The organism is Herbiconiux sp. J20-20 (assembly GCF_057365085.1).
Genome location: NZ_CP195122.1, coordinates 1,525,471 through 1,635,429, shown reverse-complemented (window position 1 = coordinate 1,635,429; position 109,959 = coordinate 1,525,471). Strand labels below are relative to the sequence as shown.

Genomic DNA, 109,959 nt, shown 5'->3' with positions numbered 1-109,959 from the left:
CTCGCGCGGTGCGCGCGCCCTCGTCGTCGCCATCCAGCGGCTCGGCGTGCTGCTGCCGACCGCCGACACCGTCGAGCTGGAGCGCGCCATGACGGCCCTGTTCGACCGCTTCGGCGGCATGGGGGTCGCCGAGCTGCAGCGCATCGACCCGCGCGAGCTGCAGGAGTTCGCGGCCCAGTTCGGCGAGACGATCCGCACACTGCCGTTCCAGCTGCCCGAGAGCTTCCTGCTGCTGCTGCGCACCGTCTCGCTCACCTCCGGCGTCACCAGTGCGCTCAACCGCGACTTCAACATGTGGGATGCGGTCGACCCGTTCGCGCGCAGCCTGCTGCGCGGCACCGGCGCGGGCGTGCTGCGCGGTGTCGGGCGCGAGGCGCTCGCCATCATCTCTGCGCTGGCGAGGCTGCCGCAGCGCACCGACGCGCTCATCTCGCGGCTGGATCGCGGCGAGCTGGCGGTGCGGTCGCCCGAGGTGGAGCAACGTCTGCGCATCGTCGATCGGTCGCTGCGTCGCACCACCTCGGCGATCGTGTTCGCCGGTCTGCTGATCGCGGGGGTGCTGCTGCGCCCCACCGATGAGGTGCTCGGCTGGGTGCTTATGGGCGCCTCCGCCCTGCCGCTGCTGCACGCGCTTCTGCCGTCGCGGCTGCGCTGAGCTGGCCGCGCCTCCCTCCCGTTACGCAACGTCGGAAATTCGGCGGGTCGGTCCACGACTCGTGGACAAGGTGCCCGGTTCTCCGACTTTGCGCGGAGCCGGCCGGGAGGAACGCGGCCGAGCCGAGTGGGCTCAGTCGGCGTAGGGGTCGACCGTCACGAGGGTGAGGCGGTCGCCGCGGGAGATGTGGATCTCGAACTCCATCGGGAACCGCACGTTGCGTTCGAGTGTCTCGACGCTGCCGTCGAAGATCGACTGCACCTCGACCGTCACCTGCGCGATGCCCTGGTCGGGCCCGGAACGCCAGCGCGGCTCGCCGCTGGTGCCGCTGACCGTGATCTCCGGGTACGCGTCGATCGACCAGACCGGCTCGCCGAGCACCCGGTTGTTGACGGTCTCGCCGAACGGGCATCCGGGCGGAAACAGCACCCGCTGCTCGGCGCAGTCGTCGAGGAAATCGCGCGCGGTGCGGTCGACCTCGGCGAGCAGGTCGTCGTTCGCGCGAACCTCCACCGCGGCCTCGATTGTCGATCCGACCCGGTCGGCGGCAACCGTCACGGCGTCGCTCGTGAGCCACCGGCTGTCGTGCTGCAGCGTGTAGCGGCCCGGCACGAACACGGCGAAGCGGTGCGGCGCGGCGGTGATGCTCGCGGTGACGAGGTCGAGGTCGTTCACCTGTACGCGGTCCTCGTGCTCAAGGGTCAGCTCGAGCGCGGCGAGGGGGCTGTCGGCGAACGCCCAACTCGCGAAGAGGCCCGCAGTGGTGCCGACGCGCTCCACGGTGAAGCTCGTCGAGTAGGTGACCTCGCCGATCAACCAGGAGGCGGTCACCTCATGGATGCCCTCCCGGTTCGCCGTCTCCCGCACCTCCCCGACCTCGAACTCGGTGATCGCCGCGCTCGACAGCAGCGTCGCATCGAGCCCTCCGGGATCGACACCGGGCAGCGCGAGCGCCTCCGCGGCGTCGCCGCGGGCCAGCGCCTCCAGGTACACCCGCACGAACGACGCGGCGCCGAAGACGGTCGCGTTGGCGGCGATCACGGCACCGGTGCCCGCGAGGGTCAGGACGAGCGCCGCCGCCAGCCAGATGAGCGCGCGGCGACGCGCCCCGGTCGGGGCCGCGACGTCGGGAGCGGTGAGCACAGTCGCATCCTACGGTCGTTCGAATCGGTAGCCTTGAGGGATGCCGCTGCCCGAGCTCTCCCCCGAGCAGCAGGCCGTGTTCGACGCCATCGAGTCGACGCGGCAGCACATCTTCGTCACCGGTCGCGCCGGCACCGGCAAGTCGACGCTGCTCGAGCACCTGTCGTGGCGCACCTCGAAGCAGGTGGTGATCTGCGCTCCGACCGGGGTGGCGGCGCTGAACGTTGGCGGCCAGACCATCCACTCGCTGTTCCGGCTGCCGATCGGCGTCATCGCCGACCACGACATCGAGCAGTCGGGCGAGCTGCGCAAGCTGCTCGGCGCGATCGACACCCTCGTCATCGACGAGGTGTCGATGCTGAACGCCGACCTGCTGGATGCGATCGACCGCTCGCTGCGGCAGGCGAGGGCGAAGCCGAACGACGCCTTCGGCGGCGTGCAGCTGGTGATGTTCGGCGACCCCTACCAGCTGGCTCCCGTGCCGGGCGACCCGGAGGAGCGCGCCTACTTCGCCGACCGCTACCGCTCGATGTGGTTCTTCGACGCCCGGGTGTGGGACGAGGCCGACCTGACGATCTTCGAGCTGGCGACCATCCACCGCCAGCACGAGCTCGAGTTCAAGACGCTGCTGACCGCCGTGCGGCACGGCGTCGTCACCGCCGAGATGGCCGGCCGCCTCAACGAGGTGGGGGCCCGGCCCGCGCCCGACGACGGCACCATCACCCTCGCCACCACCAACGCGACCGTCACCCGCATCAACGGCAGTGCGCTGGCCCGCCTTCCCGGTGCGGCGAAGACGGCGGTGGCGGAGGTGAACGGCGAGTTCGGCGGCCGCGCCTATCCGGCCGACGAGCGCCTGGAGCTGAAGCTGGGTGCGCAGGTGATGTTTCTGCGCAACGACACCGGCGGCGACGGGCGCTGGGTGAACGGCACCATCGGCGAAGTGGTGAAGATCGCCGACACCGTCACCGTCGAGGTCGACGGCGAGGACTTCGAGGTGCAGCCGAGCACCTGGGAGCGGTACCGCTACACCTACTCCTCGGCGACCAAGACGCTGTCGAAGGATGTGGTGGCCGAGTTCACCCAGTTTCCGCTGCGGCTGGCGTGGGCGGTCACCATCCACAAGTCGCAGGGCAAGAGCTACGACCGCGCGATCGTCGATCTCGGGCCGCGCTCATTCGCGCCCGGCCAGACCTACGTGGCGCTGAGCCGGATCACCGCGCTCGAAGGCCTCTACCTGACGCGCCCGCTGCGCCCGAGCGACATCATCGTCGACGAGCGGGTGAAGGACTTCATGTCGCGCGCCGAGGCGATCCCGGGCATCGCCGCCATCTGAGCGCGGGTCACGCGCCGAGCGGGTCGAGCAGCCGCGAAGCGGCGTGTCGAGACCGCTACGCGGCGGCCTTCGCGCGCGAGAGGTCTTCGAACAGCTTCGTGTTGAACTCGTACGCGCGCAGCACCTCGTCGATGACGCGCTCCTGCTCGGCCTCGTCCCAGGGGGCCGCGTCGAGCTGCTCGCGGTAGGCCTCCTTGAACTCCTTCGGGTTGGCGATCTGGTCGAAGATGTAGAACCCGATGCCGTTGGTCTCGAAGCCGAAGTGGCGCTGCATCAGCCGGCCGATCGCCTGGCCGCCCGAGAGGTCGCCGAGGTAGCGCGTGTAGTGGTGGGCGACGAAGCCGCCCGCCCAGCCTTCGGCGGCGATCTCGCGGATGCGGGCGACGTAGCGCTCGGTGGTCGGCAGCGGAGCGATCCGCTCCTTCCAATCCGGTCCGATCAGGAAGGCGAGGTCGGCCTCGAGCGCGGGCATGCGGCTGAGCTGCTCGCTCAGGAACGGGGTCGCGATCGGGTCGTCGGCGAACGTCGGCGCGACGCCCTCGAGCGCGTCGTAGATGAAGTAGTGCTGGGCGACGAGGGCGATGTAGTCCTCGCGAGTGCCCTCGCCCTTCATCAGATCCGACATGAACCCGGCGCCCTCGCTCTCGCCGTGGCGCGACCAGCTGCGGGCGCGAAGCGCTTCGGAGAACGAGATGACAGACACGAGGGACTCCTAAAAGTGAGGACACCCTTACCTTAGCGCGGCCGCTCGGTGACGACGAGGACCGCTCAGCACCTACTCGTGGGGCCGAGGGGCGACGCCAAGCTTGGCGCAGGCCGCGTCGTAGAGCGCCACCACCTCGCGGCGGATCTCGGGACGCTCGCCGATCGGGCCGTTCGGCCACGACACCCGCACCGTGTGCTCGACGCCGTCGACCGTGGTGCTCCACTCGCCGCCGGACTCGTCGAGGGTCGTCATCGTCGCGGCGGTGGCGCCGGCGACCTCGGCCGGGCCGAAGGCGCGCGCGATGAGCAGGTTGTCATCCGGGTGGTCGCCGTTCATGTGGTGCAGGACGGCGGCGACGATCTCGGGCGCAAAGGTCATGCGCTCAACGCTAGTTGCTCAGTCGCCGAGGTACTCGAGCAGGAACGCGGCGGTGCGCGCGAAGGCGAGACCGGCGGACCGCGGCTCGATCGAGTCGGCGAGCGTCGCGTTGGCGAACGAATGCGTGGTGCCCGGGTAGTCGTGGCGGGTCACCGGCGTCTCGTCGTCCTGCAGTCGGGCGATGAACGTCTCCGGCTCGGCGCCGGGCGCCCACTCGTCGGTGTCCGCGAAGTGCAGCAGCACCGGGCACGGGACGATGCCGTCCTCGCTCTCGGCGAGGGTGGCGGTGTAGGCGACCACCGCATCCACGTCGCCGGCCTGCGCGGTCAGCAGCGCGAGCCCGCCACCGAGCGCGAAGCCGATCAGGCCCACCCGGTCGCTGCCCTCGTCGCGGCCGCGCTCGATCGCATCCTCGACCATCATCAGGGCGGCGGATCGCTCCAGGCCGCTCGCCAGGCGCTCCGCTTGGCCCTCGTCGATGGTGGCGACGCCGTCGTAGAGGTCGAGCACGACGACGCGCAGCCCGCGGCTGGCGAGCGCCTCGGCGTAGGGGATCATCCACGGCAGGCGCCCGAACCAGTCGGGGATCATCACGACGAGCGGATCGCCGGGTTCGCCGAACTCGAGGTTGCTGCCCGGCGAGGGGATGCGGACCAATGCGCTCATGGTGCCAATCGGAGAGGGGATGACGGGAATCGAACCCGCGCTATCAGCTTGGGAAGCTGAAGTTCTGCCATTGAACTACATCCCCGCGGTGCGTTGTCGAGTGTAGCCCAACGCCCTTCGGGCGTGCGCGGTGCCGCTAGTCTCGACCCATGCTGCTGAGCGATCGCGACATCCGCGCCGAGCTGTCGACCGGCCGAATCGGACTCGACCCTCTCGATCTGGACATGGTGCAGCCGTCGAGCGTCGACGTGCGCCTCGACCGCTACTTCCGGTTGTTCGACAACCACAAATACCCGTTCATCGACCCGGCCGAAGAGCAGCCCGAGCTGACCCGCCTGGTGGAGGCGAAGCCGGGCGAGCCGTTCATCCTGCACCCGGGCGAGTTCGTGCTCGGCTCCACGTTCGAGCTGGTGTCCCTGCCCGACGACGTGGCGGCGCGACTCGAGGGCAAGTCGAGCCTCGGCCGCCTGGGCCTCTTGACGCACTCGACCGCCGGATTCGTCGACCCCGGCTTCTCAGGGCACGTCACCCTCGAGCTCAGCAACGTCGCGACTCTGCCGATCAAGCTGTGGCCGGGAATGAAGATCGGGCAGCTGTGCTTCATCCGCACCAGCTCGCCGGTCGAGAACCCCTACGGCTCGGGGCCGTACGCGAACCGTTACCAGGGGCAGCGCGGGCCGACGGCCTCGCGCAGCTTCCAGAACTTCCACCGCACCGACGTGAGCGCGACGGATGCGGGTGCGGCTGGGAACTAAGGGTTTCGATACGCCCTGCGGGCTACTCAACCCGCTCAGCCTTGCCGGTTGAGTAGGCGCGAAGCGCCGTATCGAAACCCGGTGTGAATCCGGCTGGTTTCGATACGCCCTGCGGGCTACTCAACCCGCGGTTTCGATACGCCGACTGCGTCGGCTACTCAACCCGCTCAGCCGGCCAGGCGGCGAGCTGCCAGCCGAGCCACGGGCTGAACGCAAAGGGCGTGGCCGCGACGGCGGCGCGCAGCTCGGCCGGGTCGACCCAGGCCCACTCGGCGACCTCGTCGGCGGCCGGCACCGGGTCGGCATCCGCGACGGCCGTGTACACCGGGCAGATCTCGTTCTCGACGATGCCGGAGGCATCCACCGCGCGGTAGCGGAAGTCGGGAAGCGCCACCGTGATGTCGCCGAGCTCAAGCCCGAGCTCCTGGCGGGCGCGCCGGCGGATCGCTTCGATCATGTCTTCGTCGGGGCCGGGGTGACCGCAGAACGAGTTCGTCCAGACCCCGGGCCAGGTCTTCTTTCCGAGCGCGCGACGCGTCACCAGCACGCGGCCGGAGCGGTCCGAGACGTGGCATGAGAACGCCAGATGGAGCGGCGTCTGCTCGTCGTGAACGCGCGCCTTGTCGGCCGTGCCGATCGCCGTGCCCTGCTCATCGAGCAGGACCACGAGCTCGTTCTCGACAGGGCCGAAGGTCTCTGGGTGTGGGCTCATCCTGAAGGTAGTCTGCCGGAATGAAGCATTCTTCGTCGGAGGTGGTCGCCGAAGACCGGCAGACCGTCGTCGACAACGTGCTCGCGCAGTTCTTCCGCGCGCAGCTGTCCCGTGCCCGCACCCTCGACGCGAGCTACGTCGAACTATGGCGCGCGCTCGAGGCGAACACGGTCGGCGGCAAGCGGTTCCGGCCGCGCATGGTGTCGCTCGCCTACGATGCGCTCGGGGGCATCGAGGTCGAGCCGCCCGCCTACGTCGGCGCCGCGTTCGAACTGCTTCACACGGCGCTGATCATTCACGACGACGTCATCGACCGCGACTTCGTGCGCCGCGGCGCCCCCAACATCGCCGGCACCTACCGCGACCGAGCCCTCGGGCGCGGCCTCGACACGGTGACCGCCGAGCACCGCGGTGCCAGCGCGGCGGTGATCGCCGGCGACCTGGCGCTCTTCAACGCCTACCGGTTGATCGATCGCAGCGGCGCCAATGACGTCGTGCGCGACCGGCTGCTCGAGGTGCTCGACGAGGCGCTGTTCGCGAGCGCCGCGGGCGAGCTCATCGACATCGACTATGCCGGCGGCGACGAGCCTCCGCCCGTGCACGACATCCTGCGGATGGTGCGGCTGAAGACCGCCGTCTACACCTTCGAGTGCCCGCTGCAGGCGGGCGCGATTCTCGCCGGCGCTTCGGATGCCGTGGTCGCCACGCTCGGCGACTTCGGGCGCGAGATCGGCATTGCCTTCCAGCTCGTCGACGACCTGCTCGGCGTGTTCGGCTCGGAGTCCCTCACCGGCAAGACGACGCTCGGCGACCTGCGCGAGGGCAAGCGCACGGTCCTCATCGCGTACGCCACGATGCGCGAGGGCTGGAGTGAGCTCGCGTGCGACTTCGGCAACCCGGAGCTCGATGAGGCAGGTGCCGACCGCATCCGCGCGTTCCTCACCGACTGCGGCGCTCGTCGCTACCTGGAGTCGCTCGCGCGCGACTACTCTCGACGCGCGCTGGAGCGCCTGTCGGCACCGCATGTGCCGTCGGCGCTGCGTGATGTACTGATCCCGGTGGCGGACGAGGTCTTGGAGCGCGTGAAGTGAGTCGACGGGAACGGCGTGCCGAGAAGCGCGCCGACGATGGTGGTCCACGCCTGGAGCTGTACTCGGCGCTCGCCGAGGAGACGGCGAGTCTGGTCATCGCGCGCTATTCGACCTCGTTCGGGCTGGCGTCGCGGCTGCTCGGCGGCGGCGTGCGGCAGCCGATCGAGAACCTGTACGCCCTCGTGCGCGTCGCCGATGAGATCGTCGACGGCGGCGCCGAGCAGGCGGGCCTCGACACCGTGGTGGCGGCCCGGCTGCTGAACGACCTGGAGCGCGACACCGAAAGAGCGATCGACGAGGGCTACAGCGCCAACCTCGTCGTGCACGCCTTCGCGCGCACGGCCCGCTGGGCGGGATTCGGCGCCGAGTTGACGGCGCCGTTCTTCGAGTCGATGCGCATGGATCTGTCGCTCACCCGTCACGACCAGGACAGCTTCGAGCGCTACGTCTACGGCTCGGCCGAGGTGGTCGGGCTGATGTGCCTGGCGGTGTTCCTCGCCGATGACGGCGCCGAGCGCACCGCCGAGGACCGCGACACCCTGGTGGCGGGCGCGCGGGCCCTCGGCTCGGCATTTCAGAAGGTCAACTTCCTGCGGGATCTGTCCGCCGATGTCGAGGCGCTGGGCCGCAGCTACTTCCCCGGGCTCGACCCGCAGAAGTTCGACGAGGAGGACAAGATGCGACTGCTCGACGACATCGACACCGAACTGGCGACCGCGGCGCGGTCGGTGCCGCTTCTGCCCTCGAACGCGCGTCGCGGCGTGAGCCTCGCCCACGCGCTCTTCGGCGAGCTGTCGACGCGACTGCGGGCGACGCCCGCCGCGGAGCTGCTCACCACGCGGGTGCGGGTGCCGGACCCGGTGAAGCTGCGCCTGGCGCTGGCGGCGAGCGTTCGGACCGCCCGATGACGCGCACGATCATCATCGGCGGCGGCATCGCGGGACTCGCGACCGCGGCGCTGTTGGCGCGCGAGGGCCACGAGGTCACCGTGCTGGAGCAGCGCGACGCGGTCGGCGGTCGCGCCGGCTCCTGGGAGCGGGACGGCTTCCGCTTCGACACCGGACCCTCCTGGTATCTGATGCCGGAGGTGTTCGACCACTTCTTCCGACTGCTCGGCACCACCGCCGCCGAGCAGCTCAGCCTCACCCAGCTCGACCCCGGCTACCGGGTCTTCGGCGAAGGCCACCCCGAGCCCCTCGACATCGCGGCCACGCGCGACGCCAACATCGCCCTGTTCGAGAGCGTCGAACCGGGCGCCGGCGCCAAGCTCGCGCGCTACCTCGACAAGGCGAAGGAGATCACGCACCTCGCGATCGACCACTTCCTCTACTCGACCTTCGACAAGTTCGGCCCGGTCTTCTCCCGTCGCGTCGTCGCGCGCGGCGGTCGCCTCACCCGGCTGCTCACCGAGTCGCTGCACTCGCTCGCCGCCCGCACGGTGACCGAGCGACGGCTCCGGCAGATCCTCGGCTACCCGGCCGTGTTCCTCGGCTCGGCGCCGCGGCTCGCGCCGAGCATGTACTCGCTGATGAGCCACCTCGACCTCGAGGAGGGCGTGTTCTACCCGCAGGGCGGCTTCACCGTCGTCATCGAGCGCGTCGCGGCGCTCGCCGCGGCGGAGGGCGCCGAGGTGCGCACCGGCGCGAGCGTGCAGCGCATCGTGGTCGAGAACGGCCGCGCCGTCGGGGTGGAGGTTGTCGGGGCGGACGGCGCATCCGAGCGACTGGATGCCGACCTGGTGGTCTCGGCCGCCGACCTGCACCACACCGAGACCCGGCTGCTCGAGAACCCCGCCGACCGCACCTTCCCCGAGTCGTACTGGGCCAAGCGCACGGCCGGGCCGAGCGCCCTGCTGCTGCTGCTCGGCGTGCGCGGGGAACTGCCGAACCTTGAGCACCACACGCTCCTGTTCTCGGAGGACTGGGACGAGAACTTCGGGGCGATCTTCGACAGCCCGTCGCGCATCCCCGCGACCCCGTCGCTGTATGTCTGCAAGCCCAGCGGGGTGGATGCCTCGGTCGCCCCCGAAGGCCACGAGAACCTCTTCGTGCTGGTTCCGCTGCCCGCCGATCCGACGATCGGCGCCGGCGGCGTGGATGGCGCCGGCGACGCCGAGGTGGAGGCGCTCGCCGACCGGGTGATCGCGCAGATCGCCGCGTGGACGGGTACCCCGGACCTCGCCGAGCGCATCGTCGTGCGCCGCACGATCGCACCGCGCGACTTCCAGACCGACCTGAACGCCTGGAAGGGCACCGCGCTCGGCCCCGCGCACACGCTCAGCCAGAGCGCGTTCTTCCGCGCCGGCAACAAGAGCAAGAAGGTCGACAATCTGCTCTACGTCGGCGGCTCGACGATCCCCGGCATCGGCCTGCCGATGTGCCTGATCAGCGCCGAGCTGATCGTGAAGCGGCTGCGCGGCGACACCAGCGCCGGACCGATGCCGGAACCGCTGGAGCGCGCGTGAACGCCCTCTACCTGGTCGGGCTGCTGATCTCGCTGACCGGCATGGTGGTGCTGGATGTGCGCTTCCGGCTGTTCTTCGCCCACTCCTGGTGGCGCGCCGCGATCGTGATGGCGGTCGGGATCACCTACTTCCTGATCTGGGATGTCGCGGGCATCGACGCCGGCATCTTCTTCCGCGGCAACCCCGAGCTGCTGACCGGGGTGCTGCTCGGCCCGGAGCTGCCGCTCGAGGAGCTCTTCTTCCTCGCCCTGCTCTGCTACACGGTGATGAACAGCTACGGTGCGGTGGCCCGCGTGCTGGCTCGACGCCGGGAGGCGCGAGACTGACCATGCTGACCTACTGGCTTCTCAACCTGCAGTTCCTGACGGCCGCCGTGCTCGTGCTGCTGGTGTCGCTGCTGGCCCGACGCGCTCCGAGCGGCCGCGCCGTCGGCGCCGCGGCAGTGGTCACCCTGGTGCTGACGGCGATCTTCGACAACGTCCTGGTCGGCACCGGGATTGTCGCCTACGACGTCGCCCTGACCAGCGGGCGCACGATCGGCGTGGCACCGGTCGAGGACTTCGCCTACACGTTCGGCGCGATCGTGCTGCTGCCCGCGCTCTGGGCGATGCTCGGCGGTCCCCGCGCCTCCGTGCACACTTCTCCGGAGGATCCGCGCGGCACGCCCGTGGTTCCGGGCCCCGCCAGCGCATCCGGCCAAAATCTCCGGAGAAACGACACACTGGGGCGGGAGGGGGAGGCGTGATCCGCGCGCTGTTCCTGACCAGCCGACCGCTCAGCTGGGTCAACACCGCCTACCCGTTCGCCGCCGCCTACGTGCTCGCCACCGGGCGCGTCGACGCGACGCTCGTCGTCGGCACCCTGTTCTTCCTCGTGCCATACAACCTGGCGATGTACGGCATCAACGACGTCTTCGACTACGAGTCCGACCTGCGCAACCCGCGCAAGGGCGGTGTCGAGGGCGCGCTGCTGCAGCCGCAGTATCACCGGCTGACGCTGTGGCTCTCCGGCCTGGTGGCGCTGCCGTTCGTGGTCTATCTGGTCGTCGTGGGCGATCCGCTCGGCTGGCTGGTGCTCGCCGTGAGCCTGTTCGCCGTGGTCGCCTACTCGGCGAAGGGTCTGCGCTTCAAGGAACGGCCGTTCCTCGACTCGGTCACCTCCAGCACGCACTTCGTCTCGCCCGCCGTCTACGCGCTCGTGCTGGTCGGAGCCGAGTGGACGCCGGCGACCGTCGCCGTGATCGTCGCCTTCTTCCTCTGGGGCGCCGCCTCGCAGGCCTTCGGTGCGGTGCAGGATGTGCTGCCCGACCGCGAGGCGGGGATCGGATCGATCGCGACCGTGATCGGCCCGCGCGCGACCACCCGGCTCGCGATCGCGGCCTACCTCGTCGCGGGGGCGCTGCTGCTGCTGCTGCCCTGGCCGGGAATCCTCGCCGCGGTGCTCGCGGTGCCCTACGCGCTCAATGCGGCGCCGTGGTGGAACGTCACGGAGGAGGAGTCGGAGACGGCCAACCGCGGCTGGCGCCGCTTCCTCTGGCTGAACTTCGCCACCGGGTTCCTGGTCACGATGCTGCTGATCGCCGGGGCGCTGCTCGGCTGAGCGCTCCCGCTACGCGCCGTCCGCGCCGTCGGTCCAGCCGAGGTTGCGGGCCATGCGCTCCAGCGCCTCGAGCGTCTGCGCGTACTGCTCTTCGCTGAGCCCGGCGCCGACCGCGTGCAGATGCTCGGTGACGACGGCGCTGAGCCGCTCGAACACGTTCGCGCCCGACTCGGTGACCTCGTAGTGGCTCCCGCGCACCACCAGCCACGCGCTGTCGACCAGTTCGGCGAGATGCTCGGCGCTCGAGTCCGGGTCGTCGGGACTGTCGGCCAGGTACGGCGAGATGGTCGCATCGAGGGTGGCCAGATCGGCCGGGCCGCGCGACAGCACGGTGAGCAGCTGCCACTGCCGATGTGTGACGCCATGCTCGATGAGCACCTCGTCGAACTTCTCGTCGATCAGGCGATCGACGAGCTTGAGCCAGAAACCGATCGGGCGCGCGGCGCCTTCGGGCGTGCCGTTCATGGTTCCACGCTACGCGGGCGAGGCGCGTCGGGCCAGGCTCCCCAGCGGGTGTCCAGGTGCGCGCGCCGCGCCCGTCACTCGATCTGCGACTGCTTGGGCTTGACCGGCAGCATCAGCAGCAGGCCCGCGAGCAGCACCAGCACGATGCCGATGATGCCGAACCGGGTGTCGCCGGTGAACCCGACGAACAGGGTGAACAGCCCCGGCGCGAGGAAGCTGACGGCGCGCCCGGTCGTCGCGTAGAGGCCGAAGATCTCGCCTTCACGACCGGGGGGCGTGATCCGCGCCAGGAAGCTGCGGCTGGCGGCCTGCACCGGGCCGACGAACAGGGTCAGGAACAGTCCGGCGATCCAGAACCCGATCTTGGCGTCGCCGATGAACAGCACCGCGCCGCCCGCCAGCACGAGCCCGATGAGCGAGCCGATGATCACATTCTTGGCGCCGAGCCGGTCGTCGACCCAGCCGCCGACGAAGGTGCCGATGCCGGCGACCAGGTTGGCGGCGACGGCGAAGTAGATGACCTCGGTGGAGCTGAAGCCGAAGACCTGGGCGGCGATGATCGCGCCGAAGGTGAAGACCCCGGCGAGCCCGTCGCGGAACACCGCGCTCGCGAGCAGGAACAGCAGCACCTGCGGGCTCTTGCGGGCGAGCGCGGCAATGGTGCGGAACAGCTGGCGGTAGCTGCCGAGGATGCCGACCCGGTTCTCGCGCGCCTTCTTCGGGATCTCGGGAACCTTGAGCAGCACCGGCAGGGCGAAGACGGCGAACCAGAGGGCGGAGACGAGGATCGCCAGGCGGATGTCGAGAGCACCGCCGTCGGTTCCGAACGGCACGTTCAGGAGCCCGTTGCCGGTGTCGCTGCCGAAGTTCTGGATGAACAGCACGAGCAGCATGATGAGCAGCACGATGCCGCCGACGTAGCCCATGCCCCAGCCGAATCCGGAGACGCGTCCGACGGTCTTGGGCGTCGAGACCTGCACGAGCATGGCGTTGTAGTTGACGCTCGCGAACTCGAAGAACAGGTTGCCGGCGGCGAGGAGCGCGGCGCCGAGGTAGATGTAGCTCGGCACGGGGGCGACGAAGAACATCGCGGCCATCGCCAGCACCACCAGGCCGGTGTTGATGCCGAGCCAGAGCTTGCGTCGACCGGAGCCGTCGGAGCGCTGCCCGAGGATCGGCGCGAGCAGGGCGACGAGGACGCCCGCGATGGTGAGCGCCCCCGAGATCACGGTGGCGTTGGCCGCTTCGGCGGCGACGAGCGCCGGGTTGCTGTCGTCGCCCGCGGCGGCGGCCACGATGTCGGGGTCGACGAAGAGGCTGCTGGCGAGGTAGGTCGAGAACACGAACGTGGTGACGACCGCGTTGAACGAGGCGGAGCCCCAGTCCCAGAGCGCCCAGGCGCGCACCCGCGATTTCGGGATCGGCTGGTCTTCGATGAGACCTTGCCCCACCGTCCCGATCGCACGGGTGTTGCCGATGATCGGCGGGGGCGGGGTGGTGGTGCCGTCAGCGTCGTCGGCACCGGGCGTGGTCTCGGTCATGCACGCACGCTACTGCGGTCCGGTGAACCGGCGGTAAAGAACACCCCGGCGCGGCGTGACTTGAGTCGAGAAGGCTCAAGATTTGCTGTGTCGACTTGACGCACAGGAAGCCCGCCGTAAACTTGATACCGCACGACTCAAGGTGATCCACACCCCGTCGTGATCCACAGACTCACAAGGAGATACCCCACATGGCTCGAGCAGTCGGAATCGACCTCGGAACGACCAACTCGGTCGTCTCCGTCCTCGAAGGTGGCGAACCCACCGTCATCGCCAACGCGGAGGGATTCCGCACTACGCCGTCGATCGTCGCATTCACCAAGGACGGCGAGGTCCTCGTCGGAGAGACCGCGAAGCGCCAGGCGGTCACCAACGTCGACCGCACCATCGCGAGCGTCAAGCGCCACATGGGCACCGACTGGAACACCGAGATCGACGGCAAGAAGTACACGCCGCAGGAGCTCTCGGCCCGCATCCTCGGCAAGCTGAAGCGCGACGCCGAGCAGTACCTGGGTGAGAACGTCACCGACGCCGTCATCACGGTTCCCGCCTACTTCAACGACGCCGAGCGTCAGGCCACCAAGGAGGCCGGCGAGATCGCGGGCCTCAACGTGCTCCGCATCATCAACGAGCCGACCGCGGCTGCCCTGGCCTACGGCCTCGACAAGGGCAAGGAAGACGAGCTCATCCTCGTCTTCGACCTCGGTGGCGGAACCTTCGACGTCTCCCTCCTCGAGGTGGGCAAGGACGACGACTTCTCGACCATCCAGGTGCGCGCCACCGCCGGTGACAACCGCCTCGGCGGTGACGACTGGGACCAGCGCGTCGTCGAGCACCTCATCAAGAAGTTCAAGGAGACCACCGGCGTCGACGTCTCCAAGGACAAGATCGCCCTCCAGCGACTCAAGGAGGCGGCGGAGCAGGCCAAGAAGGAGCTGTCGAGCTCGACGAGCACCAACATCCAGCTGCCCTACCTCTCGCTCACCGAGAACGGCCCGGCCAACCTCGACGAGACGCTCACCCGCGCCCAGTTCGAGCAGATGACCTCGGACCTGCTCGACCGCACCAAGAAGCCGTTCCAGGACGTCATCAAGGAGGCGGGCATCAAGGTCGCCGACATCGCGCACGTCGTGCTCGTCGGTGGCTCCACCCGCATGCCGGCCGTCGCGGAGCTCGTGAAGAAGGAGCTCGGCGGCAAGGACCCGAACAAGGGCGTCAACCCGGACGAGGTCGTCGCCGTCGGCGCCGCGCTGCAGGCCGGTGTGCTGAAGGGTGAGCGCAAGGACGTGCTGCTCATCGACGTCACCCCGCTGAGTCTCGGAATCGAGACCAAGGGCGGCATCATGACCAAGCTCATCGAGCGCAACACGGCCATTCCGACCAAGCGCAGCGAGACCTTCACGACCGCCGACGACAACCAGCCGTCGGTCGCGATCCAGGTGTACCAGGGCGAGCGCGAGTTCACGCGCGACAACAAGCCGCTCGGCACCTTCGAGCTGACCGGCATCGCCCCCGCACCGCGCGGCGTCCCGCAGGTCGAGGTCACCTTCGACATCGACGCGAACGGCATCGTGCACGTGTCCGCCAAGGACAAGGGCACCGGCAAGGAGCAGTCGATGACCATCACCGGCGGCTCGTCGCTGCCGAAGGAGGACATCGAGCGCATGGTGCGCGAGGCCGAGGAGCACGCCGCGGAGGACAAGGCCCGCCGCGAGTCGGCGGAGACCCGCAACGCCGCCGAGCAGCTCGCCTACTCGGTCGAGAAGCTCATCACCGACAACGCCGAGAAGCTGCCCGAGGACGTCAAGACCGAGGTGCAGGGCGACGTGGATGCGCTGAAGACCGCGCTCCAGGGCGAGGACGACGCGGCCGTGAAGACCGCGTTCGACAAGCTCAGCGAGAGCCAGACCAAGCTCGGCGAGGCGATCTATGCGGCCGGTGCCGCCGACGCCGCGGCCGGAGACGGAGCCGACTCCGAGTCGCCGTCGACCGAGCAGCCCGGTGAGGACGACATCGTCGACGCGGAGATCGTCGACGACGAGGAGCCCAAGAAGTAGTCATGTCGGACGAGCGAAGCAACAACGACGAGCCCACGACGCCCGATGAGGCGCCCGAGGAGTCGACCGAGGAGGTGGCGTCGGAGGACGGCGCCACCGCCGAGGTCGACGGAGTCGAGGACCTGATCGCGGCGGAGGACGCCGATGTCGAGCTGAGCGACGCCGACCTTGAGCTGTTGGCCGAGGCCGAGCGGGACCTGGTCGCTGAGTACCGCGAGCGGGCCGCTCGTGCCGAGGCCGAGCTCAAGAACTTCCGCACCCGGGTGGAGCGCGACCGTCAGGCGAACCGCGAGGCGGTCATCGCCGAGGTGATCCGCTCGCTGCTTCCCGCGATCGACGACCTCGATCGCGCGGACGCGCACGGCGACCTGGTCGAGGGCAGCCCGCTCACGATCGTGTCGCAGAAGATCCGCGCGGGCTTCGAGAAGTACGGGCTGCGGCGCGTCGGCGAGAAGGGCGAGCCCTTCGACCCGAAGCTCCACGAGGCTCTGGTTCAGCTCCCGAGCGCGGAGGTGACGGTCAACACCGTGGCCGATGTGATCGAGCCCGGCTACGCCCTCGGCGAGCGGCTCATTCGCGCGGCCAAGGTCGCCGTCAGCGTCCCCGAATAGAACGAGCGGAGATCCGATGGCCAGTCAGGACTGGTTCGAGAAGGACTTCTACGCCGTGCTGGGCACGTCGAAGGATGCCTCCGACGCCGAGCTGAAGAAAGTCTATCGCAAGCTGGCTCGGCAGTATCACCCGGACTCCAATCCGGGCGACGCGAAGGCCGAGGCGCGGTTCAAGGAGATCAGCGAGGCGTACACGGTGCTCTCCGACCCGGAGCAGCGCGCCGAGTACGACCAGGTGCGCGCCATGGGCGCCGGCGGTGCACGCTTCACCGCCGGCGGCCCGCAGGGCGGCTTCGACGACGTGTTCAGCGGCCTGTTCGGGCAGCCCGGCGGCCCGCGCGGCAGCCGTCGTGCGAACGCGCGCCAGTCGGAGTTCGAGGACCTGCTGGGCGGCATGTTCGGCGGAGCCAGCGCCGGGGGCTTCGGCACCTCGAGCGGCGGCTACCGCGGGTTCGGCGGCCCCACCAAGGGCAGCGACGCGGTCGGTGCGACGACGATTGACTTCCTCGACGCGATCCACGGCACCACCGTGAGCATCCAGATGCAGAGCGGACGCACCACGAAGGCGAAGATCCCCTCCGGGGTCGCCGATGGTCAGAAGATCCGCGTGCGCGGGGCCGGGTCGCCGAGCCCCGACGGCGGCCAGCCGGGCGACCTGGTGATCTCCGTCTCGGTGCGCCCGCATCCGGTGTTCACGCGCGACGGCCTGAACCTGCGGGTGGATGTCCCGGTCACCTTCGTCGAGGCGGTCAACGGAGCCACGATCGAGGTTCCGACCCTCGACGGCGATCCGGTGCGCCTGCGGGTGGCCCCGGGAACGCCGAGCGGTCGCGTGCTGCGCGTCAAGGGCCGCGGCGTCGCCACCGCGAAGGGCACCGGCGACCTGCTCGCCACCGTCGTGGTGGCCGTGCCGAGCCACTTGCCCGACAAGGCGCGCCAGGCGCTGGAGGACTTCGCGGCGGCCATGCCGGCCGAGAATCCGCGGGATGATCTGATGAGTCGAGCTCGGAACGCCTGAGGCACGGGGGGACGCGATGAACGTTGACGAGAACAGCCCGCTGTTCGCGATTGCCGTCGCGGCCGAACTGAGCGGGATGCACCCCCAGACGCTGAGGCAGTACGACCGCATGGGCCTCGTCAGCCCGCGGCGCACCGCGGGTCAGTCGCGTCGCTATTCGATGCGCGATGTGGTGCAGCTGCGCGAGATCGCGCGGTTGAGCTCCGAGGGGCTCAACCTGGAGGGCATCCGGCGCATCCTCGAACTGGAGAACGAGGTCGAGGCGCTCACCGAGCGCGTGCGGGAGCTCGAGGGCGCGCTCGCCGATGAGCTGCTCAATCGCCCGGGTCGTCGCGTCTTCGCGGCGGGCGCGCGCGGCGACGTGGTGAGTCTGCGGGCGGGCACGCGCGTGAAGCGCAACCAGGTCGTCGTCTGGCGGCCGATCATGCCGCCGACCGACTGAGGCTCAGTCTTCGACGCTCCGGCGACCAGGGCTGGCGGTGCCGATCTCGCGGGCGAGCGCCAACAGCACGGTCGCGCCGTCCGGGCCGGGCCGCCAGCGGTGCGGGCGCTCGGCCGGATGCGTGATCGCATCCCCCGCGGTGAGCGTCCATTCGCCGACCTGCTCGACCTCGACCTCGAGCGAGCCGCCGACGACGTAGACGGTCATCTCTCCCGTCGACTCGAACCACCCGCCGAGATCCTCGCCGGGTCGGATGCGGTACTCGACGACTTCGAGGCGATGGTCCGGACCGGCGGCGAGCAGTCGCCCGACGGCGGCGTCGGCACGGTCGTTCACGGGGAGCCGCGCTCCTTCGTCGGCGCGCACGACGAGCGTCTCGCTCTCGCCGCCGATGGCGGGCATCAGCGAGCTCGGCGAGATCTCGAGGGCGCCGGCGATGCGGTACAGCGTGAGCAGCGAGGGGACGGTGCGGCCGCGTTCGACCTGGCTCAGGAACGGCTGGCTGACCTTCGCTCGTCGCGCGAGCTCGCGCATCGAGAGCCCCGCGGCGGCCCGAGCTTCGGCGATCGCGGCGCCGATGACGCCGAGGACGCGGTCGTTCTCATCGATTTGTAACGCGTCGGAAACCTGTTCGCGCGGAGAATCGGACAAGATAGCGATAACCAATACCTATCAGCCGCAATCCCTCGGATCGCGATCGTGAGGAGAGCCTACATGTCCGAATTCACCGTCCCTGCGATCGACATCAGCGCGTACATCGGCGAGGGCACCGACGACGAGCGCCGCGAGGTCGCGCGCCAGATCGATGAGGCCGCGCGCACGGTCGGCTTCATGCAGATCACCGGCCACGGCATCCCACTCGAGACCTGGCAGCGTCTCGGCCGCGCCATCGACCGATTCTTCGCGCTCCCCCTCGAGGAGAAGAAGCAGTACTGCGCGCCGAAGGGCATCAACCGCGGCTACTCGCCGCCCAAGTCGGAGCGCCTCAGCTACAGCCTCGGGGTCGAGAAGGCCGAGCGCATGAACGACTTCTTCGAGGCGTTCAACACCGGCGCGACCCAGGCCGACTACCCGCACGTCGAACTCGACCCGATTGACTACGCGGCGAACATCTGGCCGGAGGTCGATGAGTTCCAGTCGGACGTCGAGAACTGGATGCAGCACGCCGGCTCGGTCGCGCACGTCATGATCCGCATCTTCGAGGATGCGCTTCACCTGCCGACCGGCACCCTCTCCGGCATGGCAGACCACTCGCTCGACGTGCTGCGCATGAACAACTACGCGCTGCCGGACGGCGCGAAGGTCGAGCTCGACGGCGACCTGATCGGCATGGGTGAGCACACCGACTTCGGCATCGTGACGCTGCTGTGGGCCGACGACGTCAAGGGCCTGCAGGTGCTCGACGACCAGGGCGGCTGGAACGACGTCTCGCCGCTGCCCGGCGCGCTGCTCGTGAACCTCGGCGACGTGACCGCCCGGCTCACCAACGACCAGTGGCGCTCGACGCTGCACCGCGTCAAGCCGCCGGTGATCAACGGCACGATCCGTCGTCGCCGCTCGGCCGCCTACTTCTTCGACGGCGACGTCGACGCGGTGATCACGACGCTGCCCGGCATCCTCGCCGAGGGGGAGGAGCCGCTCTACAAGCCGATCACCGTCGGCGAGCACATCGCGGCGAAGCTGCGCGGTTCGCGAGACCTCGTCAACAACACCGACGACACCGAGCGCGAGGCCACGCGCGTGCTGTCGGCGGCGGCAGGGTAGCCCGCGGCGGTGCCTCCCGCGCGAGCGCCTCTAGACTGAGCGCCTCATGTTCTCGTTCGACGACCTGCGTCGACGGCCCGACTTCGAGGCGCCCGAGCTGCGCGCCTGGGACGCCGCCGATGCCTACCTGCTCGACCACGCCGAAGCGACACTGGCGAGCTCGAGTCTGGCGATCATCGGCGACACCCACGGTGCGCTCACGCTCGGCGCGCTCGACCGCGGCGCCAGCCGAGTGCGTGTGCATCAGGATGCGCTGCTCGGCGAGCTGGCGCTGCGCGCGAACGGGAGAGGCGACTATCAGCAGCTGCCGCTGGATGCCGAACTCGTCGCGGGCGCGACGCTTGTGCTGCTGCGGCTGCCTCGGTCGTTGGAAGCGCTCGACGAGATTGCGGCGCTGATCGCGCGGGAGGCCGACCCCGAGGTGGTCGTCATCGCGGGCGGGCGGCTCAAGCACATGACACCGCGGATGAACGAGGTGCTGCGGCGGCACTTCGACCGGCTCGACGTCTCGCTCGCGCGGCAGAAGTCCCGTCTCCTGATCGCGCGCGGGCCGCGACCGGGCGGACTCGCCGAACCGCGCCGCGAGTTCCACGCCGAGCTCGGCCTGTGGGTGGTGGCGACCGGCGGCGTGTTCGCCGGCACCGCGCTCGACATCGGCACGCGCGCGCTGCTCGACGTGTTCGATCAGCTGCCCCCGTTCGAGCGGGCGATCGATCTGGGCTGCGGCACCGGCATCCTCGCCGCCTCGCTCGCGAGGCTTCGCCCCGAAGCGCGGGTGCTCGCGAGCGACCAGTCGAGCGCCGCCGTCGAGTCGGCCCGGCTCACGATGGCGGCGAACGGGCTTGCGGTGGAGGTCGAGCGCGATGCCGCGCTCGCGGCTCAGCCGCCGGAGAGTGCCGATCTGATCGTGCTGAACCCGCCGTTCCACAGCGGCGCCGCCGTGCACGAGGGGGTCTCACGTGCGATCTTCGAGGGGGCCGCGCGCGTGCTGCGCCCCGACGGCGAGCTGTGGACCGTCTTCAACTCGCACCTCGGGCACCGCGCAGTGCTCGACCGCGTTGTCGGTCCGACGCGGCAGGTGGCGCGTACCAGCAAGTTCACAGTCACGGCGACGCGACGTCGGGTATAAACTTGAGTCACACGCACTCAAGTTTGGAGCACCATGGCGAACATGCAAGGCGCGCCCTCCAGCCAGGAGGAGCAGAAGAGCGCCCTCGAGCAGTACGGCGTCAACCTCACCGAGATCGCCAAGAGCGGCAAGCTCGACCCGGTCATCGGGCGCGACTCGGAGATCCGCCGCATCAGCCAGGTGCTCACCCGCCGGACCAAGAACAACCCGGTGCTCATCGGTGAGCCCGGCGTCGGCAAGACCGCCGTCGTCGAGGGTCTTGCCCAGCGCATCGTCGCCGGTGACGTCGCCGACTCGCTGAAAGACAAGCAGCTCGTCTCGCTCGACCTTGCGGCGCTCGTCGCCGGCGCCAAGTACCGCGGCGAGTTCGAGGAGCGGCTCAAGGCCGTCCTCAAGGAGATCAACGACTCCGACGGCCAGGTCATCACCTTCATCGACGAGCTGCACACCCTGATGGGTGCTGGCGGCGGCGAGGGCAGCGTTGCGGCGGCCAACATGCTGAAGCCGATGCTCGCCCGCGGCGAGCTGCGTCTGATCGGCGCCACCACCCTCAACGAGTACCGCGAGTTCATCGAGAAGGATGCCGCGCTCGAGCGCCGCTTCCAGCAGGTCTACGTCGGCGAGCCGAGCGTCGAAGACACCGTTGCGATCCTGCGAGGCCTCAAGGAGCGCTACGAGGCGCACCACAAGGTGACGATCGCCGACAGCGCGCTCGTGGCTGCCGCATCCCTCTCCAACCGCTACATCACCGCCCGTCAGCTGCCGGACAAGGCGATCGACCTGATCGACGAGGCCGCGAGTCGCCTCAAGATGGAGATCGACTCCAGTCCGGTCGAGATCGACGAGCTCAAGCGCGCCGTCGACCGGCTGCGCATCGAAGAGCTGGCGCTGAAGAAGGAGAAGGACGCCGCCTCCAAGGAACGGCTCGAGAAGCTGCGCGCCGACCTGAGCGTCAAGGAGAAGGAGCTCGACGCGCTGCAGATGCGCTGGAACGCCGAGAAGAGCACCCTGCATTCGGTCGGCGACCTGAAGAGCATGCTCAACGACACCCGCATCGAGCTCGACAAGGCGATGCGCGAAGGCGACTACCAGAAGGCCTCCAAGCTCAACTACGAGACGATCCCGGGAATCGAGAAGCGCCTCGCCGCGGCCGAGCAGGCCGAGCAGAGCGGACCCCGCATGGTCAACGACCAGGTGACCGACGAGGACATCGCCGCCGTGGTCGCGGCGTGGACCGGCATCCCGGTCGCCAAGCTGCAGCAAGGCGAGACCGAGAAGCTGCTGCACCTCGAGGGCGAGCTCGGCAAGCGCCTGATCGGCCAGAAGGATGCGGTGCGTGCGGTCAGCGAGGCGGTGCGCCGCACCCGTGCCGGAATCTCCGACCCCGACCGCCCCACCGGCTCGTTCCTGTTCCTTGGGCCCACCGGCGTCGGCAAGACCGAGTTGGCGAAGGCGCTCGCCGAGTACCTGTTCGACGACGAGAAGGCCCTCGTGCGGATCGACATGAGCGAGTACGGCGAGAAGTTCTCCGTCTCGCGCCTCGTCGGCGCCCCTCCCGGCTACATCGGCTACGAGCAGGGCGGACAGCTCACCGAGGCCGTGCGCCGGCGCCCCTATTCGGTGATCCTGCTCGACGAGGTCGAGAAGGCCCACCCCGAGGTCTTCGACGTGCTGCTCCAGGTGCTCGACGACGGGCGCCTCACCGACGGTCAGGGCCGCACGGTCGACTTCCGCAACACGATCCTGATCCTCACCTCGAACCTGGGCAGCCACTTCCTGACCGACCAGACGCTCGAGTGGTCGACCAAGGTCGAGGCGGTCAACGACCTGGTGCGCACCTCGTTCAAGCCGGAGTTCGTGAACCGGCTCGACGACATCGTCGTGTTCGCGCCGCTTAGCAAGGACGACCTGGGGCAGATCGTGTCGCTCTACATCGACCGTCTCGAGCGCCGGCTCAGTGAGCGCCGGCTGCAGCTGGCGGTCACGCCGGATGCCCGGGCCTGGCTGGCCGAGCGCGGCTACGACCCGGTGTACGGCGCTCGGCCGCTTCGCCGCCTCATGCAGCACGAGATCGACGACAACCTCGCGCGCGCACTGCTGTCGGGCGAGGTGCGCGACGGCGACACCGTGCGCGTCGACCTCTCCGGCGACGAGCTCTCCGTCACTCACGCCCCCCGCGACACCGACTGACCCCGCCCCCCCTCTCCCCGAGCGCTACCCAAACTCACCAGCGCCACCGAAGATCCGGTAGCTGTCGTGGGTTTCGGTAGCGCTCGGCGGCCCCGGCCCCGGCGGGGGCGGGGCGGGGGTGGGGGCTAGGAGAGGGCGGGGATGACGGTGCGCTCGAAGAGCTCGACGCCGGAGCGGTCGTAGGCCGACTCCGGGAAGTAGTGGATGGCGTAGCCGAGCCCGAGCGCCTCGCGCTCGCGCAGCACCTCGATGATCTGCTCGGGCGTTCCGGCGAGACCCTCCTTCGATTCGCCGCGGTACTGCCCGACGACCTCGGCGGCCTTCTCGGCGGAGACGAAGCGGCGAAGACGCGCCTCGTAGTCGTTGAGGATGCGCTGCACCTCCGCATCCGTCTCGGCGATGACGGTGTTGAAGTTGCTGGAGCGCGTGATGGCCGAGAAGTCGGTGCCGAGGCGCTCGCAGTGCCCCCGCAGCAGCTCGCTCTTGTGAGCGAAGACCTCGGGGCCTCCGTTGAAGTTCGTGTAGCTCGCGTACTGCGCCGCGATGCGCAGGGTGACCTTCTCGCCGCCGCCGGCGACCCAGAGCGGAATGCCGCCGGATTGCACGGGCAGCGGTCGCACGATCGCGCCGTCCACCTGGTAGAACTCGCCGTCGAGGGTCGCGACGCCTTCCGTCCAGGCCTGCTTCATGATCTGCACGCCCTCGTTGAGCATCCGCAGGCGCTCGGGCGCCGTCGGGAAGCCGTAGCCATACGCTCGCCACTCGTGCTCGTACCAGCCGGCGCCGATGCCCATCTCGGCACGACCGCCGGAGACGTGGTCAACGGTTGCCGCGACCTTCGCCAGGTAGGCGGGGTTGCGGTAGCTCATGCAGGTGCACATCTGGCCGAGCCGGATGCGCTCGGTGACCGCGCCGAACGCCGACATCAGCGTCCACGCCTCGTGGGTCGCCTCCTCGGTCGGCTCGGGCACGGTGTGGAAGTGGTCGTACACCCACAGCGACTCCCACGGCCCCGCGTCGGCGGCGAGGGCGAGCGACTTCATCGTCGCCCAGTGGTCTTTCGGGTCGATCTCGACGAGGTCGTGACGCCAGCCTTGCGGGATGAAGATTCCGAATCGCATCGTCCCAGGCTAGGGGTGTTCGAGGAGCTGGTCGCGCACCTTCTTCCGCAGCACTTTGCCGATGAGCGACTTGGGGAGCTCGTCGACCAGCACGACGCGGCGCGGCACCTTGTAGGCGGCGAGGCGCTCGCGCGCGAAGTCGCGCAGGCCCTGCTCGTCGATGGTCGCACCGGGCGCCGCGACGACCGCGGCGACGACGTGCTCGCCGTCGCGCTCGTCCGGGATGCCCACGATCGCCACGTCGGCTACGCCGGGGAACGACCGCAGCGCCTCCTCGACCTCGCTCGGCGCGACGTTGAATCCGCCCGTGATGACGAGCTCCTTGATGCGGTCGACGATCGTGACGAAGCCGTCGGCGTCGACCCGCACGATGTCGCCCGTGCGGAACCAGTCGTCGACGAACACGGCGGCCGTCTCCTCCGAGCGCTTCCAGTATCCGGAGAACACCTGCGGACCGCGGACGAGCAGCTCGCCCGGCTCACCGGCCGGCATCTCGACGCTCGGGTTCTCGGGATCGACGACGCGGATCTCGGTGTTCGGCAGCGGCAGGCCGACGGTTCCCGCCTTGCGGGTGGGGGCGACCGGGTTCGCCATCAGCACCGGGCTGGTCTCGCTCAGCCCGTAGCCTTCGACCAGGTAGCCGCCGGTGGCGGCCTCCCACGGCTCGACCACCGAGGGCGAGAGCGGCATCGCGCCCGAGATCGCGATGCTGATGCCGCGCAGCGAGACGCCGCGCTCAGCGGCGGCGTGGGTGAGTCGTTCGTAGATCGGCGGCACCGCGGGCAGGAAGGTCGGCGGACGCTTGCGGATGACCGACAGCACCAGGTCGGGATCGAAGCGCGGGAACAGCACGAGGCGGGCTCCCATGCTCATCGCGAAGGTGAGGCAGAGGGTGAGTCCGTAGGCGTGGAAGAGCGGCAGCACGGCGTGGACGCTCGCGCTGCCCCGCGGCACCTCCGGCACCCAGGCGCGCGCCTGCGCCGCGTTGATCAGAAGGTTGCCGTGGCTGAGCGTGGCGCCCTTTGGGTGCCCGGTGGTGCCGCTCGTGTACTGGATGAGCGCCACGTCGCCGACCGCGGGCTGCGGCACGCTCGCGGCGATCGGCTCGTTCTCGAGCAGCGTCTCCCATGTCGTCGTCCCGGAGACCGAGGTGGTGAGTGCCGCGCGTGCGTCGCGCGCCTTGCGGATCGGCAGCCGGAGCGCCGCGCGGGTGACGAACGGCATCGCGCGCGTGATGTCGACCGAGACGATGTGGTCGACGCGCACGTCGGCGGGGAAGGCCTGCACCGTCTCGACGAGCTTGTCCCAGGCGATGATGACCCGGGCCCCGTGGTCTTCGAACTGGTGGCGCAGCTCGCGCGGGGTGTAGAGCGGGTTGTGCTCGATCACGATGGCGCCGAGGCGCAGCACCGCGTAGAACGCGACGACGTGCTGGGGGCAGTTCGGCAGCGAGATCGCGACCGGGTCGCCGGCCTTCACCCCGAGCTCTCGCAGCCCTTCGGCGGCCCGGGCGATCTGGTCGCCGAGCTCGGCGTAGGTCGTCTCGCGGCGGAAGAACTCCAGCGCCACGTGGTCGGGGTAGGTCGCCACCGATTCCGACATCAGGTCGAACAGCGACCCGGTGGGGTCGGGAAGAGTGTGGGGTACGCCGGGGGCGTAGGAGTCGAGCCAGGGCTTGGTGGGATCCGTCGTCACCCGGCCAGCCTAGAAGCTGCGGCGGATGAGATCGACGAAGGCGTCGACGTCGGCCTCGGTGGTGTCCCACGAGGTCATCCAGCGCACCTGGCCGGCGGCACGATCCCAGTCGTAGAAGCGGGTGTGCTCGCGGATCGCGTCGGCGACCTCGTTCGGCAGCACCGCGAACACCGCGTTCGCCTGCGTCGGCTGCGAGAACGACAGGCCCGGGATGCGCGCCTCCTCGAGCGCCGACCGCAGTCGCGTCGCCATCGCGTTCGCGTGACCCGCCGAGGCGAGTCCGAGCCCGCCGTCGAACAGGGCGAGCAGCTGTGCCGACAGGAAGCGCATCTTGCTGCCGAGCTGCATGCTGAGCTTGCGCAGGTAGATCAGCCCGGCGGCGCGCTCGGGGTTCAGCACGACGATCGCCTCGGCGCCGAGCAGTCCGTTCTTGGTGCCGCCCAGGCTCAGGATGTCGACGCCGGCCTCGGTGGTGAACTCGGCGAACGGCACGCCGATCGCGGCGGCCGCGTTCCAGAGGCGGGCGCCATCCATGTGCAGCGCCATGCCGTGCTCGTGCGCGAAGTCGGCGATCGCACGCACCTCGGCGGGCGTGTAGAGGGTGCCGAGCTCGGTGGTCTGGGTGATGCTGACCGCGAGCGGCTGCGGGCGGTGCTCGTCGCCCCAGCCCCAGGCCTCGGTGGCGATCAGCTCGGGGGTGAGCTTGCCGTCGGGCGTGGAGACGGTGAGCAGCTTGAGGCCGGAGACTCGTTCCGGGGCGCCCGCCTCGTCGGTGTGGATGTGGGCGGTGTCGGTCGCGATGACCGCCCCCCAGCGCGGCAGCACGCTTGTCAGCGCGACCACGTTGGCGCCCGTGCCGTTGAACACCGGGAAGGTCTCGGCGCGCGCGCCGAAGTGCTCGCGCACGACCTCGCCGAGCCGTGCCGTGTAGTCGTCCTCGCCGTAGGCGATCTGGTGGCCGCCGTTGGCATCCGCCAGGGCGTGCAGCACCTCGGGGTGCACGCCCGCATAGTTGTCGCTGGCGAAGGCACGGAAGCTGTCGTCGTGGAGTCTCACGGGCTCAGTCTCGCATTCGGGTCAGTGCTCGGGCGCCGGATCGACGCCGGCATCGCCGCGACCGGAGCGCTTGCGGAGAATTCGCCAGATCGCGACACCGGCCGCGACGAGCACGACGGCGTCATCGCCGAAGCCGAGCGGGCCCGCCAGCAGCTCGGGCACCAGGTCGAGTGGGGAGGCGCCGTAGACGAGGGCGCCCAAGCCGATCAGAACCGAGGTGAGAACGGGTCTTTTCATGGCTCCAGGCTAGGGGCTGCGTCGGCGTCGGCGGCCGTGATCCCGCTCGTCGAGTCGATCACCGCGCGCAGCTTCTTGCCGAGCGCCTCGTAGAACATCGAGAGCGGGAACTCGTCGTCCAGCACCGCGTCCGTGTAGCCCTTCGGCGCACCCGCGAGCACCTCGTCGCTCAGGCCGCGCGCCCACTGCGAGGCGGGGTGCGGCGCGAGCGTGCCGCGCACCAGCTCGTAGGCGGCGAGCCAGTGCGAGGGCTTCGGCCGGTCGATGCTCTTCCAGTACAGCTCGTTGATCTGGTCCGAGAGCTCGATCACGACGGCGGGCAGCTCGGCCCAGTCGATCGCGAGCTGGGTGTCGGTCCAGTGCAGCACGTGGTGCTGGTGCAGCCAGGCGAACAGCAGCTGGCCGCCGAGTCCGTCGTAGTTGCGCACGCGCGAGCCGGTCAGCGGGAAGCGGAAGATCCGGTCGAACAGGATCGCGTACTGCACGTGGCGGGCGTGCGCGCGGGTCTCGTCGTCGGTGGCGGCGTCGTGCTCGATCCGCACCGACTCGCGGAACGCGGTCAGGTCGCAGCGCAGCTCCTCGAGCGAGTAGAGGAAGTACGGCATCCGCTGCTTGATCATGAACGGATCGAACGGCAGGTCGCCGCGCATGTGACTGCGGTCGTGGATCAGATCCCACATCACGAAGGTGTGCTCGGTCATCGCCTGGTCGTCGAGCAGCTCGGCCGCATCGGCGGGCAGGTCGAGCTTGGTGGTCTCGACCGCGGCACGGACGACGCGACGGAACCGCGCTGCCTCGCGGTCGGCGAAGATCGCCCCCCAGGTGAACGGCGGCACCGGGCGGTCGGCGATCGACACGGTCTCGGGGAAGAGCACCGCCGAGTTGGTGTCGTAGCCGGCCGTGAAGTCGAGGAACCGCACCGGGATGAACATTGCGTTCGAGTAGGCGTCGCCCTCGAGAGCCGCGACGAAGTCGGGCCAGATGACCTCGATCAGCACCGCCTCGAGCAGGCGTTCGCTCTGCCCGTTCTGCGTGTACATCGGGAACAGCACGACGTGCCGGACCCCGTCGGCGCGCGTCTGCTCGGGGTGGAAGGCGACGAGGCTGTCGTAGAAGTCGGGGACCGGGAATCCGGTCTCGACCCAGCGCGCAAGGTCGGCGTCGACCGCCGCCAGATACGCGGCGTCGTGCGGGACCGCGGGGGCGAGAGCCCGCAACGACGCCGCGGCCCGGGCGACGAGCGCGGCAGCGGCCGCGTGCGACGCGACCTCGGGGATGCTGCCGTCGGCGGCCTGCAGCGTGTGCAGCTCGCTCACGGCGGCCTTCAACTCGTGCCAGGTCGAGGACTCGGCAAGGAGCGCGCCGTCCTCAACGACCTCCGGTTCTCCGACGATCGAGCGGTGAGCAGTGAGCGATGACATGGCGCCTCCTTTCTCTTTCGAGCGTAGGCATCCGAGTCGCCGGATTTCTTGCGACCGACGCAGAAAACCGGCGCCGAAGCGCCGGTTCTCGCGAGAATTCGTCGGGGCAGGCGGGATCTACTCGGATTCCTGCTCGACGATGCCGTACTGGAGGGTGTTCGAGGCGTCGCCGTCGCCGGCCAGGTAGGAGATCGTGACGAGGTACTCCTCGTTCTCGTAGCTCCAGCTGAGGAGCCCGCCGAAGTTGGCGTCGGAGATCAGTTCGAAGCCCGCCGCTTCGAGCTCGTCGGCGAGGTTGTTCGCAACGCTCTCGTCGCTCACCTCGTAGCTCGCCGAGTAGGTGGTCCCCGCCGAGATCGAGAACACGAGCGTGCCCTGGGGCAGCGGCAGGTCGGTCGGCCAGCTGTCCGGCAGCGAGACGCCCGAGCCGTCCACGTCGATGTCGACGCCGGTCTGGCCTTCGATCAGTTCTTCGACGCCGTTCTCGACGAGGCCCTCGGTGATGCTCTCGAGCGGATTGACGAAGCAGCCGCTGAGGGCGAGGGACAGGCCAGCGCCGAGAGCGAGTACGGGGACGATGCGTCGCATGGGGATCTCCTTGATGCAGGCGCGGGCGCGCCAGGTCTGTGGGTTCCCTATGGTTCTCCGGTCCCGTGCGCCGCGCCATGAGCAGTCCCTACCTACGCCAGGATGGGGGGATGATCGGTGTTCTCGTGGGGTTCGCGATCATCGCCGCCATCATCGGGGTCGGGTATCTGATCGGGCGCATCGGGCTCCTGGGCGAGCACGCCGACTACGCGCTGAGCCGTCTTGCGTTCTTCGTGCTGTCGCCAGCGCTGCTGTTCACCGTGCTCGCCGAGGCCGACGTGGCGCGGTTGTTCTCCGACGTGCTGCCGATCTCGATCATCTCGGCCGCGGTGCCGATGCTGCTGTTCCTGCTGGTGGCGCGCCTCGCCTGGCGGCGGTCGGTCGCCGACGTGACGATCGGGGCACTGGGCTCCGGCTATGTCAACGCCAACAACATCGGGATCCCGGTCGCGGTCTACGTGCTCGGCGACGCCTCCGCGTCGGCGCCCGTCATCCTGCTGCAGCTGCTGGTGATCGCGCCGCTCGCGCTCACCGTGCTGGACGTCAGCTCGCACGGCCGCCGCTCCTGGGGTCGCATCTTCCTGCAGCCGGTCACGAATCCTCTGATCCTCGGCTCCGCCGCCGGCCTCCTCGTCGCCGTTCTCGGGCTCGAGCTTCCCGACTTCGTGATGGAGCCGTTCGTCCTCGTCGGCTCCGCGGCGGTCCCGGTGATTCTGCTCACCTTCGGCATGTCGCTGCACGGCCAGCGCGTGCTGGCCCCCGGCAGCGCTCGCCGCGACGTCATCCTTGCGACGTCGCTCAAGCTCGTCGTGATGCCGCTCGTCGCCTGGTTCGTCGGGCACGTGCTCTGGGGACTGACCGGGCATGAGCTGTTCGTCGTCGTCGTGCTGGCCGCGCTGCCCTCGGCGCAGAACGTGTTCAACTACGCGCAGCGCTACGGACGCGGGGTCGTGCTCGCGCGCGACACCGTGCTGATCACGACGGTGCTGTCGCTGCCCGTGCTCGTCGTCGTCGCCGCGATCCTGGCCGCTTGACTCCGGCCGGGCTGGGCCTCGCCGGCTAGAAGATCATCGGGCGATCGTCGTCGTCGCCCTCGTTCGTCAATTCGACGAGCACCGGCACGTGATCGCTCGGGGCGTCGCCCTTGCGCTCGTCGCGATGGATCTCGGCGCCGGCGACCCGGTCGGCGAACGCGGCCGAGCCGAGCACGAAGTCGATTCGCATGCCCTCGTTCCGCGGGAAGCGCAGCTGCTGGTAGTCCCAGAAGGTGTAGCCCTCGGGCACGAGCGGACGCACCACATCGGTGAGGCCCGCATCCTCGAAGGCGTGGAAGGCGGCGCGTTCCGGTTCGGAGACGTGCGTCGAGCGCCCGGGCGCGAAGCTCGGGTCGCCCATGTCGGCGTCGAAGGGTGCGATGTTGAAGTCGCCGGTGAGTGCCAGCGGCAGATCGGGGTCGGTGCGCAGCCAGCCCTCCGTCGCGGTGCGGAGCGCCGCCAGCCAGTCGAGCTTGTAGGCGTAGTGGGGGTCGTCGAGCGCTCGGCCGTTGGGCACGTAGAGGCTCCAGACCCGGACGTCGTCGATGGTCGCGCCGAGGGCGCGCGCCTCGCGCGGGAGGTCGGGGCCCTCCGCGCCCTTCAGGAAGCCGGGCATCCCCGGGAACTCGGTCTCGACCTCGGTGATCGGCAGCCGGCTGGCGAGCGCGACCCCGTTCCACTGGTTGAGTCCGTGCACGGCGACGTCGTAGCCCGCGGCCTCGAAGGCGGCGTGCGGGAACTGCTCCGGCTTGCACTTGATCTCCTGCATCGCGAGCACGTCGACGTCGGCGCGCTCGAGCCAGTCGACGACACGACCGACGCGGGTGCGGATCGAGTTGACGTTCCAGGTGGCGATGCGCATGGCTCCAAAGTACCGGGCGGCGATGCGACCTCGCGTTGCCCCCCAAAGGGGTGGCTACTGGTGCGCGCCCGGCTCTCATACGGTGATCGCAGTGACCTCCGATCCCGACGCTCATCTCCGTGCCCCGCGGTTGTCTCCGCGCGCCACGGCGCTTCTGATCGCCGCGATGATCGTCGCCTCCATTGCGGTCGCCTGGCTGGGGGTCGCCTCTGCGTCGGCCGGTTCCGCCGACGGTGACGAGCCCGCCTCCGAGGTCGCCTCGTTGGGATTCGACGACCTGCCCTAATCTGGACGGGTGAGCGCCCGCCAGAAGCTGATCGAAGCCATCTCGAAGGATGCCGTGTTCCACGGCGACTTCACCCTCACCAGCGGGAAGAAGGCGAGCTACTACATCGACCTCCGCAAGGTGAGCCTCGACGGGCGCGTCGCTCCTCTGATCGGACAGGTGATGGTCGATCTGATCGCCGACATCCCGAACGTGGATGCGGTGGGCGGCCTGACCATGGGCGCCGACCCGATCGCCGCCGCGGTGCTGCACCAGGGCGCCGCGCAGGGGCGACCGTATGACGCCTTCGTCGTGCGCAAGGAGCCGAAGGACCACGGGCGCGGTCGCCAGGTCGAGGGCCCGGAGCTGGCCGGCAAGCGCGTCGTCGTCCTGGAGGACACCTCGACCACGGGCGGCTCCCCGCTGAAGGCGATCGAGGCGCTGCTCAAGGTGGGCGCCGAGATCGCGGCGGTGGCGGTCGTCGTCGACCGTGACACCGGGGCGAAGGAAGTCATCGAGGCCGCCGGCTACCCGTACTACGCCGCGATCGGATTGGCCGATCTCGGACTGGCACCGTGACCGGACGGGACGACGAGTCGATCGACTCGGGGGCCGACTGGTTCGCCGCGCAGTTCGGCGCGGGCGACGAGGAGGACGCGGCCCCGGTGACGCCGGCAACGCCCGTGCCGCCGAAGGCGCCGCAGCAGAGCCCGCCGCCGGCCGTGCCGCCGCAGTCCACCCCTCCCGCCGTCCCGCCCACGCTGATCAACCCGTTCGGCTCGGCGCCGGGCTCACCGCCCGTCTCGCCGTCGCCACCGCCGGTCACGCCGCCGCCGGCGGCGCGGCCGCACGTCACGCCGCCGCCCGTCACGCCGCCGCACGTCACGCCGCCGCCCGTCACGCCGCCGCCCGCACCGCTGCCGCCCGCAGGCTTCCCGCCCACGCAGGGCTTCCCGCCCGCCCCGCCGGCCGCACCGCCCGCGCCGGCCGCACCGCCCGCCGCGGCAGGCGGGTTCAACTGGGGGCTTCGCCCCAGCGGGGACGAGTCATCGCCGGCGCAGCCGAGCCAGCCGAGCCAGCCGGCGCAGCCGAGCCAGCCCTTCCCGCCGGCGCAGCCGGCGCCGTCGAGCGCGCCCGCGCCGCCCGCGCCGCCCGCGCCGCCGAGCCAGCCCGCGCCGCCCCCGCAGGCATTCCCGCCCGCACAGCCCCCTCTCCCGCCGGCCGCGGTGCCGCATTCGGCGGCGCCACAGCCCTTCGCCGGGCCGCCGCCGAGCGAGCCGTTCGCGCCTGACCTCCGCCCGCCAACACCGTTCATCGAGTCCGAGCCGACGCAGCCGTTCACGCCAGACTTCGATGACGTGCCGACGCAGGCATATGTTCCGCCCACCGAGGCGATCTCGGCGGCCTCGGCCGGCGACCAGCCCACCGAGCTCGTTCCCGCGGCAGGAGAGCCCTCCGGCGATGCGCTGCAGTCGCTTTTCGGCGAAGACCAGTTCCGCGAGGTCCCGGTCGGGCCCGACCCGAACGAGGCGCCCTTTGCCAAACGCCTGTCGAAGGCCTCCCGGGGCGCGGCCGCGGACGGCGGCGACGGCGGAGGGCCGGGCGACGGCGACGGGCCTCCCGTTGCGGGGTTCGGCAAGACGCAGAAGATCCTGATGGCCGTCGCCGGGGGTCTGATCGGCATCCTTGCGCTGATCGTCCTGTACTTCGTCGGCACGAGGCTCCCCGACCTGCTCGGGCCGGCGCCGGTGATCACGGCGAGCCCGAGCCCGACCCCGAGCGCGACCGTCGAGGCGATCGGCCCCGTGGAGCCGGGGTTGTACCTGTGGGACGAACTGCTCGGCGGCGAGTGCCTCGACCCCTACACGGACGCCTGGCAGACCCAGTACACGGTCGTCGACTGCGATGCGCCGCACGCCGCCCAGCTCGTCTACCGCGGCAGCTACCAGCCCGAACCGGAGGAGAGCGACGACGACACCCCGGCCACCCCCGAGCCTCTCGTGCCGTTCCCCGGCGTTGAGGAGCTTCAGGCCGGCATTGACAAACTGTGCGCCGCGCAGAGGGTCGTCAACCTGGAGGCGCTCAACAACCTGCTCGACGTCACCATGCAGGGCAGCTACCCGGCCACGGCAGAGCAGTGGGAGAAGGACCCGTCATACCGGTGCTTCGTCACGCGCACCTCGGGCGAGCCGCTCGAGGGCAGCGCCGCCTACCCGGTCGAGACGAGCGACGCGAGCTAGGCGGAACCGCTCAGAGCTCCGTTTCGGCGGGCATCGGCGCGACCAGCTCATGCACGCCCTCGAGGATCTCGTCGGGACGGAACGGGTAGCGGTCGATCTCGGCCTGATCGGTGATGCCGGTCATCACGAGCACGGTGTGCAGTCCCGCTTCGATGCCCGCGACGATGTCGGTGTCCATGCGGTCGCCGATCATGGCCGTGACCTCCGAGTGCGCGCCGATCTTGTTCATCGCCGAGCGGAACATCATCGGGTTCGGCTTGCCCACGACGTAGGGCTCCTTGCCGGTCGCCTTCGTGATGAGGGCCGAGATCGCCCCGGTTGCCGGCAGGGCGCCCTCGGCGGAGGGGCCGGTGGCATCCGGGTTGGTGGCGATGAAGCGGGCGCCGTTGTTGATGAACCGGATCGCCTTGGTGATCGCTTCGAACGAGTAGTTGCGGGTCTCGCCGACGACCACGTAGTCGGGATTGGTCTCGGTGAGGATGAAGCCGACCTCGTGGAGTGCGTTCGTCATGCCGGATTCGCCGATCACGAACGCGGTGCCGCCGGGCATCTGCTGGGCGCAGAAGTCGGCCGTCGCGAGCGCGCTCGTCCAGATCGCCTCCTCGGGAACCGAGAGCCCCGAGGCGCGCAGGCGGGCGGCGAGGTCGCGCGGGGTGAAGATCGAGTTGTTGGTCAGCACCAGGAACGGGGTTCCGGTGTTTGTCCACTGCTCGATGAGCTCCTGGGCGCCGGGAAGCGCGGTGTTCTCGTGGACGAGAACCCCATCCATGTCGGTGAGCCAGCATTCGACGTCAGCGCGATTACCCATGCGACCAGCCTACTGAGCGCCCGAGTGCAACGTTTCTCCGGAGATTCCACCTCGCGCGCGGGATGCGGCCCCGTGAGACCGGGGGTCGCGCGTGAAACCTCCGGAGAAACGTGACACTGGCGGGGCGGGGAGACGGGATGCTCGCCAGCGGGCGGCGGGGTGGCGGGGTGCTCAGGGGGCGGGCGGGGTGAGGATGCGTGCGTGCGGCAGGCGCGCGCGCATCACCTCGACGGCATCCGGGCTCTCATCCACCAGCAGGAAACGCCGCCCGAGCGCGTGCGCCACTGCCCCGGTTGTGCCGGAACCGGCGAAGAAGTCGAGCACCAGGTCGCCCGGTGCGCTCGAGGCCTGCACGATGCGGCGCAGGATTCCCTCCGGCTTCTGCGTCGGATACCCGGTGCGTTCGCGGGCGTTGGTGCCGACGATGGTGTGCCACCAGACGTCGGTCGGCAGCTTGCCCCGCGCCACCTTCTCGGGTGTGACCAGCCCCGGAGCCATGTACGGCTCGCGGTCGACGCTCGCGTTGTCGAAGTAGTACCGCGCCGGATCCTTCACGTAGACGAGGATCGTGTCGTGCTTGGCCGGCCAGCGCCGGTTCGACTTGGCCCCGTAGTCGTAGGCCCAGATCAGCTCGTTGAGAAAGCAGTCGCGGCCGAACAACTCATCGAGGGCGACCTTCGCGTAGTGCGCCTCGCGGAAGTCGAGGTGCAGGTAGAGGGTGCCCTGGTCATCCAGCAGCCGGTGCGCCTCCCGCAGCCGGGGTTCGAGGAACGCCCAGTAGTCATCGAAGCTGTCGCCGAAGCTGCGGCGCTCGCCCCGAACGCTCGCATAGCTCTGCCCGCCGAAGCCCACCCGGTCGCTGCCGTCGGCGGCGCGCTCCGTGCGAATCGGCGTGTGGTGCTGCGTGCGCCCCGTGTTGAACGGCGGGTCGAGGTAGATGAGACGAACGGAGGCGTCGGGCAGCCGGGCCGTGACGGCCAGGTTGTCGCCGAGCACGATCGTGTCGGGCGCGTCGGCACCCGCGAGCGGCGGGACCTCCGGCGTGGGCATGCGCCGACCTTAACAGCCTCGGCGCTCACCTCCCAGCGCCGATACTCTCGCAGGGTGGACGAGCAGCGACCGAGTGAAGACCAGATGCCGGTCGGCGTCGGTCCCTGGCCGGGCGGGCGCGCCTCCTGGCCCGACGATCCGCGCCTCGACCCGGAGCTGCTCGAGCACGGCGACCGCCGCAACGTCGTCGACGAGTTCCGCTACTGGCGCATGGACGCGATCGTCGCCGAGCTCGACACCCGCCGCCACGAATTCCATGTCGCCATCGAGAACTGGCAGCACGACCTCAACATCGGCTCCATCGTGCGCACCGCCAACGCCTTCGCGGCGGCGGCCGTGCACATCGTCGGGAAGCGCCGCTGGAACAAGCGCGGCGCGATGGTGACCGATCGGTACCAGACGGTGATCCACCACGAGACGGTGGAGGCCCTCGTCGCCTGGGCGGCCGAGCGCGACCTGCCGGTCATCGCCGTCGACAACGTGCCCGGCTCGGTCGACGTCATCGAAGCTGATCTACCCGCCAGCTGCGTGCTGCTGTTCGGGCAGGAAGGCCCGGGGCTGAGTTCCGAGGCGCTCGCCGCTGCGACGACCACCGTGCACATCCGCCAGTACGGTTCGACGAGGTCGATCAATGCGGCCGCGGCGGCCGCGATCGTCATGCACGAATGGATTCGTCGGCACGCCGGTTAGCCCTCTTGGCACGCTCGGGGCCCCGGGCGAGAACGTAGGCGAGCAGGACGGCCATCACGGCGGCGCCCGTCCACATGGCGAGCTGCCAGGCATCGACGAACGACTCCTGTGCGGCACGGACCAGAGCGTCTGCGCGCGGGCTGGCCCCGTCGGCGGCGGCGACCGCGTTCGCAAGTCCTTCACGGACGGTGGTCGCGACGTCGCTCGGAATCCCGTCGAGTCGGCCGTCGATGGCGCTCGCGTAGCCGGCCGAGAGGATGGCCCCGAGCAGGGCGACTCCCAGGGCCGTGCCGAATTCTCGGGTGACGTCGTTGAGCGCCGATGCGACGCCTTGGCGCTCGCGGGGCAGGGAGCTCGTGATCGCCTCGGTGGAGGGCGTCATCGCGAGACCCATGCCGAGGCCCATGGCGAGCATGCCCGGGAGGACCGCGAGGTAGCCGTCGTCGACGGATACGAGGCTCGCCATGAGGGCAAGGCCGACGCCGCCGAGAGCGATGCCGGTGGCCATCGTGCCTCGCGCTCCGATCCGCGAGGCGACCTGCGCCGCGAGCACGGAGGCGAGCATCATCAGCACGGCCATGGGCATCATGCCGAGGGTCGCCTGGAGCGCCGACCAGCCGAGGACGATCTGCAGGAACGGGAACAGCACCACGAAGATCCCGGCCTGCACCCCGAAGACAGCCAGCAGCGTCAGCGATCCGCTGGCCATGCCCCGCCCGCGGAAGAGGCGCACGTCGAGCAGTGGCGCCGTCTGGCGCATCTCCCACGCGGCGAAGACGATCACGGCGCCCACCCCGCCGATCAGAGCGGCCAGGGTTGCGGGCTGGGTCCAGCCGTGGACGGGTCCCTCGTGCAGGGCGAAAACGAGCCCCGCGACGGCAATGCCGGAGGTCGCCGATCCGACGAGGTCGAACCGGTGCGCCGTGCGCTCGCGGGAGTTCGGCACCGACCGCACGATCATCACGAGCGCGACCAGAACGAGCACGACCGGAAGGGCGAAGAGCCAGCGCCAGGTGGCGACGTCGACGAGCAGCGCCGACAGGTACATGCCCACGATGCCGCCACCGCCGGCGACTCCCGTCCACACGCCGATTCCCTTGGCGCGCTCGCCCTCCGGGAAGGTCGAGGTGATCACCGCCAGCGTGACCGGCATGATCATGGCGGCGCCCACACCGGAGGCGAACCGGGAGGCGAGCATCAGCTCCGTGGAGGTGGCCAGTCCGGCCGCCGCGTTCGCGACCCCGAACACGATCAAGCCCACCAGCAGCACGGGCTTGCGGCCGATCCGATCTCCGAGCGCTCCCAGCGGCAGGAGCAGCGCGGCGAGGCTGAGAGTGTAGAGGTTGATGAACCACAGCACCGTGCTCTGCGAGGCATCGAACTCGACGGCGAGCTCGGGCTGGGCGACGTTGAGGCCGGACACTGAGGCGATGACGGCCATCAGTGCGATGCAGACCGCGATCAGGATCGCGCGACGCTGCCGGGCGTCATGGATGATCGGGTCGCCGCGGTCGACCGGCTCGTCGATGCCGTCGGCGGCGGGCATGGGTGTCGTGCTCACGTCAGTTCCTTTCGTGACCTGCACAGCGGCAGGATGATGTGGCGCCGGACCCCGAGGGCTCCGGCGTGCTCGAGGGGTGACTCAGATCAGACGGGTCGCTCGGACGACGACGTCGTGGAGCGAGGCCGGTCCGCCTCCGCGGGCAGAGAGGGTTCGCTGCGACTCCTCGGTGGTCACGACCTGCCACACCGCCGGATCGAGTCGTCTCGTGATGTCGGCGCCGGTCACCGAGGCCGAGGCGGGCGGCTCGTCTGTGCCGTTCCCGTGGTGGAGGTGGCCGACGATCAGGAGGGTGCCGCCCGGCGAGACCCACGATGCGATCCGGTCATAGAACTCCAGCTGCGGCATCGGGGGGTGGGCGTAGTGGGTGGTCACCAGGTCGTAGGTCGCTGCGGGCTCCCACCTCGTCAGGTCGGCCTGCACCCAGCGCACCCGATCCGCGACGCCGCTGGCGTCGGCACGCTCGGCCGCGAGTGCCAGGGCCTCGGTCACGACGTCGGCGCCGGTGACCTGCCAACCGCGCGAGGCGAGCCAGATCGCCTCTGCTCCGGCGCCGCACCCCGCGTCGAGCGCCGTCCCGGGCACGAGGCCGGCCACCTCGCGGATCAGGTGCGGATTCGGCGGCGTGCTCGCCATCGCAGCCGTCGCGCCGTCGCGGCCGCCGAGCCAGTGTCGGGCCCAGTAGTCCTGATCGAATGTGTGCGTCATCGGTCTGCTCCTCCGGGCGGCGTGCGCTCGTCGCCGCCCGGAGCAATCGTGCAGACAGCACGGCGGATAAGCAAAGCATGTTGCAGAATGGCAAACTGGAGGGCATGGACGACTCCACGGATCGCACTCTCGACGCGGTGGGGCCCCGGCTCAAGCGGCTGCGGCACCGACGACGCGTCACGCTCCACGACCTCGCCGAAGAGACGGGGATCTCGACCAGCACCTTGTCGCGCCTCGAGGCCGGGCTGCGCCGCCCCACCCTGGAGCAGCTGCTTCCGCTGGCGCGCGCCTACGGCGTCACCCTCGACCAGCTCGTCGATGCGCCGCCGACCGGCAACCCGCGCATCAGCCTGCGGCCCGTCGCCTGCGCGGACGGCTCCACGATCCTGCCCCTGACCCGCCGGCCGGGCGGCATCCAGGCCTACAAGTTCGTCCTGCCCACCGGTCGCGACGATGCCGCGCCCGACCTTCGAACCCACGAAGGCTTCGACTGGGTGTACGTCCTCAACGGACGACTGCGGCTCGTGCTCGGCGAACACGATCTCATCCTCGAACCGGGGGAGGCAGCGGAGTTCGATACGCGCACGCCGCACTGGTTCGCCGCCACCAGTTCGGGCCCGGTCGAGTACCTCAGCCTGATCGGCAAGCAGGGCGAACGGGCACACGTTCGGGTCGCCCCCCAAACCTCCCGTGCGAGATAGCGCCCGCGGTCGGCGTCGACGACCCGCCGGTCCGCAACAGATAGACTGGGGTGTAATCCCGCCCGACCGTGAGGGAGAAAAGCATGCCCGCGATCGTTCTCGTTGGCGCCCAATGGGGCGATGAAGGCAAGGGCAAGGCGACCGACCTGCTCGGCAGCCGCGTCGACTACGTCGTCAAGTTCAACGGCGGCAACAACGCCGGCCACACCGTCGTCATCGGCGACAAGAAGTACGCGCTGCACCTGCTGCCGTCCGGCATTCTGACGCCCGGCGTCACCCCCGTCATCTCGAACGGCGTCGTCGTCGACGTCGAGGTGCTCTTCGACGAGCTCGGCGCCCTGTCGGCCCGCGGCGTCGACGTGTCGAAGCTGCTGGTCAGCGCCAATGCGCACGTCATCACCGGCTACCACCGCACGCTCGACCGCGTCACCGAGCGCTTCCTCGGCAAGCGTCAGATCGGCACCACCGGCCGGGGCATCGGCCCGGCGTACGCCGACAAGATCAACCGCGTCGGCATCCGGATCCAGGACCTCTTCGACGAGAACATCCTGCGCCAGAAGGTCGAGGGCGCCCTCGACCAGAAGAACCACCTGCTGGTCAAGATCTACAACCGCCGGGCGATCGGCGTCGACGAGATCGTCGACGAGCTGCTGAGCTACGCCGACCGTCTGCGCCCGATGGTCGCCGACACCAGCCTCGTTCTGAACCAGGCCCTGGATGCCGGCAAGACCGTGCTGTTCGAGGGCGGCCAGGCGACGATGCTCGACGTCGATCACGGAACCTACCCCTTCGTCACCAGCTCCAACGCGACCAGCGGCGGCGCGGCCACCGGCTCGGGTGTCGCCCCCAACCGCATCGACCGCGTCATTGCCGTCGTCAAGGCGTACACGACGCGTGTCGGCGCGGGCCCGTTCCCGACCGAGTTGTTCGACGAGTCGGGCGAGTTCCTTCGCGCCGCCGGCTTCGAGTTCGGCACCACCACCGGTCGCCCGCGGCGCACCGGCTGGTACGACGCCCCCATCGCGCGCTACTCGGCGCGCATCAACGGCGTCACCGACTTCGTGCTCACCAAGCTCGATGTGCTCACCGGGCTCGAGACGATCCCGGTGTGCGTCGCCTACGACGTCGACGGGACCCGCTTCGACGAGGTTCCCGTCAATCAGAGCGACTTCCACCACGCGACCCCGATCTACGAGGAGTTCCCGGGCTGGAGTGAAGACATCACCGGCGCCCGCGAATTCTCGGACCTGCCGAAGAACGCGCAGGACTACGTGCTCGCCGTCGAGGAGATGAGCGGGTCGCGCATGTCGGCGATCGGCGTCGGCCCCGGCCGCGAGGCCATCGTCGTGCGCCACGATCTGCTCTGAATCTTTTGGCGCGCCGGCGCTCCTCCGGCGCGCGCCGCTTCGCGGGACGAGCGTGGTCGCCCCGCTTCGCTGGGGCTCCTGCCGTGCAGATGCGCGGGCGGCGGCGACGCGGGCGGTGGTCAGCTGCTGGCGAGCGAGAAGCCGTGGAACAGCACGTCGCTGTAGCTCTTCTGCGAGAACCCGGGGTGCTCGGCTGCCATGGCCGCCACCAGCGCCGGACCCGACTCGCCATCGATGACATTGCGGCGGCCGAATTCCTCGGCTGAGCGCACCAGGGCGAGCGCGGCGCGCATCCAAGCGACCAGGTTGCTCGGATCGGTGTCCGGCACCACGTCGGCGATCGACACGCGGGGCTGGTTCGAGGGTGTCGGGTGACGCTCTTCGATCAGCACGATCGCGAGGACCGCGTCAGGGAGATCCAGGCCGATGATGGCGTCTTCGACGGCGACGCGGCGACTGCGCGGATCGAACCAGTCCGTGAAATCCGGGCGCGGCTCACCGAGCGCGGCTCCCCGAGCCGTCGCCGATCGTTCCCCGCTGAGATCCCAGACACTCATCGCGTACCGATGTTAATCGCTCTCCCTGTGGAGACGTGACGGCTGGCCGGGGATGGGAGGATCGCATCGTGACCGCGTGCCGCCCCGAACCCGCCGCCCTGAAGGGCCGATTCGTGACACTGGAGCCGATGACCGCCGCGCATGCGCCCGAACTGTGGCGGGCGCTCGGCCATCCCGCCGTCTTCGCCGGCGGCTACGGGGGCGGTCCCGCAGGGCTCCCCGCTGACGAGGCCGGGTATGCCGCGTGGAGCTCCGCCTACTACGCGGGCGACGCGCGGCGGAACTTCGTCGTTCGCATCGCGAACGGACCGCATGGCGGCGACCTCGTCGGCGCCACCACGCTCGGCGACTTCGATGAGGCGTCCGGCTCGACCCACGTCGGCTGGACCGCCTACGACCCGCGCGTCTGGGGAACCCAGGTGAATCCCGAGACGAAGCTGCTGGTGCTCGGTCACGCGTTCGAGCATGGCTTCGAGCGGGTGCGCATCCAGGCGGACGCGGTCAACGCCCGATCACGGGCGGCGATCGAGCGGCTCGGCGCCGTGTTCGAGGGCGTCGCCCGTCACGACCGGCCGCGTGCCGACGGCAGCTGGCGCGACACGGCGATCTACTCGATCCTGTCGAGCGAGTGGCCGGCGGTTCGCGCCGGACTCGAGGAGCGGCTGGCCGCGTGGGGCGAACGGCCGGTGCTGTTCCGCTCTGCTCCGACCGCGCCGACGCCGCTGCCGGGCGAGCAGCGTGCGGGCGCTTAGGCTCGGGGCATGACGCAGAACGGTGACATCGCCCCGGAGGTCGTGGCCGAGCTCGCCGCGTTGCGGCAGAGCATCGACAACATCGACGCCGCGCTCGTGCACCTCCTCGCCGAGCGCTTCAAGGCGACCCAGCAGGTCGGTCAGCTGAAGGCTGAGAAGGGTCTGCCGCCCTCGGACCCGGAGCGCGAGCGCCGCCAGGTGGCGCGCCTGCGCGCCCTCGCGGTCGACGCGCAGCTCGACCCGGAGTTCGCCGAGAAGTGGTTCACCTTCGTCGTCGCGGAGGTCATCCACCACCACGAGCGCATCGCCTCGGCGAACGGATCCGACGCCTCGTGACGTGGGACCCTCGCGTCCTGCCCTGGCAGGACGGGCGCACCGTCGTGGTCACTGGCGGGAACGCCGGCATCGGCTATTTCACGAGCGAGCAGCTTGCGGCGGCCGGCGCGCGGGTCATCATCGCGTCGCGCTCGCGCGACAAGACCGAACGGGCGATGGCAGCCCTCCGCGACCGCGTTCCGGGGGCCGACGTCTCGTTCGTCGAGCTCGACATCGCCTCGTTCGCCTCGATCCGCCGCGCGGCGGATGAGCTGGGCGCGGCGGGTCCGATCGCGGCGCTCATCAACAACGCGGGACAGGTGATCCCGCCGGGGTCGCGGCGCGAGACCGCCGACGGACTCGAACTGCTCGTCGGCGGCAATGCCATCGGGCACTTCCTGCTGACGGCGCTTCTGCTTCCGGCCCTCGAACCGGCCGCTCGCGTCGTGGGGCTCGGCAGTCTCTCCACCCGGCTCGTCACGCTTGAGTCGGACGATCTGCTGTCGACGCGGAAGTACCGCGGATTCCGCGCCTACGCGTTCTCGAAGCACGCCGTGCACGGCTTCGCGTTCGAACTGGACCGCCGCCTGCGCGCCGCGGGGAATGCGCGCGCGTCGCTGCTGGCGCATCCGGGCTACGCCGTCACCGAGCTCGCCGAGCAGGTGCCGGGCGTGAACGACAAGCGGAGCACGCCGCACCGGCTGATCGGGCGCCTGTCGGCGCCGTTCGCCCAGGGCAAAGATCGCGGCGCGTGGCCGAGCGTTCGCGCCGCACTGGACCCGGCCGCGCAGTCGGGCGAGTTCTACGGGCCCGGAGGCTTCTCGGAGCTGAAGGGCTCGCCGAGAGTCGTCGCCCCGGTCGCCTCCAGCGCCTCGCCCGAGTTCGGCGCGCGGTTCTGGGCGCTCGCCGCAGAATCGACGGGCCAGTCATTCGAGCTGTGACGGCGGCCCGCTGATCCCTTCGCGGTCGAGCACCGCAAGAAACGCGTCCGGCTCGGGGCGGATGCGGTGGTTGTCGGTGCGGTCGAGCCAGCGCACGACGCCGGACGCATCCGTGATCACGACGGTCGGGATCACCGTGTCGCCGTTCGTGCCGGCTCCGTAGAGCAGCGGGACCCCGCCGGACTGCGTGAGGCCGAGCGCTGCGGCGGCGGCACCGCCGGGGTCGGCGAAGAAGCGCATCGGAACGTCGAAGCGGGTGGCGAGCTCGGCGGTGTCGGTGGCGGGCTGCGGGCTGATCAGGCTGACGCCGACGCCGCGGTGCTCCAGCTCGCGGTAGCGCTCGGTGAGCTCGCGCAGCTGCGTGGTGCAGAACGGGCACCACGAGCCGCGGAAGAACACGATCACCTGCGGGCGATCGGTGAGCACCGAGCTGCGCACCCGGTCGCCGTCGACGGTGCTGAGCGGGAAGTCCGGCAGGGGCGAGCCGACGACCAGCGCGCTCGAGTGCCGAGACTGCCGCGAGTACCAGAACAGGTACCCGGCCAGGAGGGCGAGCCCGAGCGCCGCGAGGACGAAGGCGAGCGCACCGGCGACTGCGGCGACGACGACACCGGCGCCGCTCGCGACGAGCAGAGGCCACAGCGTGCGCGTTCGGGTCGACGGACGCCCGAGGAGGATGAAACCGAGGTAGGCGGTCAGCGGCAGCCAGGCGAGGACGACTCCCCACCAGCCCCCGGCATCACCCGCGAGAAGGCGGAACGCTGCGAACGCCAGCGCGACCGCCCCGAGAGCGGCCGAGACCTCCGCGTAGCCGCGTCGGATCCACCGGACCATGCGCGCACCTCCTGACCCGAGTCAAGCAGGAGCAACGGCCGCGCGCTGGCGCGGGCGGCGCGCTAGAACCGCGCGAGCGCGCTCGTGTGCGCGCCGCGCAGCTCGTCGACCGACAGGCTGAACTGACCCTGGACCTCCAGGGTCGGTTCGCTGTCGGTGACGCCGATGCGCAGCACCGGGTAGCCGCGGCCCTCGCACAGGCGGGTGAACTTGACGTCCTCCTCGCGCGGCACGGCCACCAGCACGCGGCCGGTCGACTCGCTGAACAGCGCGGTCGCCGCGTCCACGCCGTCGCGCGCGATCAGGTCGTCGAGCCAGACGCGCGCGCCGACGCCGAAGCGCAGCACGCCCTCCGCGAGCGCGGTCGCGAGACCGCCGTCGCTCAGGTCGTGGGCGGCGTTGAACAGGCCCTCGTGCGCGCCCGCGGCGAGCAGCTCGCCGAGCTCCTTCTCGCGCGCGAGGTCGACCGCCGGCGGTCGACCGCCGAGGTGGTCGTGGATCACGCCAGCCCAGGCCGAGCCGTCGAGCTCGAGCGCCGTCGTGCCGAGCAGGTACAGGTTGTCGCCCGGGTCCTGCCAGCCCGAGGGCACGCGGCGCGCGACGTCGTCGATGGTGCCGAGCACCGCGACGACCGGCGTCGGGTGGATCGGCACATCGCCGGTCTGGTTGTAGAAGCTGACGTTGCCGCCGGTGACCGGGATGCCGAGCTCCAGGCAGCCGTCGGCGAGACCTTCGACGGCCTTCGAGAACTGCCACATCACCTCGGGGTTCTCCGGCGAGCCGAAGTTCAGGCAGTCGGAGACGGCGGCCGGCTTGGCGCCGGTCGTGGCGACGTTGCGGTACGCCTCCGCGAGGGCGAGCTGCGCCCCCTGGTACGGGTCGAGGTAGCAGTAGCGGCCGTTGGCATCCGTCGCGACGGCGAAGCCGAGCCCGGAGGTCTCGTCGACGCGCACCATGCCCGCGTCATCCGGGTAGCTGAGGGCCGTGTTTCCCATGACGTACTTGTCGTACTGGCTGGTGATGGCGCTCGCGTCGCCCAGGTTGGCGCTGCCGAGCAGGGCCAGCACCTGCGCGCGGATGCCGTCGCCGTCGCTCGGGCGCGCCAGGTTCGCGGCCGAGTCGGCCTGCACCGCGTCGATCCAGCTCGGGTAGGCGATCGGCCGGTTGTAGACAGGTCCGTCTACTGCGACCGTGCGCGGGTCCACGTCGACGATGGTCTCGCCGCGCCAGGTGATGACGAGGCGGCCGGTGTCGGTGACCTCGCCGAGCACGCTGGTCTCGACATCCCACTTGCTGGTGACGGCCAGGAAGCCCTCCAGCTTCTCCGGGCGCACGATCGCCATCATGCGCTCCTGGCTCTCCGACATGAGGATCTCCTCCGCCGTGAGCGAGGGGTCGCGCAGCAGCACGTCATCGAGCGAGACCTGCATGCCGCCGTCGCCGTTGCTGGCGAGCTCGCTGGTCGCGCACGAGATGCCGGCCGCACCCAGATCCTGGATGCCCTCCACCAGGTCGCCCTGGAACAGCTCCAGACAGCACTCAATGAGCACCTTCTCGGCGAACGGGTCGCCGACCTGCACGGCGGGTCGCTTCGTCGGGCCGCCCTCGCTGAAGGTGTCGGAGGCGAGGATCGATGCGCCGCCGATGCCGTCGCCGCCGGTGCGCGCACCGAACAGCACGACCTTGTTGCCCGCGCCGCGCGCGTTCGCCAGGTGCAGGTCCTCGTGCCGCAGCACGCCCACGGCGAGGGCGTTCACGAGCGGGTTCGCCTGGTACACCGGGTCGAACCAGGTCTCGCCGCCGATGTTCGGCAGGCCCAGGCAGTTGGCGTAGAAGCTGATGCCGCTGACGACACCGGGCAGCACGCGCGCGGTGTCGGGGTGGTCGACGGCGCCGAAGCGCAGCGCGTCCATGACCGCCACCGGGCGCGCGCCCATCGAGATGATGTCGCGCACGATGCCGCCGACGCCGGTCGCGGCGCCCTGGAACGGCTCGATGTAGCTGGGGTGATTGTGGCTCTCGATCTTGAACGTGACCGCCCAGCCCTCGCCGATGTCGATCACGCCGGCGTTCTCGCCCATGCCGACCATGAGGTCCTTGGTCATCTCGGGGCTGACCTTCTGCCCGAACTGGCGCAGCCAGACCTTGCTCGACTTGTAGGAGCAGTGCTCGCTCCACATCACCGAGTACATGGCGAGCTCGCCGCTCGTGGGGCGGCGGCCGAGGATCTGCTTGATCTGCTCGTACTCGTCGGGCTTGAGCCCGAGCGCGGCGTAGGGCTGCTCCTTCTCCGGCGTCGCCCGTGCGTTGTCGACCGAGTCGACGACGGGGGACGCGGGGGCGGTCGCAGCGGTGGTGTCAGTCACGCGGCCTGGGCTCCGTTCGCGGGGGGAAGTTCACCGCCCATCCTACCGAGCGCGCGCGAACGCGCCGCGGCTCCGGCTACCGTGGAAGAACTGCCCGAAGTCTGGAGGACTATGCCCGCCGATTGGGACCCCTGGTTGACCTTTGCGATCGTCGTTGTCGGCGTCGCCGTGCTCGTGGTGGTGATCGTCGCGCTCGTCACCTTGCCACTGCGCTTCATCTCCAAGCGGGCGGGATGGGATCCCAGGAACCTCGGGCGAATCCGCCGGCCGTTCCGTGCGCTGCTGCTCGCCATCGCGCTGCTCATCATGACGGCGTTCATGCCGCTTGGTGAGGACTGGGAGACGCTCCGCACCTGGATCGAACACGGCCTGCAGATCGCGATCATCGCCTGTGCTGGGTGGCTCACTGCCGGGGTGATCGGGTTCCTGTTCGCGCGCACCCTCGCGCGCTACCCGGTCGACGTGGCCGACAACCGTCGCGCTCGCCGCGTGCACACGCAGGTCGCGATCCTGCGCCGCCTGGCGTTTGTGCTCGTCGGCATCATCACCGTCGGGGCGATCCTGCTCACCTTCGACGGGGTGGAGGCCTACGGGGCGAGCCTGCTGGCGTCGGCCGGCCTTGTCAGTGTCGTTGCCGGCATCGCGGCGCAGTCCGCGCTGTCGAACGTGTTCGCCGGGCTGCAGCTGGCCTTCACCGACGGGATCCGCGTCGACGACGTGGTCGTGGTGGAAGGCGAGTGGGGCCGCATCGAGGAGATCACCCTCACCTACATCGTCGTGCACATCTGGGACGACCGTCGCCTGGTGCTGCCCTCCACCTATTTCACGACGACACCGTTCGAGAACTGGACCCGCTCGGGCACGCAGATCCTCGGCTCGGTCGAGTTCGACCTCGACTGGCGGGTCTCGCCCTCGGCGATGCGCGCCGAGCTTCAGCGCATCGTCGAAGCGGATCCGCTCTGGGACAAGCGCAGCGCGGTGCTGCAGATCACGGATGCGACCGCCGGCTTCGTGCGTGTGCGCATCACCGTCACCGCGGCCAACTCGGGGGCGCTCTGGGATCTGCGCTGCAACGTGCGCGAGGCGATGGTGGAGTGGCTGCAGGCGAAGTCGCCAGCCGGCGTGCCGCGCACGCGCGTCGAGATGGTCGAAGCGCCGAAGCGGGCCGTGCGCTCGAAGCCGGGCGAGGAGCACTCCGGCATGTTCAGCGGCAGTGCCGAGGGCGAGCAGCGTCAGCAGACTTACACCCAGTCGATGCCCGTCGTACGATCGGAGGGAACGGCGTCACCCGCGAAGGAGTGAGGAGACCGCATGGCTTCCCGCAACGACAACACGACCCTGCCGACCGACGTGCCCGTCGAGGAGTTCCTGGCATCCGTGGAGGATGAGCGCCGACGGGCCGAGGGCCAGCGGCTGCTCGAGATCTTCCGTCGGGCGACCGGCGTCGAGCCGGTGATGTGGGGTCCGACGATCGTCGGCTTCGGCTCGAAGCACTACGCAACCTCGAGCGGGCGCGAAGGCGACTGGCCGATCGTCGGCTTCTCTCCGCGCAAGGCGCAGCTCTCGCTGTACGGGCTGCAGAACTCCTACGCCCCCGAGCCGGAGCCGCTGCTGGCCGAGCTCGGCCCGCACAAGACCGGGGTCGGCTGCCTGTACGTTCGCCGCCTCGACAAGGTCGATGAGCAGGTGCTCGAACGTCTCGTGCGCGAGGCGTGGGCCGAGGGCGGCCGCTAGCGGCGCTTCCCCGCCGCCGCGTGCCGTTCTAGTGGGAGCCGCCCGGAGGGCCGATCACGAGCAGGATCGTGAAGATCGCGATCAGCACGACGACGAAGATCAGCACGAGCACGACCGGGCGGCGCACGAACCAGCGCACCAGGCCGTCCAGGAAGGTGCGGTCGCCGGCGGCGTCCGGCTCGGTGCGCCAGGCGCCGTCGAGCTTGCCGCGGCGGTCGAGCCAGACATCCACCGGGATGGTGGCGTACGGCACGATCGCGCTGACGACCGCGAGCACGACGAGGCCCGGCTTCCAGCGGCGGTCGATGCCGACCAGCAGCGAGATGCCCGCGTAAGTCAGGAACACGAAACCGTGGATGCCTCCGCCGATCGTGACCGCGATCGCCAGATCGGCGGTGGCCCGAAGGATCAGGCCGGTGATGAGCAGCGTCCAGGTGATGGCTTCCGCGATCGCAACGATGCGGAACAGCTTCTTCGGGGTCATGCGCGCGACAGGCTCGCTTCGAGCACCGAGCGGAAGAAGCCGAGACCGTCGATGCCGGAGCGCATCGCGATGTCGGTGTCGGGGCCGAAGCCCGGTTCGACGGCGTGCTCGGGGTGCGGCATCAGGCCGACGACGTTGCCGCGGGCGTTGGTGAGACCGGCAATGTCGCGCAGCGAGCCGTTCGGGTTGCCCTCGAGGTAGCGGAATGCCACCAGGCCCTCGCCCTCCAGCCGGTCGAGCGTCTCGTCGTTGGCGATGTACCCGCCCTCGCCGTTCTTCAGCGGGATGGTGATCTCCTGGCCCTCGGTGAACGCGTTCGTCCACGCGGTGGAGGCGTTCTCGACGCGGAGCTTCTGGTCGCGGCAGATGAAGTTGCCGTGATCGTTGTGGATGAGCCCGCCCGGCAGCAGGTGCGACTCGACGAGGATCTGGAAGCCGTTGCAGATGCCGAGCACCGGCATCCCGGCGTTGGCGGCGTCGATGACCTCGGCCATGATCGGGCTGCGGGCCGCGATCGCACCGCAGCGCAGGTAGTCGCCGTAGCTGAAGCCGCCGGGCAGCACGATCGCGTCGACCCCGTGCAGGTCGTGCTCGCCGTGCCACAGGGCCATCGGCTCGGCGCCGGCGAGGCGGATCGCGCGCTGCGCGTCCCGGTCGTCGAGCGAGCCGGGGAACGTGATGACGCCGACGCGCATCAGGCGGTGACCTCGTCGGCGACGGTGATCGAGACGACGTCCTCGATGACCGAGTTGGAGAGCAGCTCGTCGGCGAGCTCGCGCACGTCGGCGAGCACCGCATCCGTGATCTCGCCGTCGACACTCAGCTCGATGCGCTTGCCGATGCGCACGCCGCTGAACTCGCTCTTGCCGAGACGGTTGAGGGTGCCCGCGACGGCCTTGCCGGCGGGGTCGAGCAGTTCAGGCTTGGGCATGACCTCGACGACGATGGTGGGCACGGCGAACTCCGGTCTGTCGGCGGTGGGAACCACCCCAGTCTACGAGTCGGCGGAGATCCCCGGCACCGGCCAGCGCGCGTCGAGCGCCTCGAGCACGGCACCGCGCGCCGCGGACAGCCGGGCGAGCTCGGCGCGGGTGCGGTCGGCGGTCTCGGCCGCGGCGAGCACCTCGCTTGCACGGCGGCGGATTCCCTCCGCCAGCTCGGGGTGGATGCTGCGCCAGGCGACCTCGCGCAGCAGGCGCAGCAGGCGCAGCGCGACCTCGAGGTCGCTCGCTCCGTACTGGCGCGGCCCCGAGATCGCGATGTCGAGCATCGCCTCCAGATCGAGCTGCCGCCCCACCACCCGGATCAGCCCGTCCTGGTCGCGCTCCACGGTCGAGGGGATCGGCCGCGACACCAGATCGCCCACGACGCTCGACACGTGTCCGAGCGCGTGCACGGCGGTGGTCGGGTCGTTGACGCCCGGCGAGAGCGCCTTCACGGCCACATCGACGAGCTGTCGGATGCCGAAGCCGACATCCTGCACCGAGGTGCGCTCGTACTCGATCAGGTGGGCGCGAGCGATCGCCGCGTCGATGCGCGCCGTCGCCTCCGCGTCGTCCGGACGCGGCCCCTGCATCGCATCGCGCGGCCACCAGGACGCGATCGGAACGCCCTCGATCAGGTCGTCGCCGACGGCCGTGTCGACCGAGATCACCAGGTTGTCGCGCACGGCGATCTCCCGCAGGGCGGTGCGATCGACGCCGACCAGGAACCCGGAGCGGGTGGCGAGGGTGAGCCGACGCTCGGCGGGCTCGGCCGGCAGGTCGTGCGCGTCGTCGCCGGGCAGCTCCTCGGAGTACAGGGCGCGGAGGGTGCGCGTCGTCTCGCCGTGCACGTCGCGCAGCATGGTCTCGACCCGCAGCCGCGTCGCCAGGTGCGCCAGAAACAGCGTCAGGGCGATCACGGCGGCGAGCATCAGCGCGAAGGTCAGGCTCACGGCCAGGCGCGGAACGAACCCGGCGTCGCCGACGATGCTCTCGTCGGCGGAGCGCACCGAGCGCAGCACCGTCATCGCGTAGGCGAAGGTGCCAAGGAACATCGCCAGGGTGGCGTGCACGCGCCGGTCGCTGGCGAACATCCTCAGCAGCCGCGGCGAGGCCTGACTGCTCGCGAGTTGCAGGGCGACGACGGTGAGCGAGAACGTCAGCGAGGTGACCGTGATGAGCGAACCGGCGATCGAGGAGAGCATCGCGCGGGCCGAGTCCGGGGCGCCCGCGAACAGGAGGGCGCCGAGCCACTCGGGGACGATCGGGTCGAGCACCCGGTCGAGCTCGGGCAGGGCGACACCGAGGATGACCCCGGCCACGATCGCCGCGGTCGGCAGCGGCCACACCCGGCTCTGGACGGCCTCCCGGAGCCGATCCCAGCGCTGGCGGAGTCGTCGGTCGCCCATGCGCCGGAGTCTAGTCGGCGCGGCTACCCGCGCCCAGGAGCGGTCACCCGGATGAGGTTCGCCCACGGGTCATCGAATTCGAGGGTCTGCCCGTCGTCGCGGCCGCGCATGCCCGCGTCTCGCATCCGCTCTTCGAGGGCGCCCAGTTCGTCGTCGCTCGGCACCAGGATCTCGATGCGACCGAGCCCGAGTGTCGGCTGCCGCCGTCCGGCGCCGCTGCTGTTCCAGACGTTCATTGCCATGTGGTGGTGGTAGCCGCCCGCGCTGACGAACAGAGCCGAGCCCGGCAGGTCGAAGGTCTGCTCGAAACCGAGTCGGCGAACGTAGAACTCGCGGGCGGTCTCGACGTCGCCCACCGACAGGTGCACGTGGCCCACCACGGCGGGGGTGTCGGTCGGTCCCGCGAGCCCCTCCTCGGTCAGATGCTCCTGCAGGAACGCGTTCGGGTCGAGGAAGAGGGTGCCCATCTCGAGCTGGCCGTGGACCCAGTTCCAGCCTTCCCGATCCCGATCCCAGTACAGCTCGACGCCGTTGCCCTCCGGGTCGTTGAAGTAGAACGCCTGGCTCACGAGGTGGTCACTGGATCCCGTGAACGAGCCGGGCAGCGCCCGCGCGACGGAGTAGACCGAGGCGGCGAGATCGGCTCGGGTCTCGAACACGATCGCCGTGTGGAAGAGTCCTGCCTCGCGCGGACCGGCATGGCGCAGCGCGGGCGTGTGCTCCAGGTGCACGATGGGCGTGGTTCCGCGCCCGAGGGTCGTGCGCGAGCCGCTCTGGCTCAACGTCGTCAGGCCGACGGCGTCGCGGTAGTACGTCGTCATCAGGTCGAGGTCGGCGACGTTGAGGGTGACAGCGCCCATGCTGGTGTCGGCGGCGAGAAGATCGGTCATGGTGGTGTCAACCTAGTTGAGAGCTCAACTATTCCGCTAGCATCAGCTCGTGAACGACGGCGACCCGCGGACCGCAGCCTGGCGCGAGCTGGTTGAGACGAGCCTGCTGCTTGGCGATGCACTGGAGCGTCAGACCCAGAGCGACGCGGGCATGCCGCACAGCTACTACGTCGTCCTCGTCGTCCTCTCAGAGGCAGCCGACGGCACGCTGCGACTCGGCGCGCTCGCCGAGAAGGCGCGCATGAGCCGCTCGCGGCTGAGTCATGCCATTCGGAGCATGGTGAGCTCCGGCTGGGTCGAGCGCATCGACGCACCGGACGACGGCCGCGGTGCCCGCGCCCGTCTCACCGACGCCGGAGCGAGCGCGCTTCGGCGGATCGGCACCCGCCAGCGCGACGAGGTTCGTCACCCCGCGCTGTCCGCGTTGAGCGAGGCGGAGACCGCGGAGCTGGCTCGGCTGCTCTCTCGGGTGAGAGAGCGCATATCCGGAATATGATTCCTTGTCGTCATTGCTCGAGGAGTCCGCATGGCTGAGACCGCGTCGCGTCCGTCACTATCCCGTTTTCAGCGCGGGTGGCTCGCGATCTATTGGATCGGGTTCGGTGCGAGCAGCACATTCATGCTGTGGGCAACCGTCGGGCTTCTCGTCGGCGTCGTCGGGCTGACGCAATGGATTCCGGTGCTGTTCGGCTGGGTTGCCGCCCTGTTGGCCAGCCTGTCCGGTGCTCGTCTCGCCGCGATCCGGGCCAGCGATCTGGCGTTCGTGATGGGAACCGGCACGGCGCGGGCCATCGCGCTCGGCTGGAGCTTCGTCGTCGCCGGGATCTTCTTCGGCTCGATCGTCGGTGTCGTCGCGAACATCGACAGCGACGAACTGGTCGCCCCCATCACCGGCGTCATCGGCACCATCGGGGCCGTCGCGCTGCTCGCGATGTTCGGGCCTGGCTACAGCGAGTACTGCGAAGCCCGGCACGTCACGCTCGGCTCGGAGTGGTCGCGTGAGGCGCGCGGGCTCGCTCGGCGGGCTCGGCGGGCGGCGGCTCAGCGAGCCGCGAGCGACTTCTCGAAGCAGACCGAGAGCTCGGCGTCGACGTAGTAGCCGAAACGAGGGATCTCGTGGAACCCGGCGCGCTCGTAGAAGCGCACCGCGGCGCGCTGCTCGAGCCCCGTCTCCAGCACCAGGCGCGACCAGCCGCGCTCCCGGGCCGCCGACTCGAGCGCACCCAGGATCGCTTCGGCGACGCCCGCGCCGCGCCGCTCCGGAATCACGAACATGCGCTTGATCTCGCCGTGCGATGCGTCGATCGGGCGGAGCCCGCCGCATCCGACGGGCGTCTCGCCGTCGAAGGCGACGAGGAACAGCGCGATGTCGTCGCCGGTCGGCTTCGGCCCCGGCTCGGTGTCCTCACCACGGTACAGCGCCCGCACCTCCGCCTGCTGGCTCTCGCGCAGCGCATCGCCCGCGGGATCCTCCCAGGGCACCGCGCGGATCTCCAGAGCGGACGCCGTCACCCCGTGATCCGGTCGGCCAGCTCGCGGTAGCGGGCTGCCGTCTTCTCCACGATGTCCTCGGGCAGCGCCGGCGGCGTTCCGGTCTTGTCCCAGTTCGCCGCGAGCCAGTCGCGCACGATCTGCTTGTCGAAGCTCTCCAGCCGGCGCTCGCCGCCGGCGGCATACACCTCGGCGTCCCAGTAGCGGCTCGAGTCGCTCGTCAGCACCTCGTCGGCGAGGGTCAGGTCGCCGCCGTCCTCCGGATCGAGGCCGAACTCGAACTTCGTATCGGCCAGGATCAGCCCGTGCTGCGAGACGATCTCCGACGCGGTCGTGTAGATCTCCAGGCTGCGCGCGCGCAGCTCCTCGGCGCGGTCGGCGCCGACCAGCTCGACGGTGCGCTCGAAGGTGATGTTCTCGTCGTGCTCGCCGAGCGGCGCCTTGAACGCGGGAGTGTAGATCGGCTCGGGCAGCTGGTCGCCCTCGGTGAGCCCGGCGGGCAGCGGCAGACCGCACACGGTCTGCGTCTCGCGGTACTCGGCCCAGCCGCTTCCGACCAGGTAGCCGCGCACGACCGCCTCGATCGGCAGCATGTCGAGCTCGTGCACGTGCATCGCGCGCTCGGCGATGCCCTCCGGCAGGTGCTCGCCGAGTGCCGGATGCGCCGCCACCAGGTGGTGCGGAACGCCGAGCCGGCGGAACCACCACATGCTGAGCTGGGTGAGCATGGCGCCCTTGCCGGGGATCGCCGGCTCCAGCACGTGATCGAAGGCGCTGACGCGGTCCGAGGCGACGACGAGCACGCGGCCGGGCTCGTCATCCTTGACGTAGAGCTCGCGGACCTTGCCCGAGTAGACGTGCCTCCAGCCGAGCTCGAGCAGGCGCGGATCGCCGTCCGCGTGGGCGCCGGGGCGGGGGTCGTCGGAGGTGGGGAGTCCAGTCATGATGCGGTGTCCGATCCCGCGGGACGCGTGACGCGCTCCGCGATGTCGCGGCGGTAGTGGCCGCCGTCGAGTCCGATGCGTCCGATGGCGTCGTAGGCGCGGGTGCGGGCCTCGACGAAGTCGTGGCCGTGGGCCACCACGCCGAGCACGCGTCCGCCGGTGGCGACGTGCCGATCGCCGACGATCGCCGTGGCGGCATGCGCGAGGGTGACGCCCGGAACGGCGGCGGCCTCGTCGAGCCCGGTCAGCTCGCGTCCGGTGATCGGATCCTCGGGGTAGCCCTCACTCGCCAGCACCACGACGACCGCGGCATCGTTCGAGAACTCGGGGTAGCTCATGCCGCCGAGCCCACCGGTGGCGGCGGCCAGCAGCAGCTCGGAGAGGGGGGTCTCGAGTCGCGGCAGCACGACCTGGGTCTCCGGGTCGCCGAAGCGCGCGTTGAACTCGATCACCTTGACGCCCGCCTCGGTGATGATGAGGCCGCAGTAGAGCAGACCGACGAACGGGGTGCCCTCCGCTTCGAGCGCTCGGACCGTCGGCAGGGCGATCGTGCCGAGCACCTCGTCGACGAACGCCGCCTCGCTGCCCCAGCGGTCGTTCAGCCACGGCAGCGGCGAGTACGCGCCCATGCCGCCGGTGTTCGGGCCCTCGTCACCGTCGAGCGCGCGCTTGTAGTCCTGCGCGGGGCTGAGCGGCACGACGTCGTGGCCGTCGGAGAGGAAGAACAACGAGACCTCGGGGCCGCTCAGGAACTCCTCGATCAGCACCGGGCCCTGCTGCAGGTAGTGCAGACCGTGGGCGAGCGCCGCCGAGTGGTCGTTCGACACCAGCACGCCCTTGCCGGCGGCGAGGCCGTCGGCCTTCACGACGTACGGGGCGCCGAGATCGTCCAGCGCGGTGGCGAGCTCATCGGGGTCGGTGGTGCGGATCGCGCGGCCGGTCGGCACGTTCGCCGCATCCATGATCCGCTTCGCGAAGGCCTTGGAGCCCTCGAGGGCGGCGGCCCGCTTGCCGGGGCCGAACACCGGGACGTCGACCGCACGCAGCGCATCCGCCACACCCGCGACGAGCGGGGCCTCCGGGCCGATGACGACGAGGTCGACGTCGCTCTCCCGCGCGTAGGAGGCGACCAGTTCGCCGTTCTCCGCGTCGAGCGCGACCGTCTCGACCTCCGCGGCGATTCCGGCGTTGCCGGGCGCCGCAATGATTTCGTGATTCGCATCTTCGCGAATCAGAGCAGTGACGATCGCGTGCTCGCGGGCGCCCGAACCGAGGACCAGGATTCTCACCTGGCCAGGCTACCTGCCGCGCGCGAGGCACCCGAACCTGTCCAGCGAACCGGGAGTTCTCCGGGGTCGGTTGTTAGCGTGGAGGCATGGCGAAGGCGAAGATCGCGGCGATCGTGGGCGAGGCATCCATCCGCAAGGAGCTGCGGGGCGAGGGCGATCGCGACTCGACCGCGCTCGCGACCCGGTACCTGCTGCAGCTGCTGGCTGAGAAGGCGCCGGGCCACTCGGTCGAGGTGCGGGTGCCGCCGTTCGGCGCCGTGCAGGTGGTCGGCGGTCCCGGACACACCCGCGGAACGCCGCCCAACGTCATCGAGATGGATGCGGCCACCTGGATCGCGCTCGCCACCGGCAGCCTCGACTGGGCGGCCGCGATCGCCGAGGCGCGGGTCGTCGCCTCCGGCACCCGCGCCGACCTCAGCGAGTTCCTGCCGATCTCCTGGGAGAACCCGGCGCTGCCCGCGTGACCGACAATGGAGGGGTGAGCAGCCCCGAATCCGCCAACGCCGGCGACGAGCGCCAGGAGGTGCGCATCCGCCGCGCCCCGCGCATCGGCGTCTTCCTGACCCTCGGCATCGTGCTGGGCGTGATCGGCACGCTCGTGGCGACGAGCCTGTTCGAGCCCGACCCGAGCATCGGGTTCACGGCGACCTTCGGCTACTTCCTCATCTACGGCGTGCCCGCGGGGGCCCTCGTCGGTGCGACCGTCGCGCTCATCCTCGACGCGATCTCGCGCCGCCGCGCCCGCACCGCCACCGCCACCCGCACCCCCCGCTGACCCCCGCCGCGAGCGCCCGCGCCCCGCGTCAAGCGCGAGCGCTACCGAAACACGCGAGCGCCACCGAAACTCCGGTCGCCTTCGTGAGTTTGGGTAGCGCTCGGCGGAAGGTGGGGGAGGTGGGGGGTCAGCTGAGCTGGTTGGACTCGAGCCAGGCGAGGTACTCGTCGGAGACGTTGCCGGTGATGTAGTCGCCGGTGAAGCAGCTCATCTCGAGGCCCTGGATGTCGGAGCCTTCGAGGATGGCCGACTGCATGTCCTCGACCTCCTGGTAGATCAGGTAGTCGGCGCCGAGCTCCGTCGCGATCTCGGGGATCTTGCGACCGTGCGCGATCAGCTCGGCCCGCGTCGGCATGTTGATGCCGTAGACGTGCGGGTAGCGCACCGGCGGCGCGGCGCTCGTGAAGGTCACCGAGTTGGCGCCCGCGATGCGCGCCATGTCGACGATCTCCTTCGAGGTCGTGCCGCGCACGATCGAGTCGTCGACGATCAGCACGTTCTTGCCCTTGAACTCGGAGCTCATCGCGTTGAGCTTCTGCTTGACGCTCTTCGAGCGCTGCTCCTGCCCGGGCATGATGAAGGTGCGGCCGACGTAGCGGTTCTTGTAGAAGCCCTCGCGGTACTCGATGCCGAGCTTCTGCGCCACCTGCATCGCGGCGGGGCGCGAGGAATCCGGGATCGGCATGACGACGTCGATGTCGCCGGACGGCGTGTACTTCGCGATGGTGTCGGCGAGCCGGTCGCCGAGGCGCAGACGCGCGTCGTAGACGGAGATGCCGTTCATGATCGAGTCGGGACGCGCCAGGTAGACGTACTCGAACGAGCACGGGATCAGGCGCGGGTTCTTGGCGCACTGCCGCGCGAACAGCTCGCCCGAGCGCGAGATGAAGATCGCCTCGCCGGGCTCGACGTCGCGCACGACCTCGTAGCCGCCGTTCTCGAGCACGAGCGACTCACTCGCCACCACCCACTCGGTGCCGACGAGTCCGCTGGTGCGGCGACCCAGAATCAGCGGACGGATGCCGTAGGGGTCGCGGAACGCCAGCAGTCCGTGCCCGCCGATCAGCGCGATCGCGGCGTAGGAGCCCTCGACCCGCTCGTGCAGCGTCTCGATGGCGTCGAAGATCTGGTCGGGGTCGAGGTCGGTGCCGCGCACCTGCGACTGCAGCTCGTGCGCGAGCACGTTGACCAGCAGCTCAGTGTCGGAGCTGGTGTTGAGGTGCCGGCGGTCGACCCGGAACAGCTGGTCGCTCAGCTCACGCGTGTTGGTGAGGTTGCCGTTGTGCACCAGCACGATGCCGTAGGGCGCGTTCACGTAGAACGGCTGCGCCTCCTGCTCCTTCTCGGCGTCGCCGCGCGTCGCATAGCGCACGTGGCCGAGGCCCATGGTGCCGAGCAGGGTGCGCATGTCGCGCGTGCGGTACGCCTCACGCACCTGGCCTTTGGCCTTGTGCATGTGGATGATGCTGCCGTCGGCGGTCGCGATGCCGGTGGAGTCCTGGCCGCGATGCTGCAAGAGCGCAAGGCTGTCGTAGACCTGCTGGTTGACTGGGCTCGAAGAGACGATGCCGACAATGCCGCACATTCCGCGGAGTGCTCCCACCGGTGAAGGATGCGTACCCGCATCGCGGGTACGTCTCAGTCTCGCATAGGGCGGCGCCGCATCGCGCGGGGGGCGGCTACCCTGGCTGTGTGACCGCCGCATCCAGTTCCCATGGCGACGCCAGCTACGCCGCCGCCGGAGTCGACACCGCCGCGGGCGACCGCGCGGTCGAGCTGATGAAGGCCGCGGTCGGCGCAACCCACGGACCGGAGGTCCTGGGCGGCGTGGGCGGCTTCGCCGGCCTGTTCGACGTGAGCGCGCTGCGCGACTTCCGCCGCCCGCTGCTGGCGACGAGCACCGACGGCGTCGGCACGAAGATCGACATCGCGATCGCGCTCGACAAGCACGACACGATCGGGCAGGACCTGGTCGGCATGGTCGTGGACGACATCGTCGTGGTCGGCGCGAAGCCGCTGTTCATGACCGACTACATCGCCTGCGGCAAGGTCGACCCGCAGCGGATCGCCACCCTCGTCGAGGGCGTGGCGCGCGCCTGCGCCGAGACCGGCACCGCACTGGTCGGCGGCGAGACCGCCGAGCACCCGGGTCTGATGAAGCCGCACGAATACGACATCGCGGGCGCCGCGGTGGGAGCCGTCGAGGCGGATGCGGTGCTCGGCCCGGAGCGCATCGAGCACGGCGACCTGGTGGTCGCGATCGCGTCGAGCGGTCTGCACAGCAACGGCTTCTCGCTGGTGCGCCACATCCTCGCGAACGCGGGCGTCGGCTACACCGACCACTCGGCCGAGCTCGGCGGAACGGTCGGCGAGGTGCTGCTCGAGCCGACCCGCCTCTACACGAGTCCGCTGCTCGGCATCCTGAGCGATGTGCCGGGCGCGGTGCATGCCCTCAGCCACGTCACGGGCGGCGGGATCGCGGCCAACCTGGCCCGCGTGCTGCCGCGCGGCGCCTGGGTGGAGGTCGACCGCTCGACCTGGAGCCCGGACCCGGTGTTCCGCGTGCTGGCCGACCTCGGCGGGATCGCGCTCGCCGAGACGGAGGGCACCTGGAACCTGGGCGTCGGCATGTTCGCGGTGGTCGCGCCCGACTCCGCCAGTTCGGTGACGCGTGCGCTCGAGGCGGCGGGGATGCCCGCCTGGGTGGCGGGCCGCGTCACGGTCGGCGATCGCGACCTCGACGGCTTCGAGCAGGGCGCCAAGGGCGTGGACGGCGGCGCGGTGCGCCTCGTCGGCTCGTTCGCGAGCTAGGTCAAGCCCACCTGCGAAGACCCCGGCGCAAAGTCGGAGCGCAGCCGAACTCGTCCACGACTCGTGGACGAGGGGCCCGAATCTCCGACTTTGGGCGAGCGTGCGCGGGACCTCTGGCCCTACGGATCCGCTCGGCGCATCCGTAGCGTCACGGTATGAGTACCCGACTCGGAGATCTTGCGAGTGCGATGCTCGTCGCAGAGCACGCGCATGATCGTCGCGCCGCACACGCGGCGCACACGGAGCACGGCTTCGCCACACGGTGGGTGATGGTCGTCTCAGGGGCAGAAATCATCGGGTTCGCGATTCCCGCAACAGCGGGAATCCTCGTCGCCACCCTCGCGGTTCCACCCCCGATCGCGCTTACCACGCTGATCGCCGCGGGGGTGGCTGAGGGGGCGCTGCTCGGCACCGGGCAGGTGCTGGGTTTCGGTCGCCGGGCCCGCATCCGCGCCGCACGCTGGATCGGTGCGACGGCGGCGGGCGCCGCTCTCGCCTGGGCGATCGGCATGTCGCTGAGCATCGCCGGCGTCTTCGATCAGGCCCCGGAGCCGGTGACCGTGGTGCTGCTCGTGGTCGGCGGACTCGCCCTGGTCGCCACGATCCCCACCCTGCAGTGGTTCTTCGCTCTGCGCGACCGACCGCGCAGCGCGCGGTGGATTCCCATCAGCATGGCCGCGTGGACCGCCGGCCTGAGTTGGACTCTCGCCCCGTCGATCGTCGTCGACGAGAGCACGCCGATGGGGCTGCTGATCGCGATCTATGTCGGCGCGGGCGCGATGATGGCGGTCACGAGCGCTCTGATTACGGCGCCGTGCGCACGCAACCTCGCCGAGCATCCGCCCGGAACGGCCGAACCTACGCGGTCTTGAAGTGGCCTTCGTCGTACTCGTCGTCGTCAGACGCCGAGTATTCGGGCCACTTCTCGAGGTCTTCTTCAAGCCGCGAGTTGCCGCCGAGCTCCTTTTCGAGCGCACCGTAGTTGGTGTCGGGGCTGAAGTACTTCAGCTCGCGCGCCACCTTGGTGTGCTTCGCCTTTTGACGGCCGCGCCCCATGCGTGACCCCCTCTGATTCGAGTTATGGCAATGGTTGAAAACTGCCCAAAAGTCTAACACGTACCCCATTTGGGGAACGACTGGTCTCCACCTGCGCCGACTAGTCTTGACCGCGTGACCGAGCCCAAGTACGACACCTCAGTGGTCGTGATCGGTGGCGGTCAGGCGGGACTGTCCACGGCATTCTACCTGCGCCGTCTCGGCCTCGACCCCGGCAACGACTTCGTGGTGCTGGATCGCGGACCCGGCGCCGGCGGCGCCTGGCAGTTCCGCTGGGAGGCGCTGCGTCTCGGCTACGCGCACCGCGTCAACGATCTGCCCGGAATGGATGAGCTCGGGTTGAGCTTCGACACCGCCGATCGGCACGCCCCCGCCAAGGACATCGTCGCCGACTACTACGCCCGCTACGAGGAGCATTTCGGGCTGGAGGTCGTGCGCCCGGCGGAGGTCACCTCGGTCACGCCCGAGCTCGACGGTCTCGCCGTGTCGTTCACCCTTCCGGGCACCGACGAGGACGACGAGGTCGAGGAGAAGACGGTGCGGGCGCCCGTGGTCGTCAACGCGACCGGCACCTGGGGCGCGCCGTTCGTGCCGTACTACCCGGGAATGAACACCTTCGCCGGCCGACACCTGCACACCGCCGAGTACCGCGATGCGGAGGAATTCCGCGACCAGGCGGTCGTGGTCGTCGGCGGCGGCACGAGCGCGATCGGATTCCTGATGGAGCTCGAGGGCATCGCCAAGTCGCTGGTCTGGGTCTCGCGTCGCCCGATCCAGTTTCTCGACTCGCAGGGGCTCGACCTTGAGGCGGGTGCCTCGGCCGTGGCGCTGCAGGACGCCGCCGCGCGCGAAGGGCGCGCGCTGCCGAGCATCGTCAGCACCACGGGAGTGCCGCGCAGCCGCCGCATTCAGGCGGGCATCGACCGTGGTCTGCTGGTGGCGCATCCGATGTTCGACAAGATCGAGCCGACCGGCGTGCGGTGGAGCAACGGCAGCTTCCGGCCCGCCGACGCGATCATCTGGTCGACCGGCTTCCGTCCCGAACTGCGCCACCTCGCCCCGCTCAAGCTGCGCGAGAAGGAGGGCGGCGTGGTCGTCGGCGGCGGTGTCTCGTGGCGGAACCCGCGCGTGTTCTTTGCCGGCTATGGTCCGACCGCGAGCACGATCGGCGCGAATCGCGCCGGACGCACGATCGCGCGTCAGGTCGTGGCGACGCTGAGCAAGCTCGGCGCCTGAGACCGCACCAGCGCGGCGCTACGCCAGCGCCGCGAAGGTGATCGCGAAGCCGGCCCCGGCGCTGGCGATGCCGAGCACGAGGTTGCCGGCGAGGCTGACGACCGCCGCGCGCAGTCGGCGACGCGAGGCCAGCTGCAGCGTCTCGACGCTCAGTGTGCTGAAGGTGGTGAGTCCGCCCGCGAAGCCGCCGAAGATCACGTACCGCAGCTCCGGGTCGATCGAGCCGGTCGCCGCGAGCGCCAGCAGAACCCCGCCGAGCGCCGAGCCGATCACGTTGACGGTCAGCACGGCCCACGGGATCCGGGCGCGCGGATGACTGAGCAGCACCGTCGTGCCGTAGCGGGCCAGCGCGCCGAGCGCCCCGGCGCCGAGGGCGGCGACGATCACCCAGCCGCTCATTCGGTCACCTGCAGCGGAGGCATCCGGCGTCGCGTTCCGATGCCGAGCCCGAGCGCGGCCGCGGCCAGCCCGAGCACGAGGGTGACGCCCAGGTAGGCGACGGCGAGCGCCCATTGTTCGGCATCGACGAGGGCGATGAACGAGACCGCGAGCGCCGAGAAGGTGGTGAACGAGCCGAGCACGCCGGTCCGCAGACCCGCCCGCGCCCAGACCGGGGTCGACAGTTCGAAGCGTCCGACGAGCAGACCGAGCACGAACGATCCGGCGACGTTGGCGAGCAGCGTCGACCAGGGGAACCCGGCGTCGGCGTGGGGGAGCGCGGCGTCGAGCGCGAGGCGCAGCCCGGTGCCGAGCGCGCCCCCCAGAAGCACCGCGAGGATTGTCACGCGCGCCAGCGTAGTCGCGTCGTTCCCCGCGACCCGGACGCGCGCCCCGTGCGCTCGTATGATCGGGCCGTGCCTTCCAACGCCCGACGCCGACGCTGGCCGTGGATTCTCGCGGCCGCGCTCGTGGTCGTCCTCGTCCCCGCCGCGCTCATCGCGGTGCCGATCCTCACCCACTCGAACCAGGGCCTGGCCAATCAGGATCCGACCGACGAGGCGTGGCCGACGCGCGTGACGGCCTCGGGTGACGACGGTCGCGACCGCGCGCTTGAGGTCGCCGCCTTCGAATCCGACGAGCCGGTCGACACCTCGTCGCTGGCGGCCGGCGATCGGCTCGTGGTGACGGGATCCGGCTACGACCCGGCACGCGGCATCTACGTGGCGATCTGCCGCATCCCGGACAGCGCTGGCGAGAAGCCGGGGCCGTGCCTCGGCGGGATCCCCACGCAGGAGCAGCAGGAGGTCGCCGAGGGCACGATCCAGTTCGCCGCGAGCAACTGGGTGAACGACGACTGGGCGTGGCGGCTGTTCGGCGCGCGCTCCTTCGATGACCGGGAGGCGGGCACTTTCACCGCCTACCTCGAGGTGCCGGATCCCGTGGGCGAGAGCCTCGACTGCCGCGTCGAGGCGTGCGCGATCTACACCCGCAACGACCACACGGCCGCGGCAGACCGGGTGCAGGATCTCGCGATCCCGGTCGGCTTCGCCGGCTGACGCACCGGGGCGACCGGATCGCTTCTTGACCTTGACGCCGCGTCAACTTGTAGCGTCGGAGGCATGACCGCGGAAGCCAAGCACTGGAGCATCCAGGAGGTGGCGCGCCTCGCCGGAACGACGAGTCGCACGCTTCGCCACTACGACGACGTCGGCCTCGTGCCGCCGAGTCGGATCGGCGCCAACGGCTACCGCTATTACGACGAGACCGCGCTCCTGCGCCTGCAGCGCGTGCTGCTGCTGCGCGAGCTCGGCCTCGGGATTCCCGCGATCGCCGACGTGATCGACGGGCAGCGCGACGATCGCGAGGCGCTGCGCCGACAGCTCGCCCTGCTCCGGCAGGAGCAGGAGCGGTTGGCGCGGCAGATCGCGAGCGTCGAGCACACCATCGAGACCCTGGAAGGAGGTGAACAGCTGATGGCAGAGAACATGTTCGACGGATTCGACCACACCCAGTACAAGGAGGAGGTCGAGCAGCAGTGGGGCGCCGAGGCGTACGCGACGAGCGACGCGTGGTGGCGGGGCCTGGGCCCCGACGGCCAGGCCGCGTTCCGCGCGCAGGTGGCGGCGCTGAACCGCGACTGGATCGCGGCCGCCGAGAGCGGCATCGACCCGGACTCGGACGAGGCACGCGCGCTCGCCGAACGGCACGTGGCGTGGCTGGGGAGCACCCCGGGCATCCCGCGCACGGGCGATACCCCGGCGAAGGAGTACGTGCTCGGGCTCGCCGAGATGTACGTGGCCGACCCGCGCTTCGCCGCCAACTACGGCGGCGCGACCGGCGCGGCCTTCGTGCGCGAGGCGCTCGCCGCCTACGCGGCGAACCGGCTGTCGTAGTCGGGGTCGAAGGGGATCGCGCGGTAGCCGTCGTTCGCGACGACGACGACCGTGGCGATCATGGCCCATAGCGCGAGCGCGCCGAGGGAGAGGGCGATCATCATGCCGGCACCTCCTCTCGGGGCGACTCGAGCGGGCCCCGACGGACCGGCACCCGCAGCAGCGGCAGCGTGACGCCGACCATCGGCCCGATCAGCAGCGCGAAGGCGAGCGTGCCGACGCCCACCTGGCCGCCGAGCATCCAGCCCGCCGTCAGCACCGTCACCTCGATGCCGGTGCGCACGACCCAGATCGGCCAGCCGCTGCGCGCATGCACCCCGGTCATGAGGCCGTCGCGCGGGCCGGGGCCGAGCCGCGCCCCGATGTAGAGGCCGGTCGCGACGGCGAGCAGGGCGAGTCCTCCGGCGAACACGATGCCCTGCTGCCAGGGCACCGTCTGCTGGGGAACGAGCCAGAGGCCGAGTTCGGCGCTCGTGCCGATGAGGAGCACATTGAGGATCGTGCCGACGCCCGGCCTCTGTCTGAGGGGGATCCAGAGCAGCAGCACCAGCGCGCCGACGATGTTCGTGACGAGTCCGAACGGCAGTCCGGTCTGCTGCGCGATCCCTTGCCCGAGCACATCCCACGGGGCGACACCGATCCCGGCGCGCACCATCACGCCGAGCGCCACTCCGTAGAGGACGAGCCCAGCGAGAAGCTGAACCCAGCGCCGGGTCCAATTCGCGGCGTCGGCGGGGATGCGTGCGGTCATGTCGCCAGTCAAAGCCCGAATTGGACTGCAATCAAGATGCCAATTCTTGGCGGCTGGCGTAGGGTGGCCGGGTGACGTCGCTTTCGGCCCGTGCGCTGGCCTCTCTGCTTCGAGGGTGGCGGGATGCCGCCCGCGGTCCCGTCTATCAGGAGCTCGCCGACCGCGTCCGGCTGCTGATCCTCGACGGGCGCATCCCCCTCGGCACGCGCCTGCCCGCCGAACGTGAGCTCGCGCACCAGCTCGTCCTCAGCCGCACCACCGTGTCGTCGGCGTACGCGAGCCTGCGCGATGCCGGCTTCGTCGAGAGCACGCGCGGCTCGGGCAGCGTCGCGCGGCTGCCGCGGCACGATGAGCTCGACCCGGATCCCGACACCCCCGCTGGCTTCGTCGACTTCGGCAAGGCCATGCTGCCGGCGGTGCACGGCGTCGCCGGGGCCGCCGAGCGCGCCGTCGCGCACCTGCCCCGGTTCCTCGGCGAGTCCGGCTTCGACCCGCTGGGGCTGCTGGTCGCCCGGCAGGCGCTCGCCGATCACTACACGGCGCGCGGCGTTCCGACCTCGGCCGACCAGCTCATGATCACGGTGGGCGCGCAGCACGCGATCCACCTCATCGCGCGCACCGTGCTCTCGCGCGGCGACCGCGCCGTGGTCGAGGCGCCGACGTTCCCGCACGCGCTCGAGGCGATCCGCGCGGCAGGCGGGCGGCCCGTTCCCGTCCCCGTCTCCACCACGGAAGGCTGGGACGTCACCACGCTCGAGCAGATCTTCCCGCGCACCAGCCCCGTGCTCGCCTACCTGCAGCCCGAGAACCACAATCCGACCGGGCGCACGATGGACCCGGAGATGCGCGAGCGCATCGCCCGCCTTGCGGCGCGGCAGGGCACCGTCGTCGTCGCCGACGAGACGATCGCCGGCCTCGGGCTGGTTGGACGCCCCACTCCGCTGCCGTACGCGGCGACCGGGCCCGCCGTGTCAATCGGATCGCTCGGCAAGTCGGTCTGGGGCGGACTGCGGCTGGGGTGGATCCGCGCCGACCGCGAGTTCATTCAGCGCGCCGCGCGCGAGCGCTTCACCGGCGACCTCGGCACGCCGATCCTCGACCAGCTCATCCTGCTCGAGCTCCTTCCGCGCTACGACGAGATCCTCGCCGAGCGCCGCGCCGCGCTCACCCGCGGCCGCGACCAGCTCGCCGCGCGCCTGCGCACCGCGATCCCCGAGTGGGAGGTGCCGCACACCGAGGGCGGCATCGCCAGCTGGATCAACCTCGGCGCCCCGATGAGCACCTCGCTCGCGATCGCGGCGCGGGCCGAGGGGCTCATCCTCGCGGCGGGTCCGCGATTCGGGGTCGAGGGCGGCGTGTTCGAGCGCTTCGTTCGGGTGCCGTTCACCTACCCGAGCGACGAGATCGACCGCGGTGTCGACCGCCTCATCGCCGCCTGGTCGCGCGTGCGCCGCACCCCCGCGATCGTCGCCGAGCCGGAGTACGCCCAGGTCGTCTGAGCGGTTTCCGGCACGATTTCATCCCAACGGAGTACAGTGCGGGCGCGCCCGCTTGTGATACTGACTCAGGTGCACGGTGGCGTGCGCGCCCTCCGTCGGCCTGCACCGCCGCGGAGACCGAACACCCCGAGGAGCCATCCCCGTGCATCTGCTGTCCGTCTTCAGCCTTCGCAATCGCGCGCTCATTGCGCTCGTCACGATCGTCATCGGCCTGTTCGGCGGCATCGCGATCACCCAGCTCAAGCAGGAGCTGTTCCCCTCGATCAGCCTGCCGCAGGTCAGCATCTCCACCAGCTACCCGGGCGCCAGCCCCGCGGTCGTCGAGAACGACGTCTCGACGCCGGTCGAGGCCGCCCTGCAGGGCATCCGCGGGCTGAGCGGCACCAGCGCCACCTCGGGCTCAGGGCTCTCCCTGGTCACCGCCGAATTCGACTACGGCACCGACCTCACGACGGCCGAGCAGAAGGTGCAGCTCGCCCTCAACCGGATCGCGAACCAGCTTCCCGACGACGTCACCCCGACGGTGGCGACCTTCTCCTTCGATGACTTCCCGGTCATCCAGCTCGCCGTCACCAGCGACCTCGACCAGAACCAGCTCACCAGCCGACTCGAGTCGATCGCGGTGCCCGAGTTCCAGTCGCTCGACGGGGTGAGCGAGGCCTCCGTCACCGGTGGCGCGGGCGAGCGCGTCGAGATCACGTACGACCCCGAGAAGCTCGAGGACAACAACCTCACGACGCAGTCGATCGTCGACGCGCTGAACTCGGCGGGCGTCCTGCTCGCGGTCGGCGAGATCGCCGAAGATGGCACCACTCTCACCGTCCAGTCGGGGGCGCGCATCGAGTCGCTGGACGAGATCCGCGCGCTGCCGGTGCTCGGCGGCTACACGACCGACACCGAGACGGTGCCCGGCTTCGGCGAGGTGACGACCTCGGAGGCGCAAGAGCTCACCATCGACGACCTCGCCGCCGTCGAGCTGGTCGACAACCCCTCCGACTCGATCGCCCGGGTCAACGGGGAGCCCTCCCTCGCGGTGGCGATCACCAAGACGGCGACCGGCAACACCGTCGACGTCTCGCACGCCGTCTCCGATGCGCTCGACGAGATCGCCGCGAAGGTCGGCTCGAACACCGAGTTCACGGTCGTCTTCGACCAGGCGCCCTCGATCGAGCGCTCCATCGAGACGCTCGCCACCGAGGGCCTCCTGGGTCTCGCTGCCGCGATCCTCGTGATCTTCGTCTTCCTGGTGTCGATCCGCTCGACCCTGGTGACGGCGATCTCGATCCCGGCGTCGCTGCTCGTGACCTTCATCGGGATGTGGGCGAGCGGCTACTCGCTCAACGTCCTCACGCTGGGCGCCATCACCATCTCGATCGGCCGCGTCGTCGACGACTCGATCGTCGTCATCGAGAACATCAAGCGGCACCTGGCGCTCGGCGATGACAAGCTGACCGCGATCAAGACCGGCGTGCGCGAGGTCGCCACGGCGATCACCGCCTCCACGGTCACCACCATCGCCGTGTTCCTGCCGCTCGCGCTGGTCAGCGACATCACCGGCGAGCTGTTCCGGCCCTTCGCCGTCACGGTGACGATCGCGCTCGCCGCATCGCTCTTCGTCGCCCTGACGATCGTGCCGGTGCTCGCCTACTGGTTCCTGGGTCGCAAGCCGCTCAGCGCCAAGGCGATCGCGAAGGCGGAGGCGGCGCAGGCCGCGGCGGCCTCCGGCGAGGACGAGCTGGAGCGCCCGACGCGACTGCAGAAGGTGTACCTGCCCGTCATCCGCTGGACGCTGCGTCGCCCCGCGATCACGCTGCTCGCCGCGGTGCTGGTGATGGGCGGAACCATCGCCACCGTGCCGCTGCTGCAGACCAACTTCATCGGATCCAGCGGCGCCAACACGATCACCGTCACCCAGACCATCGACGCCGGCTCCGACCTGGAGGCGAAGGATGCGGCCGCCACCAAGGTCGAGCAGGCGCTGCTCGAGGTGGAGGGCGTCGAGATCGTGCAGTCGTCGATCGGCGGCGGCAACCAGCTGGCCGCCTTCTTCGGCGGCGGCAACGACGCGACCTTCTCGCTCACCACGGACGAAGACGGCGATCAGGATGAGATCACGGCCGCCGTGCGCGCCGCGATCGACGACCTCAGCGACGTCGGCGAGGTGACGGTCGGCGGCGGCGAGAGCGCCGCGTTCGCCTCCAGCGACATCTCGATCCAGATCTCGGCCGGGGATGAGGACGCCCTCCTGGAGGCGACGACCGCCGTGCTCGACGCGGTGAGCGACCTCGACGTGACCGCCGAGGCGACCAGCAACCTCGCCGCGAGCCGGCCGTTCATCTCGGTCGACGTGGATCGCGAGGCCGCCGCCGAGTACAACCTCAGCGAGCTCGCGGTCGGCAGCCTCGTCGCCCAGGCGATGCAGCCCGCCGCCTCCGGCGACTTCGAGCTCGACAACACGGTGATCTCGATCTACCTGGTCGACCCGGACGAGCCCGAGACGCTCGAGCAGCTGCGCGAGTACGAGCTGCAGACGCCGACCGGTGACACGGTGCGACTCGAGGAGATCGCTGACGTGGAGATCACGAACGGGCCCACCTCGATCACCACCGAGCGCGGCGTGCGCACCTCCGAGGTCACGATCACCCCGAACACGGCCGACCTCGGCTCGGCGGGCGCCGTCGTCACCGCCGCGGTGGCCGACGTCACCTTGCCGGAGGGCGCCTCGGCGAGCGTCGGCGGCGCGGTCGCCGACCAGCAGGAGGGCTTCGCCCAGCTCGGGCTGGCCGCGCTGGCGTCGCTTCTGATCGTGTACATCATCATGGTCGCGACGTTCCGCAGCCTCCGCCAGCCGCTGCTGCTGCTGATCTCGGTGCCGTTCGCGGCGACCGGCGCGATCCTGCTGCAGCTGGCGAGTGGGGTGCCGTTCGGCATCGCGTCGATCATCGGCGTCATCATGCTGATCGGCATCGTGGTGACGAACGCGATCGTGCTGGTCGACCTCGTCAACCAGTACCGAGAGCGCGGAATGAAGGTGAACGATGCCGTCGAGCACGGCTCCTCGCGTCGTCTGCGCCCGATCCTGATGACGGCGCTCGCCACGATCGTGGCGCTCATCCCGATGGCGCTCGGCATCACCGGCGAGGGCGGCTTCATCTCGCAGCCGCTGGCGATCGTCGTGATCGGCGGGCTGCTCTCCTCGACGCTGCTCACGCTGGTCGTGCTGCCGACGCTGTACGCCCTCGTCGAGGGCGCCTCCGAGCGTCGCGCCGCCAAGCGCGAGGCCCGAGCCGCCGCGGCGGAGACCGCCGCGAGCTAGTTGCGCTCAGTCGGCGGCGAGGATCGCCTCGCCGCCGACGGTGCGCGCCAGGAAGTCGAGGATGCGCGCCGAGACGTCGGCGTCGAGCAGCATGATCGCGTGCCGGTCGCCGGCGACGACGAGGAACTCCACGTCGACTCCCGCCTCGCGGAGGGCGGCCGCGAACAGCTCGCCCTGCTCGTCCGGAACGAACTCGTCCTCCGAGTGCACGATGAAGACCGGCGGATCGCTCGCATCGACCGCGGTGATCGGCGAGGCGAGCGCCGCCGTCTCGCAGTCGTCGTCGGACTCGCAGCCCAGGTAGTCGAGCCGCCGCGGCGTCAGACGGGCGTCCTCGGCCACGCCGCTCAGGTCGATGGGCGCGCTCAGCTCCACGACGGCGGCCACCCGGTCGGGCGCCGACCAGGCGCCGTCGCCCGCGGTGCCGACCCAGGCGGCGAGCGTGCCGCCGGCGGAGCTGCCGAACAGCGCGATCCGATCGGGGTCGATGCCGTAGGCGGCGACCTGCGCGGGCTCGCGCAGCCAGGCGAGGGCCGCCCGCACGTCGTCGGTCGCGGCAGGGAACTGCGCCGCGGGCGAGAGCCGGTAGCTGATCGAGAACGTGGGGTAGCCGGCGCCCGCCAACCACTCGCAGGTCTCGCGGTACAGGGCTTCGTCGCGGGCGCCGCGATACCAGCTGCCGCCGTGAATGAACATGATCGCCGGTCGCGCCTCGGTGCCGTCGCTCGCGGGAAGGCAGGCGTCCAGGGCCAGCTCCGTGCCCTCGGGCGAGGCGTAGACGAGGCCCGCCTGCACCGTCACTCCGTCCACGAGCGGCAGACCGAGCGGCGCGGCGACCGTCTCGGCGGCCTCGATCTCGCTGGAGGCGGGCACGCATCCGGCGAGCACGGCACCGCACAGCGTCACGAGCGCGAGAGCTCTCACGGACGGCGCGATTCGGGGCATGTTCAGGCGAGCATAGGCGAATTCAGGATCGGTCCTGTAAGGTACCGAGGTCGGCTCTCGACAGCGGAACTCTCCGCAATGCTTCACTGTGTGTCGAATCGGGCCGGATCGTCAGCGCATCCGCTGACGAGGAATCCATTCAGGAAAACGGCCCCGGTCAGTATCGCCCGGGTTCTCACGCGGCTGCGTTCAGTCGTTGTGCACTCTGTGTGACCACAACCGGAAAAGACATCCATGCCTCAGAAGAAGGGCGCGCCTGTGCGCGCGCCGAAGTTCAAGTCCAACGCCCCGAAGTCGGGCAGCAAGAGCCCCAAGCACCGCGGCTACCGTGCCGAGGATGCCGCTGCGGGCACCGCTCCGGCGCCCAAGAAGGCGCGCTGGAGCAGCGACGACCGCGTGGCCCGCGGCCGCAACGCCGAGCGTCCCCGCGGCGGCGAGTCCGCCGCGCGTGGTGAGCGCACCGGCGAGCGCCCCAACTGGGAGCCGCGCCCCAAGCAGTCGCGCTTCGAGCGCGACGCGCAGCGCACCGGCCGCGTCGACCGTGACGCCCGCCCCGCGCGCGGCGACCGGGACGAGCGTCCGCGTTACAACCGTGATGAGCGCCCGGCCCGTTTCGATCGCGACGAGCGTCCGCGGTACAACCGCGATGACCGTCCGGCCCGCACCGATCGCGATGAGCGTCCGCGCTACAACCGTGACGACCGTGACGAGCGTCCCCGTTACAACCGCGACGACCGCCCGGCGCGCGACGACCGCCCCCGCTACAACCGTGACGACCGCCCGGCCCGCGATGACCGTCCGCGCCGCGAGTTCAGCAATGACCGCCCGCGTCGTGACTTCAACGAGGACCGCCCGCGTCGTGACTTCAACGAGGACCGCCCGCGTCGTGACTTCAACGAGGACCGCCCGCGTCGTGACTTCAACGAGGACCGCCCGCGCCGCGACTTCCGCGACGACCGCCCGGCGCGCGCGCCGCGCCAGGACGAGGCCGCCCGCTTCGTTCCGACCGACGACGTCGTGCTCGAGCGCCTCGAGGCGCAGGCCATCGTCGCCGGCGACTCGGAGGGCGTGAGCTTCGGCGACCTCGGCCTCGGCGACAACATCGTGCGTGCCCTCGCCGAGCTCGGCGCGGCCTCGCCGTTCCCGATCCAGGCCGGCACGATCCCCGAGGTCCTCGCGGGTCGCGACGTCCTCGGCCGCGGCCGCACCGGCTCCGGCAAGACGATCGCCTTCGGCGCCCCGCTCGTTGAGCGCCTGCTGCGCATGCAGGCCGGCGACAGCAAGCGCCGCCAGCCGGGCCGCAAGCCGCGCGCCCTGATCCTGGCGCCGACGCGTGAGCTCGCCCTGCAGATCGACCGCACCGTGCAGCCGATCGCCCGCAGCGTCGGACTCTTCACCACGCAGATCTACGGCGGCGTGCCCTACGCGCGTCAGCTCGGGGCGCTCGACCGCGGTGTCGACATCGTGATCGGCACCCCCGGTCGCATCCAGGACCTCTCGGCCCAGGGCCGCCTCGACCTCTCGCAGGTCGTCGTGACCGTGCTCGACGAGGCCGACCACATGTGCGAGCTCGGCTTCGCCGAGCCCGTGCAGGAGATCCTGGACCGCACGAGCGAGGGCGGCCAGAAGCTGCTGTTCTCGGCGACCCTCGACAAGGGCGTGGCCGAGATCGTCGAGCGCTACCTCGTCGAGCCGAGCGTGCACGAGGTCGCCGGTGAAGACCAGGCCAGCTCCACGATCGACCACCGCGTGCTCGTCATGGACCAGCGTGACAAGCTCGCGGTGCTCGCCGAGCTCGCCGCCGGTCCCGGCAAGAAGCTCGTCTTCGCTCGCACCCGTGCGTTCGCCGAGCAGCTCGCCGACTTCCTCGACGAGGCCGACATCGCGGCCGACGCGATCCACGGCGACCTGAACCAGTCGCGCCGTCAGCGCGCCCTCGAGAAGTTCAGCAAGGGCCGCCTGCAGGCGCTCGTCGCCACCGATGTCGCCGCGCGCGGCATCCACGTCGACGATGTCGACCTGGTCATCCAGGCCGACGCGCCCGACGAGTACAAGTCGTACCTGCACCGTTCCGGCCGCACCGGCCGCGCCGGAAAGTCGGGTGTCGTCGTGACGCTCGTTCCGCGCAACCGCCGCCGCAAGGTGGAGGACCTGCTGCAGCGCGCCGAGATCACCGCCGAGTGGATTCAGGTCCGCCCGGGCGACGACGTGATCCGTGACCTCGCGGAGGGCGTCGCGATCTCCTAGGTCGCAGAAGCCGTGTGAGGCGGGGGTGGTGCCGTGAGGCGCCGCCCCCGTTTCCGTTTCATGGTGGGGCTGTCGCTCAGCCGAGGCCGAGCGCGGTCGACAGCTCCCGGTGCGAGCTGAGGGTGGCGGCCGCGACGAGCGCCAGCGTGAGTCCGACCCACTGCACCGGCGCGATCCGCTCGCGCAGCACGATGGCCGCCAGCAGAATGGTGCCCGCCGGGTAGAGGGCGATGAGCACTGACATGATGCTGAGTTCGCCGAGCCGCAGGCCGATCAGGATCAGCGAGTTCGCGGTCACTTCGAGCACCCCGCAGGTGATCGCGAAGGCGATCCCAGCGCGCCATCCGGTGGTGAGCGTTGCGGACTCGCTGGTCCGCCGACGCCCGATGAGCGCCATGCCGAGGATGACCGCGCCGAGCACGAGCACCGTCGCCAGGCGGTGCGTGATCAGGGGATACAGCCCCGAGTCGGCGGGGGCGTGGTCGATGGAGACGAGGAAGACGCCGATCAGCGTTCCGGACCCGACGGCGTACAGGACGCCGCGGAGCTTCGGCCGCACGGCGCCCTTCTCGGGGACGAAGCCGACGAGCACCACCGCGACCAGCGCGAGGCCGAGGGCCAGGTAGCCGAGCAGGGTCAGCTCGTCGCCGGTGGCCAGGCCCCAGGTCATCGGGATGATCGCCGAGACCACCGCCGTCAGCGGCGACAGGATGCTCATCGGTCCGATCGCGAGGGCCGCGTAGAGCAGCATGATCGCCAGGCCGCCGCTCACGCCCGCGATCGCGCCCCACGCGAACGCCTCCGCGGAGGCGACGCCCCCGACGAGCGGCGCGAAGATCAGCATCAGCACGAGGCCGGTGATCCCGGCCATGAACGTCACCCGCACGGCGGCGATGCGACGAGAGCCCATCCCGCCCATGAAGTCGGCGGCACCGAAGATGAGAGCGGCGCCGAGGCCGACGAGAACAGTAATCACCGGTCCACGTTAGCCGCGCTGCGACAGCGCGAATCCCGCCGTTCGCGCGGTGACGCGAGGGCCCGCCTAGCCGAGGCCGACGAGGGCCGAGAGCTCGCGATGCGAGCCGAGCATCGCGGCGGCGGCCACCGCGAGCGCCAGCCCCGCCCACTGCACGGGGGCGATGCGCTCCCGCAGCAGGATTCCCGCCAGCAGGATCGTGCCCGCCGGGTACAGGGCGACCAGCACCGACATCACGCTGAGGTCGCCGAGGCGCAGGCCGAACAGGATCATCGAGTTGGCGGTGGCGTCGAGGATGCCGCAGATCACCGCGATGCCGAGGCCCGCGCGCCAGCCGGTTCGCGCATCCGTCGACTCCGACGAGCCGCGCCGCGCCCGCAGGATCAGCACCAGGATGAGCGCGCCGAGGAACACCACGCTCGCGGCGCGATTCGCCAGCAGCGGCACCAGCCCCGAGTCGTCGGGCGTCTGATCCATGATGACCAGGAAGATGCCGATCAGGATTCCGGAGCCGACCGCGTAGAGGATGCCCCGCGGATGCGGACGCACCGCCCCCTTCTCGGGCACGAAGCCGACGAGCACGACCGCCACGAGCGCCAGGCCGAGGGCGAGGTAGCCGACCCCGGTGAGGGTCTCCCCGCCGAGCAGCCCCCAGGTCATCGGCACGATCGCCGAGATGACGGCGGTCAGCGGCGACAGGATGCTCATGGGTCCGATCGCGAGCGCGGCGTAGAGCAGCACGATGGCGAAGCCGCCGCTCAGCCCCGACAGTGCTCCCCAGACCAGCGCTTCGCCCGAGACGGCTCCGCCCGAGAGCGGTGCCGCGACGCTCATCAGCACCAGCCCGGCGATCGCCGCGATGAAGGTGACCCGCAGTGGCTGGATCCGCCGCGCGGCAAGTCCGCCGAAGAAGTCGGCGGCGCCGAAGATGAGGGCGCTGGACAGGCCGACGAGAACAGGGATCACCGTCACACGCTAGCGCCGGACGTCAGTCCCAGAGCACCACCCGGCGCTCGCCGATGCGCTCGACGCGAACCGGGGTCTCGTAGAGCGTGCTGAGGTTCGGCACGGTCACCACCTCGTCGACGGTTCCGTGGCAGTGGATGCGCCCATCCTTCATGGCGATGATCGAGTCGGCGAACTGCGCGGCGGTGTTGATGTCGTGCATGACGACCACGATCGTGAGCCCGCGCTGCTCGGCGAGCTGGGCGAGCAGCTTCATGAGCGCGACCGCGTGGCGCGGGTCGAGGTTGTTCAGCGGTTCGTCGAGCAGCAGGTAGTCGGTGTCCTGCGCGACGGCCATGGCGACGAAGGCGCGCTGCCGCTGGCCGCCGGACAGCTCATCGAGGTAGCGGTCGCGCAGCTCGGTGAGCGTCAGCAGCTCGAGGGCGCGTTCGATGTGCTCGACGTCCTCGGCGGTGCGACCGGAGCCGCCGTGCGGAAACCGTCCGAATCCGACCAGGTCGGCGACGGTGAGCCGGATGGCGAGGTGGTTCTCCTGCCGGAGCACGGCAAGCCGCTGCGCGAGGGTGCGCGTCTTCGCCGTGGCGACGTCCAGTCCGCCGACGACGGCGGCACCCGCGTCCATGCGCGCCAGGCGGCCGATGAGGGTCAGCAGGCTCGACTTCCCGGCGCCGTTGGGACCGATGATGGCGGTGAGGCCTGCGGCGATGGCGACGTTGATGTCGTCGACGGCGACCGTCGGACCGTGCCGCTTGCTGAGGTTCTGGGTCTGGATCATCGGGCCCTCCCGGTGAGTACGAGAACGATGAACAGCACGCCGCCGAGGAACTCGATGACGACGGGGAGCTCGGTTCCGAAGCCGAGCACCCGATCGAGCACCAGCTGGCCGCCGACGAGGGCGCTCACGCCGACGGCGATGACGGCGGGGATGCTGTGGCGATGCCGGTGTCCGACCATGCTGTAGGCCAGGTTGGCGGCGAGCAGGCCGAAGAACGCGACCGGGCCGACCAGCGCGGTGGAGGCCGCCACCATCACCGCGATGGCGATGACGGTGTGCATGACGACCGCGCGATGGCGCACGCCGAGGCCGATCGCGGGCGACTCTCCGAGCGCGATGACGTCGAGCGATCGCCGAATCGGCCACAGCGAGAGGAGCGCCGCGACGACGAGGACCCCGGTCGGCAGCAGCAGGGTCCGGTCGACCGAGGTGAAGGAGGCGAAGACCAGGTTCTGCACGATCGCGAACGTGTCGGGATCCAGGAGGCGCTGGAGGAAGGTCGTGATCGAGCGGAACAGGGTGCCGAGGATCAGCCCCGCCAGCACGATCACATGCAGGTCGAGGCGGCGTCGGACGAACAGCCACCAGTAGAGGCCGACGACGGCGCCGGTCATGACGACGAGCTCGACCGCCCAGGATGCGGCGGCGGGCGCGCCGGCGAGGAACGCCGGACCGAGGGTGAACGCGACGCCGGTCTGGATCATCAGGAACACCGCGTCGAAGCCCATGATCCCGGGGGTCAGGATGCGGTTGGCGGTGATTGTGTGGAACAGCACGGTGGCGACGCCGACGGCCGCCGCGGCGATGATCATGCCGGCGATGGTGCGCGAGCGCAGCCCGAGCGCGTACTTGGCGGCCGCGGGCAGGTCCGTGAACAGGTAGACCGTGACGCACAGCGCGGCAAGGCCCGCGAGCAGCGAGAGCCGGATGGCGGGGCGCGCGGTGCGCGGGCGGCGCGGTGCGCGGGTGGCGAGCTCAACCACGGGCCACCGCCTTCGAGGACGGCGAGCGGAGCAGGATCGCGAGGAAGACCACGCTGCCGAGGATCCCCATGACGACGCCGAGCGGGATCTCGTACGGGAAGTTCACGAGCCGCCCGACGATGTCGCAGGCGAGCACCATCGCCGCGCCGATCATCGCGACAAGCGGCACCGTTCGCCGCATGTTATCCCCGACGAGGCGGCTGGCGATGTTGGGGACGATGAGCCCCAGGAACGGGATGACCCCGGTCGTGACGGTCGTGATTCCGGTGACGAGCGCGACGATCGCGACGCCGAGGACGAAGGTCGCGCGCGCGTTGAGCCCGAGGCCGCGTGCGGTGTCGCTGCCGAGGCCGGCGATGGTGAAGCGGTCGGCGGCGATCCAGGCGATCAGAGCCGCCGCCGCGGCCAGGTACAGCATCTCGTAGCGTCCGCGCAGGATGCTCGAGAGGTCGCCGAGGGCCCAGCTGTTCAGCTCCTGGAGAAGATCGACCCGGTAGGCGAGAAACGTGGTGATCGCCGCGATCACGCCGGCATACATGAGCCCGACGACGGGCACGAGAACGCTGGATCGCACCGGGATGCGCCGGGCGAGTCCGAGGAAGCCCGCGACCCCGATCGCCGCCCCCAGGGTCGTCGCGACGGCCTTGGCCCAGATCGGCATGCCGGGCTGCAGGACGAGCACGAACAGCAGCGCGAGGGTGGCGGCGTCGCTGGCGCCCGTCGTGGACGGTTCGACGAAGCGGTTGCGCGTCAGCACCTGCATGAGCAGCCCGGTGACGGACATCGAGACGCCGACCAGAATCAGGGCGATGGTGCGCGGGATGCGGCTCGCCAGCAGGACCAGGGTGTCCAGTTCGGCCACGCCGATGAACACCGACACGACCGCGAGGGCCGCAACCAGTGCGGCCCCCGCGATCGTGAGGGTTCGGGTCCTGGGGTTCAGGGCGTCAGCCTTCGAGTCCCGCGATGAGCGCGTCGAGCACGTTGCTGACCGCCGTCAGCCCGCTGATGACGATGTACAGCTCGGAGGCGGGGAGGTAGATGATCTGATCCTCCTGCGCGGCCGTGGTCGCGCCGACGAGCTCGTTGTCCAGCACCTCTGCGGCGGCGCTGTCGCCGGTCGTCTCGCCGGTCGCCGCGCCGCGGTCGAGCACGAGCAGCCACTCGGGGTCGACCGAGAAGATGAACTCGTTCGAGACGACGTCGCCGTGCGGGGATCCTTCCGCGCCGGGAAGCTCAGCAGCGGGAACCGCCGAGGCGAACCCGAGCTCGTTGAAGAAGTAGCCGAACCGCGAGCCCTCCGCGTAGGCGCCGTACTCGCCGCCGGTGACGATGAGCATGAGGGCCGAACCGGCGTCAGGCGCGAGGGCCGAGATCTCATCGATCCGGGTCTCGATGTCGCCGACGAGGGCGGCGACGGCGTCTTCGGCGCCGAAGATCTCGCCGAGCTGCGTGGCCCGCACGATGGCGGCGGCCGGGTCGAACGCGCCGCCGACCGCGGCGGTGAGGTCGATCGTGGTGGTGATCTCGGCGAGCTCGTCATACGCGGAGGACGAGCGCGCCGCCGTGACGATCAGGTCGGGGTTCAGCTCGGCGACGGCCTCGAAGTCGGGCTCGAAGAGCGTGCCGACGGTCGGGAGCTCGGCGTACTCGGCGAGGTAGTCGGGCAGCACAGCCTCGGGGATGCCGACCACGGCGGCGCCGAGCCCGAGGGCGTCCAGTGTGTCGAGGGTGGCCAGGTCGAAGGTGATGACGCTGGTGGGTCGGAAGGGGACCTCGACGCTCTCGGAGGGCAGCGAGTAGTCGACCACGGTCTGGTCCGTGGCGGTGCTGTCGTCGCTGGTGGTGAACGCCGGCTTGGCGTTCTCCACGACGACGGTCGCGGTGGCGGCGGTCTCGGGTTCTGCCGTGCCGCTGCAGGCGCTGAGCCCGAGAGCGGTGACGAAGGCGAGGGCGGCGGTGATCGATGATCTGCGGTGGATGCGCATCGAGGTTGGTTCTCCTTGGGTCGGTGACCGGGTGTTCTCCCGGGCCTGACGTGGCGTACCGGGCGGCACGCCCCGGCGAGCATATCCGAAGTTAGGTGAGGCTTACCAAACTCGAAAACGGTAGACTGGACGCGATGGTCTTCTCACTTCTTCGCACCCCGCTCCCCAACGGCTCGCGCCGTGTCGCCGTTCGTCGGGTCGACGCGCTGACGCCGACCTACCTCCGCATCGCGCTCGAAGGCGACTTCACCGACTTCGAGTCGCGCGGCGCCGATGACCACCTGCGATTGTTCTTCGTGCCCGACGGCGTCGGTGCCGGTGAGCTCGCCGAGCTGCGCGACTACCCGTCGCGCGAGTACACCCCGGTGTCGTGGAGCGACGACGAGCTCACGCTCGACGTCGTCGTGCACGGCGAGGGGCCCGGCTCGAACTGGGCCGCCTCGGCCACGCCGGGCAACGGAGCGATGGTCGGGGGGCCGCGCGGTTCTCAGCTGATCGAGGGGCGACCGGATCACTGGCTCCTGGCCGGTGACCGCACGGCGCTTCCCGCGATCCGAAGGTTCGCGGCCCAGGCGGCCTCCGGTGTTCCGGTCGACGTCGTGGTGATCGCCGAGGATCCCGCCGATGAGCAGTCGATCTCGTCACCGGGTGACCTCCGAGTCACCTGGGTTCGCGACCTGGATGCGCTGATCGCGGCGCTCGACGCCGCGACGCGACGCGACGGCGACGGCTTCGCGTTCGTGGCCGCCGAGCAGTCGGTCGTGAAGCCGGCGCGCGCCGCGCTCGTGTCGGCAGGATTCGACCTCGAGCGGGCGATCGTGAAGGGCTACTGGAAGCGCGGCGAGGCCGAGTACCACGCGCCCCACTGAGCCCGCGCCGCCGTGATCGGCCCCACCGCGTCGGCGGTGCCGTCTAGCCTGGACGCATGACGTCCACCGCGCCCGCCGCCCCGCCGAGCGCCCCGGCGGAGGTGCTGCACCGCGTCTTCGGCTACGCCGAGTTCCGCGGCGAGCAGGCGGAGATCGTCGACCACGTCGTGGGCGGCGGCGACGCGCTCGTGCTGATGCCGACCGGCGGCGGCAAGTCGCTGTGCTACCAGATCCCCGCGCTCGTGCGCTCGGGCACCGGCGTCGTCATCTCGCCGCTCATCGCCCTGATGCAAGATCAGGTCGATGCGCTCGCCGCCCTGGGCGTGCGTGCCGCCTTTCTCAACTCGACGCAGGACGCCGAGACCCGACGCGAGGTGGAGGCGGCGCTCGTCGCCGGCGAGATCGATCTGCTGTACCTCGCGCCCGAGCGCCTCAACGTGGGCGCCACCCTCGACCTGCTCGATCGTGCGCCGCTCGCCCTGTTCGCGATCGACGAGGCGCACTGCGTCAGCCAGTGGGGCCACGACTTCCGCCCCGACTACCTGCGGCTGACGGTGCTGCACGAGCGCTGGCCGACGGTGCCGCGCATCGCGCTCACCGCGACCGCGACCGACGCCACCCGGCGCGAGATCGTGCAGCGGCTCGAGCTCACCGACGCGCGCCAGTTCGTGGCCAGCTTCGACCGCCCGAACATCCAGTACCGCATCGAGCCGAAGGCCCAGCCGATGCAGCAGCTGCTGACGTTGCTGCGCACCGAGCACCCGGGCGACGCCGGCATCGTCTACTGCCTCTCGCGCAAGAGCGTCGAGAAGACGGCGGATGCGCTGGTCGCCGCCGGCATCCCGGCCCTGCCGTATCACGCGGGTCTCGACACGGCGACGCGCGCCCGCAACCAGTCGCGGTTCCTGCGCGAAGACGGCATCGTCATGGTGGCGACGATCGCGTTCGGCATGGGCATCGACAAGCCCGACGTCAGGTTCGTGGCGCACCTCGACCTGCCGAAGAGCGTCGAGGGCTACTACCAGGAGACGGGGCGCGCCGGCCGCGACGGTCTGCCGAGCACCGCGTGGCTGGCCTACGGGCTGCAGGACGTGGTGCAGCAGCGCCGGATGATCGATGAGGGCGAGGGCGACGTCGCCCACAAGCGGCGGCTGTCGGCGCACCTCGACGCGATGCTCGCGCTGTGCGAGACGATCGAGTGCCGCCGGGTGCAGCTGCTGAACTACTTCGGCCAGAGCTCGACGGCGTGCGGCAACTGCGACACCTGCCTCAGCCCGCCCGAGTCGTGGGACGGCACGGTGCCCGCGCAGAAGCTGCTGTCGACGGTGGTGCGCCTGCAGCGCGAGCGCAACCAGCGCTTCGGCGCCGGGCACCTGATCGACATTCTGCTCGGGCGCGAGAACGACCGCATCCGCAGCAACCGGCACGACGAGCTGCGCACCTTCGGCATCGGAGCCGAGCTGAGCGAGCAGGAGTGGCGCGGAGTCGTGCGACAGCTGCTCGCGCAGGGCCTTCTCGCCGTGCAGGGTGAGTACGGCACTCTCGGCATCACCGAGACGTCGGCCGCGGTGCTCGCCGGCGAGCGCGCCGTGCGTCTGCGCCGCGAGCCCGAGCGCCCGGTCAAGCGCGCCAAGCGCAGCGCCGGCGCCGAGCTGCCCGAGCAGGCGCAGCCGTTGTTCGAGCGGCTCCGCGAGTGGCGTGCGGGCGTGGCCCGCGAGCAGGGTGTTCCGGCGTACGTGATCTTCAACGACGCGACACTGCGCGGCGTCGCCCTCACCGAGCCCACCTCGATCGAGCAGTTGGCCGAGATCAGCGGCGTCGGCGAGAAGAAGCTCGAGGCCTACGGCGAAGCCGTGCTGGGAGTTGTGACCGAGACTCAGTAATCTCGTGCCATGACCGACCTTCTGAGTCGTCGTGCGGGAGATGTCGCCGCCGGCGTCGCGCTGCTCGCGTTCCCTTTCGTGACCGCGATCGTGAAGCTCATCGCCCCCGGGTGGATGGCCCTCATCTATCTGACCGGCCTGCTCGTCTTCGTGCCGCTCTACGTGCTCGTCGTCGTGATCGTGATCACCGGCTTCTTCGCCAGGCGCAGCCCCTTCGCCTTCGTCACCGGCGGCCGGGTGCGTGCCCGCATCGCCGCGTGGACGCACATCGGCACGTTCCTGCTCGCGACGGCCGTGCTGGTCGACGGCGGAGACGACGGCACCTGGACCTCGCCCCTGGCGCTGATCCTGGGGCTTCCGTCCAACACCGACTTCGCGGACGCGGCGAACGTGGCCTTCTCTCCCCTCACCCTGCTGTCGGGCGTCGCCCTCGTCTGGTTGACGGTCGAGTGGATCGTGGCGCTGCGCGCCCGGTCACGGGCGCTGAACTAGCTCCGCATCCTCGGTCTCGCGCCGTCCGCCGAGGGAGGCGGTGGCGACGAGGCCGACGGTCAGGAAGCCGGCGGCGGCCAGTGCCGCAAGTCGTGTGGAATCGGTGAACGCCTCGCGCGCCGCATCGGCGACGGCGGGCTGCGCCGCGTCGAAGCCGGAGATGGCGGTGCCGGCGCTGTCGACCACCGCATCCACGATCTCCTGGCGGGCGGACTCGGCGAAGCCCTCGTCGGCGAGCTTCGCGTCGAGGTGTGTGCCGAGAGCCCCGAACAGGATCGTGCCGAGGATCGCGATGCCGAGCGCCGAGCCGACCTGGCGCGAGGTGCTCTGGGTGCCGGAGGCGCGTCCGCTGTCCTCGATCGGCACGTCGTTCAGCACGACCCCGGTCAGCTGCGCGGTCGCGAGCCCCACGCCGAAGCCGTACACCGCGAGCCCGCCCGCGATCGCCCACGGCGAGACATCGACCGCGAGCACCAGGGCGACGATCAGCAGGCCGAGGATCTCGGAGAGCAGCCCGGCGCGCACGATCATCACCGGTCGCAGTCGCGCCCCGAGCGAGCCCGCGAAGCCGCTGGCGATGAAGCTTCCGCCGGCGAGGGCGACGAGCACGAGGCCAGCCTGCAGCGCGTCGTAGTCGAGCACCGTCTGCAGCCAGAGTGGGATGGAGAGGATGATGCCGAATTCGCCGAGCGACACCAGCATCGCGACGATGTTGCCGTTGCGGAACGACGGGATGCGGAACAGGCCGAAGTCGATGAGGGTCGTGCGCCCGGTGCGACGGCGCCACACTCCCCACGCGATGAACGCGACGAGCGCGAGCGCGGTCATCGCGAAGGCGACGGGCACCGGCGAGAGGTCGAACGGCCACGTCCAGTCGCCCACCTGGAACGGGGTGTCGATCAGCCACCACCCGTAGCTGCGGCCCTCGATCAGGCCGAAGACGAGCGTTCCGAAGAGCACGACCGAGATCGCGGCGCCGACCAAGTCGAGCCGGCCGGGGTTCGGGTCGCGCGATGTCGTCACGAACAGCAGAGCCCCGATGATGATGACGAGGCCGAGCGGCACGTTGATGCCGAAGGCCCAGCGCCAGCTGAAGGAGGTGGTCAGCCACCCGCCGAGCAGCGGCCCGACCGCGGCCATGCCGCCGATCGTCGAGCCCCAGACCGCGAAGGCGATCGCGCGGTCCTTGCCGCGGAACCCGGCGTTGATGATCGAGAGCGTCGTCGGCAGCAGCATCGCGCCGCCGACGCCCTGCACGACGCGCGCGGCGATGAGCGCCCCGCCGGAGTCTGAGAGCGCGGCGACCACGCTGGAGAGGGCGAAGATCGCGATGCCGAGCAGCAGCATCCGGCGCCGGCCGATGCGGTCGGCGAGCGTGCCGAAGACGAGCAGGAGGGAGGCGAAGACGAGCGTGTAGCTCTCCTGCACCCACTGCACCTCGGTCGAGCTGAGTCCGAGGTCTTCGACGATCGAGGGCACCGCCACGGTGACGATCGTCGAGTCGACGATGATGAGGGCGACGGCGAGGCTGACGACGACGAGGCCGATCCAGCGGGTGCGAGGTGAGGGCACGCAAAACTCCTTCGAGCGTCGAACTACCTCACGCTAGCACCGCGGGTCGCGCACCGCTTGCGCGACGAAACCTCTAGTCGCCCTCAGCAACGATTGTCGATTGGGCACAAGTTTCTGAACCCGCCGCGCCGCGTCGATTGCGCTCACAAACGACAATCTCGCAACTCCCAGTCGCCGGACGTAGCCTCACGTCAAGACCTCACGAGGGAGTTGTGTGTCATGACCGATCTGGTCGATCGTCCCGCCGCGGCGGACGCAAGTGGTTTCGAGAACACCGAGACGAGCGCGATCGAGACGAGCGCTCTCCACGTCGACGTGGCCGCGCTCGGCGAGCAGCTGCTCGGCCGCTGGGCGGAGTCCCGCCGGCGCTCACGGGAGTTCATGAAGAACCCGGACATGTGGCGCGATCCCGCACTCGGCATGGACGAGCACCGCGCCCGCGTGCTCCGCCAGCTGAAGCTGCTGGTCGAGAACGGCTCCGTGCACCGCGCCTTCCCGAAGAAGTTCGGCGGCGACGACGACCACGGCGGCTTCCTCGCAGCCTTCGAGGAGATCGTCACGGCGGACCCGTCGCTGCAGATCAAGTCGGGGGTGCAGTGGGGCCTGTTCGCCTCGGCGATTCTGCACCTCGGCACCGAGAGCCACCACGACCGCTTCCTGCCCTCGGCCCTCAGCCTGGAGGTGCCGGGTGCCTTCGCGATGACCGAGACGGGCCACGGCTCCGACGTCGCGTCGATCGGCACGACCGCGACCTACGACGAGGCCACCGACGAGTTCGTCATCCACACGCCGTTCCGTGCCGCGTGGAAGGACTACCTCGGCAACGCAGCCCTGCACGGCACCGCCGCGGTCGTGTTCGCGCAGCTCATCACCAAGGGCGTGAACCACGGCGTGCATGCGTTCTACGTGCCGATTCGCGACGAGAACGGATTCCTGCCCGGCGTCGGCGGCGAAGACGACGGCCTGAAGGGCGGCCTCAACGGCATCGACAACGGTCGCCTTCACTTCACGAACGTTCGCGTTCCGCGCACCCACCTGCTCGATCGCTACGGCCACGTCGCCGAGGGCGGCCAGTACACCTCGCCGATCGAGAGCCCCGGGCGCCGCTTCTTCACGATGATCGGCACCCTCGTGCAGGGGCGCGTCTCGCTCGACGGCGCCTCGGTCGTGGCCAGCAAGATGGCGCTCATGATCGCGGTGCGGTACGCCGCATCCCGGCGTCAGTTCGCCGACGGCACCGACCGCGGCGAGGTGACGCTGCTCGACTACCAGCGCCACCAGCGCCGCCTGCTGCCGCGCCTCGCCGCGACCTACGCGATGTCGTTCGCGCACGAGACGCTGCTCGAGAAGTTCCACGCGGTGTTCTCCGGTGCCGAAGACACCGACGACGACCGGCAGGAGCTCGAGACGCTCGCCGCGGCGCTCAAGACCTTCAGCACCTGGAAGGCGCTCGACATTCTGCAGGAGAGCCGCGAGGCGTGCGGCGGCTCCGGCTTCCTCGCCGAGAACCGCCTCACCGGGCTCCGCGCCGACCTCGACATCTACGTCACCTTCGAGGGCGACAACAACGTTCTGCTGCAGTTGGTCGGCAAGCGCTTGATGTCTGACTATGCGCGACGCTTCGCCAAGGCGGATGCCGGCGCACTCGCCGCACTCGTCGCGGGGCAGGTCGGCGACGTCGCCATCAACCGCTCGGGCCTGCGCGCACTTGCGCAGAAGGTCGCCGATTTCGGCTCGACCGCCCGTTCGATCGGCTACGTGCGCGGCACCGACGCGCAGCGTCAGCTGCTCACCGACCGCGTCGAGAGCATGGTCGCCGAGCTGGCCGGGCACCTCCGCGAGGTGGGCAAGCTGCCCGCCGAGGAGGCCGCGGCCCTGTTCAACCGCCACCAGAACGACCTCATCACGGCGGCGCGCGCCCACTCCGAGCTGCTCGAGTGGGAGGCGTTCACCGAGGCGCTCGACCGCGTCGTAGACGAGGACACCAAGCAGGTGCTCACCTGGCTGCGCGACCTGTTCGGCTTCACCCTCATCGAGGACAACCTCGACTGGTACCTGCTGCATGGGCGCCTCTCGGCGCCGCGAGCACGCGCCATCACCGACTACATCGACGACCGGCTGCTGCCGCGGCTTCGTCCGCACGCGGTCGACCTGGTCGACGCGTTCGGCTACGAGCCCGAGCACCTGCGGGCGCCGAACGCGACCAGCGCCGAGCACGAGCGTCAGGAGGAGGCCCGCGCCTACTACCGCGACCTCGAGGCGACCGGGCTGGCGCCGGTGATGGAGAAGGCGCCGAAGAAGGCGTCGAAGAAGGGCTGAGGATGAACCGGCGGGCGATCGGCATGGCGCTCGTCGGCGTGCAGTTCGTGTTGCTGGCCGCGATCGTGCTGCTGCCGTGGACGGCGCCGTTCTGGGAGCGCTCGCCGGTGGCGTTCGCGATCGGCGGCACGCTCGCGCTCGCCGGCGCCGTGATCGCGGTGCTCGGCGTCGTCGGGCTCGGTCGGTCGCTGACCGCCAACCCGGTGCCGCTGGAGAGCTCAGAGCTGGTGACGAGCGGGCTGTACGGCCGGGTGAGGCATCCGATCTACAGCGGACTCCTGCTGGCCGCGCTTGGCGTCATGCTGGTCGCCGCCACCTGGTGGCATGTCGCGACCTGGGTGGCGCTCGTCGTCTTGCTGATGGTGAAGGCGCGCTGGGAGGAGCGGATGCTGCTCGAGCGCTACGACGGCTACGCCGAGTACGCGCGCCGAACCGGCCGATTCATCCCCGGAATCGGGCGAATCGGCTGAGTCGACGCGACGCCTAGTGCTTCGTTGCCTTCGTCACGGCGTCGGTGTTCTCGGTGCGGGCGTTCGACGCGCGCTTGTCGGCCTTGGCGAGACGCTTTTCCTTCAGCGTCTTCGAGGCGGCGGTCTTCGGGCTGCTTTTTCGAGCGGACTTGTCACCCATGAGGGCTCTCCTTGGTGAGCCGAAACGGCTCTGTGCTCGTGAGCGTACGCCCTAGACCTGCGCGGCGAGTGCGGCGACCTCGGCGGCACAGCCCCAGGAGAGCGTGACACCCGAACCGCCGTGCCCGTAGCAGTGGATGACCGGGCGGCCCTGCGCATCCGGAATCGTCTCGACGCGCACCTCGCTGCGGCCGGGGCGCAGGCCCATCGCACGGGAGCTGATGGGCGCCTCGCGCAGTTCGGGGATGAGAGCGCGCACCCGAGCGAGCACGCCCGCCTCGACCGCGGGGTCGAGTTCGAGGTCCCACTCGCCCTCCTCGTCGGTGCCCCCGCACACGATCTCGTCGAGGCGGGGGATGACGTACGTGAGGCCGTCGGGGTTGGCGTAGTCGAGCGTCCACTCGAAGTAGCCGGGGTTCTTGAGGCGCACCGTCTGGCCGCGCACCGGGATCACGTCGGCATCGGCGGCGAAGTCGTTCGACGCCAGCCCCGCGGCGAGCACGACCAGGTCGCCGTGCTCGAAGGCGTCGTCGAGCGCCGCGATCTCGGTGCGGAGCGTTCGCACCCCGCGGGCATCACACTGGGCCTGCAGCCAGGGCAGGTAGTACGACATGTCGATCACCGGCACGGTGCACTCGCTCGCCGAGAGCACCCCGGCGGGCAGCTGGTCGGGGTCGTCGATCGTCGTCACCGACGGCACCGCGGCCGCCCACCACAGGTCGGGGGCAGCGGTGCGGTGCAGCACCCGGCCGCGCTGCATCCGCACGCCGGTGGCCGGGTCGGCGGCGATGGCCTCGAAGCGCTCGAAGGTGCGGGCACCCCAGCCGAGCACGCGGTCGGCGGGGGTGGCGCGGAACGGGAACCACACGGCGCCCGCCCGAGCAGAGGTGGTGTCGGCGAGCTCGTCGCGCGCGAGCACCGTGACGTCGTGACCGGCGTCGCGGAGTTCGAGTGCGCAGCTCAGGCCGATGACCCCGCCGCCGACGATGGCGATTCTCAGCGCGTGACCTTCCCGCGTCCGAAGATCAGCCACAGGATCGAGCCGATGATGCTGAAGAAGAAGGCGACGAGCGTCCAGATCACCTTGCCGAAGAAGCCGTGGTTCGGATTCTTGACGATCGAGACGAGCGTGATGATGAAGATGACGAGCGGGACGATGCCCGCGAAGCTGAGAGTGATCGGATCCACGGGTCGATGCTAGCGGGCACGCTCGGCGAGCACCTGGGCCGCCTCGCGGTGCGAGCTCAGAACGCTTCGAGGATGATCGCCGAGCCCTGACCGCCGCCGCCGCAGATGCCCGCCGCGCCGACCGACCCCGTGCCGGCGGCGCCGAGGCGCCGAGCGAGATGGCCGACGATGCGGGTGCCGGAGGCGCCGATCGGGTGGCCGAGCGCGATGGCGCCGCCGTGCGCGTTGACGAGCGCCGGGTCGACGCCGAGCACGCGCGTCGACTGCACGGCGACGGCGGCGAAGGCCTCGTTGATCTCGATCGCGGCGAGCTCGTCGGCGGCGAAGTCGGTGCGGGCGAGGGCCGACTCGATGGCGCGGGCGGGCTGCGAGTGGAGGGTCACGTCGGGGCCGGCGACGAAGGCGTGCGAGAGGATCCGCGCGAGCGGGTGGATGCCGCGGATGCGCGCCTCGTCCTCGTGCATGACCACGACCGCGGCGGCGCCGTCGGAAATCTGCGAGGAGTTTCCGGCGGTGATCGTGCCGTCCTTCGAGAACGCGGGGCGGAGCGCGCCGAGCGACTCGAGGGTGGTGTCGGCGCGCAGTCCATCGTCGGTGTCGACGAGGGTGCTGCCGCGGCGGGAGCTGACCTCGTAGGGGGCGATCTCGTCGGCGAGGAACTCGGTCGAGGCGGCCAGCCGCTGGTGCGAGGCGGCGGCGACCTCATCCTGCTGCTCGCGGGTGATGGCGAGGCCCGGGTTGCGCTCCTCGGTGGACAGGCCCATCGAGCGCGACTCGAACGCGTCGGTGAGGCCGTCGTGCTCCATCGTGTCGAGCAGCTCGATCGCGCCGTAGCGGGTGCCGGTGCGCGAGCCCGGCAGCACGTGCGGGGCAAGCGACATGGACTCTTGGCCGATCGCGACGACGATGCGCGCCTCGCCGGTGGCGATGAGGCGCGCGGCGGCGGTGACCGATTCCATGCCCGACAGGCAGACCACGTTGAGGGTCTGCGCCGGAACGTCGTAGGAGAGGCCCGCGGCGATGGCGGACTGGCGGGCCGGATTCTGGCCGGCGCCGGCCTGCAGCACCTGACCGGCGAAGACGTGATCGATGTCGTGCGCGGTCAGCCCGGCGCGCGCGATGGCCTCCGCGGCGGCGTGCCCGCCGAGGGCGGTCGCGGGAACGGTGGCGAACGCGCCGAGGTAGCGCACGAACGGGGTGCGGGCGTAGCCGGCGATGACGGCGCTCATCGGGCGCCTCCCGCGGGGGCGTGGGTCATGGGTTCGCAATACGACCACATAGTGGGCACCGGGCTTCCTTGTCCTGTCCGACGATCTCCCTTCCCACGCTAGGAGTTTCGAGCATCGGGGTCAATCGCTCGGTCGGCGATGCGCGACGTGGCGGGCAGTGCGTGAGCGGGCGGGCAGCAACTGTCTACTATGTGAGCACGAGGTGGCGATGAGTGCAGAGGTTCGCGGCAGTCAGGTCGTGCGACGCGTGAGCGCGATCCTGCGGGTGGTCGGTGCCCACGAACCGGGTGGGATCACGACGGCTGTGGTTGCCGAGCGCACGGGGTTGACGCGCCCGACGGCGCACCGGCTGCTGCGCGCGCTCGCCGCGGATGGACTGCTGGATCAGGACGAGGATCGCGCGCACTGGCATCTGGGGCCGGAGGCGTACCTGCTCGGCACGGTCGCGGCATCCCGCTACGACGTGGTCGACGCGGCGCGCGAGAGCGTTCGACTGCTCGCGGACCGCACCGGCGAGAGCGCGTTCTTCTCGATGCGGCGCGGCGAGGAGACGGTGTGTCTGCTGCGCGAGGAGGGCAGCTTCCCGGTGCGGTCGTTCGTCCTGTCGGAGGGAGTCCGCTTCCCGCTCGGGGTGGCGTCGGCCGGTCTGGTGATGCTGTCGTTCGAACCCGACGAACGGATCGACGACTACCTGACGCGCGCGCAGCTGGAGCGGGAGTGGGGGCCGGGGCATTCGGCGGAGGCGATTCGCGAGCGGGTCGCCGCGACGCGCGAGGCAGGCTATGCCGTGAACCCGGGGCTCGTGCTGGAGGGCAGCTGGGGCATGGGCGCCGCGGTGTTCGACGACCGGGGTGAGCCGCGCTGGGCGCTGAGTCTGACCGGGATCGAGGCGCGCTTCCGCGCCGAGCGTCAGCCGGAGCTGGGTCGACTGCTGGTCGAGCAGGCCCACCTGGTCTCGCAGCGGATCAGCCCAGTGCCGCTTCGATGAACACGGCGAGCTCGTGCGGCTTGGTCAGCTGCGGCCAGTGCCCGGTCGGCAGCTCGATGATCTCGCGGTGTCGCATGCGCGCGAGCTCCGCCACGTAGGGGTGCCCGCCCGCGATGAACTGCTCGAGCAGCTCACGCGGCATGGTGCAGGTGATCACCGTCACCGGCACGTCGTAGCGGCGCTCGTCGCTGAGGCGCTGCGGCTCGGTGGCGACGCCGACCGGTTCGGGCACGGCGATGCGCCGGAACTCGGCGCGCAGCGTCTCATCGAGGTCGGCGAGTTCTTCGTCTTCGAAGGCGCCCCAGTCGGGCAGAGGGATGCCGTGGCCGTCCGGCTCGAAGTCGTCGTTGATGACGGCGCCCTCGCCGAGCGGACCGGAGTCGACGTAGACGACGCGTGCGATGCGGTCGGGTCGCGCATCCACGACGCCGTGGGCGATCGCCCCGCCGCCGGAATGCCCGACGAGCGCGACCGGCCCGGTGAGCTCATCGACCAGGGCGACGACCGCGTCGATGTGGGTGCGCAGGCCGATGCCGGTCTGGTCGGCGGTGGCCGACTCCTTGCCGGGCAGGGTCGGGGTGAGCACCTGATGCCCCGCCGCGACGAGCGTCGGCGTGACGGGCGCCCAGGATTCGCCCTGCAGCCAGAATCCGGGAATCAGGATGACGTGCATGCGCGTCACGCTACGCCCGACCGCCGACGCTGTCGACGGGAGGAGGCTCAGTCGTGGTCGTGGTCGTGGTCGTGGTCGTGGTCGTGGTCGTGGTCGTGGTCGTGCGCATCCGCGTCCTCGAGCAGCATGCCCACCGAGGTCGCGCAGGTGTCGCCCTGCCAGGCCTCGATCCCTTCGCGGATCGCGAAAGCGGCGATGAACAGCGCGGCGACCGAGTCGGCCCACGCCCATCCGAAGAGCGAGTTGAGCGCGAGGCCCGCCAGCACGGCGACGGAGAGGTAGGCGCAGATGAGCGTCTGCTTCGAGTCGGCGACGGCGGTGGCCGAGCCGAGTTCGCGTCCGGCGCGGCGCTCCAGCAGCGAGACCATCGGCATCACGACGACGCTGAGCGCGGTCAGCACGAGTCCGACGGTGCTGTGCTCGGGTTCGGTTACCCCGGCGAGCGACAGCACCGCGCTCACGGTGACGTACGCGGCGAGCAGGAAGAACGAGACGGCGATGACCCGCAGTGTCGGCTTCTCCCAGCGCTCCGGATCCTTGCGCGTGAACTGCCAGGCGACCGCGGCGGCCGACAGGACTTCGATGACCGAGTCGAGGCCGAATCCGATGAGTGCCGCTGAGGAGGCGACGGTGCCGGCGGAGATCGCGATGACCGCCTCGATCGCGTTGTAGCCGATCGTGAAACCGACGATCAGCCGGATGCGGCGCTGCAGCACAGCGCGGCGGGCGTCGGTCAGGGCGACGGTGGTGCTCACTCGCAGCACCCGTCGACGGCGCAGTTCGGGTTGTCGCAGGCGGCGCCCGCGTCGACCGTCTCGACCACCGCGAGCAGGTCGGTGAGCGCATGACTCAGGTGCGGGTCGGTGATCTCGTAGCGCGTCTGGCGCCCCTCCGGCGTCGCGGTCACGAAGCCGCACCCGCGCAGACAGCTCAGGTGGTTGGAGACGTTGGGGCGCGTGAGGTCGAGCTCGCGGGCCAGCTCGGCCGGATATCCGGGGCCGTCGAGGAGGGCGAGCAGGATGCGCGCCCGGCTCGGATCGGCCATCGCTCGCCCCAGCCGGGTGAGCACGTCAACACGCGTCGGAATGGTCAGCATGCACTGACCATACAGTCATCGCTGAATTGTTTGCAACGCTAGATCGCGCCGCCGTTGGCGTAGATGGTCTGCCCGTTGATCCAGCGCCCGGCGCCGGCGAGCAACGAGACGACTTCGGCGATGTCGGCCGGGGTGCCGAGCCGGTTCATCGGGTTCAGCTGCGCCAGTCGGGCGATCGTCTCGTCGTCTTTGTCGCGGAGGAACAGCTCGGTCGCGGTCGGCCCCGGGGCGACGGCGTTGACGGTGATGTCGCGGCCGCGCAGCTCTTTGGCCAGCACGATGCTGACGGCGTCGACGGCCGCCTTGGTGGCGGCGTAGGCGGAGTAGCCGGGCAGTCCGAGCTTGACGACGGTGCTCGACAGGTTGACGATCGCCCCACCCGGGCGCACGCGACGCGCGGCCTCGCGGCTCACCACGAAGGCGCCGCGCACGTTGACGCGGTGCATGCGGTCGAAGGCGTCGAGCTCGAGCTCGGCGAGCGGCGCGAGCTGCATGACGCCCGCCGAGTTGACGACGACGTCGATGCCGCCGAACTCGGTCTCGACCGTGTCGAAGACGCGCGCCATCGTCGCCTCGTCGGCGACGTCGGCCTGGAACGCCCGGGCCTGACCGCCGGCGCTGGTGATCGCCGCGACGGTGGCGTCGGCCTCGGCGGAGTTGCTGCTGTAGACGACGGCGACGGTCTGGCCGTCGTCGGCGAGCCGTTCGGCGACGGCGCGACCGATGCCGCGGGTTCCGCCGGTGACGAGCGCGATGCGGGGAGAGGTGGTCATATCTCTGCTTTCGTTCGAATGTTAGCGTCGATAACACTAGGCGAAGCAGCCGAGGCGTGCAAGGCGATAACGGTCGGCTGTTATCGTTCACGCATGACCTCCGCCGATGACCGCCGTGCCCGCGTGATCGCCGCCGCGGCGGGGCTGCTCGGCGAGAGCGGCCGTGCGGCGGTGACGACGCGGGCGGTGTGCGCGGCCGCGAACGTCCAGCCGCCGACCATCTACCGCCTGTTCGGCGATATGGATGGCCTGCTGGCGGCCGTGGCCGACGACGGGTTCTCGCGCTACCTGGAGCGCAAGCGGGCGACGCCGCCCGGCGACGACCCGGTGGGCGACCTGCGGGCGGGGTGGGATCTGCACGTCGGCTTCGGCCTCGAGTTCCCGGCGCACTACCTGCTCATGTACGGCGGCGGACGCGAAGCCGCGGGAGGGGCGGCGCACGAGGCGGCCGAGCTGCTCGGTGCGATCGTGCACCGCATCGCGCTCGCCGGACGACTCCGCGTGGAAGAGGCCGTCGCGGCCGAGATGGTGCACGCGGCCGGACGTGGGGTGACGCTCGCGCTGATCGACGGCGGGGCAGCGGCGGCGCCCGAGCTGTCGGAGCGCACCCGAGACGCGGTGATCGCCGCGATCACCACCGCCGAACCGGCCGCGGCTGGGCTGAGCGCGCACGCCCTCGCGATCCGGGCCGCCCTCGAGGGCGGGGAGCTCGACTACTCGCCCGGGGAGCGGCTGTTGCTCGCCGAGCTGCTGCGGCGCGTCGCCGACTGAGCCGGGCTCCCGCAGCCGCGCCGCTACCGCGACAGCGTCGCGAACTTGCGGATCGACAGCGGCACGAACACCAGCAGCAGCACGACGACGCCGATCAGCACGGTGGCGATCGGGTTCTGGGCGGTCCAGGCATCCCCGGTCGGGGTGCCGGGCGGCACGTTGCCGAACAGCTCGCGCGCCGACTGCACGAGGGACGAGACCGGGTTCCATTCGGCGAAGATGCGCAGGGGCGTGGGCAGGTTCTCACTCGGCACGAAGGCGTTCGAGATGAACGTCAGCGGGAACAGGATCAGGAACGAGGCGTTGTTGATGATCTCGGGACTCTTCACGCTCATGCCGAGGAACGCCATCACCCACGAGAACGCGTAGGCGAACAGCAGCAGCAGGGCGACGCCAGCCAGGAACTCGGGAACGGACGAGTTGACGCGCCAGCCGACGACGAATCCGGTGCCCATCATCACGATCATCGAGAGCGCGTTGATGACCAGGTCGCCGTTGGTGCGCCCGATGAGCACCGCCGCGCCGCTCATCGGCAGGGTGCGGAAGCGGTCGATGATCCCGTCTTTCAGGTCTTGCGCCATCGCCGAGCCGGAGTAGGTGGAGCCGAACACGACCGTCTGGGCGAAGATCCCGGCCATCAGAAACGAGGTGTAGCCGTCGCCGGGAATGTCGATGGCGGCGCCGAACACGTAACTGAACAGCAGCACGAACATGATCGGCTGGATGAGGCTGAACAGCAGGATCTCGGGCACGCGGATGATCTTCATCAGGTTGCGCCAGGTGGTGACCCAGCCATCCGAGAGCAGCCGGGTGAGCGGGGTGCCGGGGATCGCCTGCAGCGTTCCGCTGGTCGTCTGGGTGCTCATGCGGGGGCCTCCGTCGACTCGTCTTCGGGCTGTTCGGCCACGTGCCCGGTCAGTTGCAGGAACACGTCGTCGAGCGTGGGGCGGCGCATGCCGGCGTCGTGCAGCGCGATGCCGGCGGCGGATGCGGCGCCGACGATCGCGCTGAGCGCCGACGGCCCGTCGTCGACGGGGACGATCCAGGTGCGCCCGCCGGTGAGCGCCGGTTCGCCGGTGCCGAACCGCGCCAGGATGTCGCGCACGGCGGCGCCGTCGGCCGGGTCGACGACGGTGAGGGCGACGCGCTGCCCGCCCACCGACGACTTGAGCTCGTCGGCGGTGCCCTTCGCGATGACGCGGCCCTCGTCGATGACCGAGATGGAGTCGGCCAGCCGGTCGGCCTCCTCCAGGTACTGGGTGGTGAGCAGCACGGTGGTGCCGTCGGAGACGAGGGTCTCGATGACATCCCACAGGCCCAGGCGACTGCGCGGGTCGAGGCCGGTGGTCGGCTCGTCGAGGAACAGCACCGGCGGTTTGATGACGAGCGCGCCGGCCAGGTCGATGCGGCGGCGCATGCCGCCCGAGAATCCCTTCACCGGGCGGTGCTGCGACTCGACCAGGTCGAACAGCTCGATCAGCTCGGTCGCCCGCTGCTTCGCGACCTTGGTGCCCAGGTGGTACAGCTTGCCGACCATGACGAGGTTCTCGAAGCCGGTGAGGTTCTCGTCGACGGCCGCGTACTGGCCGCTCGCGCCGATCATGCGGCGGATCGCCTGCGGGTCGTCGAGCACGTCGACGCCGTCGATGGTCGCGGTGCCGGAGTCGGGGCGGATGAGGGTGGTGAGCACCTTCACCGTCGTCGTCTTGCCCGCGCCGTTCGGCCCGAGCAGCGCGGTGACGGTGCCCTGCGGCACCTCCAGGTCGAGCCCGTCGAGCGCCCGCACGACCGGCGCCCCCTTCGGGGTGTAGGTCTTGACGAGTCCGGACGCCGCGATGAAAGCCATGCGGCGGATGCTACTCGGTGGGGGTGGCGGTGGGGTGTGGATGACCGAGGCCAAGTGCACGCCGCCGACGTTGCAGGAGTATGGCCGAGCCGGCGTCAGTCGTCGTACGGGTTCGATCCCCCGCCGGAACCGCCGCGACCGCTAGGCGTATGCGGCGGCTCGGTTTCGGGCTTCTCAAGCGTTGGAATGTACGGGCTCTTGGCGCTGATGTCGACAAACGTCACGCGCGCCTCAAGTAGTGGCGCGAACTCGTCGTAGTAGTCATCGGGGATGTCTCTGCGCTCCGCCCCGCGGAGCGCAAGTTGATAATAGAGTAGCCAGTACTCGTCTCGCATGTAGCTCGCTGGCTTCCGCCGTTCGAATGCATCGACGAAGCGGGTTACGGCGGCGATGTGTCTCGAGTCCTCGATCAGTAGGGCTAGCAAGAGGCAATCGCCGGAGTCGACTATCGCAGCGACGGATGCCTTCTCAATTGATGCCGATTCGACGAGCAATGTGTATAGAACCCACGTCGCTGCGTCCGTGCGGCGTGTGGTTGCGTGCTCGCGCAGAATGCGGTTCAGGACGCCGGCCCGTTGGGTGATCGCCGACCCGCCGACATCTCCCAAGATCCGGCACGCTGTGCCCATCGCGATCGGTCTCAAGAAGCCAATTTCCAACAGGCGATCGACTAACGCGAGCCGCAGGTCGTCGTCAACGCCGTTGGACTGAAGAGATTCTTCGATCGTTACGAGCGCGTATCGGAGCGCCCCGTCTTCTTCGCCGCCCTCCCGAGACTCAATCGCTTGGTCAATCAGGTCAAGCAAGCTGCCTTTGGATCTGCGACCACGAACGGCCACCCGCAGTTCACGCATCCAGCGCGGTCTGGCGGGCGCAGGCAACTCCGAGATAGTCGTCTTCCCCGGATGAACCGCCAACTTCAGAGTCGCAAGTTCATCTCGGACTTTTCGGATGAAGGCCTCGGCTTGGTCCCGACTGGTTGCCGCGAAGTAGTAGTCATCTATGAAGCGGAGGTATTCGTAACCATCTCTCCGGAGACGTGCGTCGACTGCACCGAGGATGATCTCACCGACGATGCTTGATGTGCCCGGCCCAACCGAGATCCCGGTCGTTTCTCGGCGCCGTCCTTCGCGCAGCGCCGTGTCAAGTTGATTCGCCCAATCGGCTCGGTCTCTCTGGGCCGCCTTCGCTTGTTCGATCCCGTGCACCGCCCAGGGGATCGCGTGCGAGTAGATGGATCCGTAGAAGTTCGTGATGTCGATCTTGGCTAAGAATCTAGACCCGGGTCGCATCAGCCCACCAGTGCTGGCGCCACTGATCATCGAGAAGACGCGGCCGTCGGCGTGTTTCGTTACGCGAAGTGCACTCGAGGGGTTCGAAGTGATTTCGCGCCACTCTCCCCATGATGACTTGAGCTGCCGACAGATCTTGGCGAAGGCGCGCGGGTGCAGTAGCTCCATATTGCGCGGCGCAAGATCGAATCGCGTCGCGCGCATTTCGACCGCGCCGTAACCGCTATTGCGATTGTCTGGCAACTTGAGGAGCTTATTGACCAGTTTCGGCGTGAGCTCTGTCGAAACGAAACATGGAGGGAACTCGTCCCCGCGTTTGGCAACTCGCGGGAAGAAGTGATGCGCGAGAAGTCCCTTTTCGATCGCTTCTGCGCTCAGCGGCACGATCCAATCCTCTCGATTGACTTGCTCTGCCTCGGAGCGCCACCGGCATGGCGAGCGCCATTCACTCACTTTCGCCGCTAGCGAGTATGGCAGGCGGAGACCAGTCTGCGGCGCGATCGAACCGTGGTGTCGACGACCTGCGCCGCCGCTTTCGGGTGAGGCTTGCGCATCGCGGACATGACTCCGGGCCTCGCGTGCGCATCACCGACAACGCGCCGTGCATGTATTGATGCAGATTGCGCTGAGCACTCGACCCGGCCATCAGAACGAATGAGGCCCCCATCCTGATGGGGGCTTCGAGCGGCCCGACGGGCGTCGATCTCGTGACCTTGCGACTTTCAGGTGAGGCCTGATGCCGCGTTTCGCCGATGGTGACAGCCGAAGGTGCTCCAGATCGATGTTGCGGGGTCGACAATGTGTGGAGCGGTCATCGCGGTGACTCCGTTCGAGAGGGTTGTAGGGGATTCCTCGAAGGATCACACGGTGACCGCGCCAGCGTCGTGAACGACGAGTGCCACCACCGCGAGCTATACCACTATCCGGGACTCCAGTCATCCCCGCACAACCTCGCCGCCAACCCGGGCGGGCGCGAACTGTGCGCGTACTGCCTAGCCGACGGGCCGCGCTGACCGCGCGCGTTGCGGGGCATAGGGGGGTGCATCCCGCGTCGCTGGGAGCTCCGGAGGCGCGGCACGCGATCGCGAAGTGAGTTTCTCTCTTGTAGTCTTCGCTCATGACTTTGACCGAAGTGGAGCTGCGTGCGTCATTGCCGACTGCGACGCAGGTGCTCATTCCCGTGGTTGAGGCGCTGCGTCAGCGCGACGGATCTGCGACGAACGCGGAGATTTCGAAGCACGTCCTCGACGAGTTCCAACTGACGGAGGCGCAGCAACAGGTCATGCGTTCGGACGGACGTCGGCCCCAGATTGAGCAGGCCATATCCGAAGCGAAGAGCCTCCTGGGTAAGGCGGGCCTCCTTTCCAGAAGCGCGCGCGGCGTCTGGTCCCTTACCGAAGCAGGAGCAGACGCATCTCCTGAGACGATCGAAGAGGCTCCGCGCGTTGCTTGGGCGATCTACCGGGATAGGCGCGCCGCCCAAGGCCTGGACGTCGAAGACGACATTGATGTCTCGGAGGACGAGGAGGTTGAGCGGAGTTGGAAGCAGCTCCTGATCGAGCGCCTGCTTCAACTCGATCCGAGCGCTTTTGAACGCCTTGCGCAGCGCATCCTCCGCGAGGCTGGGTTCGAAAGCGTCCGCGTCCGTGGGCGCAGCGGCGACGGCGGAATTGACGGCGAGGGCGTATATCGCCCGCTGCCGCTGATCGGGTTCCAGGTGTACTGGCAGAGCAAGCGATACGCCGGTACCGTCGCGGCCGAGGACGTGAGGAACTTCCGTGGCGCGATGGTTGGTCGAGGCGATAAGGGGCTTTTCATCACAACGGGCACATTCACTGGGCCCGCGCGCGACGAGGCTTCGCGGGAAGGCGCGCCGCCGATTGACCTCATCGACGGTGACGCATTGGCGGAGTTGCTAGCCAGCCTTGGGCTTGGAGTCCGTATCACGGAGCGGATCGAAAAGGACTACCGGTTGGAGCCGGAGTGGTTCGACAACCTCTAGTGGGTCGGGCCTTTTTGGGCGTCGCAAGGCTTTTCCCTCCCACTCGGTCGGTACGCCGTTGACCGTCTCGCTAAAGTAACCTCATGTCTCTGCCGCGAATCGTGGGTGCGCTCGGAGCACTCACGCTATTGCCCTTGCTGACGAGCTGCACGATCAACATTGGTGGGTCGAGCGAGCCGAGCGTGCCGAGTGAGCCGAGCGCCCCTGCGCCAGTCCCGATTTCGGGCCCGACTTCCGGCGATTGGGAGGCTTGCGACGGAATTGCCCCAGCGATCGAAGATGGTCTGAGCGGTATCAGAGTGGGCTCAGCGGCCTCGAACGCTCGCGTCCTGGTCGATGTCGCCAATGATCTCTCGTCGCGTCAACGTGCAGCTGATGACCCGGAGATCAAAGCGGCGGTTCTTTTTGCCAGGAACGCAATGGTCGCAGCGTCCGACGTTCTCGCAGGCGGCGGCGTTCTCGAGAACTCGGATCTTGCAATCATGGGGGATGCGTTGTACGCGGCGATTGATGTCTGCGACTCAAACTTGCGGTAGCCGCGTACCCGGCTCGAATCGCTTGTTTGAGGTTCAACGGAGGTCTTCCGGGCGGGCCCGATCATGTTTGGAGGGTTGAGGCCGGAACGTACGTCGTGCTGGGTTAAGGCTCGAAGAGCCCACGACGTTGGCGGAGAGTAGTCGTGTAGCTCGTGTAGCTCGTGTAGCTCGTGTAGTTCGTGCAGCCGTGCGGGCGAAGCTGGCAACTGGATTGATTTCCGTTCGCGAAGCCAAGTGGTCGCCGGGGTGTGATCTGGCGCTACTCCTTGGCAGAACTCAGCTCGTTGGACGCGATCGAACGGTAACCGGCGGTGCTGCGGTGGCGATCGAGCGCGGTTGCCCTCTGCGGAAATTATGGCCTTCGACGATGTGATCGACCTTGTCGCGACGCGCGCTGGCGCTGTGCTCGATTCGTGCCAATCTTGGGGCTCGCTACGGCGACATGTTGCGCCTTTCTGCTTGATTCGAGGCGGTCCGGTCCGAAATCCGGTCGGCGCCGAACCACGCCGACCGGCTACAGAGGGTACTGATCAAATCATGTTCCGGTGATAGTTCACCGACCTGCGCAGGCCATGCGGATTCGATCGAAGGCGGGAAGCCTGCCCACGGCGCGTTGGCGGGGTTCCCCAGCGATTCAAGCCGGTGCGCGGCAGCCGGCACGTTGCGACGGTCGCGGGCCCTCGTGGTCTGCGGCCGCTGGCACGAAACGCCTGGGCGCGAGCGTGTGGAGCGTGTGATCGCAAATACGCAGGCGGTCAGCCGCAACGCGACTGTCGATCTGAGGGTTTTGTAGTTTGCGGTCGGCATCGAACTCACGACCGATCGGCCCTCGCGGGGGTCTGCTGTTTCGGGCGGTCGTAGTTAAGATGTGGGGCGACAAGTAGTTCGGAACTGCGACGCCGCAGCCCACGCTGGTTCTGTTGATCAAGCGTGAGGTTCCGGGCGCGCGGCTTGCGGGCACAGATACCGACTGGAAGTCGGCACCGCGCGACCGCTGGCGACGCGAGCGACCGGGGAAATCGATCTGCGCGCGGAGCGCTCGCAGTCGCGAGCTATTGACCGTTGTTTCTGGCTGCAGCAGCGCGAAAGAAGCGAAAGGCAGGGGTTGGGCCGGCGCTACGGTGCCCCATCCTTCAAGTGCCAGCCCCGTGTGGTGAGGGAAATCGCTGCGGGGGAGTCAGCCAACCCAATCAATGGTTCGGTGGCCCGACGACCGCAAGAACTCGTTGATGCGAGAAAAAGGTCGGGAGCCCGAGAAAGCCGGCAACTGTAGAGCGCCAGCTGCCATGGGCGACGGGTGCGAGGTCTTGAGCACAAGATGGCGACTCGATATTCGTCCCTCTAACTGAGACGCATGATGCCCCAACAGGAGGAATGCAACTGGTCTAGCGCTGGCGTTGACAACGTCGATTGTCGCTTCGACCAACGGGCGCCAGATCTCAGCGTGCCGTGCGTAGGCATTGCGAACGCCCAAGTCGTCAGCCTGCGACTGCACGGTGAGGCTCGTGTTCAACAGCAGGACGCCTTGAGAGGCCCAGTCTGTCAAGTCCCCGTTTGCCCTTAGCGGCCCGCCGAGATCGTGTTGTAGCTCATCAAAGATGGCGCGAAGAGTTGGAGGCGCGGCTTTCGCGGCATTGACGGAGAATGCGAGCCCGTTGGCATCGCCAGGGCTGGGGTATGGATCGCTCCCGACCACAACCACCTTGACCTCACTCGGAGCGCAGTGCCAGTACGCCCTAAACACGAGCCCTTGAGGAGGGCTAACCGTTCCGACTGCAAACGCTCGTTCTCGCATTCCATTGATTTCCGGCTGCCCCAGGTGCGTCGAGCCCCAGGTGCCTCGTGGGAACGCCCCGAAGTCAAGCTGCGTGTTTGGCGGGCCGACCGCCGTTCGCTCTGGCGCCGGACTGTCGCGACGATACTCGTGCCCCGTCACCTTGTCATAGACCCACAGCACCATCGCTGCGAGTATCCAGCCGGTTGGGAATAGCCCGGCCAGGACGCCCAGGAAGAACGGCCCGTTGTTGCTCGCGACGAGCACGCCTGCCGCTAGCGACACGATGATCGTGACGGTCACAAGCCGGCGGAAGTACTCGTTGTCGCCTTCTTTGTCGCCGCCCATCACCATTGCTTCCCGACGCGGGAGCAGGACCGCCACGCCCCAATGATGGGATCGCCGCCAAATCGATCGCACGCTTCCTTCACAGTTCTCCCGTCGTCGTCGCGCGCTCGCCATTAAGCCAGGGAGTGAGCAAACCTTGCGTGAGCCTCGCCGGACCGCGCCCCCTTTGTCCGTGGTCGCGCGGCGTGGTGTGCAAACACCGCGGCCCGGAGTCGCGCTGTGCTCACTCTGTGCGCAGTGTGGCCAAGCGACACGCACTCGGTGGCGATGCCGAATGGTGGTCCCCGCAGGAAGGCATGCGGCGCGCATTGAGCGACGCCCCGAAGAACGGCTCGTCAAAAAACGAAAGCCCCCATCGTCATGGGGGCTTCGAGTGGCTCCGACGGGCGTCGATCCCGTGACCTCACGATTTTCAGTCGTGCGCTCTACCAACTGAGCTACAGAGCCTCGGGAGAATCCTCCCGATGTGGAGCGAGCCTCTCCAGATTCCTCAGGAGAGGCTCGCTTTCCGCGACCCTGACGGGACTTGAACCCGCGACCTCCGCCGTGACAGGGCGGCACGCTAACCAACTGCGCTACAGGGCCTTGCTATTTGATTGTGTGCTGAGTGACCCCAACGGGATTCGAACCCGTGCTGCCGCCGTGAAAGGGCGGTGTCCTAGGCCACTAAACGATGGGGCCATGAAATAAATCACATAGCAACCGAGGGTCAAGCATACGCACGGCGCGCCAAAAACTCCAATCGACGCAATCGGCCGTTTCGGCGCGCGCAACACGGCCTTCCCAGCCGCCCGGGTTAGGTTCAAGCCAGGGTCGAGGGTTACGGCGCTGCGGCTCGAGGCATCCCAGTGATTTCAATGCTGGGCAAGTCTCGGGGTTGTTGCTAATGTGACTCGTGTTGCCTTTGTGACTCGTGTGGGCCAAATCCACGTCACGAAGATTTGAGGAAAATCATGGGATCACATCCCGGCCGGGGGGCCGTGGGCGCGAGCCGCATCGCACACTGGCGGGCGGCGCGCCCGCGGACGGCCGCGCTCCTGCTCGCGCTCGCCCTCATTCCCGCGCTCGGCGTCGCCGCACCCGCCACCGAGACCGCCAACGCGGCGGTTCTCGTCGACTACCCCAGCTGGGATGACGTCCAAGACGCCAAGGCCGATGAGGCGGCGGCCAAGGCCGAGATCACGCGCATCAAGGCGCTGCTCGCCGACCTCGAAGACGAAGTCGCCGAGACGCAGAAGGTCGCCGAGGAGAAAGGCACCATCTACGCGGAAGCGCAGACCGCCTACGACGAGCAGGCCTACGTGGCGCAGCAGCTCCAGGAGCAGGCGGATGCGGCCCAGGAGGAAGCCGACGACGCGAAGCGTGTCGCCGCTCAGCTGATCGCCAACCTCTCCCGCGGCGCCGCCAGCACCGACCTCACCGCGACGCTGTTCGCACAGAGCGACGAAGCGGATGCGCTGCTTTACAACCTCTCGGCGCAGCAGAAGTTCAGCACGACCAACCAGCAGCTCTACTCGCGCGCCGTGCAGCTGCAGAACAACGCGCAGGCGCTCACCGACCAGGCGGCCGTGGCGCGCGAGCTCCTCGACGAGCTCCGCGCGATCGCCGAGGCGGCCTTCGAAGAGGCGCAAGAGGCCGCGATTGCCGCGCAGGAGGCCTACGACGCCCAGGCCGAGAACAAGGCGCGCCTGGAGGCGCAGCTCGAGGTGCTCACCACCAAGCGCGAAGTCACCGAAGCGGACTACCGCGCTGGGGTCGAAGCGCGCGCGGCCGCATCCGGCGGGGTCGTCAACGCCCAGGGCTGGGCGAACCCCACCTCGGGCTACATCTCGAGCCACTTCGGCATGCGCTACCACCCGATCTACCACGTGTGGAAACTGCACTCCGGAACCGACATCGCCGGCGGCGGCTACAACGCCCCCATCTATGCGGCGGCCGACGGACGCGTCGTCTACGCCGGCTACTACAGCGACCTCGGCTACTACATCAAGATCGATCACGGCAGCGGGATCGTCACCGGCTACGCCCACATCAACACCGGCGGGATGCTCGTCTCGGTCGGCGAGATCGTCATCGCCGGGCAGCAGATCGCGAAGGTCGGCTCAACGGGGGGCTCGACGGGACCGCATTTGCACTTTATGGTCTACCAGAACGGGGTTCTCACCAATCCCGTCACGTTCATGCAAGACCGGGGGGTCACGCTTGGCTAAGCGGGCACGGAGCGAACAGGGGCGCTGATGACAGCGAGCCGTCGCTTCAGGGGAGCGACGGCAGTAGCCGTCGCTCTCGTCGTCGCGCTCGTTCCGGGCGTCGCCGCTCACGCGGCCCCGATGCCCGACTACCCCAGCTGGGACGAGGTCGAAGCGGCCAAGGCGGATGAGGCGGCCAGCGCGGCCGCCGTCGCGCAGATCGAGGCGGCGCTCGCCGAGCTCGAGGCCGAGGCGGCCGAACTCGGCAAGGTGGCGCTCCAGCGCGCCGAGGAGTCCGACCTGGCGCAGCAGGAGCTGGATGCGGCGACCGTACGCGTCGAGAACCTCCAGACGCGCTCCGACGAGGCCCGCGAGCAGGCCGATGAGTCGGCACGACGGGCCGCGCAGATCCTGACGCAGCTCTCGCGCACCGGGGGCGGTGATCCGACGCTCGCGCTGCTGTTCGGCTCGGCCGAGGACACCGACGAGGTGCTCTCGATGCTCGCCTCCATGTCGCGCCTGAGCGAGACCTCGCGCTCGCTGCTGGAGCGGGCGGTGTTCGACCGCAACGCGGCCGACTCGCTCGCCGCCGAGGCGGAGCTCGCCGAGGAGAAGCGAACCGAACTGGCCGCGGTGGCCGCCGAAGCGCTCGCCGAGGCGCAGGCGGCCGTCGATGAGGCGCAGGCGCGGGTCGAGGAGACGCGGGCCGACTCCGAGCGCATGTACGCGCAGCTGGCGAGCCTGAAGAACACCTCCGCCGACCTGGAGCAGGCCTACCAGGAGGGTCTCGCCTGGGAGCGGGATCAGGCCGCCGACCCCACGCCGCCGGTGCCGCCCGCCGACGACCCCGACCCGCCCGCCGAAGACCCGGCGCCGCCGTCGAGCGACAAGGTCGCGGGGGCGATCAGCTACGCCCGGGCGCAGCTCGGCGAACCCTACGTGTGGGGCGGGGCAGGGCCGAGCGGCTGGGACTGCTCCGGGCTCACCATGATGGCGTACTCGTCGGTCGGCGTCTCGATCGGCGGGCACGGCTCGACGAGCCAGTACAACTACCTGAAGTCGGCGGGGAAGCTCGTCAACATCGCCGACCTGCAGGCCGGGGATCTGCTGTTCTACTCCGACGGCGGGTCGACGACGGGCACCAAGTATCACGTGACGCTCTACGTCGGCAACGGCAAGATGATCGAGGCACCGTACCCGGGGCAGGTCGTGCGCGAGGTGTCGATTCGCTACGGCGATCTGGTGCCGTACGCGGGGCGTCCCACCGGCTGACGCGGGCACGGTTTCGATACGCCGCTGGCGCGGCTACTCAACCCGCTTGCAGGTCGAGTAGCCGACGAAGTCGGCGTATCGAGGCCAGGGGTGCGCGACGCGGTTTCGATACGCGCTTTGCGCTACTCAACCCGCTGGGACTTGGGTTTCGATACGCCGCTGGCGCGGCTACTCAACCCGCAAGGTTGAGCTGGTCGAGTAGCCGACGAAGTCGGCGTATCGAGGCCAGGGGTGCGCGCGGGCGGGGTTTCGATACGCGCTGCGCGCTACTCAACCCGCTGGGCGCTAGTGGGTGGGGGGAACGTAGGCGGCGAGGCCGGCCTGCACGACACGCTCCGCCTCGGCGGCGTCGCCCCAGCCCTCGGTCTTGACCCACTTGCCGGGCTCGAGGTCCTTGTAGTGCTCGAAGAAGTGCTCGATCTCTTTGCGCTTGTACTCCGGGACGTCGTTGATGTCCTGGATGTGGTCCCAGCGCGGGTCCTTCGCGGCGACCGCGATGACCTTCGCGTCGCTGCCGCCGTCATCCGTCATGTTGAACACGCCGACGACGCGCACGCTCATGCCGATGCCGGGGAACAGCGGGTACTCGCCGAGCACCAGCACGTCGACCGGGTCGCCGTCGAGGCCGAGGGTCTTCTCGAAGAAGCCGTAGTCGGTCGGGTAGGCCATCGGCGTGTAGAGCACGCGATCGAGCATGACGCGACCGGTCTCGTGGTCGATCTCGTACTTGTTGCGGCTGCCCTTCGGCACCTCGATGGTGACGTCGTAGTACTCGGCCATATCCTCGGTCTCTCGTCGCAAGTGGTTCTCGCATTACGTTAGTCGAATGGTCGCGCGTCCGAGACTCACCCCGGCGATCGCCGACCTCCGGCGCGCGGTGCGCGGCGCCCTCACCGAACCGGCCGGAACCCTCGTGGTGGCGCTCAGCGGCGGCGGCGACTCGCTCGCCCTGGCGGCGGCGACCGCCTTCGAGGCGCCCCGGGCGGGTTGGCGGGCGGCGGCGGTCATCGTCGACCACGGGCTGCAGGACGGCTCGGCCGAGGTCGCCGAGACGGCCGCGGCGCAGGCGCGCGAGCTCGGCCTCGACCCGGTGACGGTCGTGCGCGTGAGCGTGGCGTCCGACGACCCTGCCGGCCCCGAGGCGGCGGCCCGTGCCGCGCGCTACGCGGCCCTGGATGCGGCGGCCGACGACCTCGGCGCCGACGCGATCCTGCTCGGCCACACGCTCGATGACCAGGCGGAGACGGTGCTGCTGGGTCTGGCGCGCGGCAGCGGCGCCACGAGCCTGCAGGGGATGCCCGCCAAGTCCGGCCGCTACCGGCGACCGCTGCTCGGCATCCCGCGGGCGACCACCCGGCAGGCCTGCGCCGACGCGGGCCTGACGTTCTGGGACGACCCGCACAATACCGACGCGCGCTACACCCGGGTGCGGGTCCGCGACCGCATCTTGCCGGTGCTGGAGGCGGAGCTCGGCCCCGGCATCGCGGAGGCGCTCGCGCGCACCGCCGAGCAGCTGCGCGAAGACACCGCCGCCCTCGATGCCTTCGCCGAGGAGGTCGCCGAAGACGTCGTCGAGCTGGAGGAGGCGGGCGTCTCGCTCTCGGTCGCGGCGCTCGCCGCGAACCCCGCGGCGCTGCGCCAGCGGATCATCCGGCTGGTGGCGCAGAGCGAGTTCCACGAGGCGCTCAGCCGCACGCACACGCTCGAGATCGCCCGGCTGGTCACCGACTGGCGCGGGCAGGGCGCCGTGGCCCTGCCGGGCTTCACGGCGGAGCGCCGCGGCGGCCGCATCCATCTCATCTCGACGCGCGCCGGCGAGCTCACCGGGCAGAAGCCGCCGCACGACCACTGACCGCAGCTGACCGAGCCGGAGCGCGGGCGAGCGTGTGCCGGATCAGCCGACGGGGTCGGCCAGCTCGGCCAGATCCGCGTCGAGGCGGTCGATCGCCGAGCGGTCGCCGAGGATCTCCCACCGCAGCAGCGAGAACGGCGTGTTGCCGTGCTGCCAGACCGCGTCGTGGATGCGGCGGAAGCTGAACTCCTCGCCCCAGGCCGCGATCGCATCCGCCACCAGGGCCAGCATCTGCTGCTTGCCCACGTGGTACGACATCGCCAGACCCGGCGTCGCCAGGTACATGGCCGACTCCTCGCGGGCGGTCTCGGCGTCCATCGGAACGGCGTTCACGAAGTGCTCGATCGCCTGCGCCAGCGTGAACTCGCCGGTCGCCAGGTTGACGTCGGCGATGACGCGCAGCGCGCGCAGCCGGGTGAAGTTGTGCACGACGGTCTCGGAGTGCGGGGCGTCGTCGAAGAGCCCCGCCATCAGCATCATCTCCTCGTTGTAGTGCGCCACCCCCTCGTTGGCGCTCGAGTCGATGTAGCGGCGGCGGATCGGGCTGGCGGAGGCCCAGCTGAGGGCGAGTTGCTGGTAGTGCGCGCCCTCGTGGATGATGCCCAGCCGCGGGTCCTTCGCGTTGGCGGCGTAGAAGTACGGCAGCTCGGTGCGCGGCTTCGGCATGTACGAGACGGCGTTCTGCGCGAGCCGGTGCTCGTCGGTGAGGTCGTCGGGCACGCCGAGGCTGCGCAGCTGCTCGATCCACGGCGGCATCTCGGCGATCAGGTAGTGCTTCAGGCTCTCGGGCTGGCTCAGCAGGTCTTCGCGCTCGTAGAAGTCGCGGATCTGCCGCTCGTGGCGTGCCTGGGTGTCGACCTGCTCCTCAATCGTGCGCGCCAGTTCGGCCGGCGGTGCGTTGCGGTAGCGGTTGCGGGTGAGCTGCTCCCAGACGATGGCGCGGTTCAGGTCCTGCGTGGCGGCGCGCACCAGGTCGTCCGGGTCGTCGGGGATGAGCGCGACCGCGCGCAGGAACCACAGGAAGCTGTCGCGACCGACCGCGCGCGCGGGCGCCATCCGGTCGGCGGCCGCATCGAGCCACGCGCACCACTCGTCGAGCGCGGCAGCGGCGGACTCCGTGGCGGCGTCGAGCGCGGCGTGACGAGCCGGGTCGACGTGGATGCGGAGCGCATCCGCGGCGGTGCGCACCCGGGTGCCGATCCTCTCCATCTCGGTCACGGCGGCGCGCGCAAGATCAGCGACACCGTGCTCCGCGAGGTGGGCGCGGGCGACCCCGACCTGGGCGGGTACGGCCGCCAGCACGGCGATCAGCGCGTCCTGGCGAGCGTCGTCGTAGGGCGGCAGCGGCAGGGTGAGGTCGTAGAACGGCCCGAGGATCTGCGAGTACTGGAACACCGCGTTGCGCTCCGCGTTGCGGGTGACGTTGAGGTCCCAGTGCGCGCGGTTCAGGATGGCGCCGGCGAGACGGTGCTCGATCTGCGCCGAGGGCGCCGCGGCGGAGGCGTCGACCGCGCGCCAGCGTGCGCGGAGCTCGGCGATCTCGACCCGGCGGCGCTCGAGGGCGGCGGGGGTGAAGTCGGGCATCCAGCCGACCGGGTGCGGCAGGCGGGGGATGTCGTCGCTGGAATGGAAGGCCCAGCGGAGGGTCGCCTCGACCACGTCGCGCGCGAGGGTGCCGAGTTCGTCGTCGTGGCTCATCTGTCAGATCCAATCGGGGTGGGGTCGGGGGCGGTCTCGGCGCGGAGGGCCGGCAGCACGGTGCTGCCGAGCAGGGCGATCGAGGCGAGCGGGTCGGGGCCGAGCGGCGGCCCGAAGCTGAGGTGGCGCGCGCCGAGGGCGAGCAGGTCGCGGCTGCGCTCGAGCACGTCGGCGGGCCCGCCGCACATGCCCATCCGGAGCATGGTCGGCGTGATCGCCTCGGCGGCCGCGTCGGCATCGCCGCGGGCGAGGTGGCGCTCGGCTGCCACGAAGTCCTCCGGCTCGAGGCCCAGCTGGCCGAGCAGGAACGGCGAGAAGGCGGGGCCGTAGTAGGCCAGCTTGAGGGCCAGGGCGCGTGCGGCGGCGGCCGGATCCTCGTCGAGGGAGAGCCAGACGCAGGCGGGCGTGTCCAGGTCATCGAGCGAGCGGCCGGCGGCGACGGCACCCTCGGCGATGTGGGCGCGCGCGGTCGTGAAGTGCTCCGGCGGCAGATGCAGTGCGATCACCCCGTCGGCCTCGGCGCCCGCGAAGGCGAGCATGCGCGGGCTCATCGCGCCGATGTAGATCGGCACCCGGGTCGACGGCGGGGTGAAGCGCAGGCGGGCGTCGGCCGTCCAGCCCTCGCCCGCGCCGTCGACCTCGACCGGGGCGCCGCCGTCGAGCAGGGCGCGGATCGCGCGCAGTGCCTGCCGCGTGGTCGTGAGCGGGGTCGGCTGGTCGATCCCGACCCAGTTCAGGAACTCGGCGGATCCGGCGGCCAGTCCCAACAGGAATCGTCCGCCGCTGAGCTCCTGCAGCGTCGCCGCTGTCATCGCCAATTCGGCGGGGTGCACCGTGTACGGGTTCATGATGCCCGTGCCGATGCGCAGCCTCTCGGTGCGCTGCGTGATCGCCCCGAGCACGGCCGGGGCCGAGTGCAGCATCAGATCGTTCGAGATCCACAGCTGGTCGATCCCCGCCGCCTCGGCGGCCTCGGCGACCGCGATCAGCTCGTGGCTGTCGAGGTCGTTGTTGATGCGAAGGCTGACCGTGGTCGGCACGGGCTAGCCCTGCCCGATCAGGCGGCGCCGCAGCTCGCCAAGCTCGGTGATCGACTGCCGCGTCAGCTCATCGCTGACGAGCGGGTACTTCGAGCGGAACATCACGTGGAGGTTCTCGCCGACCAGTTCGCGCACCTCGGCGAGGATCGGAAGCACATCGTCGACCGTGCCGAGGAGCAGCTCGCGGCGGCGCTGGGCGATCTGCTGCTCGCTGAGCATCCCCGGGTACCAGGTCTCGTATTCGGCCGGGTCGAGGCCGTACCAGTCGCCGTAGACGCGGCGGGTGAGCAGGTACGACTCCTCGACCGCCGCCCACGCCGCATCCACGCCGTCGGGGTGGAGGAAACCGCCGACGTTGAGAGACAGCGCGGGGGCGGTCGAGTCCCGACCGTGTCGGTCGAGGGCCTCGCGGTACTGCTCGAGCACCGCCGAGACACGGGTGATGAGGCCGCGGTTGCCACCGGAGCCGCGCTCGTACTCGTCCGCGTCGGTGCCCGCATCCATGCAGAAGCGGTCGCCGAGGCGGGCGGCGCGGTCGATCGCGGCGGGCGCGTGGCCGCCGAGCATGACCGGCGGTCCGGCCGGCCGCTCGGGAACGGGGCTGACGCGGATGCCGGTGCGGGTGTAGTGCCGACCGACGTGATCGATCTCCTCGCCCGTCCACGCCTGCCGGCAGATGTCGATGAGCTCCTCGGTGCGGCCGACGCGGTAGCGGCGCTCGGTGCCGAAGCCCGCGTATTCGATGTCGCGGTAGCCGAGGCCGAGGCCGAGCACGAAGCGGCCGTTCGAGAGCACGTCGAGGAACGCGGCGTCCTCCGCCATCCGCACCGGGTCGTGCAGCGGGGCGAGGGCGAGGCCGTAGCCGACGGTGATGCGGTCGGTCGCCTGCAGCATCGCACCGCAGTAGGCGGCGAGCGATCCGACGAAGTGCGCCTCGTGGAAGTGGTGCTCACTCACCCAGACGCTGTCGAGCCCGGCGGCCTCGGCCGCCTGCACCTGCGCGATCGACTCGCGCAGCGACTCGCCGTGGCTGAGTCCGAGCGCGGGGTGCCATTCCCCGGTGAATACTCCGAGTCCGAGTTCTACGGCCATGATGGTGCCTCCGTCTTCAGTGTGCCGCGTGGGCAGCGATGTCGCGGGCGCCACCCGCGGTCTCGCGGTACCAATCGGTCAGGATCCCGACGCCCTGGCGGATGGCGTCGGTCGAGGTGGCGAGCGAGAGCCGCAGCGCGTGTGGTGCCTGGAATCCGAAGGCGGTGCCCGGCGCGGTCGAGACTCCGCGTTCGACGAGGTCGAGCGCGGCGGCGCGGGCGTCGGAGGTCTCGTGCAGCGGCACCATCGCGTAGAAGGCGCCGCCCGGGCGCGGCACGTCGATGCCGGCATCGGTGAGAAGCTGCAGGGCGAGGTCGCGGCGTTCGCGGTAGGCATTCCGCATGGTGGCGACGGGCGTCTGGTCGCCGGTCAGCGCGGCGAGGGCGGCGGCCTGCGTCACGGTCGACAGGCACGCGACGGAGGACTCGAACACGCGGGTCACCGGGTCGACGAGCCAGTCGGGCACGAGCGAGTAGCCGACCCGCCAGCCGGTCATCGCGTAGGTCTTGGAGACGCTGTAGACCGACACAGCGTGCTCGGGGATGAGGCTCGCCATGCTCACCGGCTCGCCCTCGAACACGATCTCGTCGTACACCTCATCGCTCAGCACGAGCACGTCGCGCTCGCGAGCGATCTCGGCGATCTCCTCCATGACGGCGCGGGGCGCGACGCTCCCGGTGGGGTTGGAGGGGGAGTTGAGAATGAGCACGCGCGTCTCGGCGGTGATGGCGCGCCGGATGTCTTCGGGATCGACGACGTAGTCG

At 70.0% G+C, this 109,959-nt stretch carries 113 protein-coding genes and 4 tRNA genes (2 of these 117 cut by a window edge); 52 read left to right on the top strand and 65 right to left on the bottom strand.

Annotated features, from left to right (window positions below):
* Positions 1–655, top strand: the final stretch of a protein-coding gene (locus ACR3ZA_RS07905) for an AarF/UbiB family protein (protein ID WP_473662298.1). The gene continues 977 nt to the left of window position 1, outside the view; only the last 655 of its 1,632 coding nucleotides appear in the window; its start codon lies off the left edge, out of view; the stop codon is at positions 653–655.
* A 132-nt stretch (positions 656–787) separates the two neighbouring features.
* On the opposite strand, the gene ACR3ZA_RS07900 is transcribed toward ACR3ZA_RS07905, so the two are convergent.
* Complete coding sequence (locus ACR3ZA_RS07900; RefSeq protein WP_473661444.1) at positions 788–1,798, bottom strand: hypothetical protein; 1,011 nt, start codon at positions 1,796–1,798, stop codon at positions 788–790.
* A 40-nt stretch (positions 1,799–1,838) separates the two neighbouring features.
* Here ACR3ZA_RS07900 and ACR3ZA_RS07895 point away from each other — a divergent pair, with 40 nt between their 5' ends.
* Entirely contained in the window at positions 1,839–3,134 is a 1,296-nt protein-coding gene (locus ACR3ZA_RS07895) for an AAA family ATPase (RefSeq protein WP_473661443.1), read from the top strand.
* 55 nt (positions 3,135–3,189) lie between these two features.
* Here ACR3ZA_RS07895 and ACR3ZA_RS07890 read toward each other — a convergent pair whose 3' ends face one another.
* The 4 genes from ACR3ZA_RS07890 to ACR3ZA_RS07875 all read right to left on the bottom strand — a co-directional run bounded on the left by ACR3ZA_RS07890 (position 3,190) and on the right by ACR3ZA_RS07875 (position 4,969).
* Entirely contained in the window at positions 3,190–3,837 is a 648-nt protein-coding gene (locus tag ACR3ZA_RS07890; RefSeq protein ID WP_473661442.1) for a biliverdin-producing heme oxygenase, read from the bottom strand.
* A gap of 72 nt (positions 3,838–3,909) precedes the next feature.
* Positions 3,910–4,218 (bottom strand): DUF2470 domain-containing protein, encoded by a 309-nt coding sequence (locus tag ACR3ZA_RS07885; RefSeq protein WP_473661441.1) that lies wholly within the window; start codon positions 4,216–4,218, stop codon positions 3,910–3,912.
* Between the two features lie 18 nt (positions 4,219–4,236).
* Entirely contained in the window at positions 4,237–4,884 is a 648-nt protein-coding gene (locus ACR3ZA_RS07880) for a dienelactone hydrolase family protein (protein WP_473661440.1), read from the bottom strand.
* A gap of 14 nt (positions 4,885–4,898) precedes the next feature.
* Positions 4,899–4,969: transfer RNA gene (locus ACR3ZA_RS07875), tRNA-Gly, on the bottom strand.
* A gap of 64 nt (positions 4,970–5,033) precedes the next feature.
* Here ACR3ZA_RS07875 and dcd point away from each other — a divergent pair.
* On the top strand, positions 5,034–5,639 hold the full coding sequence (gene dcd, locus ACR3ZA_RS07870; RefSeq protein WP_473661439.1) for a dCTP deaminase: 606 nt from the start codon (positions 5,034–5,036) through the stop codon (positions 5,637–5,639).
* Positions 5,640–5,793: 154 nt separating this feature from the next.
* Here dcd and idi read toward each other — a convergent pair whose 3' ends face one another.
* Entirely contained in the window at positions 5,794–6,351 is a 558-nt protein-coding gene (gene idi, locus ACR3ZA_RS07865; RefSeq protein WP_473661438.1) for an isopentenyl-diphosphate Delta-isomerase, read from the bottom strand.
* Between the two features lie 20 nt (positions 6,352–6,371).
* Here idi and ACR3ZA_RS07860 point away from each other — a divergent pair, with 20 nt between their 5' ends.
* The 6 genes from ACR3ZA_RS07860 to ACR3ZA_RS07835 are packed head-to-tail and all read left to right on the top strand — an operon-like array spanning position 6,372 to position 11,505.
* Complete coding sequence (locus ACR3ZA_RS07860; RefSeq protein ID WP_473661437.1) at positions 6,372–7,442, top strand: polyprenyl synthetase family protein; 1,071 nt, start codon at positions 6,372–6,374, stop codon at positions 7,440–7,442.
* Positions 7,439–8,350 carry a squalene/phytoene synthase family protein gene (locus tag ACR3ZA_RS07855; protein ID WP_473661436.1) on the top strand — a complete coding sequence of 304 codons (912 nt, stop codon included), beginning with the start codon at positions 7,439–7,441 and terminating at the stop codon, positions 8,348–8,350. The genes ACR3ZA_RS07860 and ACR3ZA_RS07855 overlap by 4 nt, the downstream gene beginning before the upstream one ends.
* A complete protein-coding gene (gene crtI / locus ACR3ZA_RS07850; protein ID WP_473661435.1) occupies positions 8,347–9,906 on the top strand; it encodes a phytoene desaturase family protein in 1,560 nt (519 codons plus the stop codon). Before ACR3ZA_RS07855 ends, crtI begins: the two co-directional genes overlap by 4 nt.
* Positions 9,903–10,232 (top strand): lycopene cyclase domain-containing protein, encoded by a 330-nt coding sequence (locus ACR3ZA_RS07845; protein ID WP_473661434.1) that lies wholly within the window; start codon positions 9,903–9,905, stop codon positions 10,230–10,232. The genes crtI and ACR3ZA_RS07845 overlap by 4 nt, the downstream gene beginning before the upstream one ends.
* A gap of 2 nt (positions 10,233–10,234) precedes the next feature.
* Positions 10,235–10,651 (top strand): lycopene cyclase domain-containing protein, encoded by a 417-nt coding sequence (locus ACR3ZA_RS07840; protein WP_473661433.1) that lies wholly within the window; start codon positions 10,235–10,237, stop codon positions 10,649–10,651.
* A complete protein-coding gene (locus ACR3ZA_RS07835; protein ID WP_473661432.1) occupies positions 10,648–11,505 on the top strand; it encodes a prenyltransferase in 858 nt (285 codons plus the stop codon). The genes ACR3ZA_RS07840 and ACR3ZA_RS07835 overlap by 4 nt, the downstream gene beginning before the upstream one ends.
* Before the next feature lie 9 nt (positions 11,506–11,514).
* Here the strand turns inward: ACR3ZA_RS07835 and ACR3ZA_RS07830 are convergent, their stop codons facing one another.
* Entirely contained in the window at positions 11,515–11,970 is a 456-nt protein-coding gene (locus ACR3ZA_RS07830) for a MarR family winged helix-turn-helix transcriptional regulator (RefSeq protein ID WP_473661431.1), read from the bottom strand.
* A gap of 74 nt (positions 11,971–12,044) precedes the next feature.
* The gene (locus ACR3ZA_RS07825; RefSeq protein ID WP_473661430.1) at positions 12,045–13,511 is read right to left on the bottom strand and encodes an MFS transporter; all 1,467 of its coding nucleotides are present in this window, start codon (positions 13,509–13,511) and stop codon (positions 12,045–12,047) included.
* Between the two features lie 191 nt (positions 13,512–13,702).
* Between ACR3ZA_RS07825 and dnaK the strand changes: the two genes are divergently transcribed.
* From dnaK to ACR3ZA_RS07805, 4 genes are read left to right on the top strand one after another with little or no spacing between them, the layout of a single operon-like run.
* The gene (dnaK, locus tag ACR3ZA_RS07820) at positions 13,703–15,568 is read left to right on the top strand and encodes a molecular chaperone DnaK (RefSeq protein ID WP_473661429.1); all 1,866 of its coding nucleotides are present in this window, start codon (positions 13,703–13,705) and stop codon (positions 15,566–15,568) included.
* Positions 15,569–15,570: 2 nt separating this feature from the next.
* On the top strand, positions 15,571–16,179 hold the full coding sequence (locus ACR3ZA_RS07815; protein ID WP_473552709.1) for a nucleotide exchange factor GrpE: 609 nt from the start codon (positions 15,571–15,573) through the stop codon (positions 16,177–16,179).
* Positions 16,180–16,195: 16 nt separating this feature from the next.
* Positions 16,196–17,197 (top strand): DnaJ C-terminal domain-containing protein, encoded by a 1,002-nt coding sequence (locus tag ACR3ZA_RS07810; RefSeq protein ID WP_473661428.1) that lies wholly within the window; start codon positions 16,196–16,198, stop codon positions 17,195–17,197.
* 16 nt (positions 17,198–17,213) lie between these two features.
* Positions 17,214–17,639, top strand: a complete 426-nt coding sequence (locus ACR3ZA_RS07805; protein WP_473661427.1) for a heat shock protein transcriptional repressor HspR — start codon at positions 17,214–17,216, stop codon at positions 17,637–17,639.
* Between the two features lie 3 nt (positions 17,640–17,642).
* On the opposite strand, the gene ACR3ZA_RS07800 is transcribed toward ACR3ZA_RS07805, so the two are convergent.
* Positions 17,643–18,290, bottom strand: coding sequence for a helix-turn-helix domain-containing protein (locus ACR3ZA_RS07800; RefSeq protein WP_473661426.1), 648 nt, complete (start codon positions 18,288–18,290; stop codon positions 17,643–17,645).
* Between the two features lie 63 nt (positions 18,291–18,353).
* Here ACR3ZA_RS07800 and ACR3ZA_RS07795 point away from each other — a divergent pair, with 63 nt between their 5' ends.
* The 3 genes from ACR3ZA_RS07795 to ACR3ZA_RS07785 are packed head-to-tail and all read left to right on the top strand — an operon-like array spanning position 18,354 to position 22,722.
* Positions 18,354–19,403: a 2-oxoglutarate and iron-dependent oxygenase domain-containing protein gene (locus tag ACR3ZA_RS07795; RefSeq protein WP_473661425.1), complete on the top strand. Its 1,050-nt coding sequence runs from the start codon at positions 18,354–18,356 to the stop codon at positions 19,401–19,403.
* 46 nt (positions 19,404–19,449) lie between these two features.
* Positions 19,450–20,532 (top strand): methyltransferase, encoded by a 1,083-nt coding sequence (locus ACR3ZA_RS07790; protein ID WP_473661424.1) that lies wholly within the window; start codon positions 19,450–19,452, stop codon positions 20,530–20,532.
* 33 nt (positions 20,533–20,565) lie between these two features.
* Complete coding sequence (locus tag ACR3ZA_RS07785; protein WP_473661423.1) at positions 20,566–22,722, top strand: AAA family ATPase; 2,157 nt, start codon at positions 20,566–20,568, stop codon at positions 22,720–22,722.
* 125 nt (positions 22,723–22,847) lie between these two features.
* Here the strand turns inward: ACR3ZA_RS07785 and ACR3ZA_RS07780 are convergent, their stop codons facing one another.
* The 6 genes from ACR3ZA_RS07780 to ACR3ZA_RS07755 all read right to left on the bottom strand — a co-directional run bounded on the left by ACR3ZA_RS07780 (position 22,848) and on the right by ACR3ZA_RS07755 (position 28,840).
* Entirely contained in the window at positions 22,848–23,843 is a 996-nt protein-coding gene (locus ACR3ZA_RS07780) for a TIGR03560 family F420-dependent LLM class oxidoreductase (RefSeq protein ID WP_473661422.1), read from the bottom strand.
* Positions 23,844–23,852: 9 nt separating this feature from the next.
* The gene (locus ACR3ZA_RS07775; RefSeq protein ID WP_473661421.1) at positions 23,853–25,538 is read right to left on the bottom strand and encodes a long-chain-fatty-acid--CoA ligase; all 1,686 of its coding nucleotides are present in this window, start codon (positions 25,536–25,538) and stop codon (positions 23,853–23,855) included.
* Between the two features lie 9 nt (positions 25,539–25,547).
* Positions 25,548–26,594 (bottom strand): beta-eliminating lyase-related protein, encoded by a 1,047-nt coding sequence (locus ACR3ZA_RS07770; RefSeq protein WP_473661420.1) that lies wholly within the window; start codon positions 26,592–26,594, stop codon positions 25,548–25,550.
* Between the two features lie 21 nt (positions 26,595–26,615).
* Positions 26,616–26,831: a DUF1232 domain-containing protein gene (locus ACR3ZA_RS07765; RefSeq protein WP_473552677.1), complete on the bottom strand. Its 216-nt coding sequence runs from the start codon at positions 26,829–26,831 to the stop codon at positions 26,616–26,618.
* Entirely contained in the window at positions 26,828–28,252 is a 1,425-nt protein-coding gene (locus ACR3ZA_RS07760) for a DUF6421 family protein (RefSeq protein WP_473661419.1), read from the bottom strand. The genes ACR3ZA_RS07765 and ACR3ZA_RS07760 overlap by 4 nt, the downstream gene beginning before the upstream one ends.
* Before the next feature lie 117 nt (positions 28,253–28,369).
* A complete protein-coding gene (locus ACR3ZA_RS07755) occupies positions 28,370–28,840 on the bottom strand; it encodes a hypothetical protein (protein ID WP_473661418.1) in 471 nt (156 codons plus the stop codon).
* 110 nt (positions 28,841–28,950) lie between these two features.
* On the opposite strand from ACR3ZA_RS07755, the gene ACR3ZA_RS07750 reads away from it, so the two are divergent.
* On the top strand, positions 28,951–29,874 hold the full coding sequence (locus tag ACR3ZA_RS07750; RefSeq protein WP_473661417.1) for an AEC family transporter: 924 nt from the start codon (positions 28,951–28,953) through the stop codon (positions 29,872–29,874).
* Positions 29,875–29,899: 25 nt separating this feature from the next.
* Here the strand turns inward: ACR3ZA_RS07750 and ACR3ZA_RS07745 are convergent, their stop codons facing one another.
* On the bottom strand, positions 29,900–30,736 hold the full coding sequence (locus ACR3ZA_RS07745; protein ID WP_473661416.1) for an exodeoxyribonuclease III: 837 nt from the start codon (positions 30,734–30,736) through the stop codon (positions 29,900–29,902).
* Positions 30,737–30,827: 91 nt separating this feature from the next.
* On the opposite strand from ACR3ZA_RS07745, the gene ACR3ZA_RS07740 reads away from it, so the two are divergent.
* From ACR3ZA_RS07740 to ACR3ZA_RS07730, 3 genes are read left to right on the top strand one after another with little or no spacing between them, the layout of a single operon-like run.
* Positions 30,828–31,022, top strand: a complete 195-nt coding sequence (locus ACR3ZA_RS07740) for a hypothetical protein (RefSeq protein ID WP_473661415.1) — start codon at positions 30,828–30,830, stop codon at positions 31,020–31,022.
* Positions 31,023–31,031: 9 nt separating this feature from the next.
* The gene (gene pyrE, locus ACR3ZA_RS07735; RefSeq protein WP_473661414.1) at positions 31,032–31,580 is read left to right on the top strand and encodes an orotate phosphoribosyltransferase; all 549 of its coding nucleotides are present in this window, start codon (positions 31,032–31,034) and stop codon (positions 31,578–31,580) included.
* Positions 31,577–33,241, top strand: coding sequence for a hypothetical protein (locus ACR3ZA_RS07730; protein ID WP_473661413.1), 1,665 nt, complete (start codon positions 31,577–31,579; stop codon positions 33,239–33,241). Before pyrE ends, ACR3ZA_RS07730 begins: the two co-directional genes overlap by 4 nt.
* A 10-nt stretch (positions 33,242–33,251) precedes the next feature.
* Here ACR3ZA_RS07730 and ACR3ZA_RS07725 read toward each other — a convergent pair whose 3' ends face one another.
* Positions 33,252–34,049 (bottom strand): HAD-IIA family hydrolase, encoded by a 798-nt coding sequence (locus tag ACR3ZA_RS07725; protein WP_473661412.1) that lies wholly within the window; start codon positions 34,047–34,049, stop codon positions 33,252–33,254.
* 171 nt (positions 34,050–34,220) lie between these two features.
* Positions 34,221–35,099: a DNA methyltransferase gene (locus ACR3ZA_RS07720; RefSeq protein ID WP_473661411.1), complete on the bottom strand. Its 879-nt coding sequence runs from the start codon at positions 35,097–35,099 to the stop codon at positions 34,221–34,223.
* Between the two features lie 84 nt (positions 35,100–35,183).
* Here ACR3ZA_RS07720 and ACR3ZA_RS07715 point away from each other — a divergent pair, with 84 nt between their 5' ends.
* Entirely contained in the window at positions 35,184–35,789 is a 606-nt protein-coding gene (locus ACR3ZA_RS07715) for a TrmH family RNA methyltransferase (RefSeq protein ID WP_473662297.1), read from the top strand.
* On the opposite strand, the gene ACR3ZA_RS07710 is transcribed toward ACR3ZA_RS07715, so the two are convergent.
* Entirely contained in the window at positions 35,755–37,350 is a 1,596-nt protein-coding gene (locus ACR3ZA_RS07710; protein WP_473661410.1) for an MFS transporter, read from the bottom strand. The genes ACR3ZA_RS07715 and ACR3ZA_RS07710 overlap by 35 nt on opposite strands.
* A gap of 81 nt (positions 37,351–37,431) precedes the next feature.
* The gene (locus ACR3ZA_RS07705) at positions 37,432–38,058 is read right to left on the bottom strand and encodes a methyltransferase domain-containing protein (RefSeq protein WP_473661409.1); all 627 of its coding nucleotides are present in this window, start codon (positions 38,056–38,058) and stop codon (positions 37,432–37,434) included.
* A 104-nt stretch (positions 38,059–38,162) separates the two neighbouring features.
* Here ACR3ZA_RS07705 and ACR3ZA_RS07700 point away from each other — a divergent pair, with 104 nt between their 5' ends.
* Entirely contained in the window at positions 38,163–38,759 is a 597-nt protein-coding gene (locus ACR3ZA_RS07700) for a helix-turn-helix domain-containing protein (protein ID WP_473661408.1), read from the top strand.
* 83 nt (positions 38,760–38,842) lie between these two features.
* The gene (locus ACR3ZA_RS07695) at positions 38,843–40,126 is read left to right on the top strand and encodes an adenylosuccinate synthase (RefSeq protein ID WP_473661407.1); all 1,284 of its coding nucleotides are present in this window, start codon (positions 38,843–38,845) and stop codon (positions 40,124–40,126) included.
* A gap of 119 nt (positions 40,127–40,245) precedes the next feature.
* Here ACR3ZA_RS07695 and ACR3ZA_RS07690 read toward each other — a convergent pair whose 3' ends face one another.
* Positions 40,246–40,683, bottom strand: a complete 438-nt coding sequence (locus ACR3ZA_RS07690) for a hypothetical protein (RefSeq protein WP_473661406.1) — start codon at positions 40,681–40,683, stop codon at positions 40,246–40,248.
* 68 nt (positions 40,684–40,751) lie between these two features.
* Here ACR3ZA_RS07690 and ACR3ZA_RS07685 point away from each other — a divergent pair, with 68 nt between their 5' ends.
* From ACR3ZA_RS07685 to ACR3ZA_RS07675, 3 genes are read left to right on the top strand one after another with little or no spacing between them, the layout of a single operon-like run.
* The gene (locus ACR3ZA_RS07685; RefSeq protein ID WP_473661405.1) at positions 40,752–41,435 is read left to right on the top strand and encodes a GNAT family N-acetyltransferase; all 684 of its coding nucleotides are present in this window, start codon (positions 40,752–40,754) and stop codon (positions 41,433–41,435) included.
* Between the two features lie 9 nt (positions 41,436–41,444).
* Positions 41,445–41,771, top strand: a complete 327-nt coding sequence (locus ACR3ZA_RS07680) for a chorismate mutase (protein WP_473552639.1) — start codon at positions 41,445–41,447, stop codon at positions 41,769–41,771.
* The gene (locus tag ACR3ZA_RS07675) at positions 41,768–42,691 is read left to right on the top strand and encodes an SDR family NAD(P)-dependent oxidoreductase (protein WP_473661404.1); all 924 of its coding nucleotides are present in this window, start codon (positions 41,768–41,770) and stop codon (positions 42,689–42,691) included. The genes ACR3ZA_RS07680 and ACR3ZA_RS07675 overlap by 4 nt, the downstream gene beginning before the upstream one ends.
* Here ACR3ZA_RS07675 and ACR3ZA_RS07670 read toward each other — a convergent pair.
* Both ACR3ZA_RS07670 and purL read right to left on the bottom strand, forming a co-directional pair.
* Positions 42,677–43,525, bottom strand: coding sequence for a redoxin domain-containing protein (locus ACR3ZA_RS07670; RefSeq protein WP_473661403.1), 849 nt, complete (start codon positions 43,523–43,525; stop codon positions 42,677–42,679). The genes ACR3ZA_RS07675 and ACR3ZA_RS07670 overlap by 15 nt on opposite strands.
* A 62-nt stretch (positions 43,526–43,587) precedes the next feature.
* Positions 43,588–45,891, bottom strand: coding sequence for a phosphoribosylformylglycinamidine synthase subunit PurL (gene purL, locus ACR3ZA_RS07665; protein ID WP_473661402.1), 2,304 nt, complete (start codon positions 45,889–45,891; stop codon positions 43,588–43,590).
* A gap of 111 nt (positions 45,892–46,002) precedes the next feature.
* On the opposite strand from purL, the gene ACR3ZA_RS07660 reads away from it, so the two are divergent.
* Both ACR3ZA_RS07660 and ACR3ZA_RS07655 read left to right on the top strand, forming a co-directional pair.
* Positions 46,003–47,193 (top strand): mechanosensitive ion channel domain-containing protein, encoded by a 1,191-nt coding sequence (locus tag ACR3ZA_RS07660; protein WP_473661401.1) that lies wholly within the window; start codon positions 46,003–46,005, stop codon positions 47,191–47,193.
* A 9-nt stretch (positions 47,194–47,202) separates the two neighbouring features.
* Positions 47,203–47,625, top strand: a complete 423-nt coding sequence (locus ACR3ZA_RS07655) for a DUF1801 domain-containing protein (RefSeq protein WP_473661400.1) — start codon at positions 47,203–47,205, stop codon at positions 47,623–47,625.
* A 28-nt stretch (positions 47,626–47,653) separates the two neighbouring features.
* On the opposite strand, the gene ACR3ZA_RS07650 is transcribed toward ACR3ZA_RS07655, so the two are convergent.
* The 5 genes from ACR3ZA_RS07650 to ACR3ZA_RS07630 are packed head-to-tail and all read right to left on the bottom strand — an operon-like array spanning position 47,654 to position 51,391.
* A complete protein-coding gene (locus ACR3ZA_RS07650; RefSeq protein ID WP_473661399.1) occupies positions 47,654–48,109 on the bottom strand; it encodes a DUF3817 domain-containing protein in 456 nt (151 codons plus the stop codon).
* Positions 48,106–48,804, bottom strand: a complete 699-nt coding sequence (purQ, locus tag ACR3ZA_RS07645; RefSeq protein ID WP_473661398.1) for a phosphoribosylformylglycinamidine synthase subunit PurQ — start codon at positions 48,802–48,804, stop codon at positions 48,106–48,108. The genes ACR3ZA_RS07650 and purQ overlap by 4 nt, the downstream gene beginning before the upstream one ends.
* On the bottom strand, positions 48,804–49,064 hold the full coding sequence (gene purS, locus ACR3ZA_RS07640) for a phosphoribosylformylglycinamidine synthase subunit PurS (protein WP_473552567.1): 261 nt from the start codon (positions 49,062–49,064) through the stop codon (positions 48,804–48,806). Before purS ends, purQ begins: the two co-directional genes overlap by 1 nt.
* 39 nt (positions 49,065–49,103) lie before the next feature.
* Complete coding sequence (locus ACR3ZA_RS07635; protein WP_473661397.1) at positions 49,104–50,501, bottom strand: DUF2254 family protein; 1,398 nt, start codon at positions 50,499–50,501, stop codon at positions 49,104–49,106.
* Between the two features lie 23 nt (positions 50,502–50,524).
* Positions 50,525–51,391, bottom strand: coding sequence for a VOC family protein (locus ACR3ZA_RS07630; RefSeq protein ID WP_473661396.1), 867 nt, complete (start codon positions 51,389–51,391; stop codon positions 50,525–50,527).
* Positions 51,392–51,440: 49 nt separating this feature from the next.
* Between ACR3ZA_RS07630 and ACR3ZA_RS07625 the strand changes: the two genes are divergently transcribed.
* Together ACR3ZA_RS07625 and ACR3ZA_RS07620 are read left to right on the top strand one after the other, a co-directional pair.
* Complete coding sequence (locus ACR3ZA_RS07625; RefSeq protein ID WP_473661395.1) at positions 51,441–51,887, top strand: MarR family transcriptional regulator; 447 nt, start codon at positions 51,441–51,443, stop codon at positions 51,885–51,887.
* Positions 51,888–51,917: 30 nt separating this feature from the next.
* The gene (locus ACR3ZA_RS07620) at positions 51,918–52,487 is read left to right on the top strand and encodes a hypothetical protein (RefSeq protein ID WP_473661394.1); all 570 of its coding nucleotides are present in this window, start codon (positions 51,918–51,920) and stop codon (positions 52,485–52,487) included.
* Here the strand turns inward: ACR3ZA_RS07620 and ACR3ZA_RS07615 are convergent.
* The 3 genes from ACR3ZA_RS07615 to purD are packed head-to-tail and all read right to left on the bottom strand — an operon-like array spanning position 52,433 to position 55,115.
* A complete protein-coding gene (locus ACR3ZA_RS07615; protein WP_473661393.1) occupies positions 52,433–52,903 on the bottom strand; it encodes a GNAT family N-acetyltransferase in 471 nt (156 codons plus the stop codon). The two genes, ACR3ZA_RS07620 and ACR3ZA_RS07615, sit on opposite strands and share 55 nt — an antisense overlap.
* Positions 52,900–53,826: a phosphoribosylaminoimidazolesuccinocarboxamide synthase gene (locus ACR3ZA_RS07610; RefSeq protein WP_473661392.1), complete on the bottom strand. Its 927-nt coding sequence runs from the start codon at positions 53,824–53,826 to the stop codon at positions 52,900–52,902. Before ACR3ZA_RS07610 ends, ACR3ZA_RS07615 begins: the two co-directional genes overlap by 4 nt.
* Complete coding sequence (purD, locus tag ACR3ZA_RS07605; RefSeq protein ID WP_473661391.1) at positions 53,823–55,115, bottom strand: phosphoribosylamine--glycine ligase; 1,293 nt, start codon at positions 55,113–55,115, stop codon at positions 53,823–53,825. The genes ACR3ZA_RS07610 and purD overlap by 4 nt, the downstream gene beginning before the upstream one ends.
* A gap of 86 nt (positions 55,116–55,201) precedes the next feature.
* Between purD and ACR3ZA_RS07600 the strand changes: the two genes are divergently transcribed.
* Both ACR3ZA_RS07600 and ACR3ZA_RS07595 read left to right on the top strand, forming a co-directional pair.
* Positions 55,202–55,579: a sterol carrier family protein gene (locus tag ACR3ZA_RS07600; protein ID WP_473661390.1), complete on the top strand. Its 378-nt coding sequence runs from the start codon at positions 55,202–55,204 to the stop codon at positions 55,577–55,579.
* Between the two features lie 14 nt (positions 55,580–55,593).
* Entirely contained in the window at positions 55,594–55,890 is a 297-nt protein-coding gene (locus tag ACR3ZA_RS07595) for a hypothetical protein (RefSeq protein ID WP_473661389.1), read from the top strand.
* 127 nt (positions 55,891–56,017) lie between these two features.
* On the opposite strand, the gene purF is transcribed toward ACR3ZA_RS07595, so the two are convergent.
* The gene (gene purF, locus ACR3ZA_RS07590; RefSeq protein WP_473662296.1) at positions 56,018–57,475 is read right to left on the bottom strand and encodes an amidophosphoribosyltransferase; all 1,458 of its coding nucleotides are present in this window, start codon (positions 57,473–57,475) and stop codon (positions 56,018–56,020) included.
* A gap of 107 nt (positions 57,476–57,582) precedes the next feature.
* Here purF and purM point away from each other — a divergent pair, with 107 nt between their 5' ends.
* Positions 57,583–58,701: a phosphoribosylformylglycinamidine cyclo-ligase gene (purM, locus tag ACR3ZA_RS07585; RefSeq protein ID WP_473661388.1), complete on the top strand. Its 1,119-nt coding sequence runs from the start codon at positions 57,583–57,585 to the stop codon at positions 58,699–58,701.
* Between the two features lie 155 nt (positions 58,702–58,856).
* Positions 58,857–59,573, top strand: a complete 717-nt coding sequence (locus ACR3ZA_RS07580) for a hypothetical protein (RefSeq protein WP_473661387.1) — start codon at positions 58,857–58,859, stop codon at positions 59,571–59,573.
* Here ACR3ZA_RS07580 and ACR3ZA_RS07575 read toward each other — a convergent pair.
* Positions 59,560–59,757, bottom strand: a complete 198-nt coding sequence (locus ACR3ZA_RS07575) for a DUF3073 family protein (protein ID WP_473661386.1) — start codon at positions 59,755–59,757, stop codon at positions 59,560–59,562. The two genes, ACR3ZA_RS07580 and ACR3ZA_RS07575, sit on opposite strands and share 14 nt — an antisense overlap.
* Before the next feature lie 114 nt (positions 59,758–59,871).
* Between ACR3ZA_RS07575 and ACR3ZA_RS07570 the strand changes: the two genes are divergently transcribed.
* Positions 59,872–60,993 carry an NAD(P)-binding domain-containing protein gene (locus tag ACR3ZA_RS07570; RefSeq protein WP_473661385.1) on the top strand — a complete coding sequence of 374 codons (1,122 nt, stop codon included), beginning with the start codon at positions 59,872–59,874 and terminating at the stop codon, positions 60,991–60,993.
* Between the two features lie 18 nt (positions 60,994–61,011).
* Here ACR3ZA_RS07570 and ACR3ZA_RS07565 read toward each other — a convergent pair whose 3' ends face one another.
* Together ACR3ZA_RS07565 and ACR3ZA_RS07560 are read right to left on the bottom strand one after the other, a co-directional pair.
* The gene (locus ACR3ZA_RS07565) at positions 61,012–61,392 is read right to left on the bottom strand and encodes a CrcB family protein (RefSeq protein ID WP_473661384.1); all 381 of its coding nucleotides are present in this window, start codon (positions 61,390–61,392) and stop codon (positions 61,012–61,014) included.
* Positions 61,389–61,778: a CrcB family protein gene (locus ACR3ZA_RS07560; protein WP_473661383.1), complete on the bottom strand. Its 390-nt coding sequence runs from the start codon at positions 61,776–61,778 to the stop codon at positions 61,389–61,391. The genes ACR3ZA_RS07565 and ACR3ZA_RS07560 overlap by 4 nt, the downstream gene beginning before the upstream one ends.
* Before the next feature lie 69 nt (positions 61,779–61,847).
* Between ACR3ZA_RS07560 and ACR3ZA_RS07555 the strand changes: the two genes are divergently transcribed.
* Both ACR3ZA_RS07555 and ACR3ZA_RS07550 read left to right on the top strand, forming a co-directional pair.
* On the top strand, positions 61,848–62,489 hold the full coding sequence (locus ACR3ZA_RS07555; protein ID WP_473661382.1) for a hypothetical protein: 642 nt from the start codon (positions 61,848–61,850) through the stop codon (positions 62,487–62,489).
* Between the two features lie 63 nt (positions 62,490–62,552).
* On the top strand, positions 62,553–63,326 hold the full coding sequence (locus ACR3ZA_RS07550; RefSeq protein ID WP_473661381.1) for a TipAS antibiotic-recognition domain-containing protein: 774 nt from the start codon (positions 62,553–62,555) through the stop codon (positions 63,324–63,326).
* Here the strand turns inward: ACR3ZA_RS07550 and ACR3ZA_RS07545 are convergent.
* The gene (locus tag ACR3ZA_RS07545) at positions 63,302–63,430 is read right to left on the bottom strand and encodes a hypothetical protein (protein WP_473552491.1); all 129 of its coding nucleotides are present in this window, start codon (positions 63,428–63,430) and stop codon (positions 63,302–63,304) included. The two genes, ACR3ZA_RS07550 and ACR3ZA_RS07545, sit on opposite strands and share 25 nt — an antisense overlap.
* Entirely contained in the window at positions 63,427–64,077 is a 651-nt protein-coding gene (gene yczE / locus ACR3ZA_RS07540) for a membrane protein YczE (RefSeq protein ID WP_473661380.1), read from the bottom strand. The genes ACR3ZA_RS07545 and yczE overlap by 4 nt, the downstream gene beginning before the upstream one ends.
* 71 nt (positions 64,078–64,148) lie before the next feature.
* Between yczE and yczR the strand changes: the two genes are divergently transcribed.
* Entirely contained in the window at positions 64,149–65,576 is a 1,428-nt protein-coding gene (yczR, locus tag ACR3ZA_RS07535; protein ID WP_473661379.1) for a MocR-like transcription factor YczR, read from the top strand.
* A 142-nt stretch (positions 65,577–65,718) separates the two neighbouring features.
* Positions 65,719–68,892: an efflux RND transporter permease subunit gene (locus ACR3ZA_RS07530; protein ID WP_473661378.1), complete on the top strand. Its 3,174-nt coding sequence runs from the start codon at positions 65,719–65,721 to the stop codon at positions 68,890–68,892.
* Positions 68,893–68,898: 6 nt separating this feature from the next.
* Here ACR3ZA_RS07530 and ACR3ZA_RS07525 read toward each other — a convergent pair whose 3' ends face one another.
* Positions 68,899–69,837: an alpha/beta hydrolase fold domain-containing protein gene (locus ACR3ZA_RS07525; RefSeq protein WP_473661377.1), complete on the bottom strand. Its 939-nt coding sequence runs from the start codon at positions 69,835–69,837 to the stop codon at positions 68,899–68,901.
* 234 nt (positions 69,838–70,071) lie between these two features.
* On the opposite strand from ACR3ZA_RS07525, the gene ACR3ZA_RS07520 reads away from it, so the two are divergent.
* The gene (locus tag ACR3ZA_RS07520) at positions 70,072–72,084 is read left to right on the top strand and encodes a DEAD/DEAH box helicase (RefSeq protein WP_473661376.1); all 2,013 of its coding nucleotides are present in this window, start codon (positions 70,072–70,074) and stop codon (positions 72,082–72,084) included.
* Positions 72,085–72,160: 76 nt separating this feature from the next.
* On the opposite strand, the gene ACR3ZA_RS07515 is transcribed toward ACR3ZA_RS07520, so the two are convergent.
* From ACR3ZA_RS07515 to ACR3ZA_RS07490, 6 genes are all read right to left on the bottom strand, one after another.
* Entirely contained in the window at positions 72,161–73,060 is a 900-nt protein-coding gene (locus tag ACR3ZA_RS07515; protein WP_473661375.1) for an EamA family transporter, read from the bottom strand.
* Between the two features lie 66 nt (positions 73,061–73,126).
* Entirely contained in the window at positions 73,127–74,026 is a 900-nt protein-coding gene (locus tag ACR3ZA_RS07510; protein ID WP_473661374.1) for an EamA family transporter, read from the bottom strand.
* 22 nt (positions 74,027–74,048) lie between these two features.
* Positions 74,049–74,801: an ATP-binding cassette domain-containing protein gene (locus tag ACR3ZA_RS07505; RefSeq protein ID WP_473661373.1), complete on the bottom strand. Its 753-nt coding sequence runs from the start codon at positions 74,799–74,801 to the stop codon at positions 74,049–74,051.
* Positions 74,798–75,784 carry an iron chelate uptake ABC transporter family permease subunit gene (locus tag ACR3ZA_RS07500; RefSeq protein ID WP_473661372.1) on the bottom strand — a complete coding sequence of 329 codons (987 nt, stop codon included), beginning with the start codon at positions 75,782–75,784 and terminating at the stop codon, positions 74,798–74,800. Before ACR3ZA_RS07500 ends, ACR3ZA_RS07505 begins: the two co-directional genes overlap by 4 nt.
* Complete coding sequence (locus ACR3ZA_RS07495; protein ID WP_473661371.1) at positions 75,777–76,658, bottom strand: iron chelate uptake ABC transporter family permease subunit; 882 nt, start codon at positions 76,656–76,658, stop codon at positions 75,777–75,779. Before ACR3ZA_RS07495 ends, ACR3ZA_RS07500 begins: the two co-directional genes overlap by 8 nt.
* 73 nt (positions 76,659–76,731) lie before the next feature.
* Positions 76,732–77,772, bottom strand: a complete 1,041-nt coding sequence (locus ACR3ZA_RS07490) for an ABC transporter substrate-binding protein (protein WP_473661370.1) — start codon at positions 77,770–77,772, stop codon at positions 76,732–76,734.
* Between the two features lie 134 nt (positions 77,773–77,906).
* Between ACR3ZA_RS07490 and ACR3ZA_RS07485 the strand changes: the two genes are divergently transcribed.
* The 3 genes from ACR3ZA_RS07485 to ACR3ZA_RS07475 are packed head-to-tail and all read left to right on the top strand — an operon-like array spanning position 77,907 to position 81,016.
* Complete coding sequence (locus ACR3ZA_RS07485; RefSeq protein ID WP_473661369.1) at positions 77,907–78,641, top strand: SIP domain-containing protein; 735 nt, start codon at positions 77,907–77,909, stop codon at positions 78,639–78,641.
* A 56-nt stretch (positions 78,642–78,697) separates the two neighbouring features.
* Positions 78,698–80,524: a DNA helicase RecQ gene (gene recQ, locus ACR3ZA_RS07480; protein ID WP_473661368.1), complete on the top strand. Its 1,827-nt coding sequence runs from the start codon at positions 78,698–78,700 to the stop codon at positions 80,522–80,524.
* Between the two features lie 9 nt (positions 80,525–80,533).
* Positions 80,534–81,016: a hypothetical protein gene (locus ACR3ZA_RS07475; RefSeq protein ID WP_473661367.1), complete on the top strand. Its 483-nt coding sequence runs from the start codon at positions 80,534–80,536 to the stop codon at positions 81,014–81,016.
* On the opposite strand, the gene ACR3ZA_RS07470 is transcribed toward ACR3ZA_RS07475, so the two are convergent.
* Positions 80,999–82,588, bottom strand: coding sequence for a DHA2 family efflux MFS transporter permease subunit (locus ACR3ZA_RS07470; protein ID WP_473661366.1), 1,590 nt, complete (start codon positions 82,586–82,588; stop codon positions 80,999–81,001). The genes ACR3ZA_RS07475 and ACR3ZA_RS07470 overlap by 18 nt on opposite strands.
* Positions 82,589–82,807: 219 nt before the next feature.
* On the opposite strand from ACR3ZA_RS07470, the gene ACR3ZA_RS07465 reads away from it, so the two are divergent.
* The gene (locus ACR3ZA_RS07465) at positions 82,808–84,907 is read left to right on the top strand and encodes an acyl-CoA dehydrogenase family protein (RefSeq protein WP_473661365.1); all 2,100 of its coding nucleotides are present in this window, start codon (positions 82,808–82,810) and stop codon (positions 84,905–84,907) included.
* A gap of 2 nt (positions 84,908–84,909) precedes the next feature.
* Positions 84,910–85,377, top strand: coding sequence for a methyltransferase (locus ACR3ZA_RS07460; protein WP_473661364.1), 468 nt, complete (start codon positions 84,910–84,912; stop codon positions 85,375–85,377).
* Between the two features lie 13 nt (positions 85,378–85,390).
* Here the strand turns inward: ACR3ZA_RS07460 and ACR3ZA_RS07455 are convergent, their stop codons facing one another.
* The 4 genes from ACR3ZA_RS07455 to ACR3ZA_RS07440 are packed head-to-tail and all read right to left on the bottom strand — an operon-like array spanning position 85,391 to position 87,953.
* The gene (locus ACR3ZA_RS07455) at positions 85,391–85,537 is read right to left on the bottom strand and encodes a hypothetical protein (protein ID WP_473661363.1); all 147 of its coding nucleotides are present in this window, start codon (positions 85,535–85,537) and stop codon (positions 85,391–85,393) included.
* A 51-nt stretch (positions 85,538–85,588) separates the two neighbouring features.
* Positions 85,589–86,569, bottom strand: coding sequence for an FAD-dependent oxidoreductase (locus ACR3ZA_RS07450; RefSeq protein WP_473661362.1), 981 nt, complete (start codon positions 86,567–86,569; stop codon positions 85,589–85,591).
* Positions 86,533–86,724, bottom strand: a complete 192-nt coding sequence (locus ACR3ZA_RS07445; RefSeq protein WP_473661361.1) for a PLDc N-terminal domain-containing protein — start codon at positions 86,722–86,724, stop codon at positions 86,533–86,535. Before ACR3ZA_RS07445 ends, ACR3ZA_RS07450 begins: the two co-directional genes overlap by 37 nt.
* 56 nt (positions 86,725–86,780) lie before the next feature.
* Positions 86,781–87,953: an acetyl-CoA C-acyltransferase gene (locus ACR3ZA_RS07440; protein WP_473661360.1), complete on the bottom strand. Its 1,173-nt coding sequence runs from the start codon at positions 87,951–87,953 to the stop codon at positions 86,781–86,783.
* A gap of 208 nt (positions 87,954–88,161) precedes the next feature.
* Here ACR3ZA_RS07440 and ACR3ZA_RS07435 point away from each other — a divergent pair, with 208 nt between their 5' ends.
* The gene (locus ACR3ZA_RS07435; RefSeq protein WP_473661359.1) at positions 88,162–88,941 is read left to right on the top strand and encodes an IclR family transcriptional regulator domain-containing protein; all 780 of its coding nucleotides are present in this window, start codon (positions 88,162–88,164) and stop codon (positions 88,939–88,941) included.
* Here the strand turns inward: ACR3ZA_RS07435 and ACR3ZA_RS07430 are convergent.
* The 4 genes from ACR3ZA_RS07430 to ACR3ZA_RS07415 are packed head-to-tail and all read right to left on the bottom strand — an operon-like array spanning position 88,919 to position 91,483.
* Positions 88,919–89,614 (bottom strand): alpha/beta fold hydrolase, encoded by a 696-nt coding sequence (locus tag ACR3ZA_RS07430; protein ID WP_473661358.1) that lies wholly within the window; start codon positions 89,612–89,614, stop codon positions 88,919–88,921. The two genes, ACR3ZA_RS07435 and ACR3ZA_RS07430, sit on opposite strands and share 23 nt — an antisense overlap.
* A 47-nt stretch (positions 89,615–89,661) precedes the next feature.
* Entirely contained in the window at positions 89,662–90,378 is a 717-nt protein-coding gene (locus ACR3ZA_RS07425) for a cation efflux transmembrane domain-containing protein (protein WP_473661357.1), read from the bottom strand.
* On the bottom strand, positions 90,366–90,710 hold the full coding sequence (gene cmtR, locus ACR3ZA_RS07420; protein WP_473661356.1) for a Cd(II)/Pb(II)-sensing metalloregulatory transcriptional regulator CmtR: 345 nt from the start codon (positions 90,708–90,710) through the stop codon (positions 90,366–90,368). The genes ACR3ZA_RS07425 and cmtR overlap by 13 nt, the downstream gene beginning before the upstream one ends.
* A gap of 38 nt (positions 90,711–90,748) precedes the next feature.
* The gene (locus tag ACR3ZA_RS07415; protein ID WP_473661355.1) at positions 90,749–91,483 is read right to left on the bottom strand and encodes an SDR family oxidoreductase; all 735 of its coding nucleotides are present in this window, start codon (positions 91,481–91,483) and stop codon (positions 90,749–90,751) included.
* Positions 91,484–91,576: 93 nt separating this feature from the next.
* Here ACR3ZA_RS07415 and ACR3ZA_RS07410 point away from each other — a divergent pair, with 93 nt between their 5' ends.
* Entirely contained in the window at positions 91,577–92,254 is a 678-nt protein-coding gene (locus ACR3ZA_RS07410; RefSeq protein WP_473661354.1) for a TetR family transcriptional regulator, read from the top strand.
* Positions 92,255–92,277: 23 nt separating this feature from the next.
* On the opposite strand, the gene ACR3ZA_RS07405 is transcribed toward ACR3ZA_RS07410, so the two are convergent.
* The 3 genes from ACR3ZA_RS07405 to ACR3ZA_RS07395 all read right to left on the bottom strand — a co-directional run bounded on the left by ACR3ZA_RS07405 (position 92,278) and on the right by ACR3ZA_RS07395 (position 95,776).
* The gene (locus ACR3ZA_RS07405) at positions 92,278–93,120 is read right to left on the bottom strand and encodes an ABC transporter permease (RefSeq protein WP_473661353.1); all 843 of its coding nucleotides are present in this window, start codon (positions 93,118–93,120) and stop codon (positions 92,278–92,280) included.
* Positions 93,117–94,100: an ATP-binding cassette domain-containing protein gene (locus ACR3ZA_RS07400; protein ID WP_473661352.1), complete on the bottom strand. Its 984-nt coding sequence runs from the start codon at positions 94,098–94,100 to the stop codon at positions 93,117–93,119. Before ACR3ZA_RS07400 ends, ACR3ZA_RS07405 begins: the two co-directional genes overlap by 4 nt.
* 95 nt (positions 94,101–94,195) lie before the next feature.
* Positions 94,196–95,776 carry a reverse transcriptase domain-containing protein gene (locus ACR3ZA_RS07395; protein ID WP_473661351.1) on the bottom strand — a complete coding sequence of 527 codons (1,581 nt, stop codon included), beginning with the start codon at positions 95,774–95,776 and terminating at the stop codon, positions 94,196–94,198.
* 733 nt (positions 95,777–96,509) lie between these two features.
* Here ACR3ZA_RS07395 and ACR3ZA_RS07390 point away from each other — a divergent pair.
* Positions 96,510–97,394, top strand: a complete 885-nt coding sequence (locus ACR3ZA_RS07390) for a restriction endonuclease (RefSeq protein WP_473661350.1) — start codon at positions 96,510–96,512, stop codon at positions 97,392–97,394.
* A gap of 83 nt (positions 97,395–97,477) precedes the next feature.
* Positions 97,478–97,930 carry a hypothetical protein gene (locus ACR3ZA_RS07385; protein WP_473661349.1) on the top strand — a complete coding sequence of 151 codons (453 nt, stop codon included), beginning with the start codon at positions 97,478–97,480 and terminating at the stop codon, positions 97,928–97,930.
* 1,177 nt (positions 97,931–99,107) lie between these two features.
* Here the strand turns inward: ACR3ZA_RS07385 and ACR3ZA_RS07380 are convergent.
* From ACR3ZA_RS07380 to ACR3ZA_RS07365, 4 genes are all read right to left on the bottom strand, one after another.
* Positions 99,108–100,088, bottom strand: coding sequence for a uracil-DNA glycosylase (locus ACR3ZA_RS07380; RefSeq protein WP_473661348.1), 981 nt, complete (start codon positions 100,086–100,088; stop codon positions 99,108–99,110).
* Between the two features lie 338 nt (positions 100,089–100,426).
* Positions 100,427–100,499: transfer RNA gene (locus ACR3ZA_RS07375), tRNA-Phe, on the bottom strand.
* 64 nt (positions 100,500–100,563) lie between these two features.
* Positions 100,564–100,637, bottom strand: a tRNA-Asp gene (locus ACR3ZA_RS07370).
* Positions 100,638–100,660: 23 nt separating this feature from the next.
* Positions 100,661–100,733: transfer RNA gene (locus ACR3ZA_RS07365), tRNA-Glu, on the bottom strand.
* Between the two features lie 272 nt (positions 100,734–101,005).
* Between ACR3ZA_RS07365 and ACR3ZA_RS07360 the strand changes: the two genes are divergently transcribed.
* On the top strand, positions 101,006–102,262 hold the full coding sequence (locus ACR3ZA_RS07360; protein WP_473661347.1) for a peptidoglycan DD-metalloendopeptidase family protein: 1,257 nt from the start codon (positions 101,006–101,008) through the stop codon (positions 102,260–102,262).
* A gap of 27 nt (positions 102,263–102,289) precedes the next feature.
* Positions 102,290–103,513: an NlpC/P60 family protein gene (locus tag ACR3ZA_RS07355; RefSeq protein WP_473661346.1), complete on the top strand. Its 1,224-nt coding sequence runs from the start codon at positions 102,290–102,292 to the stop codon at positions 103,511–103,513.
* Between the two features lie 285 nt (positions 103,514–103,798).
* On the opposite strand, the gene ACR3ZA_RS07350 is transcribed toward ACR3ZA_RS07355, so the two are convergent.
* Positions 103,799–104,293, bottom strand: coding sequence for an inorganic diphosphatase (locus ACR3ZA_RS07350; protein WP_473661345.1), 495 nt, complete (start codon positions 104,291–104,293; stop codon positions 103,799–103,801).
* A 46-nt stretch (positions 104,294–104,339) separates the two neighbouring features.
* On the opposite strand from ACR3ZA_RS07350, the gene tilS reads away from it, so the two are divergent.
* Entirely contained in the window at positions 104,340–105,365 is a 1,026-nt protein-coding gene (gene tilS / locus ACR3ZA_RS07345) for a tRNA lysidine(34) synthetase TilS (protein ID WP_473661344.1), read from the top strand.
* A 42-nt stretch (positions 105,366–105,407) separates the two neighbouring features.
* On the opposite strand, the gene ACR3ZA_RS07340 is transcribed toward tilS, so the two are convergent.
* The 4 genes in view from ACR3ZA_RS07340 to ACR3ZA_RS07325 are tightly spaced (at most 16 nt apart) and all read right to left on the bottom strand, a layout consistent with a single transcriptional unit that may run on beyond the window.
* On the bottom strand, positions 105,408–107,063 hold the full coding sequence (locus ACR3ZA_RS07340; RefSeq protein ID WP_473661343.1) for a DUF885 family protein: 1,656 nt from the start codon (positions 107,061–107,063) through the stop codon (positions 105,408–105,410).
* Entirely contained in the window at positions 107,060–108,103 is a 1,044-nt protein-coding gene (locus tag ACR3ZA_RS07335; protein WP_473661342.1) for an LLM class flavin-dependent oxidoreductase, read from the bottom strand. The genes ACR3ZA_RS07340 and ACR3ZA_RS07335 overlap by 4 nt, the downstream gene beginning before the upstream one ends.
* Positions 108,104–108,106: 3 nt before the next feature.
* Positions 108,107–109,195 (bottom strand): LLM class flavin-dependent oxidoreductase, encoded by a 1,089-nt coding sequence (locus ACR3ZA_RS07330; RefSeq protein ID WP_473661341.1) that lies wholly within the window; start codon positions 109,193–109,195, stop codon positions 108,107–108,109.
* Between the two features lie 16 nt (positions 109,196–109,211).
* On the bottom strand, positions 109,212–109,959 hold the 3' portion of the coding sequence (locus tag ACR3ZA_RS07325) for an aminotransferase class I/II-fold pyridoxal phosphate-dependent enzyme (RefSeq protein WP_473661340.1). The gene runs 431 nt beyond the window's last position; the window shows 748 of its 1,179 coding nt (coding positions 432–1,179); its start codon lies off the right edge, out of view; its stop codon occupies positions 109,212–109,214.

Coding starts and splice junctions, on each gene's coding strand:
- ACR3ZA_RS07895 (WP_473661443.1), top strand. CDS start 1,839: ATGCCGCTGCCCGAGCTCTCCCCCGAGCAGCAGGCCGTGTTCGACGCC.
- ACR3ZA_RS07885 (WP_473661441.1), bottom strand. CDS start 4,218: ATGACCTTTGCGCCCGAGATCGTCGCCGCCGTCCTGCACCACATGAAC.
- ACR3ZA_RS07880 (WP_473661440.1), bottom strand. CDS start 4,884: ATGAGCGCATTGGTCCGCATCCCCTCGCCGGGCAGCAACCTCGAGTTC.
- dcd (WP_473661439.1), top strand. CDS start 5,034: ATGCTGCTGAGCGATCGCGACATCCGCGCCGAGCTGTCGACCGGCCGA.
- idi (WP_473661438.1), bottom strand. CDS start 6,351: ATGAGCCCACACCCAGAGACCTTCGGCCCTGTCGAGAACGAGCTCGTG.
- ACR3ZA_RS07860 (WP_473661437.1), top strand. CDS start 6,372: ATGAAGCATTCTTCGTCGGAGGTGGTCGCCGAAGACCGGCAGACCGTC.
- crtI (WP_473661435.1), top strand. CDS start 8,347: ATGACGCGCACGATCATCATCGGCGGCGGCATCGCGGGACTCGCGACC.
- ACR3ZA_RS07840 (WP_473661433.1), top strand. CDS start 10,235: ATGCTGACCTACTGGCTTCTCAACCTGCAGTTCCTGACGGCCGCCGTG.
- ACR3ZA_RS07830 (WP_473661431.1), bottom strand. CDS start 11,970: ATGAACGGCACGCCCGAAGGCGCCGCGCGCCCGATCGGTTTCTGGCTC.
- ACR3ZA_RS07825 (WP_473661430.1), bottom strand. CDS start 13,511: ATGACCGAGACCACGCCCGGTGCCGACGACGCTGACGGCACCACCACC.
- dnaK (WP_473661429.1), top strand. CDS start 13,703: ATGGCTCGAGCAGTCGGAATCGACCTCGGAACGACCAACTCGGTCGTC.
- ACR3ZA_RS07815 (WP_473552709.1), top strand. CDS start 15,571: ATGTCGGACGAGCGAAGCAACAACGACGAGCCCACGACGCCCGATGAG.
- ACR3ZA_RS07810 (WP_473661428.1), top strand. CDS start 16,196: ATGGCCAGTCAGGACTGGTTCGAGAAGGACTTCTACGCCGTGCTGGGC.
- ACR3ZA_RS07805 (WP_473661427.1), top strand. CDS start 17,214: ATGAACGTTGACGAGAACAGCCCGCTGTTCGCGATTGCCGTCGCGGCC.
- ACR3ZA_RS07795 (WP_473661425.1), top strand. CDS start 18,354: ATGTCCGAATTCACCGTCCCTGCGATCGACATCAGCGCGTACATCGGC.
- ACR3ZA_RS07790 (WP_473661424.1), top strand. CDS start 19,450: ATGTTCTCGTTCGACGACCTGCGTCGACGGCCCGACTTCGAGGCGCCC.
- ACR3ZA_RS07785 (WP_473661423.1), top strand. CDS start 20,566: ATGGCGAACATGCAAGGCGCGCCCTCCAGCCAGGAGGAGCAGAAGAGC.
- ACR3ZA_RS07780 (WP_473661422.1), bottom strand. CDS start 23,843: ATGCGATTCGGAATCTTCATCCCGCAAGGCTGGCGTCACGACCTCGTC.
- ACR3ZA_RS07765 (WP_473552677.1), bottom strand. CDS start 26,831: ATGAAAAGACCCGTTCTCACCTCGGTTCTGATCGGCTTGGGCGCCCTC.
- ACR3ZA_RS07760 (WP_473661419.1), bottom strand. CDS start 28,252: ATGTCATCGCTCACTGCTCACCGCTCGATCGTCGGAGAACCGGAGGTC.
- ACR3ZA_RS07755 (WP_473661418.1), bottom strand. CDS start 28,840: ATGCGACGCATCGTCCCCGTACTCGCTCTCGGCGCTGGCCTGTCCCTC.
- ACR3ZA_RS07750 (WP_473661417.1), top strand. CDS start 28,951: ATGATCGGTGTTCTCGTGGGGTTCGCGATCATCGCCGCCATCATCGGG.
- ACR3ZA_RS07745 (WP_473661416.1), bottom strand. CDS start 30,736: ATGCGCATCGCCACCTGGAACGTCAACTCGATCCGCACCCGCGTCGGT.
- ACR3ZA_RS07725 (WP_473661412.1), bottom strand. CDS start 34,049: ATGGGTAATCGCGCTGACGTCGAATGCTGGCTCACCGACATGGATGGG.
- ACR3ZA_RS07720 (WP_473661411.1), bottom strand. CDS start 35,099: ATGCCCACGCCGGAGGTCCCGCCGCTCGCGGGTGCCGACGCGCCCGAC.
- ACR3ZA_RS07715 (WP_473662297.1), top strand. CDS start 35,184: ATGCCGGTCGGCGTCGGTCCCTGGCCGGGCGGGCGCGCCTCCTGGCCC.
- ACR3ZA_RS07705 (WP_473661409.1), bottom strand. CDS start 38,058: ATGACGCACACATTCGATCAGGACTACTGGGCCCGACACTGGCTCGGC.
- ACR3ZA_RS07700 (WP_473661408.1), top strand. CDS start 38,163: ATGGACGACTCCACGGATCGCACTCTCGACGCGGTGGGGCCCCGGCTC.
- ACR3ZA_RS07695 (WP_473661407.1), top strand. CDS start 38,843: ATGCCCGCGATCGTTCTCGTTGGCGCCCAATGGGGCGATGAAGGCAAG.
- ACR3ZA_RS07690 (WP_473661406.1), bottom strand. CDS start 40,683: ATGAGTGTCTGGGATCTCAGCGGGGAACGATCGGCGACGGCTCGGGGA.
- ACR3ZA_RS07680 (WP_473552639.1), top strand. CDS start 41,445: ATGACGCAGAACGGTGACATCGCCCCGGAGGTCGTGGCCGAGCTCGCC.
- ACR3ZA_RS07670 (WP_473661403.1), bottom strand. CDS start 43,525: ATGGTCCGGTGGATCCGACGCGGCTACGCGGAGGTCTCGGCCGCTCTC.
- ACR3ZA_RS07660 (WP_473661401.1), top strand. CDS start 46,003: ATGCCCGCCGATTGGGACCCCTGGTTGACCTTTGCGATCGTCGTTGTC.
- ACR3ZA_RS07655 (WP_473661400.1), top strand. CDS start 47,203: ATGGCTTCCCGCAACGACAACACGACCCTGCCGACCGACGTGCCCGTC.
- ACR3ZA_RS07650 (WP_473661399.1), bottom strand. CDS start 48,109: ATGACCCCGAAGAAGCTGTTCCGCATCGTTGCGATCGCGGAAGCCATC.
- purQ (WP_473661398.1), bottom strand. CDS start 48,804: ATGCGCGTCGGCGTCATCACGTTCCCCGGCTCGCTCGACGACCGGGAC.
- ACR3ZA_RS07635 (WP_473661397.1), bottom strand. CDS start 50,501: ATGGGCGACCGACGACTCCGCCAGCGCTGGGATCGGCTCCGGGAGGCC.
- ACR3ZA_RS07630 (WP_473661396.1), bottom strand. CDS start 51,391: ATGACCGATCTTCTCGCCGCCGACACCAGCATGGGCGCTGTCACCCTC.
- ACR3ZA_RS07620 (WP_473661394.1), top strand. CDS start 51,918: ATGGCTGAGACCGCGTCGCGTCCGTCACTATCCCGTTTTCAGCGCGGG.
- ACR3ZA_RS07610 (WP_473661392.1), bottom strand. CDS start 53,826: ATGACTGGACTCCCCACCTCCGACGACCCCCGCCCCGGCGCCCACGCG.
- ACR3ZA_RS07600 (WP_473661390.1), top strand. CDS start 55,202: ATGGCGAAGGCGAAGATCGCGGCGATCGTGGGCGAGGCATCCATCCGC.
- purF (WP_473662296.1), bottom strand. CDS start 57,475: ATGTGCGGCATTGTCGGCATCGTCTCTTCGAGCCCAGTCAACCAGCAG.
- ACR3ZA_RS07580 (WP_473661387.1), top strand. CDS start 58,857: ATGAGTACCCGACTCGGAGATCTTGCGAGTGCGATGCTCGTCGCAGAG.
- ACR3ZA_RS07575 (WP_473661386.1), bottom strand. CDS start 59,757: ATGGGGCGCGGCCGTCAAAAGGCGAAGCACACCAAGGTGGCGCGCGAG.
- ACR3ZA_RS07565 (WP_473661384.1), bottom strand. CDS start 61,392: ATGAGCGGCTGGGTGATCGTCGCCGCCCTCGGCGCCGGGGCGCTCGGC.
- ACR3ZA_RS07550 (WP_473661381.1), top strand. CDS start 62,553: ATGACCGCGGAAGCCAAGCACTGGAGCATCCAGGAGGTGGCGCGCCTC.
- ACR3ZA_RS07545 (WP_473552491.1), bottom strand. CDS start 63,430: ATGATGATCGCCCTCTCCCTCGGCGCGCTCGCGCTATGGGCCATGATC.
- yczE (WP_473661380.1), bottom strand. CDS start 64,077: ATGACCGCACGCATCCCCGCCGACGCCGCGAATTGGACCCGGCGCTGG.
- ACR3ZA_RS07525 (WP_473661377.1), bottom strand. CDS start 69,837: ATGCCCCGAATCGCGCCGTCCGTGAGAGCTCTCGCGCTCGTGACGCTG.
- ACR3ZA_RS07520 (WP_473661376.1), top strand. CDS start 70,072: ATGCCTCAGAAGAAGGGCGCGCCTGTGCGCGCGCCGAAGTTCAAGTCC.
- ACR3ZA_RS07505 (WP_473661373.1), bottom strand. CDS start 74,801: ATGATCCAGACCCAGAACCTCAGCAAGCGGCACGGTCCGACGGTCGCC.
- ACR3ZA_RS07490 (WP_473661370.1), bottom strand. CDS start 77,772: ATGCGCATCCACCGCAGATCATCGATCACCGCCGCCCTCGCCTTCGTC.
- ACR3ZA_RS07485 (WP_473661369.1), top strand. CDS start 77,907: ATGGTCTTCTCACTTCTTCGCACCCCGCTCCCCAACGGCTCGCGCCGT.
- recQ (WP_473661368.1), top strand. CDS start 78,698: ATGACGTCCACCGCGCCCGCCGCCCCGCCGAGCGCCCCGGCGGAGGTG.
- ACR3ZA_RS07475 (WP_473661367.1), top strand. CDS start 80,534: ATGACCGACCTTCTGAGTCGTCGTGCGGGAGATGTCGCCGCCGGCGTC.
- ACR3ZA_RS07465 (WP_473661365.1), top strand. CDS start 82,808: ATGACCGATCTGGTCGATCGTCCCGCCGCGGCGGACGCAAGTGGTTTC.
- ACR3ZA_RS07460 (WP_473661364.1), top strand. CDS start 84,910: ATGAACCGGCGGGCGATCGGCATGGCGCTCGTCGGCGTGCAGTTCGTG.
- ACR3ZA_RS07455 (WP_473661363.1), bottom strand. CDS start 85,537: ATGGGTGACAAGTCCGCTCGAAAAAGCAGCCCGAAGACCGCCGCCTCG.
- ACR3ZA_RS07440 (WP_473661360.1), bottom strand. CDS start 87,953: ATGAGCGCCGTCATCGCCGGCTACGCCCGCACCCCGTTCGTGCGCTAC.
- ACR3ZA_RS07435 (WP_473661359.1), top strand. CDS start 88,162: ATGAGTGCAGAGGTTCGCGGCAGTCAGGTCGTGCGACGCGTGAGCGCG.
- ACR3ZA_RS07430 (WP_473661358.1), bottom strand. CDS start 89,614: ATGCACGTCATCCTGATTCCCGGATTCTGGCTGCAGGGCGAATCCTGG.
- cmtR (WP_473661356.1), bottom strand. CDS start 90,710: ATGCTGACCATTCCGACGCGTGTTGACGTGCTCACCCGGCTGGGGCGA.
- ACR3ZA_RS07415 (WP_473661355.1), bottom strand. CDS start 91,483: ATGACCACCTCTCCCCGCATCGCGCTCGTCACCGGCGGAACCCGCGGC.
- ACR3ZA_RS07410 (WP_473661354.1), top strand. CDS start 91,577: ATGACCTCCGCCGATGACCGCCGTGCCCGCGTGATCGCCGCCGCGGCG.
- ACR3ZA_RS07405 (WP_473661353.1), bottom strand. CDS start 93,120: ATGAGCACCCAGACGACCAGCGGAACGCTGCAGGCGATCCCCGGCACC.
- ACR3ZA_RS07400 (WP_473661352.1), bottom strand. CDS start 94,100: ATGGCTTTCATCGCGGCGTCCGGACTCGTCAAGACCTACACCCCGAAG.
- ACR3ZA_RS07390 (WP_473661350.1), top strand. CDS start 96,510: ATGACTTTGACCGAAGTGGAGCTGCGTGCGTCATTGCCGACTGCGACG.
- ACR3ZA_RS07385 (WP_473661349.1), top strand. CDS start 97,478: ATGTCTCTGCCGCGAATCGTGGGTGCGCTCGGAGCACTCACGCTATTG.
- ACR3ZA_RS07360 (WP_473661347.1), top strand. CDS start 101,006: ATGGGATCACATCCCGGCCGGGGGGCCGTGGGCGCGAGCCGCATCGCA.
- ACR3ZA_RS07355 (WP_473661346.1), top strand. CDS start 102,290: ATGACAGCGAGCCGTCGCTTCAGGGGAGCGACGGCAGTAGCCGTCGCT.
- ACR3ZA_RS07350 (WP_473661345.1), bottom strand. CDS start 104,293: ATGGCCGAGTACTACGACGTCACCATCGAGGTGCCGAAGGGCAGCCGC.
- tilS (WP_473661344.1), top strand. CDS start 104,340: ATGGTCGCGCGTCCGAGACTCACCCCGGCGATCGCCGACCTCCGGCGC.
- ACR3ZA_RS07340 (WP_473661343.1), bottom strand. CDS start 107,063: ATGAGCCACGACGACGAACTCGGCACCCTCGCGCGCGACGTGGTCGAG.
- ACR3ZA_RS07330 (WP_473661341.1), bottom strand. CDS start 109,195: ATGGCCGTAGAACTCGGACTCGGAGTATTCACCGGGGAATGGCACCCC.